The sequence below is a fragment of the Mesorhizobium sp. KR1-2 genome (genome assembly GCF_040045035.1).
Taxonomy (GTDB): Bacteria; Pseudomonadota; Alphaproteobacteria; order Rhizobiales; family Rhizobiaceae; genus Pseudaminobacter.
Genome location: NZ_JBDZDS010000007.1, coordinates 1 through 115,343, shown reverse-complemented (window position 1 = coordinate 115,343; position 115,343 = coordinate 1). Strand labels below are relative to the sequence as shown.

At 62.5% G+C, this 115,343-nt stretch carries 92 protein-coding genes and 10 pseudogenes (1 of these 102 running past the window's edge); 66 read left to right on the top strand and 36 right to left on the bottom strand.

Annotation, left to right across the window (positions count from 1 at the left end; translation table 11 throughout):
* The 3 genes in view from ABLE85_RS15410 to ABLE85_RS15400 are tightly spaced (at most 19 nt apart) and all read left to right on the top strand, a layout consistent with a single transcriptional unit that may run on beyond the window.
* Nucleotides 1-798: the 3' portion of a UxaA family hydrolase gene (locus ABLE85_RS15410; RefSeq protein WP_348793597.1), read on the top strand. Its footprint begins 411 nt before the window's first position; only the last 798 of its 1,209 coding nucleotides appear in the window; the start codon falls outside the window, past its left edge; its stop codon occupies nt 796-798.
* The gene (locus ABLE85_RS15405; protein ID WP_348793596.1) at nt 795-1,607 is read left to right on the top strand and encodes a sugar phosphate isomerase/epimerase family protein; all 813 of its coding nucleotides are present in this window, start codon (nt 795-797) and stop codon (nt 1,605-1,607) included. Before ABLE85_RS15410 ends, ABLE85_RS15405 begins: the two co-directional genes overlap by 4 nt.
* A 19-nt stretch (nt 1,608-1,626) precedes the next feature.
* Complete coding sequence (locus ABLE85_RS15400) at nt 1,627-2,379, top strand: fumarylacetoacetate hydrolase family protein (RefSeq protein ID WP_348793595.1); 753 nt, start codon at nt 1,627-1,629, stop codon at nt 2,377-2,379.
* A 44-nt stretch (nt 2,380-2,423) separates the two neighbouring features.
* On the opposite strand, the gene ABLE85_RS15395 is transcribed toward ABLE85_RS15400, so the two are convergent.
* A complete protein-coding gene (locus tag ABLE85_RS15395; RefSeq protein WP_348793594.1) occupies nt 2,424-4,010 on the bottom strand; it encodes a PucR family transcriptional regulator ligand-binding domain-containing protein in 1,587 nt (528 codons plus the stop codon).
* A 100-nt stretch (nt 4,011-4,110) separates the two neighbouring features.
* Between ABLE85_RS15395 and uxuA the strand changes: the two genes are divergently transcribed.
* Nucleotides 4,111-5,313, top strand: a complete 1,203-nt coding sequence (gene uxuA / locus ABLE85_RS15390; RefSeq protein ID WP_348793593.1) for a mannonate dehydratase — start codon at nt 4,111-4,113, stop codon at nt 5,311-5,313.
* A gap of 129 nt (nt 5,314-5,442) precedes the next feature.
* Here the strand turns inward: uxuA and ABLE85_RS15385 are convergent, their stop codons facing one another.
* Both ABLE85_RS15385 and ABLE85_RS15380 read right to left on the bottom strand, forming a co-directional pair.
* On the bottom strand, nt 5,443-5,592 hold the full coding sequence (locus ABLE85_RS15385) for a hypothetical protein (RefSeq protein WP_348793748.1): 150 nt from the start codon (nt 5,590-5,592) through the stop codon (nt 5,443-5,445).
* A gap of 88 nt (nt 5,593-5,680) precedes the next feature.
* A pseudogene (locus tag ABLE85_RS15380) lies at nt 5,681-5,968 on the bottom strand (thiosulfate oxidation carrier complex protein SoxZ); the annotation flags it as partial.
* 59 nt (nt 5,969-6,027) lie between these two features.
* On the opposite strand from ABLE85_RS15380, the pseudogene ABLE85_RS15375 reads away from it, so the two are divergent.
* From ABLE85_RS15375 to ABLE85_RS15360, 4 genes and pseudogenes are all read left to right on the top strand, one after another.
* A pseudogene (locus tag ABLE85_RS15375) lies at nt 6,028-6,210 on the top strand (IS110 family transposase); the annotation flags it as partial.
* Between the two features lie 999 nt (nt 6,211-7,209).
* Nucleotides 7,210-10,392 (top strand): efflux RND transporter permease subunit, encoded by a 3,183-nt coding sequence (locus ABLE85_RS15370; protein ID WP_348793592.1) that lies wholly within the window; start codon nt 7,210-7,212, stop codon nt 10,390-10,392.
* On the top strand, nt 10,385-11,677 hold the full coding sequence (locus ABLE85_RS15365; protein WP_348793591.1) for an efflux RND transporter periplasmic adaptor subunit: 1,293 nt from the start codon (nt 10,385-10,387) through the stop codon (nt 11,675-11,677). The genes ABLE85_RS15370 and ABLE85_RS15365 overlap by 8 nt, the downstream gene beginning before the upstream one ends.
* 154 nt (nt 11,678-11,831) lie before the next feature.
* A pseudogene (locus ABLE85_RS15360) lies at nt 11,832-11,987 on the top strand (2Fe-2S iron-sulfur cluster-binding protein); the annotation flags it as partial.
* Between the two features lie 279 nt (nt 11,988-12,266).
* On the opposite strand, the pseudogene ABLE85_RS15355 reads toward ABLE85_RS15360, so the two are convergent.
* Together ABLE85_RS15355 and ABLE85_RS15350 are read right to left on the bottom strand one after the other, a co-directional pair.
* Nucleotides 12,267-12,404 (bottom strand): annotated as a pseudogene (locus ABLE85_RS15355) (aldehyde dehydrogenase family protein); the annotation flags it as partial.
* 102 nt (nt 12,405-12,506) lie between these two features.
* Complete coding sequence (locus ABLE85_RS15350) at nt 12,507-14,528, bottom strand: CocE/NonD family hydrolase (protein WP_348793590.1); 2,022 nt, start codon at nt 14,526-14,528, stop codon at nt 12,507-12,509.
* A 260-nt stretch (nt 14,529-14,788) separates the two neighbouring features.
* Here ABLE85_RS15350 and ABLE85_RS15345 point away from each other — a divergent pair, with 260 nt between their 5' ends.
* From ABLE85_RS15345 to ABLE85_RS15325, 5 genes are all read left to right on the top strand, one after another.
* Nucleotides 14,789-16,339, top strand: coding sequence for an ABC transporter substrate-binding protein (locus ABLE85_RS15345; protein WP_348793589.1), 1,551 nt, complete (start codon nt 14,789-14,791; stop codon nt 16,337-16,339).
* 87 nt (nt 16,340-16,426) lie between these two features.
* Nucleotides 16,427-17,425: an ABC transporter permease gene (locus tag ABLE85_RS15340; protein WP_348793588.1), complete on the top strand. Its 999-nt coding sequence runs from the start codon at nt 16,427-16,429 to the stop codon at nt 17,423-17,425.
* A complete protein-coding gene (locus tag ABLE85_RS15335) occupies nt 17,425-18,258 on the top strand; it encodes an ABC transporter permease (protein WP_348793587.1) in 834 nt (277 codons plus the stop codon). The genes ABLE85_RS15340 and ABLE85_RS15335 overlap by 1 nt, the downstream gene beginning before the upstream one ends.
* Nucleotides 18,255-19,223, top strand: coding sequence for an ABC transporter ATP-binding protein (locus ABLE85_RS15330; RefSeq protein ID WP_348793586.1), 969 nt, complete (start codon nt 18,255-18,257; stop codon nt 19,221-19,223). Before ABLE85_RS15335 ends, ABLE85_RS15330 begins: the two co-directional genes overlap by 4 nt.
* 2 nt (nt 19,224-19,225) lie before the next feature.
* Nucleotides 19,226-20,176: an ABC transporter ATP-binding protein gene (locus tag ABLE85_RS15325; RefSeq protein ID WP_348793585.1), complete on the top strand. Its 951-nt coding sequence runs from the start codon at nt 19,226-19,228 to the stop codon at nt 20,174-20,176.
* On the opposite strand, the gene ABLE85_RS15320 is transcribed toward ABLE85_RS15325, so the two are convergent.
* Nucleotides 20,140-20,283, bottom strand: a complete 144-nt coding sequence (locus tag ABLE85_RS15320; protein WP_348793584.1) for a hypothetical protein — start codon at nt 20,281-20,283, stop codon at nt 20,140-20,142. The two genes, ABLE85_RS15325 and ABLE85_RS15320, sit on opposite strands and share 37 nt — an antisense overlap.
* 311 nt (nt 20,284-20,594) lie before the next feature.
* Here ABLE85_RS15320 and ABLE85_RS15315 point away from each other — a divergent pair.
* Nucleotides 20,595-20,821, top strand: a pseudogene (locus ABLE85_RS15315) (integrase core domain-containing protein); the annotation flags it as partial.
* Here the strand turns inward: ABLE85_RS15315 and ABLE85_RS15310 are convergent.
* The 5 genes from ABLE85_RS15310 to hemP are packed head-to-tail and all read right to left on the bottom strand — an operon-like array spanning nt 20,818 to nt 24,922.
* Complete coding sequence (locus tag ABLE85_RS15310) at nt 20,818-21,609, bottom strand: heme ABC transporter ATP-binding protein (RefSeq protein ID WP_348793583.1); 792 nt, start codon at nt 21,607-21,609, stop codon at nt 20,818-20,820. The pseudogene ABLE85_RS15315 and the gene ABLE85_RS15310 overlap by 4 nt on opposite strands.
* 8 nt (nt 21,610-21,617) lie before the next feature.
* Nucleotides 21,618-22,688, bottom strand: a complete 1,071-nt coding sequence (locus ABLE85_RS15305) for an iron ABC transporter permease (protein ID WP_348793738.1) — start codon at nt 22,686-22,688, stop codon at nt 21,618-21,620.
* 40 nt (nt 22,689-22,728) lie between these two features.
* On the bottom strand, nt 22,729-23,622 hold the full coding sequence (locus tag ABLE85_RS15300; RefSeq protein ID WP_348793582.1) for an ABC transporter substrate-binding protein: 894 nt from the start codon (nt 23,620-23,622) through the stop codon (nt 22,729-22,731).
* An 11-nt stretch (nt 23,623-23,633) separates the two neighbouring features.
* Entirely contained in the window at nt 23,634-24,689 is a 1,056-nt protein-coding gene (locus tag ABLE85_RS15295; protein WP_348793581.1) for a ChuX/HutX family heme-like substrate-binding protein, read from the bottom strand.
* A gap of 23 nt (nt 24,690-24,712) precedes the next feature.
* Nucleotides 24,713-24,922 (bottom strand): hemin uptake protein HemP, encoded by a 210-nt coding sequence (gene hemP, locus ABLE85_RS15290; RefSeq protein WP_348793737.1) that lies wholly within the window; start codon nt 24,920-24,922, stop codon nt 24,713-24,715.
* A 220-nt stretch (nt 24,923-25,142) separates the two neighbouring features.
* On the opposite strand from hemP, the gene ABLE85_RS15285 reads away from it, so the two are divergent.
* The 4 genes and pseudogenes from ABLE85_RS15285 to ABLE85_RS15270 all read left to right on the top strand — a co-directional run.
* Nucleotides 25,143-27,392 (top strand): TonB-dependent hemoglobin/transferrin/lactoferrin family receptor, encoded by a 2,250-nt coding sequence (locus tag ABLE85_RS15285; protein WP_348793736.1) that lies wholly within the window; start codon nt 25,143-25,145, stop codon nt 27,390-27,392.
* A gap of 146 nt (nt 27,393-27,538) precedes the next feature.
* The gene (locus ABLE85_RS15280; RefSeq protein ID WP_348793735.1) at nt 27,539-28,849 is read left to right on the top strand and encodes a TonB family protein; all 1,311 of its coding nucleotides are present in this window, start codon (nt 27,539-27,541) and stop codon (nt 28,847-28,849) included.
* Between the two features lie 44 nt (nt 28,850-28,893).
* Nucleotides 28,894-29,130, top strand: a pseudogene (locus tag ABLE85_RS15275) (TetR/AcrR family transcriptional regulator); the annotation flags it as partial.
* Between the two features lie 25 nt (nt 29,131-29,155).
* Nucleotides 29,156-29,377: pseudogene (locus tag ABLE85_RS15270) on the top strand (transposase); the annotation flags it as partial.
* A 74-nt stretch (nt 29,378-29,451) separates the two neighbouring features.
* On the opposite strand, the gene ABLE85_RS15265 reads toward ABLE85_RS15270, so the two are convergent.
* A complete protein-coding gene (locus ABLE85_RS15265; RefSeq protein ID WP_348793580.1) occupies nt 29,452-30,297 on the bottom strand; it encodes an EamA family transporter in 846 nt (281 codons plus the stop codon).
* Between the two features lie 7 nt (nt 30,298-30,304).
* Nucleotides 30,305-31,219 carry an endonuclease/exonuclease/phosphatase family protein gene (locus tag ABLE85_RS15260; protein WP_348793579.1) on the bottom strand — a complete coding sequence of 305 codons (915 nt, stop codon included), beginning with the start codon at nt 31,217-31,219 and terminating at the stop codon, nt 30,305-30,307.
* Between the two features lie 221 nt (nt 31,220-31,440).
* On the opposite strand from ABLE85_RS15260, the gene ABLE85_RS15255 reads away from it, so the two are divergent.
* A complete protein-coding gene (locus ABLE85_RS15255; RefSeq protein WP_348793578.1) occupies nt 31,441-33,030 on the top strand; it encodes an ABC transporter substrate-binding protein in 1,590 nt (529 codons plus the stop codon).
* A gap of 82 nt (nt 33,031-33,112) precedes the next feature.
* The gene (locus ABLE85_RS15250; protein WP_348793577.1) at nt 33,113-33,952 is read left to right on the top strand and encodes an alkaline phosphatase family protein; all 840 of its coding nucleotides are present in this window, start codon (nt 33,113-33,115) and stop codon (nt 33,950-33,952) included.
* Between the two features lie 424 nt (nt 33,953-34,376).
* Here the strand turns inward: ABLE85_RS15250 and ABLE85_RS15245 are convergent, their stop codons facing one another.
* Nucleotides 34,377-35,789, bottom strand: a complete 1,413-nt coding sequence (locus ABLE85_RS15245; RefSeq protein WP_348793576.1) for a short-chain fatty acyl-CoA regulator family protein — start codon at nt 35,787-35,789, stop codon at nt 34,377-34,379.
* A 143-nt stretch (nt 35,790-35,932) separates the two neighbouring features.
* Here ABLE85_RS15245 and ABLE85_RS15240 point away from each other — a divergent pair, with 143 nt between their 5' ends.
* Genes ABLE85_RS15240 through scpA form a run of 3 tightly spaced genes read left to right on the top strand, consistent with a single transcriptional unit; the run spans nt 35,933 to nt 41,647 of the window.
* Nucleotides 35,933-37,465, top strand: a complete 1,533-nt coding sequence (locus ABLE85_RS15240; protein WP_348793575.1) for an acyl-CoA carboxylase subunit beta — start codon at nt 35,933-35,935, stop codon at nt 37,463-37,465.
* A gap of 11 nt (nt 37,466-37,476) precedes the next feature.
* The gene (locus ABLE85_RS15235) at nt 37,477-39,495 is read left to right on the top strand and encodes an acetyl/propionyl/methylcrotonyl-CoA carboxylase subunit alpha (RefSeq protein WP_348793574.1); all 2,019 of its coding nucleotides are present in this window, start codon (nt 37,477-37,479) and stop codon (nt 39,493-39,495) included.
* 10 nt (nt 39,496-39,505) lie between these two features.
* Complete coding sequence (gene scpA, locus ABLE85_RS15230) at nt 39,506-41,647, top strand: methylmalonyl-CoA mutase (RefSeq protein ID WP_348793573.1); 2,142 nt, start codon at nt 39,506-39,508, stop codon at nt 41,645-41,647.
* Between the two features lie 214 nt (nt 41,648-41,861).
* Here the strand turns inward: scpA and ABLE85_RS15225 are convergent.
* The 4 genes and pseudogenes from ABLE85_RS15225 to ABLE85_RS15210 form a co-directional block, all read right to left on the bottom strand.
* Nucleotides 41,862-42,062 (bottom strand): annotated as a pseudogene (locus ABLE85_RS15225) (DDE-type integrase/transposase/recombinase); the annotation flags it as partial.
* 324 nt (nt 42,063-42,386) lie between these two features.
* Nucleotides 42,387-43,433 carry a beta-eliminating lyase-related protein gene (locus ABLE85_RS15220; RefSeq protein WP_348793572.1) on the bottom strand — a complete coding sequence of 349 codons (1,047 nt, stop codon included), beginning with the start codon at nt 43,431-43,433 and terminating at the stop codon, nt 42,387-42,389.
* 212 nt (nt 43,434-43,645) lie between these two features.
* Complete coding sequence (locus ABLE85_RS15215; protein ID WP_348793571.1) at nt 43,646-45,235, bottom strand: ABC transporter substrate-binding protein; 1,590 nt, start codon at nt 45,233-45,235, stop codon at nt 43,646-43,648.
* Nucleotides 45,236-45,303: 68 nt separating this feature from the next.
* Complete coding sequence (locus tag ABLE85_RS15210; protein WP_348793570.1) at nt 45,304-45,969, bottom strand: GntR family transcriptional regulator; 666 nt, start codon at nt 45,967-45,969, stop codon at nt 45,304-45,306.
* Nucleotides 45,970-46,101: 132 nt separating this feature from the next.
* Between ABLE85_RS15210 and ABLE85_RS15205 the strand changes: the two are divergent.
* The 8 genes and pseudogenes from ABLE85_RS15205 to ABLE85_RS15170 all read left to right on the top strand — a co-directional run.
* Nucleotides 46,102-46,425 (top strand): annotated as a pseudogene (locus ABLE85_RS15205) (DDE-type integrase/transposase/recombinase); the annotation flags it as partial.
* Between the two features lie 199 nt (nt 46,426-46,624).
* A complete protein-coding gene (locus ABLE85_RS15200) occupies nt 46,625-47,473 on the top strand; it encodes a transporter substrate-binding domain-containing protein (RefSeq protein ID WP_348793569.1) in 849 nt (282 codons plus the stop codon).
* Between the two features lie 3 nt (nt 47,474-47,476).
* Nucleotides 47,477-48,787, top strand: a complete 1,311-nt coding sequence (locus ABLE85_RS15195; protein WP_348793568.1) for a cation:dicarboxylase symporter family transporter — start codon at nt 47,477-47,479, stop codon at nt 48,785-48,787.
* An 835-nt stretch (nt 48,788-49,622) separates the two neighbouring features.
* A complete protein-coding gene (locus ABLE85_RS15190; RefSeq protein WP_348793567.1) occupies nt 49,623-51,218 on the top strand; it encodes an ABC transporter substrate-binding protein in 1,596 nt (531 codons plus the stop codon).
* A 104-nt stretch (nt 51,219-51,322) separates the two neighbouring features.
* Nucleotides 51,323-52,327 (top strand): ABC transporter permease subunit, encoded by a 1,005-nt coding sequence (locus tag ABLE85_RS15185; protein ID WP_348793566.1) that lies wholly within the window; start codon nt 51,323-51,325, stop codon nt 52,325-52,327.
* Between the two features lie 11 nt (nt 52,328-52,338).
* The gene (locus ABLE85_RS15180; protein ID WP_348793734.1) at nt 52,339-53,247 is read left to right on the top strand and encodes an ABC transporter permease subunit; all 909 of its coding nucleotides are present in this window, start codon (nt 52,339-52,341) and stop codon (nt 53,245-53,247) included.
* Between the two features lie 489 nt (nt 53,248-53,736).
* Nucleotides 53,737-54,441 (top strand): GntR family transcriptional regulator, encoded by a 705-nt coding sequence (locus tag ABLE85_RS15175; RefSeq protein WP_348793565.1) that lies wholly within the window; start codon nt 53,737-53,739, stop codon nt 54,439-54,441.
* A gap of 127 nt (nt 54,442-54,568) precedes the next feature.
* Nucleotides 54,569-55,531, top strand: coding sequence for a dihydrodipicolinate synthase family protein (locus tag ABLE85_RS15170; protein WP_348793564.1), 963 nt, complete (start codon nt 54,569-54,571; stop codon nt 55,529-55,531).
* Nucleotides 55,532-55,705: 174 nt separating this feature from the next.
* Here the strand turns inward: ABLE85_RS15170 and ABLE85_RS15165 are convergent, their stop codons facing one another.
* On the bottom strand, nt 55,706-56,740 hold the full coding sequence (locus ABLE85_RS15165; protein WP_348793563.1) for an Ldh family oxidoreductase: 1,035 nt from the start codon (nt 56,738-56,740) through the stop codon (nt 55,706-55,708).
* Between the two features lie 152 nt (nt 56,741-56,892).
* Here ABLE85_RS15165 and ABLE85_RS15160 point away from each other — a divergent pair, with 152 nt between their 5' ends.
* The 9 genes from ABLE85_RS15160 to ABLE85_RS15120 all read left to right on the top strand — a co-directional run bounded on the left by ABLE85_RS15160 (nt 56,893) and on the right by ABLE85_RS15120 (nt 66,699).
* The gene (locus tag ABLE85_RS15160; RefSeq protein WP_348793562.1) at nt 56,893-58,410 is read left to right on the top strand and encodes an aldehyde dehydrogenase (NADP(+)); all 1,518 of its coding nucleotides are present in this window, start codon (nt 56,893-56,895) and stop codon (nt 58,408-58,410) included.
* A 295-nt stretch (nt 58,411-58,705) separates the two neighbouring features.
* Nucleotides 58,706-59,512, top strand: coding sequence for a transporter substrate-binding domain-containing protein (locus ABLE85_RS15155; RefSeq protein ID WP_348793561.1), 807 nt, complete (start codon nt 58,706-58,708; stop codon nt 59,510-59,512).
* Nucleotides 59,513-59,583: 71 nt separating this feature from the next.
* Entirely contained in the window at nt 59,584-60,249 is a 666-nt protein-coding gene (locus ABLE85_RS15150; RefSeq protein WP_348793560.1) for an amino acid ABC transporter permease, read from the top strand.
* Between the two features lie 14 nt (nt 60,250-60,263).
* Nucleotides 60,264-60,917 (top strand): amino acid ABC transporter permease, encoded by a 654-nt coding sequence (locus ABLE85_RS15145; protein ID WP_348793559.1) that lies wholly within the window; start codon nt 60,264-60,266, stop codon nt 60,915-60,917.
* The gene (locus ABLE85_RS15140; protein WP_348793558.1) at nt 60,910-61,632 is read left to right on the top strand and encodes an amino acid ABC transporter ATP-binding protein; all 723 of its coding nucleotides are present in this window, start codon (nt 60,910-60,912) and stop codon (nt 61,630-61,632) included. The genes ABLE85_RS15145 and ABLE85_RS15140 overlap by 8 nt, the downstream gene beginning before the upstream one ends.
* Before the next feature lie 7 nt (nt 61,633-61,639).
* Nucleotides 61,640-62,890, top strand: coding sequence for an FAD-binding oxidoreductase (locus tag ABLE85_RS15135; RefSeq protein WP_348793557.1), 1,251 nt, complete (start codon nt 61,640-61,642; stop codon nt 62,888-62,890).
* A gap of 14 nt (nt 62,891-62,904) precedes the next feature.
* On the top strand, nt 62,905-63,906 hold the full coding sequence (locus ABLE85_RS15130; RefSeq protein ID WP_348793556.1) for a 4-hydroxyproline epimerase: 1,002 nt from the start codon (nt 62,905-62,907) through the stop codon (nt 63,904-63,906).
* Nucleotides 63,903-65,594 carry an aconitase X gene (locus tag ABLE85_RS15125; RefSeq protein WP_348793555.1) on the top strand — a complete coding sequence of 564 codons (1,692 nt, stop codon included), beginning with the start codon at nt 63,903-63,905 and terminating at the stop codon, nt 65,592-65,594. Before ABLE85_RS15130 ends, ABLE85_RS15125 begins: the two co-directional genes overlap by 4 nt.
* Nucleotides 65,595-65,670: 76 nt before the next feature.
* A complete protein-coding gene (locus ABLE85_RS15120; protein WP_348793554.1) occupies nt 65,671-66,699 on the top strand; it encodes a proline racemase family protein in 1,029 nt (342 codons plus the stop codon).
* Nucleotides 66,700-66,910: 211 nt separating this feature from the next.
* On the opposite strand, the gene ABLE85_RS15115 is transcribed toward ABLE85_RS15120, so the two are convergent.
* Nucleotides 66,911-67,111 carry a DUF2905 domain-containing protein gene (locus tag ABLE85_RS15115; protein WP_348793553.1) on the bottom strand — a complete coding sequence of 67 codons (201 nt, stop codon included), beginning with the start codon at nt 67,109-67,111 and terminating at the stop codon, nt 66,911-66,913.
* A gap of 278 nt (nt 67,112-67,389) precedes the next feature.
* On the opposite strand from ABLE85_RS15115, the gene asnB reads away from it, so the two are divergent.
* Genes asnB through nadE form a run of 4 tightly spaced genes read left to right on the top strand, consistent with a single transcriptional unit; the run spans nt 67,390 to nt 72,190 of the window.
* A complete protein-coding gene (gene asnB / locus ABLE85_RS15110) occupies nt 67,390-69,327 on the top strand; it encodes an asparagine synthase (glutamine-hydrolyzing) (RefSeq protein ID WP_348793552.1) in 1,938 nt (645 codons plus the stop codon).
* 23 nt (nt 69,328-69,350) lie between these two features.
* Nucleotides 69,351-69,617 (top strand): acyl carrier protein, encoded by a 267-nt coding sequence (locus tag ABLE85_RS15105; protein ID WP_348793551.1) that lies wholly within the window; start codon nt 69,351-69,353, stop codon nt 69,615-69,617.
* Between the two features lie 21 nt (nt 69,618-69,638).
* Nucleotides 69,639-71,186: an AMP-binding protein gene (locus tag ABLE85_RS15100; RefSeq protein WP_348793550.1), complete on the top strand. Its 1,548-nt coding sequence runs from the start codon at nt 69,639-69,641 to the stop codon at nt 71,184-71,186.
* Nucleotides 71,183-72,190: an NAD(+) synthase gene (gene nadE / locus ABLE85_RS15095; RefSeq protein WP_348793549.1), complete on the top strand. Its 1,008-nt coding sequence runs from the start codon at nt 71,183-71,185 to the stop codon at nt 72,188-72,190. Before ABLE85_RS15100 ends, nadE begins: the two co-directional genes overlap by 4 nt.
* Nucleotides 72,191-72,227: 37 nt before the next feature.
* On the opposite strand, the gene ABLE85_RS15090 is transcribed toward nadE, so the two are convergent.
* Nucleotides 72,228-73,343 (bottom strand): hypothetical protein, encoded by a 1,116-nt coding sequence (locus tag ABLE85_RS15090; RefSeq protein ID WP_348793548.1) that lies wholly within the window; start codon nt 73,341-73,343, stop codon nt 72,228-72,230.
* On the bottom strand, nt 73,340-74,002 hold the full coding sequence (locus tag ABLE85_RS15085; protein WP_348793733.1) for a HemK/PrmC family methyltransferase: 663 nt from the start codon (nt 74,000-74,002) through the stop codon (nt 73,340-73,342). The genes ABLE85_RS15090 and ABLE85_RS15085 overlap by 4 nt, the downstream gene beginning before the upstream one ends.
* A gap of 296 nt (nt 74,003-74,298) precedes the next feature.
* On the opposite strand from ABLE85_RS15085, the gene ABLE85_RS15080 reads away from it, so the two are divergent.
* The 9 genes from ABLE85_RS15080 (at nt 74,299) to ABLE85_RS15040 (ending at nt 85,923) form a co-directional block, all read left to right on the top strand.
* Complete coding sequence (locus ABLE85_RS15080) at nt 74,299-75,618, top strand: lipopolysaccharide biosynthesis protein (protein WP_348793732.1); 1,320 nt, start codon at nt 74,299-74,301, stop codon at nt 75,616-75,618.
* A 167-nt stretch (nt 75,619-75,785) separates the two neighbouring features.
* Complete coding sequence (locus ABLE85_RS15075) at nt 75,786-77,399, top strand: GumC family protein (protein ID WP_348793547.1); 1,614 nt, start codon at nt 75,786-75,788, stop codon at nt 77,397-77,399.
* A gap of 10 nt (nt 77,400-77,409) precedes the next feature.
* Nucleotides 77,410-78,738 carry an O-antigen ligase gene (locus ABLE85_RS15070; RefSeq protein ID WP_348793546.1) on the top strand — a complete coding sequence of 443 codons (1,329 nt, stop codon included), beginning with the start codon at nt 77,410-77,412 and terminating at the stop codon, nt 78,736-78,738.
* Nucleotides 78,731-79,492, top strand: a complete 762-nt coding sequence (locus ABLE85_RS15065) for a polysaccharide deacetylase family protein (RefSeq protein ID WP_348793545.1) — start codon at nt 78,731-78,733, stop codon at nt 79,490-79,492. Before ABLE85_RS15070 ends, ABLE85_RS15065 begins: the two co-directional genes overlap by 8 nt.
* A gap of 8 nt (nt 79,493-79,500) precedes the next feature.
* Nucleotides 79,501-80,745, top strand: a complete 1,245-nt coding sequence (locus ABLE85_RS15060) for a glycosyltransferase family 4 protein (RefSeq protein ID WP_348793731.1) — start codon at nt 79,501-79,503, stop codon at nt 80,743-80,745.
* Nucleotides 80,746-81,100: 355 nt separating this feature from the next.
* Nucleotides 81,101-82,201 carry a glycosyltransferase family 4 protein gene (locus ABLE85_RS15055; protein WP_348793730.1) on the top strand — a complete coding sequence of 367 codons (1,101 nt, stop codon included), beginning with the start codon at nt 81,101-81,103 and terminating at the stop codon, nt 82,199-82,201.
* Nucleotides 82,202-82,321: 120 nt separating this feature from the next.
* Nucleotides 82,322-82,708, top strand: coding sequence for a VanZ family protein (locus ABLE85_RS15050; protein WP_348793544.1), 387 nt, complete (start codon nt 82,322-82,324; stop codon nt 82,706-82,708).
* 54 nt (nt 82,709-82,762) lie between these two features.
* Nucleotides 82,763-83,761 (top strand): glycosyltransferase family 2 protein, encoded by a 999-nt coding sequence (locus ABLE85_RS15045; protein ID WP_348793543.1) that lies wholly within the window; start codon nt 82,763-82,765, stop codon nt 83,759-83,761.
* Between the two features lie 11 nt (nt 83,762-83,772).
* Nucleotides 83,773-85,923, top strand: a complete 2,151-nt coding sequence (locus ABLE85_RS15040; RefSeq protein ID WP_348793542.1) for a glycoside hydrolase — start codon at nt 83,773-83,775, stop codon at nt 85,921-85,923.
* Between the two features lie 102 nt (nt 85,924-86,025).
* Here ABLE85_RS15040 and ABLE85_RS15035 read toward each other — a convergent pair whose 3' ends face one another.
* The 8 genes from ABLE85_RS15035 to ABLE85_RS15000 all read right to left on the bottom strand — a co-directional run bounded on the left by ABLE85_RS15035 (nt 86,026) and on the right by ABLE85_RS15000 (nt 93,500).
* A complete protein-coding gene (locus ABLE85_RS15035; RefSeq protein ID WP_348793541.1) occupies nt 86,026-87,534 on the bottom strand; it encodes an aldehyde dehydrogenase family protein in 1,509 nt (502 codons plus the stop codon).
* An 18-nt stretch (nt 87,535-87,552) separates the two neighbouring features.
* Complete coding sequence (locus ABLE85_RS15030) at nt 87,553-87,897, bottom strand: cupin domain-containing protein (protein WP_348793540.1); 345 nt, start codon at nt 87,895-87,897, stop codon at nt 87,553-87,555.
* A 112-nt stretch (nt 87,898-88,009) separates the two neighbouring features.
* A complete protein-coding gene (locus ABLE85_RS15025; RefSeq protein ID WP_348793539.1) occupies nt 88,010-88,360 on the bottom strand; it encodes a cupin domain-containing protein in 351 nt (116 codons plus the stop codon).
* A complete protein-coding gene (locus tag ABLE85_RS15020; RefSeq protein WP_348793538.1) occupies nt 88,357-89,631 on the bottom strand; it encodes a glycosyltransferase in 1,275 nt (424 codons plus the stop codon). The genes ABLE85_RS15025 and ABLE85_RS15020 overlap by 4 nt, the downstream gene beginning before the upstream one ends.
* 14 nt (nt 89,632-89,645) lie before the next feature.
* Entirely contained in the window at nt 89,646-90,719 is a 1,074-nt protein-coding gene (locus ABLE85_RS15015; protein WP_348793537.1) for an ABC transporter ATP-binding protein, read from the bottom strand.
* Complete coding sequence (locus tag ABLE85_RS15010; RefSeq protein ID WP_348793536.1) at nt 90,716-91,510, bottom strand: ABC transporter permease; 795 nt, start codon at nt 91,508-91,510, stop codon at nt 90,716-90,718. Before ABLE85_RS15010 ends, ABLE85_RS15015 begins: the two co-directional genes overlap by 4 nt.
* Nucleotides 91,503-92,345: an ABC transporter permease gene (locus ABLE85_RS15005; protein WP_348793729.1), complete on the bottom strand. Its 843-nt coding sequence runs from the start codon at nt 92,343-92,345 to the stop codon at nt 91,503-91,505. The genes ABLE85_RS15010 and ABLE85_RS15005 overlap by 8 nt, the downstream gene beginning before the upstream one ends.
* 90 nt (nt 92,346-92,435) lie before the next feature.
* The gene (locus ABLE85_RS15000; RefSeq protein WP_348793535.1) at nt 92,436-93,500 is read right to left on the bottom strand and encodes a spermidine/putrescine ABC transporter substrate-binding protein; all 1,065 of its coding nucleotides are present in this window, start codon (nt 93,498-93,500) and stop codon (nt 92,436-92,438) included.
* Between the two features lie 234 nt (nt 93,501-93,734).
* On the opposite strand from ABLE85_RS15000, the gene ABLE85_RS14995 reads away from it, so the two are divergent.
* Nucleotides 93,735-94,673 carry a GntR family transcriptional regulator gene (locus ABLE85_RS14995; protein ID WP_348793534.1) on the top strand — a complete coding sequence of 313 codons (939 nt, stop codon included), beginning with the start codon at nt 93,735-93,737 and terminating at the stop codon, nt 94,671-94,673.
* An 8-nt stretch (nt 94,674-94,681) separates the two neighbouring features.
* Nucleotides 94,682-95,962, top strand: a complete 1,281-nt coding sequence (locus tag ABLE85_RS14990) for a glycosyltransferase (protein WP_348793533.1) — start codon at nt 94,682-94,684, stop codon at nt 95,960-95,962.
* A 153-nt stretch (nt 95,963-96,115) separates the two neighbouring features.
* Here the strand turns inward: ABLE85_RS14990 and ABLE85_RS14985 are convergent, their stop codons facing one another.
* Nucleotides 96,116-97,318, bottom strand: a complete 1,203-nt coding sequence (locus ABLE85_RS14985) for a CocE/NonD family hydrolase C-terminal non-catalytic domain-containing protein (protein ID WP_348793532.1) — start codon at nt 97,316-97,318, stop codon at nt 96,116-96,118.
* A gap of 85 nt (nt 97,319-97,403) precedes the next feature.
* On the opposite strand from ABLE85_RS14985, the gene ABLE85_RS14980 reads away from it, so the two are divergent.
* Both ABLE85_RS14980 and ABLE85_RS14975 read left to right on the top strand, forming a co-directional pair.
* Entirely contained in the window at nt 97,404-98,318 is a 915-nt protein-coding gene (locus ABLE85_RS14980; protein WP_348793531.1) for an ROK family protein, read from the top strand.
* Complete coding sequence (locus tag ABLE85_RS14975; RefSeq protein WP_348793530.1) at nt 98,311-99,042, top strand: copper homeostasis protein CutC; 732 nt, start codon at nt 98,311-98,313, stop codon at nt 99,040-99,042. The genes ABLE85_RS14980 and ABLE85_RS14975 overlap by 8 nt, the downstream gene beginning before the upstream one ends.
* Before the next feature lie 429 nt (nt 99,043-99,471).
* On the opposite strand, the gene ABLE85_RS14970 is transcribed toward ABLE85_RS14975, so the two are convergent.
* On the bottom strand, nt 99,472-100,401 hold the full coding sequence (locus ABLE85_RS14970; RefSeq protein WP_348793529.1) for a LysR family transcriptional regulator: 930 nt from the start codon (nt 100,399-100,401) through the stop codon (nt 99,472-99,474).
* A gap of 102 nt (nt 100,402-100,503) precedes the next feature.
* Here ABLE85_RS14970 and ABLE85_RS14965 point away from each other — a divergent pair, with 102 nt between their 5' ends.
* From ABLE85_RS14965 to ABLE85_RS14950, 4 genes are read left to right on the top strand one after another with little or no spacing between them, the layout of a single operon-like run.
* On the top strand, nt 100,504-101,907 hold the full coding sequence (locus ABLE85_RS14965) for a VOC family protein (RefSeq protein ID WP_348793528.1): 1,404 nt from the start codon (nt 100,504-100,506) through the stop codon (nt 101,905-101,907).
* Nucleotides 101,908-101,913: 6 nt separating this feature from the next.
* Entirely contained in the window at nt 101,914-102,156 is a 243-nt protein-coding gene (locus ABLE85_RS14960; protein WP_348793527.1) for an FAD-linked oxidase C-terminal domain-containing protein, read from the top strand.
* 19 nt (nt 102,157-102,175) lie between these two features.
* Nucleotides 102,176-103,711, top strand: coding sequence for an aldehyde dehydrogenase family protein (locus tag ABLE85_RS14955; protein ID WP_348793526.1), 1,536 nt, complete (start codon nt 102,176-102,178; stop codon nt 103,709-103,711).
* Nucleotides 103,712-103,719: 8 nt separating this feature from the next.
* On the top strand, nt 103,720-104,955 hold the full coding sequence (locus tag ABLE85_RS14950) for a pyridoxal phosphate-dependent aminotransferase (protein WP_348793525.1): 1,236 nt from the start codon (nt 103,720-103,722) through the stop codon (nt 104,953-104,955).
* 101 nt (nt 104,956-105,056) lie between these two features.
* Here the strand turns inward: ABLE85_RS14950 and ABLE85_RS14945 are convergent.
* Nucleotides 105,057-105,597 (bottom strand): annotated as a pseudogene (locus ABLE85_RS14945) (DDE-type integrase/transposase/recombinase); the annotation flags it as partial.
* A gap of 170 nt (nt 105,598-105,767) precedes the next feature.
* Here ABLE85_RS14945 and ABLE85_RS14940 point away from each other — a divergent pair.
* The 5 genes from ABLE85_RS14940 to ABLE85_RS14920 all read left to right on the top strand — a co-directional run bounded on the left by ABLE85_RS14940 (nt 105,768) and on the right by ABLE85_RS14920 (nt 109,864).
* The gene (locus ABLE85_RS14940) at nt 105,768-106,244 is read left to right on the top strand and encodes a hypothetical protein (RefSeq protein WP_348793524.1); all 477 of its coding nucleotides are present in this window, start codon (nt 105,768-105,770) and stop codon (nt 106,242-106,244) included.
* Complete coding sequence (locus ABLE85_RS14935; protein ID WP_348793523.1) at nt 106,241-107,581, top strand: GAF domain-containing protein; 1,341 nt, start codon at nt 106,241-106,243, stop codon at nt 107,579-107,581. Before ABLE85_RS14940 ends, ABLE85_RS14935 begins: the two co-directional genes overlap by 4 nt.
* A 236-nt stretch (nt 107,582-107,817) precedes the next feature.
* Nucleotides 107,818-108,771, top strand: coding sequence for a DUF1403 family protein (locus ABLE85_RS14930; RefSeq protein ID WP_348793522.1), 954 nt, complete (start codon nt 107,818-107,820; stop codon nt 108,769-108,771).
* A 2-nt stretch (nt 108,772-108,773) separates the two neighbouring features.
* Nucleotides 108,774-109,484, top strand: a complete 711-nt coding sequence (locus tag ABLE85_RS14925) for an SMC-Scp complex subunit ScpB (protein WP_348793521.1) — start codon at nt 108,774-108,776, stop codon at nt 109,482-109,484.
* 164 nt (nt 109,485-109,648) lie between these two features.
* Complete coding sequence (locus ABLE85_RS14920) at nt 109,649-109,864, top strand: gluconate 2-dehydrogenase subunit 3 family protein (RefSeq protein WP_348793520.1); 216 nt, start codon at nt 109,649-109,651, stop codon at nt 109,862-109,864.
* Between the two features lie 44 nt (nt 109,865-109,908).
* Here the strand turns inward: ABLE85_RS14920 and ABLE85_RS14915 are convergent, their stop codons facing one another.
* The 3 genes from ABLE85_RS14915 to ABLE85_RS14905 are packed head-to-tail and all read right to left on the bottom strand — an operon-like array spanning nt 109,909 to nt 114,729.
* Nucleotides 109,909-111,450 carry a SpoVR family protein gene (locus ABLE85_RS14915; RefSeq protein WP_348793519.1) on the bottom strand — a complete coding sequence of 514 codons (1,542 nt, stop codon included), beginning with the start codon at nt 111,448-111,450 and terminating at the stop codon, nt 109,909-109,911.
* Nucleotides 111,451-111,460: 10 nt separating this feature from the next.
* Nucleotides 111,461-112,771 carry a YeaH/YhbH family protein gene (locus tag ABLE85_RS14910; RefSeq protein ID WP_348793518.1) on the bottom strand — a complete coding sequence of 437 codons (1,311 nt, stop codon included), beginning with the start codon at nt 112,769-112,771 and terminating at the stop codon, nt 111,461-111,463.
* Nucleotides 112,772-112,782: 11 nt separating this feature from the next.
* Nucleotides 112,783-114,729, bottom strand: a complete 1,947-nt coding sequence (locus tag ABLE85_RS14905; RefSeq protein WP_348793728.1) for a PrkA family serine protein kinase — start codon at nt 114,727-114,729, stop codon at nt 112,783-112,785.
* Nucleotides 114,730-115,343 lie beyond the last annotated feature (614 nt).

Below are 115,343 nucleotides of genomic sequence, written 5' to 3'. Positions count from 1 at the left end.
GAAGGCGATCTCTCCGAGCTTATCATCGCCCTCGAATGCGGCTCTTCGGATGCCTTCTCGGGGCTAACCGCCAATCCGGCGGTGGGCGAAGCGGCAGACATCATCGTCGACGCCGGCGGCACCGTCATCCTGTCGGAACTCACCGAAATGGTTGGCGCGGAAAACGTTCTCTATCGCCGCGGCAAGACGCCTGAGGTGCGCGATGAGCTGATGCGCCGCATCAAGGCTTACGAGATCGAACTGTCGATGACCACTGAAGACGACAGCGGCGTGTTCATCTCGCCCGGCAACATCGAGGGAGGGCTGACAACGATCGAGGAGAAATCGCTCGGCTGCATCTACAAGGCCGGTACACGCCCCATAACCGAGGTCGTCGATTATGGTCAGACCCCGCGCGAGAAGGGCGTCATCATCATGGACACGCCCGGCTACGACATATCGTCGGTGACAGGCAAGATCATCGGCGGCGCGCACATGGTGCTGTTCACCACGGGCAAGGGCACGCCGTCGGGCTCCGCAATCGCACCGGTGCTCAAGGTCAGCTCCAACAATCGTGTCTTCCGTGAGATGCCCGACGATATCGACATCAGCGCCGGCGATGTTCTGGAGGGCACGAAGTCGCTCCGCCAGGTCGGCGAGGAGCTTGTCGATCTCGTGATACGGACCGCGCGCGGCGAACAGGTCAAGGCCGAGTACTTCCACATCCAGGAGTTCGCGATCCCCAATGTCAGCGTGCTTCGCAAGGAGGTGATCCACGCGGAGATGATCAAGCGCAACGATCTGGGGTTCATGCAATGAAGCTTGCCTATATGTACGCCACGCCGGAGGTGGCGCCCGCCAGGGTCACCGCGATCCAGGGCGATGCCGCGGCCTGTTTCGCCAGAATCCGGGAACTGGGCTATGACGGCGTGGAACTGCTTGTCCGTGATCCACGCGCCTTCGATCACGCACTGATTGAACGGCAGCTTGCCGATGCTGGCCTTGCCATGCCGGCTGTCTGCACCGGAGAAGTCTACGGCGAAGACAGGCTTTCCCTTGCCGACCCCGATCCGGCGCGCCGCGCCGAGACGCTGGACCGCATGATCGCCGCCATGGATCTCGCTGTTCGGTTCGGTGCGATGGTTAACGTCGGGCGCATGCGTGGACGCTATATGGATGGTGTCGAGCGCGCGCAGACCGAGGCGTGGGTTACCGAAGGAATGCAGGCGGCCGCCGACGCGCGCCCCGAAACACGTATCGTGCTTGAGCCAGTCAATCATCAGTATGCCAATTTCCTAATGGGCACAGCTGAGGCGGCACGCTTCGTGCGCGGGCTCGACCGGCCCAATATCGGGCTGATGCTCGATCTGGCCCATATCACCATAGAGGGGGAGGTCCATCGCGAGAGCCTCGCCGAGGCCGGCGACCTGTTCTGGCATTACCATGTCTGCGACAGCGACCGTCAGGCCGTCGGACACGGCGGCTGGGACATCGCGGCCGCGCTGAACGATCTCGACGCGACCGGCTACGACGGCTGGATCACCGCCGAGCATTTCCAGGTTCCCGATGCCCAAACAGCGATGGAGCAGTCCATCCGCTGGCTGAACAGACATTACGACAAACACTGATCGACACAGGAAATTACTCATGAAAATTGTACGCTTCGCCCACAACGGCGTCGAGCATTGGGGGCTTCTCGATGACAACAGGGTTCGCACGCTTCCCGACGGCCCTTTCGGTGAGATCGTGCCCTCGCAGGATGCTCTGCCGCTCGAAGCTGTGAAGCTTCTTGCTCCGGTAAAGCCGGGAAAACTGGTCTGCGTCGGGCTGAACTACGTCTTGCATGCCCGTGAATCCGGCCTGGCTTTGCCCGATGAGCCGATGCTGTTCATGTGCTCGCCGCAAGCGATCATCGGCCCGGGCGACGCGATCGTGCTGGACAGCCATGACAAGCGCATCGAGTTCGAGGCCGAGCTCGCCATCGTCATCGGCAAGCGTGCGCGCAACGTTTCTGCAGCCGAGGCGGAATCGGTCGTTCTGGGCTATACCTGCGCCAACGATGTTTCCAACCGCGATCTTCAGCTCAAGGACAAGCAGTTTACCCGGGCCAAGTCGTTCGACACTTACAAGCCCGTCGGGCCGTGGATCGAGACGGAACTGAACCCGGATACGCAGAGCATCCGCCTGCTTCAGAACGGGACCGTCCGACAGGACTCGACCACAGCGGACATGATTTTCCCGACGTCCTTCATCATCGAGTTCGTCAGCTCGGTCATGACGCTGGAACCGGGGGATGTCATCATCACCGGCACACCTTCGGGTGTGGGACCCATGAAGTCGGGCGACAGGATCACGGTCGAAATAGCCGGCATCGGCACTTTGGAAAATACCGTCCAGTGAGCATTCCTGAGAGGGCTGACCGGCACATGGATGCGTCAGCCCTCTCAGGGCCTCAGCATAGGAAGCAGTTGCAGCGCGGAGTAAAGACGAAGCCGCGTGTCGGTCTTGAAATCGGTCAGTCCGAGCACCGAACGGCATCGGTCAAGCCTCTGGCGAACCGTGTTGACATGCAGCCCCAGAAGCTCCGCGGTACGGGGCATGCTCTCGTCTTCCCGAAGCCATATCCTCAGCGTCTCGATCAGCGTCGTTCCCTGCTCGCCCATGGCCAGCAACGGTTCGAGGAGACGCAAGAAGCTGAGGCGGCTTTCCTCGATAACGGCAGGGTGCGCCAGAAGCCGCAAGAGCAGCATATCCTCATGCCGGCTCATGCGGTTGAAGCCGTTCAGCTTGACGCCGAAAGTCATCGCCTCTTTCGCCTCGTGCCGCAGAGAAACCGCCTCGGACAAGGCAGCAGGGCCGGACTGGCCAAGTCCGTAGCGGAATCCGGGCGCGCGCCGGGCCTGCCGCTCGAATATCTGGTGCAGTTCCCGAAGCGCGGCTTCTCCCGTACGGGGATCGGAATCTGTCATGGGGATGGCGATAATGCATTCGCTGCCATCGTCTTCAAGGCGCAACAGTGCCGGGTGACGGCGGGAAAACTGGCGCAGGCGCAGGGTGAGCAAGGCGCTGTCGAGCGTACCGGTATCGAACATGCGCGCCACCACCATCTGCCATGTGTTTGCCGGCGGCAGCCCCTTGGCGGCGAGGAGTTCCTTGGCTTCGCGCGAAAGCAGCGGATCGAGCAGATCGCCGAGCAGCCTTGCATTGCCGGCAAGATGCGCCCGCGCGGCGGCGTTGGCCTCGACGAGCGTTTGCAGAAGATGGACGGAGAGGCGGAGGCACTCGAGATCAGGCTCGGAGGCGCGCTGCCCACGCTCGACGACCGCCACCATGCCACCGCCATCCGCGCCCATTCCGGATCGTGCAACTGCTACTGTTTCGCCGCCGACCGTGAGGCGCAACGGCATATCGTCGGGATGAATGCCCGTCGCCGTACCATGGATCAGCGTTTCCGCCAGCGTCTCGGACTCGGCCGTCGTCACGCCCCGGCTCTCGATCTGCAGGCCCGTTTCATCCTCCAGGGCAAGCACCAGCGGCAGGTTGACGAACCCGGCCACCAGTTCGAACAATTCGCGCAGCGAACCAAGTCCCGTGCGGTGTTGCGAGAAGGCGCGATAGATGGCGCTGAGGTAGGCTGCTTCCCTCCCCTGCTGTCCGCCATCGGCAAAGACCCTGCCGATAAGGTCGCTCCACGCCAGCGGCCCCGGCAAGGAGATGATGGGAAAGTCGAGCTCCTCCGCACGGCGGCGGGCATTGTCGGGGAATTCACGCAGGTATCTGGTCAGCTTGACGCCAAGACCCGCGGCACTGCGGGCAGCGAGCTGCTCGATCAGGGCCACCAGTGCGCCCGGGCTTTGCTGCACCGGATAGGTACTGGTCACGACGAATTCGTGCGCCTTCACCCAATTCACCGCATCGGGGGCGTCGATTACGGTGACCGACCGGACGTCGGTGGCCAACGACCTGGCTCCGGCTATGACGGTATGGCCGGACAGGATTTCCCAATCCAGGATTTCGCGCAGGGTTGGCATGGGGGTCTCGAAAGGGGGGACTCAGACGTGCGCTCGATAGTGCAACGAAGTCCGTTCACGCGTCCATAGTATTTGCCCGAGGCAGGGGGGGAACAATCCAATGCGTGCGACATGGCGGTGGTTCGGTCCGCAGGATCCGATGACGATAGACTGGATTCGTCAGTCGGGAGCGACCAGCGTGGAGGCGAGCCTCGCCCATCTGCCGCCGGGGACGGTATGGGAACGACAAGCCATCAACGACATGAAGGATCTCGTCGCGGTGGCTCCTGCCGGCCAGACGCCGCTTGAGTGGGATACGCTGGGCGGCATCGCCATCCATGACGACATCAAGCTCGGCCGTGCAGGCAGCACACGGCTGACGGCGAATTTCCAGGAGACAGTGCGACGGCTGGCGCAAGCGGGTGTGCGCCGCATCAACTTCACTGTGATGCCCCTGCTCGACTGGGTACGCACGGGACTGGGCACGATGCTGGAAAGCGGGGCCGAGGCGCTGAGCTTCGATGCGATCGATTTCGCGGTGTTCGACCTCTTCCTGCTCAAACGACCCGGAGCGGCCGAGGAACTGGATCCGAAACTGGTGGTGTCCGCCGAGCGTCGTTACGCCGATACGCCGATGGAGCGCTGGGACGAGTTGCTGAACATGCTCACTCGTGGCTTGCCTGGCGGTCCCGGCCATTACCGGAGCGGAGAGTTCCACACGCTGCTGGCCGCCTATCAAAGACTTGGCACTGATGTGTACCGGCAAAACTTGATCGACTTCCTGGGCGAGGTGGCTCGCACCTGCGAGGCCGAGGGCGCGGTCTTCGCCATCCACCCGGACGATCCGCCGATCCCGTTATGCGGCCTACCCCGTATCGCCAGTACGCTGGACGACTTCGCAAAGATCTTCAATGGCGTGTCGTCGCCAGTGGCGGGGATGATCTTCTGTTCAGGATCGCTCGGCAGCAGGCGCGACAACATGCTTGCCGATTTCGTCAATATGTTCGGCCCGCGCATCTTCTATGCCCATCCCCGGCGCATCCGCTTTCGCGACGATTTTGGAAGTTTCACCGAGGCCGAGCATCTGGGCGGCGTGGGAGCGTTCGATCTTCGTGATGTGATCGCCCTTTTGATGAATGAAGAGGCTCGCCGGCGCAAGGAAGGGATCTCGGACTGGGAGATTCCTTACCGCGCCGACCACGCATGCCGGATTCTCCACGATCTAGGCAGGGCCGATTTCGTGCCGGGGTATACCCCAGTCGGCCTGGTCAAGGCGACCGCCGAACTGCGCGGGATGGTCCATGCTCTTGGCGTGGCCACCTGATCAGAAGGAATGGTTGGAACATAAACGCCTGTCGTGGCGATCATCAAGGACCCGCAGCGATAGGTGCGGCGCCGTCAGACGACGCCGAAGGGCGGCCATTTCGTGACGCCGCGCCTCCACCGCGCCGCCCTAGAACGGTTCGGTCGGCCGCGCCCGCAAGCCGTCTAGCAGCAGGCTGCGGACCTGAGCCGCCAGGACTTGCCGCTCGGCTAGGTCCTTTCCCGTCAGCATGATGCCGGCAATGGCGTGCTGCAGAATCACGAATGTCTGAACGTTCACGTCGTCGCGCAGGCGACCGGCGCGCACCGCAGGCTGGGCGGCCTTGAAGAGAATCTCGGCGACCTGTCAACCATGCATTCGCGCTGGTCTCTTCGCCATGCTGGTCGCTCCAGACGAACTCGACCAGCCCGCTTTCCTCCGCGCGCAGCTGGAAGGCGAAATAGGGGTTGGCGGAAAGCCCGGGCTCCATGCGCACACGTATGACTTCCTCGCCGAGATAGCGGCACACGAAGTCGGTGACGATGTTCATCGGGATCACCGTCCCATGGGTGGTGTAGGTGTAGCCGTAGCACCTACGGAAGGAATGATGAGAGGCAACCGAGACATCGGTGCGCGCGGCTTTTCGCTGCAGGCGCGCACCGATCGAGGTGGCCATGGCCGGTCGAAGAATCTCTAGAATGTGAATGTTCACAACCCATTCCGGAGAGACCGACCATAACCAGCCTAGATGTTATACCCGACGATGCGGTGTTGGTAGCGATCGATATCGCCAAGGTGCGCAATGAAGTCCTGATCGAAGCCCCCGGCCATAAACGCCGTCGCCGGTTGCCGGTTCTCAATACCCGCGCAGAGCATGACCGGCTGATCGAGATTCTGCAGGCGTACGATCGACCGGTGGAGGCGCAAAGCGCTTGCCGATCAGGGCGAACTGCTGAACGTCGCCGTGCCACCCGATGACGGCAACCCGGACGAACCGGACGACTTTCGCCCGTCATGTCCCTGCTGCGGCGGATGCATAGTCGTCATCGAGGTGTTCGAACGGTGGCGGCAACCACGCGGACCGCCGGACAAGGCGGCGATGAACCGGGAGACCGCCCCATGACCCGGCATGGCATGATCCAGCGTTCAGCCGCAGGCACTCAGCGTCTGGCAACGGCCCCACGCGTGTCCATGGTGGTCATCGATACCGACAGGGCCGCGTCTGACCGCGCGCCGAGCCGGCGATGCCGAGCTGCCGGAACACGAGGCGGTCCGTCGGCATCAATCCCGGCGGGGCCCGATGCCGGTCCCGCCATCTACGTCACCAGCCGAAATCTGAAATTCCCATAGCCATCGCCCGTGGCCCGCGGGTTCCTGCATGAAAAGGCTTTCGTACGCCTCACGGCACCCGAAACCCTTCACCATCTCAGTCGTTGAGGTCGGCTTTGCCACTACCCGAAAGCAGACGTCATCTACGGCAGTCTGTAGGTCGAGGTTGCGCCAAACCCGGTCCATCGGGGGTCCGCTCATGGCCCGAAATGGGAACGCAGAAGACTCGGTCGGGCTGCCAACTTCTATATTGATCAAGGGAACGATCGAAATCGTCGTGACATCTCCCTTCCAATCCGTAGCACCTCCGAGTCGAGCAGGGTAAGTGCAGCCGCACGAAGGAAGGCGCGCCATGCCGCCGCCCATATTGAACTTCGGGCTTTCAGCGTTAAGTCATATCACGTCGTTTCGTGACGCAGAAACGCCCGACCCGGGACGCTGAGACGCAATCGACCAACCGAACTTGCGCCCGCGGCATCTCTGAAACGTCAGGTCTCGCAAAGAGAGCCTTTTGTAGCACGCCCATGCCGGCAACGGGTGGGCTTGCTCCTTAGCTGATCGGTTTCCTCCAGGGAAACGGAGATCAAGATGGGCATCGTCCGGTTTGCACTGCGTTTCCCGTACACGTTCTACGTCCTCGCCCTGCTGATCATCTTCCTCGGCGTTTCGGCCATCATGGTCATGCCGATGGACATCTTTCCCCAGATCAACATTCCGGTGGTGTCGGTGATCTGGCAGTACACCGGCCTGAGTACGCCCGAGATGGAGCAGCGCGTCACGACCTACAGCCAGTACGCGATCAGCTCCAACGTCAACGGCATCAAGAACATGGAGGCGCAGACCCTCAACGGTATCTCGGTCCAGAAGATTTATTTCCAGCCGGATGTGAACCTCGACCTCGCCATCTCCCAGATCGTTGCAGGGACGAACGCCATACGCGCCCTCATGCCGGCCGGCATCCAGCCGCCGATCGTGGTCCAGTACAACGCCTCGAGCGTTCCGGTGCTGCAACTCAGCCTGAGCTCCGACCGCCTCAATGAGCAGCAGCTCTATGACTATGGCATCTACAACCTGCGCCAGCAGCTCGCGCCGGTGCAGGGCGTGACGTTTCCGACGCCCGATGGCGGCAAGTATCGCCAGATCATGGTCGACATCGACCCGATGAAGCTCCAGGCCCGGGGCCTCACCCCGGCGGATGTGGTCAACGCCGTCAACGCGCAGAACCTGACCTTGCCGTCCGGGCTCGCCAAGATCGGCAACACGCAATACACGGTGCGCACAGATGCGATGCCTACGACCATCGCCGATCTCAACACCATCCCGATCAAGTATACGAACGGCCAGACCGTATTCCTCAAGGATGTCGGGCAGGTGCATGACGGCTGGGCGATACAGCAGAACATCGTGCGCGACAACGGCCGGCGCTCGGTCCTGCTGAGTGTCATCAAAAACGGCAACGCCTCGACCGTCGCGGTCGTCAAGGGGGTCCGCAACGCCCTGCAGATCGCGCGCGCCGCTGCACCGCCCGGGCTGAGCATCAACGAGCTGTTCGACCAGTCCAAGCTCGTCACCGCCTCGATCCAGGGGGTGGTCCGCGAGGGCGCAATCGCTGCCGGGCTCACCGGGTTGATGATCCTGCTGTTCCTCGGCTCATTGAGGTCGACGCTGATCGTCCTGATCTCGATTCCGCTTTCGATCCTCACCTCGATCGTCGTGCTGTATTTTCTCGGCCATACGCTGAACACCATGACGCTGGGCGGGATGGCGCTTGCGGTCGGAATACTGGTCGACGATTCCACGGTGACGATAGAGAACACGTTCCGGCTGCGCAGCGAAGGAATGCGTTTGGCTGCCGCCACGCTGAACGGCTCCGCCGGCATTGCGATTCCGACCCTGGTGTCGACGCTCGCGATCAGTTGCGTGTTCACGTCGGTGGTGTTCCTGGAAGGTCCCGCCAAGTTCCTGTTCACGCCGCTCGGGCTCGCGGTCGTGTTCGCCATGCTGGCCTCCTATGTGCTGTCGCGGACCTTGACGCCGATCGCCATTGGCATGCTGCTGAAGGGCGAACACCCCGAAAGGGCAGAAGGCTCGAGCAGTTGGTTCGGGCGGTTCCACGAGGGGTTCGAGCACGGCTTCGACCGGTTTCGTCAGGGCTATGTGCGCGTGCTCACAATGCTGCTGAAGCGGCGGGTGATCGTCCCGGTGGCCGCTGTCCTGATACTCGGGTTGGGCGGCGCGATGCTGACCGTGGTGGGGCGCGATTTCTTCCCCATCATCGACGGTGGACAGATCAAACTTCATATCCGCGCGCCGGCGGGGACCCGCATCGAGGCAACCGAGCGCATCTTCCAGCAGGTCGAGGACAAGATACGCGAGGTTATCCCGGCGCGCGATCTTGACCTTATCGTCGACGATATCGGCGTGCCGCAGAGGGTGTACAATCTTGCATTTACCGACGGCTCGACGATCAATGTCAACGACGGCGTGATCCTGATCTCGCTCAAGGAAGGGCACGCGCCGACCGTCGACTATGTGCGCCGGCTTCGCGCTGCGCTGCAGGCTGCCTTTCCAGCCGACACCTTCTATTTCCAGGCAGCCGACATGACGACCCAGATTCTCAATTTTGGGCTGCCGTCCCAGATCGACGTTCGCGTCGTGGGACGCGACCGTGCCACCAATCTCCCGGTAGCGCAGGAGCTGCGCCGCCGCATGGCGGCCATTCCGGGCGTTGTCGACGTCCATCTTCAGCAGGAGCTGGAGTCACCTGACTTCCTGGCCAAGATCGATCGGTCACGGGCGCTGCAGCTCGGCCTCAACGCGCAGGCTATCGCCAACGACATCAACATCAGCCTCAGCTCGTCGGAACAGGTCTCGCCCAATTTCTGGACCGATCCGGTCACCGGCATTCCCTATTACATCACGGTCCAAACGCCTCAGTATCTGGAGAGCTCGCTCGGCGATCTGGCCAACACCCCGGTGTCAACCGCCGCCACTGCCGCCGGCGCGCCGGTGCCCGGCCTCTTGAGCAATGTGGCCACGCTGCAGCGCGACAGTGTGCCGACGAATTTGAACCAGACCAATATCCAGCCCGTCTACGACATCTACGCCGGCGCACAAGGGCGTGACCTCGGCAGTGTCTCCAATGATATCGGCAAGATCGTCGCGGAGCTGCAGCCGCAGCTCAAGCCAGGCAATACGATCCAGCTCCTCGGGCAGATCCAGAGCATGCATGATTCCTTCCGGAATCTGGGCATCGGGCTGATGTTCGCGGCCGTGTTCGTCTACCTGCTCATGGTCGTCAACTACCAGAATTTCGGCGACCCGTTCGTGGTCATCCTGGCACTGCCGGCGACCTTGTGCGGCATCGTCACGATGCTGTTCATCACAGGCACGACGCTGAGCGTGCCCTCGCTCATGGGGGCGATCATGGCGGTCGGCGTCGCCTCGGCCAATTCAATCCTCTTGGTCACCTTCGCGCGCGAGCAGCAGCTGAAAGGGCGCCCCGCCTTCCGGGCCGCCATCGACGCCGGCTATACCCGTATTCGCCCGGTGCTGATGACCGCTGGCGCGATGATCCTCGGCATGACCCCCATGGCCATCGGCGCGCCCGGCGAGGAACAGAATGCGGCGTTGGCGCGTGCGGTGATCGGGGGCCTTCTGTTCGCCACCCCCACCACGCTGCTGATCGTTCCATATCTGTTTGCCTTGCTGCGCAAGCGCAATGACGGCGTTGCGTCCTACGGCGTCTTTGAGGAGCTCCCCAATGAATGACGCGCGTAATAGTGACCAGGAAGGCGAGCCTCTTCGCGGCCTGCAGGAACCCGTTGATCGCAAGACGGAGAGCCCTCCGACATCCCCCGCGCGAGCGCGCCGTCGCTACGGCGGGCGCCTGTTGGCGCTTGGCGCATTCCTGTTGCTCGCCTGTGCTGTCTCGCTGGGCGTCTGGCGCCTCTATTCGCGGCAACAAGTGGTCGCGGCGACCGCGGAGCAGCGGTTCGATCTGGTGCCCAGCGTGCGTGTCGCCACGGTCGAACCCAATTCAGGCATCGAGTCGGTCAGCTTGCCGGGGACGACGGCCGCTTTCGCGTCAGCGAGCATCTATGCCCGTGCCACCGGCTACATCGCAAAGCGAAACGTGGACATTGGGGATCACGTCAAGGCCGGACATCTGCTGGCGGAGCTCGCAGTCCCCGAACTCGACGATCAGATTTCCCAGAACGAGTCGACGCTCAAGCAGCTCCGGGCAGCGCTCGACCAGGCCAATGCCAACATGAAGCTCGCCCAGGTGACCTGGGATCGGGACAAATCGCTTGTCACCAAGGGCTGGGTGACCAAGCAGCAGGGGACGGTCGACGTTCAAAACCTCCAGGCACAGCAAGCCGCGGTCGGCGTCGCGGAGGCCAATGTCTCGGCCCAGGAGAACCAGCTCAGGGTACTTCGGCAAGACCGCAGCTACGCCTCGGTGGTGGCGCCGTTCAATGGCACCATCACCCAGCGCAATGTCGATGTGGGCAGCCTGGTACAGGGCAACACCAATACGGGCACTTTCCTGTTCGAGATCATGCAGACCGACGTGATCCGTGTCTGGGTATATGTGCCGCAAGACGCCGCATTCGGCGTGGAGCCGGGCGTCAAAGCGGTTGTGCGCGTGCCCGAACTTCCGAACCGCGAGTTTTCGGGCAAAGTGACCAGGGTTGCTGAAGCGCTGCAAAGCGGAACGCGCACGCTCCTCACCGAGATCGATCTTCCCAATCCTGACGGTGCGCTGCCGCCCGGCGCCTACTGCATGGTGGAGCTCAAGGTGCCGCGCAAGTCCCAGTCGGTCATCGTCCCCGCCGACGCCCTCATCTACAACCGTGACGGTCTGCAAGTCGCCGTCGTCAACGACGGCAAGGCCGAGCTCCGCAAGGTCACGGAGACACGCGATCTGGGCACGCGGGTGGAGGTGGACACCGGGGTCAAGGCGGGCGAGCAAGTGATCCTCAATCCGCCGGTCGATCTGGCCAACGGCAGCAAGGTGGACCCCCGGCCGGAAGCTTCTGCATCTGGCAAGTAGCTTTGCGGCCAGATCGGCAGCGACCTTGGCCGCCAGATGCGGCTTCATCTGTTCAGCCACCTGCGGATTCATTGGGGAGGTTTACCGCACCCTCCAGCGCCCTACCTTTGTTCCTCGAACCAACCGAGGGATGACGAACCGAGGGGAGTCGGCCATGGCGACCACGATAAGCATCAACGGGGAAAAACACACCATTGACGCCGACGGCGACACGCCGCTGCTCTGGGTTCTGCGCGATATCCTGGGCATGACGGGCACGAAGTTCGGTTGCGGCATGGCGCTTTGCGGCGCTTGCACCGTGCATATCGACGCTGCGGCTGCGGGGCATTCCGGAGGCGGTCTCGGCCGCCCGATTTAGCTTGCCGAGCCGCTTGCCTACAGTGCCTCACGGAGCAACCACGAAGCCAGTCTGCTCACATTTGAAGTGGCTCTAGGATGGGTGACCGACGCATCCAGCCTGATCGCTGCGATGTCTCTCGACCCCAAATACGTCCTTTGATGGCCCCACCCGAGACAGTCCGCATAATCTGCAAATTATCGAGAGCGGGATGGCAGCTTTCCGCCCTCCTTTACGCGACGTAGAGGCGGTTGCGGAAACGTAGGTCTGGCCGGCATTGCGGAACTTCGCATGGACCTCGCCGCCAATGGCGGCATCGACATCGGCGTCGTCGAAGACGATGAAAGGTGCGTTGCCGCCCAGCTTGAGGCTGATCTTCTTGATCCGGTCGCCCTTCGACAAGCGGAGCGGTAGGAAGAGGAGAACCAAAATGGCACATGCGACTAGCCCCGCCGGGAGCAGGGCCGCGGGCGGTGAAAGGCTCCAACCTGCTCACACCAGAAGCCGGGGGATGCTCCGCTTCCAGTTGCGGCTTGCGATCCGCACGTCGCCCTCGAAGGCGTCCATGGTGGCCGTGATCTCGAAGGTGTCCGGCGTACAACTGACGTAGGTATAGGTTTCGGTGCGCACGTGCCACTCGTCTCGAGAGAGTCGCCAGACCGCCTTCGCATCGGCGCTGGCGGCGGAAGGGTCGCCCTCACGGATACGGTAATGCTCCTCTGCCTGAGCCTCGAAGGCGAGGTCGATCGCCGGCAGGTGGTAAGAACTGCGCTCGCGATGCACGGTGACGACCATCTCGCCGGTCGTTGGGTCCTCGGCGATGGTGCGGTTGCGACCCGCGAGCTTGGTGATGGCATGCGGCTCTACCTCGGCCTGTTCGGGCTCCGCGAAGGGCGCGAGAGCTTCGTCCAGAGGGGAGGGCGCACGTATCGGAAGCGACAATGTGCTTTCGCCGGTCGACACCGTCAGCGTGGCGAGTTCCGGCGACGGCCAGGCAATCGGCCAGTGCGAGGTGGCAAGCGCCAGTCGGATGCGATGGCCGGCCGGGAACGCCTGCGCGATGTCGTTCAGCACGATCTCGACGCGGTAGGTCTTGCCCGGCTCCAGCCGTTCCGGGTGCTCGTGGCCGTTGCGGTGGGTGAGGTTGAGAAGGCCGTAGGAGACATGCGTCGAGGAGCCGTCGGGCGCGACGTCTTCGAGGCGGGCGGCGATCATGGCGACCGGCTTGTCGGAGGAAACGTCGAGCGTCACCACCGGCGCGCCGAATATCTCGATCCGCTCGGGCAGCGGCGCGGTGTCGAAGCAGACCGAGCGCCCGTCGTCCGGCCGCTGGTCCGCCGGCAGCTCGCCCGCTAGCCCGTAGGGGCACCACTCACCGAAGGTGACGCCGGTCGAAAGGCTGGAGGCTACGATCACTTTAGCGTCCGGCTGTCGTTCGCGCGACAGCCCGCTGCCGGAAAAATGCAGGATCGAGGGCTTGCGGTCCCTCGGCGGCCAGGCGCTTTCGGCCACCCAGCGGCCGGGCCGCTCGGGATAGGTGGTTGCAGGCCGCACGCTTTCCTGCATCCAGGCCCGCAGCATGGGCTCGTCCATGATCCCGGTGTCGATGCCCTTCAGCCAATGGTCCCACCAGCGCAAAGCTTCCTGCAGGAAGCCGATGCGCGGCCCCGGATAGGCGGCGTGCGGATAGGCATGCGCCCAGGGGCCGATCAGCCCCTTCTTCGGCCCCGGCAGGCCGGCCAGCATGCGCGGAATGGCGTTGGAATAGCCGTCGGCCCAGCCGCCCACCGCATAGACGGCTGCCGTGATGGACGAATAGTCCTCGCAGACCGAGCCCTGCTTCCAATAGTCGTCGCGGTGCTGGTGCTCGATCCAGGTCGCGGCCATCAGGGGGTTGTTCTCCAGCCGTTCCAGCCACATCTCGCGCCAGCGGTTGCCCACCACTTCCGGGTCCGGCGGCTGCGCGCCGAAGGCGAACATGGTGGACGCCCAGGCGATGGAATTGTTGAGCAGGCAGCCGCCCATGAAATGGCAGTCGTCGGCGTAGCGGTCGTCGGTCGAGCAGGCGGTGATGATGGCTTTCAGCGCCGGCGGGCGATGGCTCGCCACCTGCAGCGAATTGAAGCCGCCCCAGGAGATGCCCATCATGCCGACAGAGCCGCTGCACCAGGGCTGGGCCGCCAGCCAGGCGATGACCTCGACGGCATCGGCCTGCTCCTGCGGCAGATATTCGTCCTCGAGCACCCCGTCCGAATCGCCCGAGCCGCGCATGTCGATGCGCACGCCGGCATAGCCGTGGCCGGCGAAATAGGCGTGCATCTGGCGGTCACGCAAAACGGTTCCGTCGCGCCGGCGGTAGGGCAGAAATTCAAGGATTGCGGGCACCGGATTTTCCGCCACGTCCTCGGGCAGCCAGATCGTGGCGGCAAGGCGCGTGCCGTCGGAGAGCGTTATCCATTCAGTGGGAATGGTCCTCACGCGGCGTGGAAATTTCGTAATCGTCACTGTGTCCATGGCCGTTATCCCCGAATGAAGCGGGGGGAACTTGCCCGATGTGGACGGAAATTCAAGTGTGTCTCTCGCCGGCAAGGCAGTATTGACGCCGTGCGGAAAAGTCCTTTCCCAATGCACGCCACAGCAAGAATTTCATACCCCAACTGGACATGCGGTCCCCTTCGCTGTTTCTTGTTAAGCGATCGTCTCTTTTCTAGCTTGCCTACAACAAAGCAACGACCAGCCCGGTGCGCCGGCAGAGCATTATGGAGAGGTGTCTTATGAGTTACGAATTGACGCGCAGGAGTTTCCTGGCGGGCACCGCCGCGGCAGGTGTCACCATTCTCGGCCAACCCTGGGCCAATGTCGCCCATGCGGCGGACGGCAAGATCGTCGTTCGCACCGATGAGGATCTGCAGAACCTCGATCCCGCCAATCGCGCCGGCGCGATCGACGTCAACGTCATCCTGGCGGTCAACCAGGGCCTGGTGAAATTCAAGCCCGGCACGACGGAATGGGAAAACGACGCCGCCGCCGAAATCAAGCAGGTCAACGACACGCTGATCGAGTTCAAGCTCAAGGAAGGCCTGAAGTTCACCGGCGGCTATGGCGATCTGACCGCCGAGGACGTGAAGTTCTCATTCGAACGCTTCATCAAGCCCGGTCCGGATGGGGCCAAGGTTACCTACGCCGATGACTGGGCGGCCTTGGAATCGGTCGAAGTCACCGGCCCGCTCAGCGGCAAGATCCACCTGAAGGCGCCCTCGCCTGCGGTGTGGCTCATCGCACTCGCCGATGGTTCGGGCGCCATCATTTCCAAGAAGGCTTTCGAGGCGCTGGGCGACAAGTTCAAGACGATGGCGATCGGTTCCGGCCCCTACATCCTCAAGGAATGGGTGCCCCGCGACCACTTCACGCTCGTCGCCAATCCCGACTATATCGGCGAGAAGCCGGCGTTCGACGAAATCGTCGCCAAGCCGATCACCGACGACAAGACCGCGCAGCTTGCGCTGCAGGCCGGCGAGATTGACTTCGCGCGCATCGACCCGGCGGTCGCCAAGGACATCGAGACCGTCAAGGGGCTCAAGGTCGAGAAGCTGTCGGCGATCGACTATGTCTGGATCGGGCCCAACATCGATAAGAAGCCTTTTGACGACGTGCGCGTGCGTCAGGCGATCCGCAAGGCGATCGACGTGCCGGCCATCATCGCCGCCGCCTATAACGGCGCGGTCGAACAGGCCTTCGCGCTTGAGGCTCCGGGCCTGCTGGGCCATTGGGCGGATGCACCGAGATATGAGCGAGATGTCGCCGGCGCCCAGGCGCTGCTTGAAGAGGCAGGTCTCGGCGGCGGCTTCTCCACCAAGCTGACGGTGCTGAACAAGGCAGTGGCACAGGCGACGGCTGCGGTGGTGCAGGCCAATCTCGCCGAGATCGGCATCGACGTGCAGATCGAAGCGCTCGATCCCGGCGCCTACTGGGCCTACGGCGAAAATGACGCCAGCAAGGACCTGGAACTCGTGCTGGTCGAGTATCGCGGCAAGTTCGATCCCGGCTTCCAGACGCAATGGTTCACCGCCGACCAGATCGGCACCTGGAACTGGCAGCGCTGGAACAACAAGGAGTTCGATGCCCTGCACAAGCAGGGTCTCGTCGAACCCGATCCGAAGAAACGCGAGCAGATCTACATCGACGCGCAGAAGCTGATGGACGAGTCTGCCGCCTTCTGGTGGATCACCCACAACGCCTATACCTTTGCCTTCAAGGACTGGCTGGCGCCGGGCATCCTGCCCAATGGCAACCAGTGGCAGTACGCTTCCTTCAGGAAGGCTTGATCGACAAACGATACGGGGCAAAAGTGATGTAGCGCCCGGCGACGAGCCGGGCGCTTGTCATTGGGCGAGTTTCTCGACGGGAATGGCATGAACGGTTTTTGGAGCAAGGGCGGCCTTGCGCGCTATGGTGCGAGCCGGCTGGCAACCGCTGTCCTGGTGCTCGTTGGCAGCATCGCGTTTCTGTGCTCGCTGACGCTGATCGTGCCGGGCGATCCGGCGCGGATCCTGCTGGGGGCGAGGGCGACACCCGAGCTGGTGGAGAGCTTCCGTCAACAGATGGGCCTCGACCTGCCGCTCTATGAGCGGGTCTTCGTCTTCTTCAAGCACGCTTTGCAGGGCGATCTCGGCACCGACGTGATCAGCGGGCGCTCGGTGACGGATATGGTTCTGGCCGCCCTGCCTAACACGATACTTCTTGCCGTCTCGGCGATTGGCCTTGCCGTGCTGATCGGCATTCCCATCGGCTGTTATGCGGCGGTGCGGCCGGGCAGTCTGCTCGACCAGGCGCTGGCGGTGTTGAGTGTCGGGCTGGTGGCGACGCCCAGCTATGTCGTGGCGATCCTGCTCCTTTACTTCTTTTCCGTGTGGCTCGGCTGGTTTCCCGTGCTCGGTGCCGGCGAGCCCGGCAATTTCCTCGACCAGCTTCATCATCTCGTGCTGCCGGCGATTGCGTTGGCGGTTGGCTGGATAGGCTACATCGCGCGGCTGGTTCGCTCCTCGCTGCTCGAGGTGCTGAGCGAGCCCTATATCCGCACCGCGCGCGCCTACGGGCAGCCTGAACGCCGCATCGTCATGAAATATGCGCTGAAGCTCGCCTGCATCCCGACGGTGGCGATCCTCGGCGTCGGCATCGGCGAGCTCATGGGCGGGGCCGTCTTCGTCGAGGTCATTTTCAACCGGCCGGGCCTCGGTTCGTTGGTCATCGACGCGATCCGGGTGCGCAACTATCCCGTGGTGCAGGGCTGTATCCTGATCATTGTCGCGATCTTCGTCCTGACCAATCTTCTGGTCGATTTCGCCTATGCCTGGCTCGATCCGCGCGTGCGCGAAAACCTCGGACGCGCGCGAAACGGAGGCGGTGCCTGATGGACATATTGCGCCGGATCTGGAGAAGCCCGAGTGGACGCATCGGGCTCATCGCAACGCTTCTCGTCGTCATCGGCGGGCTGGCGGCACCGCTTATCGCCACGCATATGCCCAACCAGATCGATGTTGCCGCGCGGCTGAGCCCGCCTTCGGCAACCCACTGGCTGGGGACAGACCATCTCGGCCGCGACCTGTTTTCGCGCGGGCTCTACGGCACGCGGATTGCGGTCGGCGTGGCCCTCGCGGTAACCGCCACCGCATTGTTCATCGGCATCCTGCTCGGCGTTATCGCCGCCTATGCACCCACGCCGGTCGAACGCATCATCCTCGCGGTCTTCGACATTATCAGCTCCTATCCCAGCCTGATCCTCGCGCTGGCGCTGGTCGCGGTGCTGGGGCCGGGATTGCTGAATATCATCATCCTCGTCACCATCGTCTTCGTGCCGCAGTTCGGCCGCATCGCGCGGGCGCAGACGCTGACCATCAAGGAGCGGCCGTTCCTCGAAGCCGAGCGCGCCCTTGGCGCGTCGGGCAGCCGCATCATGTTCCACCACGTTCTGCCCAACATCGTCGGCCCCATCGTGGTTCTGGCCAGCATGAACATTCCCGTCGTCATCACGCTGGAGGCGGGCCTGAGCTTCCTCGGCGTCGGTATCCGCCCGCCTTTGGCGAGTTGGGGTTCGATGCTGTTCGACGGCTTCACCTATCTTGAACAGTCGGTCTGGCCGGTGCTTGTCGCCGGCGGCATGCTGACGCTGGCGACGCTCGGCTTCACCCTGTTCGGCGAGGCCCTGCGCGACGCGATCGACCCGAAACTGAGGCGGGAGCCATGACTGAAGACGCGCTTGTCGAGATCCGCAACCTGTCGATCGATTTCGCGACGGGCAGGGGCGCGGTGCATGCGCTGCGCGAGGTGAACCTTTCGGTCGGGCGCCGGCGCATCGTCGGCCTCGTCGGCGAAAGCGGCAGCGGCAAGTCCACCCTGGCGCTGGCACTTCTCGGCCTGTTGCCCGAGAACACCTCGAAGGTGACCGGCAGCATCGAGCTGGAGGGCAAAAACCTTCTGGCGCTGAAGCCGGAGCAACTGGAGCATCTGCGCGGCCGGCGCATCGCCATGATCTTCCAGGACCCGATGACCGCGCTGAACCCGGTGTTCACCATCGGCACCCAACTGGTCGATGCGCAGCGGAACCGTCATCCTCGTCTTGGCCGGAAGGAACTGCTGAAGCGTGCCGCGGCTATGCTCACCCGCGTCGGCATTTCGGACCCCAAGACGCGGCTTTCCGCCTATCCGCACCAGCTTTCGGGCGGCATGCGCCAGCGCGTGATGATCGCGATGGCGCTGCTGTGCGAGCCCGACGTGCTGATCGCCGACGAGCCGACCACGGCGCTGGACGTGACCATCGAGGCGCAGATCGTCGATCTCATCAAGGATATCCAGGCCGAGTTCAGCGGCTCGATCATCTTCGTTTCGCACAGTCTCGGCCTGATCTCCGAGCTCTGCGACGAGGTGGCGGTGATGTATGCCGGCAAGGTGGTGGAGAGCGGGCCGACACGCAGCCTTTTCGAGCGGCCGAGCCACCCTTACACGCAGGCGCTGTTGGCCTGCGAGATCGACCCCGACACCGAGCCGGGTGAACGGCTGGTGACGATCAAGGGCGGGCTTCCCGATCTGGTTGATGTGCCGTCTGGCTGCATATTCGCCGCCCGCTGCCCGGCGCGCTTCGATAAATGTTCGCAGGAGCCGGCGCTACGCGAAGTCGCGCCGGGCCACAATGCCGCGTGCTGGCTGGTGTGACGATGGCTGAATCCAAGACGATCGAAGTCGAAAATATCAGCGTCACCTTTGCGGGCGGCGTGCAGGCGGTGGCCGGCATCAGCCTGAAACTCTCGGTGGGCGAAACGCTCGGGCTGGTGGGCGAAAGCGGCAGCGGCAAGACCACGCTCGCCAAGGCGCTGGTGGGGCTGAACCGGCCGGAGTCGGGTCGCGTGGTCGTCGAAGGCCGCGACCTGACCGGGCTGACGCGCTCCGACCGGCTGTGGCTCAGGCAGCGCGTGCAGATGATTTTTCAGGATCCGCTGTCGTCGCTGTCGCCGCGCTTCACCATTCGCAAGCTTTTGGCCGAGCCGCTCGCCATCCACGGGCTCAACGCCAAGGAGCGCTGGCCGGCGGTGCTCGACCTCATGTCCCGTCTGGGACTTGCCGAAACGCAGCTCGACAAGTTTCCGCATCAGGTCAGCGGAGGTCAGGCGCGGCGCGTGGCGATTGCGCGCGCGCTGGTGGCCGATCCGTCCTTCCTCATCGCCGACGAACCCACGGCGGGGCTGGACGTCTCCGTCCAGGGCGAACTGCTCAACCTCCTATCCGATCTGCAGCAGCGCTTTTCGCTCGGCATTCTGATCGTCAGCCACAATCTCAACGTCATCGGCCGCGTCACCGACCGCGTCGCAATCATGTATCTGGGCAAAGTGGTGGAGGAGGGGCCGACGCGGGAAGTCTTCCGCGCGCCAAAACACCCCTATACGCGCGCGCTTCTATCGGCCAATCCGGTGATCGATCCGGAGCACAAGCGCAAGAAGATCGTCCTGTCGGGCGAAATTCCGAGCCCGTCGAAGCCGCCTGCGGGCTGCCGCTTCCACACGCGCTGCCCCAATGTGCAGCCGCGCTGCCGGGAAGAGGAGCCGCTGCTGACCGAGGCGGAAAACGGCAGGCGCTATGCCTGCCACTTCCCGCTGGAAAGCGCGGCATAGAGCGCTTCGGCATCGGCCCCCAGCGGCCGGTCCTGCTTTAGCGGCTTGACGAGTGCCATGCCGCTTCGCCCTTCGAGCGTCTGCGGCTGGAAGGTGCCGTCGACCACTACGCATTTTGTCGAGCCGCTCGACCGGCTCGGGCGCGCCCCAGCAGAACCGCCGCAGCACCCAGCGCGATGGCCCTGACCACGTCGCTGCGCCGCCGGAAACCGCTGTCGCACAGGATGGTCAGCTGATCTCCGAGTACTTCGGCAATGTATGGCAGCACTGCCATAGGACTGACGGACACCGTCCAGTTAGCGCCAGCCGTGATTGGATAGGATGACGCCATCGGCGCCATGGTCGGCTGCTACCCATTCAGGACTAGCGGACCCCTCCACATCTTGCGCATCTCGGCAATGTCCTGCCAGCTGATGGCCGAACCAAGCCCTACACGCCCAAGACAAACGACAAGGCGAAGGCTTCATACGGACCGCGCTCAGAGAATGGGCCTACGCAAGAGCCTACACGACGTCAGATCGCCGTGGGCCGAGCTGCCTCTCTGGCTGCACCGAAGCCATTGGCACCGCCCGCATGGCAGCCCAAAACCCAAAACACCCATGCCTCGGATTGTCCAAGGACAACCTGTTGAGCCTCCACATCTAAACCGCCGCCGACTGCGGCAGGACGAACGGCGTATTGCCGGCCGGAAGCCGGCCTACCTTCAGGCCGCACTCGAACACTTCCGAAATCAGATCGTCGCTAAGCACTTCCTGCGGGGTTCCGGCCGCCGCCAGCCGCCCGCGATGCATGACGAAGATGCGGTCGGCATACATCGCCGTCAGGTTCAGGTCGTGCAGGATGGCGACCACGCCGCCGCCGCGCAGGGCAAAGTCGCGCGCGATATCCATAATGATCAGCTGGTGCTTGATGTCGAGGCTGGAGACCGGCTCGTCGAGGAACAGATAGCGCGGGTTACCGTCCAGTACCGGCGCCCAGACCTGGCAAAGCACGCGGGCAAGCTGCACGCGCTGCTGTTCGCCGCCTGACAGTTCCTGATAGAAACGGCCGGCAAATCCGTCGAGGTCCACACGCACCAAGGCACGCTCCGGGAGGTTGCGTTCCTCACCTGCCAGCGCGCCGGAGCGGCCGCTCATCAGGCCGAGTTTCACGATCTCATGTACCGTGAACGGAAAGGACAGTGCCGTCGACTGCGGCAGCACGGCGCGCATCGACGCCGTCTCCCACGGCTTCAGGCCAGCCATGTCGCGGTTGTTGATCACGACCCTGCCCGTATACGGAAGATCGCCGGTCAGCGCCTTCAGGAAGGTCGTCTTGCCGGATCCGTTGGGTCCGACAATGGCCGCGATCTCGCCCGGGCGCACCTCGAAATCGACATCGGAGATGATGCGCCTGGAGCCGATGGATACGGAAATATTTTGGGCTTCGATCATGGCCGTCCTCAGAGATCCAGAAGACCGCGCTTGCGCAGCAGGATCCACAGGAAGAACGGGCCGCCGCCGGCTGCCGTGATGATGCCTAAGGGCAGTTCGGCCGGCGCAACGATGGTGCGGCTTATCGCATCCGCGAGCAGCAGCATGGAGGCGCCGAGCAGCGCCGAAGCCGGCAGCAGATAGCGGTTGTCGGGGCCGATGATCAGGCGCAGCAGATGCGGCACTACGATTCCGACGAAGCCGATGCCGCCGCTGACCGCCACCGAGGCGCCGGTGGCCGCGGCGACCGAGACGATAGCGACATTCTTGAACCATTGCACCGGAATGCCGAGATGGTGCGCCGCCGCCTCCCCCAGCGCCAGTGCATTCAGGCCCCGCGCCAAGAAGGGCGAGGCGATCAGCGCCAGCGCGATGATCGGCCCGGCCGCCGCGATCTTGGTCCAGGTGGCGCCCGCGAGCGAGCCGAGCCCCCAGAACGTCAGGTCACGCAGCTGCCGGTCGTCGGCGAGATAGACCATGATGCCGGAAAAGGCGCCGGCCATGGCGCCGAGCGCAATGCCAGCCAGGAGCATTGTGGCGATGGAGGTCTGGCCGCGCCGGGTGGCGACGCGATAGAGGACCAGGGTCGTGGCAAGAGCGCCGGCGAAAGCGGCGAGTGGCAGTGTGTAGATGCCGAGGATCGCCAGCAGAGGTCCGAGCACGGTACCGCCCAGCACGATGACGACGATGGCGCCGAGACCTGCACCCGCGGACACGCCGACAAGGCCCGGATCGGCCAGCGGATTGCGGAACAGCCCCTGCATCACCGCGCCCGACACGGCGAGCGCCGAGCCGATCAGCACGCCAAGAACGACGCGCGGCAGGCGGATGTCATAGACGATGATACGGTCGCGCTCGGACAAAGCCGAGCCGTCCGACATCGACGGAAACAGCCCGTCGCGCACGACGGCCAGCGCCGAGGCGTCTGACGCCCCCGATGCGAGGCTCAGCAGCACGGTCACGCCGAGCAGTACCGCCAGCAGGACGATTGCAAATTTCGCGCGCGCCGAGCGGTCGCCCGCCGACGCGCGCCTTTCCATGTTGCCGACGCTGCCGGCCACGCTGTCAACCACGGTACGCTCAGCCTTTGATCTGGTCGCCATAGAGAGCGGCCGCGAGATCGCGGACGGCGCTTGCCGTGCGCGGTCCGAAGCCCAAAAGATAGCTGCCATCCATGCGGATCAGCTTCTTCGCCTTGCCCGCCGGCGTAGTGGCAAGAGCCGGGTTGGAGAAGACATCGGCATCCGCCGTTGCGAGCGCGCCTGCGCTGTCCATCATCAGGATCATGTCGGGCTTGGCGGTCAGCGCCGCCTCGTCGGTCAGCTGCTTGTAGCCGTTCACGCCTTCCATGGCGTTCACGCCGCCGGCCAGCTTGATGATGCCGTTGGCGGCCGTGTGGTCGCCGGCAGCAAGGATCTTGCCGCCTTCCATGCTGAGGATGAACAGCACGCGCTTGCGCTCGGCCACATTGGCGGTCAGGTCCTCGGCCGCCTTGAGATCGGCGTCTATGGACTTGGCCAGCGTCGCGGCCTTGTCGTCTGCGCCGAGCGTATGGCCGACGATGCGCACCTTGTCGAGAATGCCCTGGTGATCATAGGTCTCGGGCACCTCGATGTAGGTCACGCTCGCCTTCTTGAGCACGTCGATGGCCTCCTTCGGCCCGCTGCCCGCAAGCGCCAGGATGCCGGACGGATTGACCGACAGCACGCCTTCGGGCGACAGCGCACGCATATAGCCGACATCGGGCAGTTTTAGCGCGCTTTCCGGGTAGGTGCTGGTCGAGTCGCGAGCCACCAGCTTGCCCTCCTCGCCCAGCGCATAGACGATCTCGGTGATCGAGCCGCCAACGGCCGCGATGCGGGAGGCATCCGGAAACACGCTCTTGCCCTCCTCGGACTGCGCCACGGCGAGCGAACCGAACGCCAGCGCAATGCCGATCGCGGTAACCCGCATGGAACGGCTGAATATCGACATGCTCTTCATCCTTATGCGGCAGCCGCCGCCGCGCGCGGCAGGCTCTCGGCGACTTCGCGCCACTCGACGCGCTCGTCATGGCCTTCCTTGCGCTTGCCGAAGAACTGGATGACCAGCTCGCCATTGGCGTCATAGGCCTCCAGCGAGGTGACATGGCCGTCCGTGGTGGGCTTGCGGACCACCCAGAGTTCCTGGACGTGGTCGGTCCGGAAATGCAGGTGGAAGGCCTCGTCGAAAATGTTGATCCACGGCCCCATCGGCTTGACGTTCTGGATTGGTCCCGAATGGATCTGGATGCAGCCGTCATTGCCGACGAAGGACATGATCGGCACCTGAGTCTCGACCGACTTGTGCAGCATGGTCGTCAGCGCATCGTTTTCGACCCGCCAGGCATAGTCCTCGCCGACCATGTGCAGCGCCTGTTGGCGGCCGAGCTTCAGCGTGCGCAGCATGCCGAAGAACTGGTGCGTGTCGGTGAGCTTGCTCCAGCGGTCGCGCAGCTCTTCCACCGTCGTGGTCGTTTCCTCGGCGGGAGCCCCGGCAACGTCGATGTCGTCGATGTCGAGGGCGGCACTCTGGTCCTCCGAACGGAGCTTTTCCGACAGCTGCTCATAGGCCTCGACATTGGAGGACGGCCGCAGATGCACCTTGTGCACGGCAGCCCCCGCCTTGTCGAAGAACTGGAAGCTGCGGCGCACATCGTCGCCATCGCGCTTTTCGACCGCAAAGCCGAAGGCCCAGCGCTTGGGGAAGATGCGCAGGTCGATATTCTCGCCCAGCGCCATCGCCGTCTGGTCGCCGGTGACGACCTTGTCGTAGACGCCGATCTTCTCGTGCACGGCGCTCTCGTTGCGGGTCAGCGCCATCACCTCGCCTACCGCCTCCAGGCCGGTCAGCAGATCGTTGACGCGCGGCTCGAGGCGCACGACGCCCTCGCCGATATACGCCGCCACCAGTTCGGCCTCGGAAACGCCGAGCTGGCTGGCGAGATCGCGCTCGCGCATCTTCGGATTTTCGGCTCTCGCCAAACGGATTTCGTGCGGCGCGGGCTTAACGCGAGCATCCATGATTCAGACCCCTTGATACGGAATTACTTGTTGAGAATGAGCTTGCCCTGGCGGGTAATTTTCAAGCGGTAGAGCGATCCGCGATGATCGATGCCGATCTCGTGCTCGCCGGCAAACAACGCGGCGCTCGACACCGTGCGGATGGACATGAGCGGCGATCCTGCCCGCCGCGCCGTTTCCGCGACGGTCTTTTCAGGACGATGGTGAAAAGCATCCTGGTCGTGGCTGCTCATGGTCGTCGGCCCTCTCGTCTGCCGTCTGTCTGTGCCGATTTCGTTGTCCAACGAACTGTGAGTGGACTGCGAAATCAATCTTGACTCAATCAATCATGTTATCTAGTCAACTGCATTACCGGAGTAAACGAGTCAAGTTTTAAATCACTCCGGCACAAACGAAAAATGCCAGCCAGCCTCCAGGCCAGCCCGCATCAGCAGACACTGGAGAATCGTGGGTATGGGGCTTGTGGCGCGGAATATTTTGGTTCTGTCGGGGCTCGACGGAGAAGTGAGATTGAGGCCGGGCTTCGCCCGCTCGGCGGCCCTGATGGCGGGCGTGGCGGCGATCGCACTGGGCGTGGTTTCGGCATCCGCGCAGGAAGCAGACAGCACGGCGGCGACGCAGGAGACGGCTGAGAAGGTCGAACAGAAAAAGAGCGGCGACGGCGCCACGCTGCTAGACAAGATCACGGTCGTCAGCCGCACCGGCGAAAGCGCGATCGATACCATGGCCTCGGTCAGCCATGTCGGTCAGGAGCAGCTTGAGCGCCGCATGGCGACGTCACAGCAGGGCGTCCTGTTCGGCCTGCCCAACGTGGCAGTGCAGACAGACGCCAGCCGCACGGCTTCCAGCGTCAACATTCGCGGCCTGCAGGATTTCGGCCGCGTTCAGGTGATCATCGACGGCGCGCGCCAGGATTTTCAGCGCTCAGGCCATGGCACGCAGTCGAAGTTCTGGCTCGATCCCGAACTGGTCAAGCAGGTCGACGTCATCCGCGGCCCGGTGGCCAACACCTATGGCTCCGGCGCAATCGGCGGCGTGGTCTTCTATGAGACCAAGGATGCCGAGGATTTCCTCCGTCCGGGCGAAAGCTGGGCTGCTTCGGCCACCGGCATGTACGAGACGAACGGCCATGGCTGGACCACCAGCGCCACCGGCGCTTATCGCTTCAATGACGCTGCCGACGTACTCGGCAACATCGTCTATCGCGACTACGGCGACTACAAGGATGGCGGCGGCGATACCGTTCCCGGCACGGCCTTCGACGTGTTGAGCGGCGTGCTCAAGAGCACCATCCGCCCGACGGAAAACAGCGAGCTCAAGCTTGGCTGGGTCGGCGCCAACGACAGCTGGAACGAGGTCAGCGGTGGTTCCCCGGTCTCCGATCTCGACCTGAAGCAGAACACGTTCACCGGTCGTTACAACATCACGGACGAGGGCCAGAGCTGGCTCGACCTCCACATCAACGCCTCCTACAACAAGGCCAAGCTGGACAGGACCTACATCAAGGCCCTCAGCAGCGACGAGTTCGACCCCGTGACAGGCCTGCCGACCATCATTCCGGCGGGTTCGCAGACGAACTACGATCTCGGCACCTGGAGCTTCGACATCTGGAACACGTCTCGCTTCGAAACGGGCGCGCTTCAGCACGAGATGACCTATGGCGGCGACTGGGTAAGCGACGATGTCGTCACGCGGGACCCCAGCGGCAGCATGGACACCTACACGCCCTCGGGCAAACGGCGTGTCAGCGGCGCCTATGTCCAGGACAAGATAAGCTGGGAATGGCTCGAGGTGCTCGCCGGGCTACGGTATGACAGCTACAAGCTCGACAGCGAGTCAGCGAACAATTCCGGCAACCGGCTGTCGCCACGCATCACCGTGGGCGTTTCGCCATTCCAGACGGCGGCGCTCGAGGGCCTGCAGCTCTACGGCACCTACGCCGAAGGCTACCGCTCGCCATCCATCACGGAAACGCTGATGAACGGCATGCACCCCACCGGAGCGACATTCCCGTTCCTGCCCAATCCCGACCTCAAGCCGGAAACGGGCAAGACCTGGGAACTCGGCGCTAACTATCGAACGGACGGCGTGATCCAGCCCGACGATGCGCTCCGCATCAAGGCGGCCTATTTCAACAACGATGTCGATAACTACATCGGTAGCACCACGATCGTGTCGTTCACGGACACGACCGGCCTTTGCCCGGTTCGGTGGGATCTCCTGATGAACCCGGACGTGGAATACGCGCCGATCTGCTCGCAGTATCAGAACTACGCCAACGCCAAGATCAGGGGCTTCGAGCTGGAGGCAGTCTATGATGCGGCCTGGGGCTTCGTGGGGCTGTCGGCTTCAACCATCAACGGCTACACCGTGTCTTATGCCGGCGTTCGCGAGGACCTGACCACCATCCCCTCCTCGCAGGTGACCGGGCAGCTCGGACTACGCTTCCTGGAAGACAGGCTGATGATCGGCGGCGAGGTGCAGTACAACGGCGCGCCGAAGGGCAACAAGTTTGCCGATGACTACACGCTGGTCAACGCCTTCGCCACCTACAAGGCGACGGACAATCTCAACGTAAACTTCCGCGTGGACAACATTTTCGACGCCAAAAACGTGAACCCGCTCAACGCCAACACGACGACGCCTGTCTACGAGCCCGGCGTGACACTCAAGCTGGCCGCAACCATGCGTTTCGGAGGCTGAGCCATGTTTGGGCGGCAACAATCCTCGGGAGTATGCCTGCTTCGACTTTGCCGCCGTGGCAGGAGCGGATGCGGCATGCCTGCGCGAGCTTAAGACCACTACAAGAACCGGCATTGCTTTTGGCATGTAGGGCCATGAGGTTGGAAATGGCACTGGCTTCTGCTTTCGCGCGAGACACGGCGGCTTGGCCACCGCCCGGTTTTCAGGCGCTGCGTCGCCGTTTGGGTGAGCCCAGCTTGATTCTCCCCTTGGGTCCGCTGTGGCCGTGCAGCTGCGAAAATCCGGAACCGCAATACGAATTGACTGCGGACCCTGCGCTCGATTACCGCCCGGCGGAGCCGCTCGACATTGCCCCCACGATGCCAAAGGCGCAGCGAAGCAGATGGTCGGGCGCAACTATCGTAGCGTCCATCGCCTTTCATGCAGCAGCATCGCTGTGTTTCATGGCCATCAAGGATGACGGCGTACTAATCGCCGGCGCTGACAATGCCGGAATTGCCATGTTCGGCAACGCAGCCGAAAACCTACGGGCAGCCGGCGATAGCGCCGACGATGGCACGCCCGTGACGAATGTCACGTTGGTGACAATGCCCGACCCCACCCAGGTGCAAAACGTGGAAGCGCAGACTGCGGCCGAGGCTCCTTCCATCCGGCCGGTTGACGCGCCGGCAGTGGAGACAGCGGTCAACGAGATGCCGGCGCCAACCGAACAGGCGACCGAGCGGCCGAAACCACCAGCGGCCGAGCCCTATCGCTCCGAAGCCGCAGCAGAAGAAGTCCTGCCGGCCGAGCCTGCGGCGCCGATCCTCGCCGCAGAGGCCGCCGAGCCGGTGGAAGAGGCGGCGGTGAAACAGCCATCGGCCGTCGCCCCGCGGCACGAACCTGCCGAAAAGCCCGAAGAGGTTCCCCCCTTGCAGCAGCCCAGGCCTGAGCCGCTGGCAAGACCATCCCAGGCCGAGAAGACCGAGCCGCGAAAGGTGACCGCGGCTGGTTCCCAAAAGCGCGCCGAGAAGCCCGCCGAAAGACCAGCGCTGGCCAGGTCGGAGCGGAGTTCCGGCTCCCGCGGCAACGCCGCCCTCGATGCGCGACGAGGCAAGGCGGACGGCCAGAAGAACGGCAGCGACGGAATTGCCAGCAATGGCGGCACCACCGGCGTGGGCAACGCTGCCGTCTCGAATTACTCCGGCAAGATCGTTGCCAAGCTGCGTCAAGCGCTTCGCTATCCCGCCCAAGCACGGCGACAGGGCGTCCACGGGGAAACTCTCGTCAGCTTCGTCGTGGCCGCCGACGGCCGTGTCAGTTCGATCCGCATGGTCGGGAGCTCCGGTTCTACCGTGCTCGACAAGGCCGCGCTGGATGCAGTGCGGCGCGCTGCTCCCTTCCCGCCCATTCCTGAGGCGGCCGGGCGATCGAGCTGGAACTTCACCGTACCGCTCGCCTTCAACCGCACCAGGTGAACCAACTTCCATGACCTGAACTCGGGCCCAGTTTGAAAGGATAGATGCATGTACATCGCAATGAACCCCTCCAAGGTGCAGAAGGGCTTGCCTACATGGAGGCAAAGTCGTTCCCATTAGCCGAGCGCCGCATGGCTATCGACAGCGAGGCGGCGACCGAGGAGATCTTTGCCGGCGCCCTGAGACGCGGCGTCGAAAGCGGCGCTTTCGAGGTCGCCGACATCGAACTGGCGGCCTCGCTGATCAAGCCGCTGCTGCAGGACTGGTATGTGAAGCGCGCCAAATACCGCCGCCGCGAGGCCGAGCCTTCGAAAGCTGACAAGACGCGGTCTGCGCGGCGTCAAGCTCGTCGTCTCCGATGCTCACGAAGGCATCAAGGCCGCCATTTCCAAGGCTCTATCGGCCACTTGGCAGAGGTGCCGGGTCCACTTCATGCGCAATGCCCTGGCCCATGCCGGCAAGAGCGGGCGGCGCGTCGTCTCAGCCTTCATCGCAACAGCCGTCGCCCAGGACACGCCGGAGGCCGCCAGCCCCACTTGCCAGGCGGTTGAATTGTTCGAGCAGCGGCGGTGACAAATGCACTGACATCGCCATGGCGAGGATCAGCCGAGCCGCAGCGCAACGACGCCCGCCACGATGAACATAGCCGCGGCCGCCCGCCACAGCGTCGCTGTCTCGCGCAGGGCGAAGACCGAGATCATCATGGCGAACAGGATGGACGTTTCGCGGAGCGCCGCCACCGAGGCGATCGGGGCTCGCGTCATTGCCCACATGGCGATCCAGTAGGATGCGGCGCCGAGCAGTCCGGTGACGATGCCGGTCTTCCACTCCGGCAGCATGGCGGCGAGCACGCGGCTGCCGCGCAGATAAAGGCAGAGCGCCAGCGTCCACAGCGCGTCGGTGGCGAACAGCCAGACGGCGTAGCTCGAGGCGGTCGAAGCCAGCCGCGCCCCACTGCCGTCCGTCAGCGTGTAGCCGGCAACGCATACGGAAGTGATGAGCGCGAATCCTACCGATCGCCGGTCAAATACGCCGACCTTCCTGCCGCCGCGCAGCGACATCAGAAGCGTGCCGGCGCTGAGCAGAACGATACCGGCGATGGCGATCTGCGGCGGGAACTCCTTGATGAGGAGGATACCGCCGATCGTGGTGAGCAGCGGCGCCGCACCGCGGGCGAGCGGATAGGCCTGGGCCAGATCTCCCGTCTCGTAGGCTCGGATCAGGAACAGCCGGTAGAGGGTGTGGATGGCTGTCGACAGCACGATCCAGGTCCACACTTCCCTCTGTGGGAAATCGACCGCCAGCATCGCGGGAGTGGCGGCGACGCCCATGCCGATCGTCATCAGGGAAATCGACAGGAAGCGGTCCAGCCGGACCTTTATCAGCGCGTTCCAGACGGCATGCATGGCGGCGGCGCCTAGGACGGCAAGGAAGACGGAAAGGGTCATGCTTGGTTCACCGCTCCGGAGTCTGGCCGCCGTCAGGCGTCTCGAGGTCGATTTCGATCCACAGCGGATGGTGGTCCGACGCGATCACTGCATTGTCGGCATGCACGGTCCGCACCCGCGATGCCAGCCTGGAGCTGACGAAGCAGTGGTCGAGCTGGCGCTTGCGTGTTGCGCCGTCGATCACTTTGACATGGGTGTGGAGGCCATCGGGCCGGCGACCGGAAGCGGCGGCGGCATCGACGAAGCCGTCGAGATAGGCCGCCCCGCGATGGTAGGGATTGTCGCCGACGATGCGGTGGTATTCGGCGCTGCCCGGCTCCATATTGAAATCGCCCATCCAGATCGCGTCGAGCGGGCTTTCGGGCTCGGCCTCGCCATGCGTCCAGTCGCGCGACGGCTCATCGTCCACGCCGCTCCACGGTCCGCCCTCGAAGGGGACGCGGCGGTGGCGGCCGAGAAGATAGTCGATCTGTTCAAGCCGCTCGTCGGCGCCGATATGGGCGAGGTGCAGCGAGAAGAATCGTATCGGCCCGCACGGCGTGCGGATCAGGCATTCGAGCGCCGGATTCTGCGTGTTGAGCGGGGTGACCGTGCGTCGCATTGGCAAGAGGTGCAGCCGCGACCAGGCGATCGGAAGCCGCGACAGGATCATCGTGCCGAATTGCCGCCGTCGGCTGATGATGCGGCCGTTCTCGCGGAAGCTCGCGTCCATGTCGAAGGCCGGCCCGTAGACGAAATGGTGGTCGGGCAAAAGGCGCGACAGGATTTCCGGCTGGTCGTCGTAGCTGGTTCGGCGCCAGTGGCGCTCGACTTCCTGGAGCGCGATGACATCGGCGTCGGCCACCACGTGCGCGGCGCGCTCAAGGTCGTAACGGCCGTCAACTCCGAAGCCGTACTGGATGTTGTAGCTGACAAGCTTCAAGAAAATGTCCTCCCCCGCTCGCAGTAGACGCGTCAATCCGCCGTTGCAATGAGCGCGGGAGCTAAGTTGATTGGGCCACGTAAGGTACAAAGGTACGGGACAGAGGAACTGAGGTTATTCGAGTATACGTGCCCGCGCCAAGTTCATTTTTGCTTTCCACTTGACCTAAAAACGCCAACCAGAGAAGTATAATGTCATTACTTTCTGCAATGGAGGGACAGATGTCTGACGAACTGAACCACCTCGCCCTGCGGATGGCGAAGGGCGCCTTGTCGCGCCGCGATTTTCTGGGGCGCGCGGCTGCGCTTGGCGTATCGGCGATCGCAGCCAATACAGTGGCCGGAAAGGCGCTGGCACAGACACCTGTGCGGGGCGGCATCCTCAAGGCAGGACTGCAGGGCGGCGAATCCAGCAATAGCCTCGACCCCGCGCTCAATCTCAGCCAGGTCACCTTCTCCTTCTGCAAGCAGTGGGGCGAGTTCATTGCCCGCCTGACACCCGAGGGCAGGCTGGAAAACCTGATCGCCGAGGAGATCGGCGCCTCCAAGGACGTCAAGACCTGGACGATCAAGGTGCGCGACGGCATCGAATTCCACAACGGCAAGACAGTAACCGCCGAAGACGTCGCGGCCACCCTCGAAAGGCACAGCGACGAGAAATCGAAGTCGGGAGCGCTCGGCATCCTCAAAAACATCAAGGGGATCAAGGCCGCCGGCAAGGAGGTAATCGTCACGCTCGCCGACCCCGACGCAGACTTTCCCTACCTGATGGCCGACTATCACCTCGTCATCCAGCCGAACGGCGGCCGGGATGACCCCAATGCCGGCATCAGCGCCGGCCCCTACAAGGTGACCGTCAACCAGCCGGGCGTGCGCCACGGCGGTGAACGCTTCGCCAATTATTGGCGCGGCGACAGGGCCGGTCATGCCGATCAGGTGGAAATCGTCGTTATCAACGACGCTACCGCGCGGCTGGCGGCCCTTCAGGGCGGACAGGTACACTTCATCAACCGCGTCGAGCCGAAGGTGGTGGATCTAGTCAAGCGCGTGCCGGGCGTAACGATCGAGAACGTCTCGGGCAAGGGCTATTACCCGTTCAACATATTCTGCGACACCGCGCCTTTCGACAACAACGACCTTCGCATGGCGCTGAAACTGGCCATGGACCGCGAAGAACTGTTGGCGAAGATCCTGCGCGGCTACGGTTCGGTCGGCAACGACTTCCCGATCAACGAAGCCTATCCGCTGTTCTCCGACGACATTGAGCAGCGCAAGTTCGACCCGGAAAAGGCGGCTGCGCTCTATAAAAAATCGGGCCATTCCGGCTCGATCCTTCTTCGCACCTCTGACGTCGCCTTCCCCGGTGCGGTCGACGCGGCGCAGCTCTATCAGCAGAGCTGCGCCAAGGCCGGCATCAAGATCGAGATCAAGCGCGAACCAGGCGACGGCTACTGGTCGGAAGTTTGGAACAAGAAGCCCTTCTCGCTCTCCTACTGGGGTGGCCGCGCCACGCAGGACCAGATGTACTCCACAGGCTACATCTCGACGGCCGACTGGAACGACACGCGCTACAAGGACCCGAAATTCGATCAGATGCTGTATGCCGCGCGCGGCGAACTGGACCAGGATAAGCGCAAGGCGATCTACCGCGACATGGCGATGCTGATCCGCGACGAGGGCGGGCTGATCGTGCCGTTCTTCAACCAGTTCATCGACGCGGCAGCCACCGACAAGGTCGGCGGCTACATCAAGAGCCCCCAGGGCGAGATGATGGATGGCTACGCGCTGGCCGAATGCTGGCTGAAGGCCTGACCCCGCGACCCATAAGGGCTGCCGGACAATCCGGCAGCCCTTTCATCCCCTATCCAACAACACTAGACAGACGGAGCCGCCGATGGCGCTCAAATCCAAGCTGTTGCTCATCATTCTTGACGGCGTGCCCTATCGCAACTGGCGCCGGTTGATGGGCAATCTCGAGGGCTGGGTCCAGTCGGGCGACGCGCGCGTGTGGAAAATGCGCTCCGTGCTGCCCTCCACTTCGGCCTGCTGCTATGCTTCGATCCATACCGGCACGCCGCCGCAGGTGCACGGCATCCTCTCCAACGAGAACCGCTTTCGGGTCGGTCAGCCCGACCTGTTTTCAGAAATATCCAAGGCCGCCGGCAAGACCGGCGCGGTGACACATTCCTACTGGTCGGAATTCTTCAACCGCTATCCCTTCGACCCCGTTGAGGACATGGAGTATGACGAGCCCGGCGGGCCTATCACCCATGGCCGTATCCACACCATGACTGGCTACAACAACAAGAACCAGATGACGCCGAGCGATGTCGACCTCTTCGCCACGCTGACCATGCTGACCAAGCGCCACGGCATCGACTACGGCATCCTGCACACCTGCACGCTGGATTCCATGGGCCACCGCTATGGCCACGACTGCATGGAGATGGACCATGCCTGCTCCGCCATGGACGCTATGCTGGCGGCGTTCCTGCCGAAATGGCTCGAAGCCGGTTATGAAGTGATGGTCACCGCCGACCATGGTCAGACCGACCGTGGCCACCATGGCGGGCGCGAGGAAGACCAGCAGGATTTCGCGCTCTATTATTTCGGCAAGGGCGAAGGACCGGGAAGCGGGGCCTTGCTCGACCAGTTGCAGCTTGCACCGACGGTGCTTAGCCGGCTCGGCGTGGAGATTCCGGGGTCGATGAAGGCGAAGCCCTTTCTGAGGTAAAACGTGGCCGCAAAAATGAAAGCGCTAGCCCATCCTATGCACGAAGATGCCTCAGGTTCGATGGTGAGCAGTAGCTAGATGGAAATCCATGGGTTGTGCTGCAACGTTTTGAATGCCGGCACTGTGGCAAGGAGAGCTTCTGACATGTTCGGAGGATTGAATGTTCAAGGGCCGCCAGTTCGACGCGTCAGCGATCCTGCTTTGTGCGCGCTGAAAACAGCGCCGTCCCCGATTACGATTTTGCGGCGCCTGCTAGCGTGATCAATGAGATTGAGGTCGGTGGAAAGCCGGTGACCTGAGCTGCAGAGTATAGCCCGCAGATCCTGGCACATGCTGCGGCTGGCGGCCAGACGCAGGCCTTGTCCGGGCTGGGCAAGCTCTACATCGGCTGAGGTCATCTTTTGCCCTGGCAAATTCCAGAGGCTCAGTCGATCCTGTAGGGCACGGCCCCGCGCAGATTGTGGTCGATCACCAGCCGCCGCTTCAGCGGCGGCACGGCGCGTTGCTGGCAGTTGGTGCGTTCGCAGATACGGCAGGAAATGCCTATGGGGTCGAAGGCAGCACGGTTTCCGAGGTCGAGATTGTCAGCATAGACGAAGTCTCCGGCATGGGCGATCTCGCAGCCCAGCGCGATGGCATAGCGCCGCTGCGGCGCGTTGAAGCCGCCGCCGCCCTTGGTAAGCTCGGTTGCCACGCACAGATAACGTACCCCATCCGGCGTCTCGGCAAGCTGCCTTATGGTGCGGCCGGGCGTCTCGAAGGCTTCATGGACGTTCCAGAGCGGGCAGGCCGCCCCGAAACGGGCGAACTGCAGCTTGGCCGCGCTGTGACGCTTGGTGATGTTGCCGGCCCGGTCGATGCGGGCAAAGAAGATCGGCACGCCCTTGGCGCCGGGCCGCTGCAGCGTGCTCAGGCGATGCGCCACTTGCTCGATGCTCGCCCCAAAGCGGGCGGCGAGAAGCTCCAGGTCGTGGCGCAGCTCCTTCGCCGCGGTCATGAAGGGCTGGTAGGGCAGCATCAGCGCCCCGGCGAAATAGTTGCGCAGTCCGATCCTGCAGATTTCCGAGGCTTCCGCCGTGCGGAAGCCGGCACGCCGCACGATCGCGTTCACCTGCGCCTCCATCTCCAGCTCCGCGATCTGGAACGCCATCTGGAACGAGCGCGTGGCGACTGGCGAATAGGGGCTGAGGAACAGCACGCGCGACTGCGGGTCGAAGCGGCGGATGATGTCGTCGTTCGGCGCAGCCCGCACGATCCGTACCCTGTGGCGGGTTTCCATATAGACGGGGAGGGCGACGCTCGCTTCGCGCTCGGGCAGGCCGAGTTCCGCCGCGAGCTTTTCTGCGGCGATGTCCAACTCGTGGATGTAGTTGTCGACGAAGTGGAAGAAGTCGCGAACCTCCTCATAGGGAGTCGGCTCGGCCGATGAGACGGTACGGCCGAAGCGGTCGTCCAGGCTGGCAAGTTGCTCGCTGTTGCGCCGATAGGCCTGATGGCAGGCGAGCAGCGCATGAGCCAGCGCCGGCGCGTTCTGGGTGATCAGCTTCAGGTCCTGAAGGCTCGGCCGATAATTGTCGAAGACCGGATCGGCCAGGGCCTCGGTCACGGCCGAAAGCAGCCTGTCGTCGTCGCCCAGCGAGATCGAGCCGATGTCGATCTGGAAATTTTCCGCCAGCGCCAGAAGCACGGCCGCCGAAACGGGCCGCTGGTTGTTCTCGATCTGGTTGAGATAGCTGGTGGAGATGCCGATGCGCTCGGCGAAGGCCGCCTGCGTGGCTTTTTGGGTTTCGCGGATTTCCCGGATTTTTCGACCGACAAAGAGTTTTCGTGGTGCCATTTTCGCAAATACGCATTTTGCAATTGACGGTTTCATACATTACGCAACCGTACTCTTTCAACCGTTCCCGCAGTTCAGGCCCCGATTTAAACAGCGTCGTTGCGGCCTTGTCGCCGCGATTTGTTTGCGAAGGGGAGAACACCATGCGCGCCGTGCTCGAACAGCTCGAAGCCCGCCGCCAGCAGGCGCGTCTGGGCGGTGGCGAACGGCGCATCGCCGCCCAGCACGCCAAGGGCAAACTGACGGCGCGCGAGCGCCTCGACGTGCTACTCGATGAGGGCTCGTTCGAGGAATACGACATGTATGTCACCCACCGCGCCACCGATTTCGGCATGGCCGAGCAGAAGGTGGCGGGCGACGGCGTCGTCACCGGCTGGGGCACCATCAATGGCCGGCTGGTCTATGTCTTTTCGCAGGATTTCACTGTGCTCGGCGGCTCTCTGTCGGAGACGCACGCGCAGAAGATCTGCAAGATCATGGACATGGCGGTGAAGAACGGCGCGCCGGTGATCGGCCTCAACGACAGCGGCGGCGCGCGCATCCAGGAGGGCGTTGCCTCGCTCGCCGGCTATGCCGATGTCTTCAAGCGCAACGCCGAGGCTTCCGGCGTCATCCCGCAGATCTCGGTCATCATGGGTCCGTGCGCCGGCGGCGCGGTCTATTCGCCGGCGCTCACCGACTTCATCTTCATGGTGCGCGACACCTCCTACATGTTCGTGACCGGCCCCGACGTGGTGAAGACCGTCACCAACGAGATCGTGACCGCCGAAGAGCTGGGCGGCGCCCGCACCCATACCAGCAAATCCTCGGTCGCCGACGGCGCCTATGACAACGACATCGAGACGCTGGAGCAGGTCCGCGCCCTGTTCGACTTCCTGCCGCTCAACAACCGCGACAAGCCGCCGGTCCGGCCCTTCCACGACGACCCGGCGCGGCTGGACATGCGCCTCGACACGCTGGTGCCCGACAGCGCGACAAAGCCTTACGACATGATGGAGCTGATCACGGCAATCGCCGACGAGGGCGACTTCTTCGAGATCCAGGAAGCCTTCGCCAGAAATATCATTACCGGCTTCATGCGCATCGAGGGCCAGAGCGTCGGCGTCGTCGCCAACCAGCCGCTGGTGCTCGCCGGCTGCCTCGACATCGACGCCTCGCGCAAGGCCGCGCGCTTCGTGCGCTTCTGCGATGCCTTCTCGATCCCGATCCTGACGCTGGTCGACGTGCCCGGCTTCCTGCCCGGCACGGCGCAGGAATACGGCGGCGTCATCAAGCACGGCGCCAAGCTCTTGTTCGCCTATAGCCAGGCGACCGTGCCGATGGTGACGCTGATCACCAGAAAAGCCTATGGCGGCGCCTACGACGTCATGGCCTCCAAGCACATCGGCGCCGACGTCAACTATGCGTGGCCGACGGCGGAGATCGCGGTGATGGGCGCCAAGGGCGCCGCCGAGATACTCTACCGTTCCGAACTCGACGATCCGGCCCAGATCGCCGCCCGCACCCGGGCCTATGAAGAGCGCTTCGCCAATCCCTTCGTTGCCGCCGAGCGCGGCTTCATCGACGAGGTGATCATGCCGCACTCCTCGCGCCGGCGCATCGCTCGCGCCTTTGCCGCCCTGCGCGGCAAGAGCGTGGACACGCGCTGGAAGAAGCACGACACGATGCCTTTGTGAGCAGGTCGCCAATGTTCAAGAAAATCCTCATAGCCAATCGCGGCGAGATCGCCTGCCGTGTCATCAAGACCGCGCGCAAGCTCGGCATCACGACGGTTGCCGTCTATTCCGATGCCGACCGCGAGGCGCTGCACGTGAAGATGGCCGACGAGGCCGTGCACATCGGCCCGCCGCCGTCGAACCAGTCCTACATCGTCATCGACAAGATCCTCGCCGCGATCCGCCAGACCGGAGCGGACGCCGTGCATCCTGGCTATGGCTTCCTGTCGGAAAACGCGCATTTCGCCGAGGCGCTGATGGCCGAGGGCGTCGCCTTCATCGGCCCGCCGACGGTGGCGATCGAGGCCATGGGCGACAAGATCACCTCGAAGAAGATCGCTGCTTCGGCCGGCGTCTCCACAGTACCCGGCCATATGGGGCTGATCGAGGATGCTGACGAGGCGGTCAGGATCGCTTCGGAGATCGGCTATCCGGTGATGATCAAGGCCTCCGCCGGTGGCGGCGGCAAGGGCATGCGCATCGCCTGGAACGACGCCGCAGCGCGCGAGGGGTTCCAGTCCTCGCGGAACGAAGCGAAATCGTCCTTCGGCGACGATCGCATCTTCATCGAAAAGTTCGTCATCCAGCCGCGTCACATCGAGATCCAGGTGCTGGGCGACCAGCATGGAAACCTGATCTATCTCGGCGAGCGCGAATGCTCGATCCAGCGCCGCAACCAGAAGGTCATTGAGGAGGCGCCGTCGCCGTTCCTCGATGCAGCCACCCGCAAGGCGATGGGCGAACAGGCGGTGGCACTCGCCCAGGCGGTCGGCTACTTCTCCGCCGGCACGGTGGAGTTCATCGTCGACGGCCAGAAAAACTTCTACTTCCTCGAAATGAACACGCGCCTGCAGGTCGAGCACCCGGTGACGGAGCTGATCACCGGCATCGACCTGGTCGAGGAGATGATCCGCGTCGCGACCGGCGAGAAGCTGCGCATCACGCAGAACGACGTGAAGCTCACCGGCTGGGCGATCGAAAGCCGGCTCTACGCGGAGGACCCGTATCGCAACTTCCTGCCGTCGATCGGCCGGCTGACGCGCTATCGTCCGCCGGTCGAAGGCACGCGCGACGACGGCACCGTGGTGCGCAACGACACCGGCGTCTTCGAGGGCGGCGAGATCTCGATGTATTACGACCCGATGATCGCCAAGCTCTGCACCTGGGCGCCGGGAGAGGGGGCGCCCGCCCGCGCCGCGGCTGTCAAGGCGATGGCGCGCGCGCTGGACGATTTCGAGGTCGAGGGCATCGGTCACAACCTGCCGTTCCTGTCGGCGGTGATGGAGCACCCGCGCTTTCGCGCCGGCGCGCTGACGACTGCTTTCATCGCCGAGGAATATCCCGACGGCTTTGCCGGCGTCGCACCGTCCGAAGACGACGCCAGGAGGCTTGCGGTGGTGGCGGCGCTCATCGATCTTCAGGTGCAGCGTCGCAATGCCCAGATCTCCGGTACGTTGACCAACCACGAGCGCCCGGTAGCCGCCGATCGCGTCGTCACGCTCGCCGGCTTCGCCTTCCCGGTCCACGTCGGGCAGGAGGCCAACGGCATCGTCGCCCAATTCGAGGGCGGCGCATCCCTTGCCGTCGCGAGCGACTGGCTGCCCGGGCAGCAACACGCGCAGTTTGCAGTCGACGGAGCGCCGATGGGCGTGAAGACCTTGCGATCCGGCACGGGCTGGCGGCTGCGCTGGCGCGGCATGGATGTGGTTGCGCATGTGCGTAGCCCGCGCGTGGCCGAACTGGCGCGGTTGATGCCGGCCAAGCTGCCGCCGGACACGTCGAAGCTGCTGCTCTGCCCGATGCCGGGCGTGGTCACATCCATTGCCGTCAGCGAAGGCGAGCAGGTGGAGGCCGGCCAGGCACTCGCCACTGTCGAGGCGATGAAGATGGAGAACGTGCTGCGCGCCGAGCGTCGCGGCACCGTCGCGCGCATCGCAGCGGCGGCAGGCGCGAGCCTGGCCGTGGACGAACTGATCATGGAATTCGAGTGAGGGCAGGGCGATGACTGATCGCGTCAACACCGATGACTGGCGCAAGCTCGCCGAACGCGAAACCAAAGGCACGCCAGACGCGCTTGTCTGGCACACGCCCGAGGGCATCGCCGTCAAGCCGCTCTATACCGCCGGCGATCTGAAGGGGATTTCTCACCTCGACAGCCTGCCGGGCTTCGCGCCCTTCGTGCGCGGGCCCCGGGCCACCATGTATGCCGGCCGGCCCTGGACGATCCGGCAATATGCCGGCTTCTCGACGGCGGAAGAATCCAACGCCTTCTACCGCAAGGCGCTGGCCGCCGGGCAGCAGGGCGTGTCGGTGGCCTTCGACCTTGCCACCCATCGCGGCTACGACAGCGACCATCCGCGTGTGGTGGGCGATGTCGGGAAGGCGGGCGTGGCGATCGATTCCGTCGAGGACATGAAGATCCTGTTCGATGGCATCCCGCTCGACCAGATTTCGGTGTCGATGACCATGAACGGCGCGGTGATCCCGATCCTCGCCAATTTCATCGTGGCCGGCGAAGAGCAGGGCGTTTCGCGCAAAAAACTGTCAGGCACCATCCAGAACGACATTCTCAAGGAGTTCATGGTCCGCAACACCTACATCTATCCGCCCGAACCCTCGATGCGCATCATTGCCGACATCATCGAGTACACGGCGAGCGAGATGCCGAAGTTCAACTCCATCTCTATCTCCGGCTACCACATGCAGGAGGCGGGCGCGACGCTGGTGCAGGAGCTTGCCTTCACCCTGGCCGACGGGCGCGAATATGTGCGGGCGGCGCTGAAGAAGGGGCTCAATGTCGACGACTTCGCCGGGCGGCTGTCCTTCTTCTTCGCCATCGGCATGAACTTCTTCATGGAAGCGGCGAAGCTGCGGGCCGCGCGTCTGCTCTGGTCGCGCATTATGAAGGAATTCGTACCGAAGAAGGCTTCTTCCCTGATGCTGCGCACGCATTGCCAGACCTCGGGCGTGTCGCTGCAGGAGCAGGACCCCTACAACAACATCGTGCGTACGGCTTTCGAAGCCATGTCGGCAGCACTTGGCGGTACGCAGTCGCTGCACACCAACTCCTTCGACGAGGCGATTGCGCTGCCCACGGAGTTCTCGGCCCGCATTGCCCGCAACACCCAACTCATCCTCCAGCACGAGACCGGCGTCACCAAGGTCGTCGATCCGCTCGCCGGTTCCTACTACGTCGAGAGCCTGACCAACGAGCTTGCCGAAAAGGCCTGGGCGCTGATCGAGGAGGTGGAGACGCTGGGCGGCATGACCAGGGCAGTCGATTCCGGCTTGCCGAAGCGGCTGATCGAGGAGGCCGCGACCCGCAGGCAGGCGGCCGTCGACAAGGGCGAGGAGGTCATCGTCGGCGTCAACAAGTACCGGCGCGAGCAGGAAGACGAGATCGACATTCTGGAGATCGACAATTCCGCCGTGCGGGCTGCGCAGATCGCCCGCATCGAACGCACGCGGCGCCAGCGCGATCCGAAGCGCGTGGAAGACGCACTCGCTGCACTCGAGAAGGTCGCGCGCAGCGGCGAGGGCAACCTGCTGGCGGCGGCCGTCGAGGCGGCGCGGGCACGTGCTACGGTTGGCGAAATCTCGGATGCCATGCGCCGCGCCTTCGGCGACCATGCGGCGGTCCCGAAGGTGGTCGGGAACATCTACGGCAAGGCCTATGACGGCGAGCCGGAATACCGGACCTTGGTTGACCGGCTCGACGAATTTGCCGGCTCAATAGGCGAAAAGCCGCGCATCATGGTGGCCAAGCTCGGCCAGGATGGCCACGACCGCGGCGCCAAGGTGATCGCATCGGCCTTTGGCGACATCGGTTTCGAGGTTGTCGCCGGACCGCTGTTTCAGACACCCGAAGAAGCGGCAGACACCGCCATCGCAGCGAAGGTCCACGTCGTCGGCATGTCATCTTTGGCGGCCGGCCACAAGACGCTCGCGCCGCAACTGGTCGAAGCACTGAAGGCGAAGGGTGCCGAAAACGTCGTCGTCGTGGTTGGCGGCGTGATCCCGCGGCAGGACTATCAATACCTGCTCGACCACGGCGTCGCGGCCGTCTTCGGCCCAGGCACCAATGTGCTCGATGCGGCGCGCGCCGTGATCGATCTTCTGGAAGGGCGCCGCCGCAACCAGTAACGGTTCGGCCAGGTCAAGGCGCCTTATGAACTGGAACGCCTCGGCGGCGGCTACCGCCTGATCACGATGCGTATCGGCGGCGGGCAGGGAATTGCGATGGTAGTGAAGGCCGCTTGGCGGCAGATGAGGGGGGTGGCTCCGCTCCCGCGATAGGTCGGCCGGATCCGCCGCAAAATTGGATGCGAGTTGAAGAACGGCGGGTCGCGTCTGTGTTCTATGCCGCGATGATCGTGAACTGCTCGGCGATGGATGGATCAGGATTATAGGCAATCCTCGCCTGTCGCTTTCGCATCATGTTGATCATTTCGATGCCAGACAGGATGACCGCGGCCGTCACCGTTGACTTGAACCCGAGAACGGACCGGATGCGGCGTTTGACGCGTCGGTGGTTCTGCTCGATGCGGTTTGATCACAAGATCGAGTCGGCCATGACGCTTGAGGGCTTTTCGGAGGAAACGCTTTGCTGCGAGGAGGTCGCGCCGCCGTCGCATACGCTCACAATCCGACTTGTTCTGGAGGAGGGGAGAGCAGGCCGTGTCGGGCCTTTCTCAGGCTCTGGTCGCAGGCGCCAGCGTGCAGGCTGTTCGCGCCCCGCTATACCGCTTCGGCTACGTCGTTTTCCTTGGTCGTCAGCCCCGGGTTGGCGATTCGCCGCAGATTGGTCTCGCGAAGTCACCCTAGGCCTTCGGGATCAGGCCATGACTGGAATATCAGTGTACGTTGATCCTCGCCCTGCACCTCAAGCCGCATTATGCACAGCACAACGGATTGCATCCACCAGGCGATCCACATCGTCCGGCTGAGTGGCGTGCGAAGTCACCAGCCTTGCCAAGATACCATCCTTCTCATCCTCGACGGTATAGAAATCAAAACCCTGCTGGCGCAGGTAGTCGCGTGTCGCTTGGTCGATCTTGAGGAAGACCATGTTAGTCTGAACTGGATGGTATGGGACGATCGGATGGCCTGTCTCCAAGGCAGCGCCCAGCCGTGCGGCCATGGCGTTTGCATGGCGGGCCGATTCCAGCCAGAGTCCTCCCTGGAAACAGGCTTGGAGTTGCGCCGCCAGAAACCACATGCGTGATGGCAGGTGGCCCGATCGCTTCATCAGTCGCTTGAAATCCATGGCTTGATGCCGGTCGAAGAATAAGACCACCTCAGCGCCTATCGCGCCGCCCTTCGTGGCTCCGAGGCAGAGTACGTCGACACCGGATTGCCAGGTCAGTTCGGCCGGCGCGGCTTCTGAGGCAGCAACGACATTGGCAAAGCGCGTGCCATCCATATGGACCGCCATGCCGTTCTTCTTGGCCAAGGCAGCCAGCTTCCCTACTTCGCCAGCGGAATAATAGGTGCCCATTTCGGTAGCCTGGCTGATTGACAGCGCAGTGCAGCGCAGTTGGTGCACGTCATCAATGACGCCAAGAGCACGCGCGCAGTGGTCCACGTCCAGCTTACCGCCCTCGCCATTGAGGGGCTTGAGCCTGCCGCCTGGATTGTGAAACTCCACCGCGCCACACTCATCCAGATAGATATGCGAAGATCGATGGCAAAGGATCTGGCCGAAACGGTTCGAAATCTGCGCCAGTGCCAAGGCGTTTGCTGCCGTACCGGTGAGGATCGGAAAAGCCACCACCTCGTGTTCGAAGATGTCGGCGAACATATCTTCTACCCGGGCAGTGATACTATCCTCGCCATAGGCATCCATCCAACCGGCGCAACTGCGGAGCGCGGCATCGAGGAATTCCGCCCTTGGCGGGGCGACATTGTCGGATCTGAAATCGTAAGTCATTTAGCGCCCAGAAATTTATCGCATATTGGACTGGCCGCGAGCGGCCAGACCGGTCATCTTCACGTCACATGATTGGCTGGGTTCCATTGCATTGGCGAATACAATCTCATGCCGCTGTTATTCAGACCGGCACGCCAGGCGGCTGCCGGCCTGAGTTCACGATAAGCCCGAACCGAACGGATGCTCGAGGTGAAACTCCCAAGCGTGTGGAATCAGGCCTTCAGCCAGCATCTGGCCAGTGCATAACCATTGCTCATATCATCGTTGGGGTCCTTGACCCAGCCCCCGACCTTGTCGGTGGCAACGGCGTTGATCCATTGATTAAAGAAGGGAACGATCAGCCCACCGGTGTCATGAAGGACCATTGCGGCGTCATGATACATCTGCTTGCGCTTGGTCTGGTCAAATTCGCCTCGGGCCGCCGTGATCAGCTTGTCGAACTTTTCGTCAGCAAAGCGTGTGTCATTCCACTCGGAACTTGAGAGGTATGCGGTGGAGTACATCTGATCCTGCGTAGCGCGACCGCTCCACTCCGACAGCGAGAAAGGCTGCTTGTTCCAGACCTCGGAAAAATAGCCATCGTTTGGCTCGCGCTTAACGTCGATCGTGATGCCAGCTTGGGTGCAACTCTGCTGGTATAGTTGCGCGGCGTCGATAGCACCTGGAAACGCCACTTCCGACGTTCTGAGTGTGATCGGGCCACTATGCCCGGACTTCTTGTAATAGTGCTTGGCCTGGTCGGGATCGAATTCCCGCTGTGGAATGTCATCGGGGAACAATGGATAGGCCGAATTGATCGGAAAGTCGTTGCCGATCTCACCATAGCCACGCAGAATGCGCTTCACCATCTGCTCGCGATCCATGGCAAGTTTCAGTGCCATACGCATATTGTTGTCGTTGAATGGCGCTGTATCGTAGAACATATTGAAAACATTTAAGCTTTTGCCCGTGGCCGTTTCGACTGTAACGCCGGGCACACGCTTGACCAAATCTACCACCTTCGGCTCGATGCCATCGATCATGTGGACCTGGCCGCTCTGTAGCGCCGCAATACGGGCCGTGGCATCATTGATGACGATGATCTCGATCTGGTCGGCGTGGCCGAGAATGTCGCCTTGCCAGTAGTTCTTGAACTTTTCACCCCCGTGTCGGATGCCCGGTTCATTGACCGTCACCTTGTAGGGGCCGGCGCTGATGCCGGCGGCCGGGTTGTCCATGCCGCCGTTCGGCTGAATGACGAGGTGATAATCCGTCATCAGGTAGGGGAAGTCGACGTCTGGCGTGGCCAAGGTGACGATCACCTCTTTGCCGTCGGCCTTGATACCCGTGATGTTCTTCAGGATGCCGTAAGCGCCCGATTGGGACTTCGCGTCGTTGTGACGCCTCAACGTGGCCGCCACGTCTTCGGCTGTCACCGTCTTGCCGTTGTGAAACTCGATGCCGTCACGAATCTTGATCGTCCAGGTTCTGCCTTTGTCCGACGCGCCGAACTCTTCGGCAATCAGGTTCTCGAGTTCAGCGTTGGGCGTCATACGTGCGAGAAACTCGCCCCACATCTTGCAAAAATTGATCGGAAGTTGGTTGCTGATCAACGCTGGGTCCAGACTATCGCTGGATGCACCGCCGCGCAGGCCCGCCTTCAGGATACCACCCTTTACCGGTGATTGCGCGAAGGCCCGATCGGCGAGCGAACCGGCTATAGCAGCGGATGCACCGACCGCAACGACTCGCCCAAGAAAGGCGCGCCGCGAAAGCATCCCTTGGCTAACCAGTTTCCTCAGGTAATCAAACTCATCGGACATACTATTCCTCCCTCTCGCCACGTCTGACTTGTTTCTCGATCAAATCTTGGAGGCCATGCTGATCAGCATCAGGCCGACTGCCGGCGCAGTTCGGTAAAATCGCGCAGGTCGTCGGCAAGGCTGCTTTCGCCATGCTCTCTGATGGCCCGCTCGGCCGCATTCGGGTCGCCTGAAAGGATCGCGTCGATGATTGGCCGGTGCCAGCTCGTCAGATCGATGCGGCTCGGCCAGTGGTTCTCAGACCAGCGATAGAGCCATTCGAATTTGTTGGAGAGGCCGAAATACTGCCGCGACAGGCTGTCGTGGCCGGCAAGGTTCACCAGTGTGCGGTGAAAACCGAGGTCGGCATCAACGCGCTCGCCACTGTTGCCGCTTTCTTCTGCTTGCTGGAGGCGTTCGAAGGCCACGTTCAATGCGTTCTGTACCTCGGCATTTAGCGCGCCGGCGATCAGCCGCGCGGCAAGCCCCTCAAGTGCACAGCGCAGGGTGTAAGTCTCCCAGAGCTCTTTTTCGGAGATGTCACGCACCGCCCAGCCGGTATAGGGCTGCTTGACAATCAGATCTTCGGCCTCAAGCGCGGACAAGGCCGCGCGGACCGTCCCCCGACTGGTGCCGAGTTGTGTGGCAAGGTCGACCTCGGTGAGCCTGGCACCGGGGATGAGGCGCCCGTGGACGATCTCGCCGCGCAACTGATCGGTCGCGCGGTCCGCAAAGCTAAGTTTGTCGATCTTCATAGCTACTACCTCTTAACCGCGCTTCTAGCATGATTGTTAATTGTTAACAATCGACAATTCTTGTGGGTCCGTCGTCGCTAGGCGTTGGATGTTGGTGTCGATTGCTGACCAACGTTTAATGATGGTGCGCCGGAACGCATCGTCATTGACTGCAGTCAAACGAACCGAGAAGCAATCGTTGCCTGCGATGGGGAGAACCGGTTACAGGATCGATCCCGACGACCGCTGAAGCCGATCCGTATCCGGCAAAGCCAATACTTGAACAACCGCATCGAGCAGGATCATCGGCGCGTCAAACGACGAATCAGATCCATGCTCGGCTTCAAGTCGTTCGCCTGTGCCGCTACCATCCTGTTCGGCATCGAGATGGTACATATGGTGAGGAAGCGGCAGGCAAGATGCGCCTCCAATACAGCACCGTCACTGGCCGAGCAGTTCGAAATTCTCGTTGCTTGAGGGCGCGCCAGCTGATCGTTCGCATTACATCAACCAGTTTGCGACAAAGGCGCATTCGATGCAGACAACATCGGCGATGCCAGCATTTCTTAACCCTCTGCGAATAGTGTCAACATTCGAGAGTCATGTGCCAGACGATGTTCAGCGCATTCTGGAATGTGAATACGGCGTCGCAATAGGCGCGGCCAAGAGGCGTATCATGAGTTCAGGCTGGTCGCAGAGACTGGTTTCCCGCCGGAACCTTCTCGCCGGGGCGGTCTTTGCCGCCGCGGCTCCACGGGCTTTTGCAGCAATCGACAGGGGCGACGACGTCAACGAGATCGTCGCGCGTGGGAATCTCCGCTTCGCCATGCCGAGATTTGCCACACGCCCTTTCTTCACCGACGCAACCGGCGATGAAAGCGGCCTCGACGTCGAGATGGCGCACGGCCTCGCCGCCGCGCTGCAGGTCGCCCCGACTTTCGACCGCTCGGCCACGACATTCGACGACGCCGTCGCCCGCCTCGCCGCCGGAGAAGCCGACATCGCGATCTGCAAGCTGAGCCGCACGCTCAAGCGCGGGCGCACCATTCGCTATTCGCAACCCTATGGCGTCTTGCACCACGGGTTGATCACCAACCGGGTGCGGTTCGCGCACATAGCGGATGGCCGACCAGCTGACGACGTGGTGCGAGACTTCAATGGCGAGATCGGGGTTATCGCCCACTCCGCCTTCGCAGAATTCGCCTCGACCAATTTCCCCAACGCCAGCATCCGCGAGTTCGGCGACTGGTCGTCAATGATCGATGCCGTGCGCGATGAGACGCTCGACATGGCCTACAGGGACGATTTTGAGATCAAGAAACTGCTCGTCGACGACCCGTCCCTGACCGTGGTCGCCCGCTCCATCACGCTGACGGACAAGACTGACACCTTGGCCATCGGCATCCGGCCCGACGCCTCGCATCTGGCGGCGTTCGCCGACCTTTACCTGGATCTGGCGCGCAACGGCGTATCCGTAAAGACGGATGAAATCATCGCGCGCTACCGCGCGGACACGGGCGCCTGATCCATGGCAGCCATCGACTCGAATCCGGCAAGCGAGTTCAGCCTTAGCGGACTGCTCAAGCGTGTTCTTCGTTCGCCACTAACAACCGTTCTGCTCATCGGCCTGGGGATCGCGTGCGGTCTGTATTTTCCCGATACCGCACGGGCGTTGACTCCGCTGGCTCACGCCTATCTCAATCTCCTGAAGATGGTGGTCCTGCCGCTGCTTGTCGCCTCCGTGATCTTCTCGATCACCTCGATGATGCAGGATCCGCAATCGGTGAAGTATCTCGGCCGCGTCGGCATCGCAGTGCTCGTGGTCTCGTTCGTGGCAGTGCTGCTCAGTGGAACGTTGTCGCTGATCCTGCAGCCGGGTGAAATCGGCGATCCGCAGTCACGCATCGAACTTGGAAAGTTCATAAACTCCCAAGGGCACGTGTCGACGGATCTGGAGCTGACCCTGGCCTCTCCAACCGAGGCGGAGCGGCCGAAAGGCTTGCTGTCCATCATCCTCAATCTTGTACCCAGCAATGTGTTTGGTGCGCTGGCCAACGGCGAAACGATCCAGGTGCTGCTTTTCTGCCTTGTGTTTGGTCTTGCCGCGGGCCAGGTACCGAAGCAGTCGTCGTTGAGCCTCGCTCAAGGATTGGACGCGGTCTACAGGGCCTGCATCATCCTAACGAACTGGTTCATCTGGGCGCTGCCGTTCGCAACCTTCATCCTCATCGCTGATCAGACCGCATCGGTGGGTCCCGAGCCAATCAAGCTGATGGCGCGGTTTCTGATGGTCGTCGGGCTTTCGACGGTCTTTTTTGTGGTTGCGTCCAGCATCATCGTCGCCGTCAGGACCGGGACGAGCCTGTGGGCGGCTGTCAAAGCCTATCAACCGCTGATCATGGTCGCGATTACGACGCGTTCGACGGTCGCTTCCATTCCCTGGATGATCGAATTGCTGGTGGAACGCTTGCAGTTCAATCAGGTCGTCGTCGAACTGCTCGCCCCGCTGCAAGCCGCGCTGCTGCGCACCGGGCCGATCCTTCTGTATGTTACAGGCACGATTTTCATCGCCCAGCTCTATGGCCGCCCCCTCTCGGTCGCGGACTTCGCCCTCATCGGCGTATCTTCCGCCCTGCTTGCGCTGACGACGACTGGGATGGCAGGGCTGGTGATCATTTCCCAAATGTCGATACTGTGCGGCTATCTCAAGTTACCTTTCGAGGCGGCCTTCGCTTTGTTTGTAGCGGTAGATACAGTCTCCAATACGTTCATGACCCTTGCCAGCGTATGCACGGTTACGGCCAGCACAGCAGTGATTGCACCGCGGCAAGCGGTTTGAGGCGACGACCGAAATTACAGGCGCCGATGAAGTCCTGGAGATGTCGACGCAACTGGCCGCGGTCAACCAAAGATCTGCAAGCTGCCGTTCACCGCTTCCAGCTTGCCAACTGGTCGGCGACATTTCTCGCGCCAGCATCGTTGCCACGACGCATCTGGCCGGGCAGTGATTCTGTCTAGGCGGCTTGCGCACCGCCCCGAACTTATTGCAGCGTCATGATTTTAGGTCCGATCATAATCTCGGGCGGCGAGAATATTTCGTCCATCGAGGTCGAGGACGCGTTCTACAAGCACCCGGCGGTGGCGGCCTGCGGCGCCTTCATCGCTCTCCGCTCCTCCCCCAACCGGGAAATTACAGCGGAAAACTCCAATTCCGAACGGTCCAGTTTCCGGGAATCAGATCAATGCCAATTCGAGCTCTGGTATCGATCGGAGGACAACCGCGGAGCGCCCGGCTTTGTAGAGCACCGGCTCGGCCGCAAGGTCGCCTGCCACTTTTCAGGCCTGTGAAGCGCTCTCAGGCCCAGTGGCCGCGACGGGCCGAGCGACAAGCTGGATCGCCATCCAGACACGACATCTGTGGTTCATGCTGGCGGCAACGCACGCGAATCGCATCAGGTCAACTCGGCAGAAGGCCGCAAGCTCTGGAGTGAGCCTCGTCCTTCTTATTCTCGTCACGCGGCTTCTGGACTCAATGGGCCTCGGCGCCTTGTTTTGGTCGCTGAAGTGCATCCGTGAACCAGCGTCCGACAGAGGGAGTTCCAAAGCCGGAAAAAGGTGCTTATATGCCAGCGCTCGAGCCTGGAGGGGTCGGCAGAAAACAAGAAGGGGCTTTAATGATACGGAAGTCAATTTTCGCGTCGGCGCTGCTGGCGGCGACTATGATAAGCGGCATCGCCAGCGCCAAGACGCTGGTCTATTGTTCGGAGGGGTCGCCGGAAGGTTTCGATCCGGGCCTGTATACGAGTGGCACCACTTTCGACGCCGTATCGCGTCCGGTGTACAACCGCCTCGTCGAGTTCAAGCCGGGAACCACCGAAATCCAGCCAGGTCTGGCTGAAAGCTGGTCGGTTTCCGATGACGGCCTGCAGTATACGTTCAAGCTTCGGCCGGACGTGAAGTTCCAGACGACTGACTTCTTCGCCCCCACCCGCACGATGAACGCCGATGACGTGATCTTCTCCTTCGAGCGGCAGCTGAAGACCGACGATCCGTGGTACAGCTACGTTGCCGGTGCCTCCTGGGAGTATCTCTCAGGCATGGGCCTGCCCGATCTCATCGCTTCGATCGACAAGGTCGACGACATGACGGTCCGGTTCGTCCTGAAGCGCAAGGAAGCGCCCTTCCTGGCGAATCTGGGCATGGATTTCGCTTCCATCCTGTCGAAGGAATATGCCGACAAGCTGCAGGCCGACGGCAAGATGAACCAGATGAACCTGATGCCGCTCGGCACCGGTCCCTTCTCCTTCGTGAACTACCAGCAGGACGCTGTTATCCGCTACAAGGCCAACCCGGACTACTGGAACGGCAAGCAGAAAATTGACGATCTGGTCTTTGCCATCACCACCGACGCTTCGGTGCGCATGCAGAAGCTGCAGGCAGGCGAGTGCCAGATATACCCCTATCCGAATGCTGCCGACGTGGCGGTGCTGAAGGCGGATACGAACCTGACCGTGATGGAGCAGGAGGGCCTGAACGTCGGCTATCTCGCCTACAACACGACGCAGGCTCCGTTCGACAGGCCCGAGGTTCGGCGCGCCCTGAACATGGCGATCAACAAGCAGGCGATCGTGGACATGGTGTTCCAGGGTGCGGCGACGGTCGCCAAGAACCCCATCCCGCCGACGATGTGGTCTTATGACGAATCGTCGAAGGAAGATGTCTATGATCCGGAAGCGGCCAAGAAGGCGCTCGACGAGGCCGGTATTAAGGACCTGTCGATGAAGATCTGGGCGATGCCTGTCGCGCGCCCCTACATGCTGAATGCCCGCCGCGCCGCCGAGCTTATGCAAGCGGACCTCGATAAGGTTGGGGTGAAGGTCGAAATCGTTTCTTACGAGTGGGCGGAATATCTCAAGCGCGCCCGTGACCCCAATCATGATGGTGCAGTCATGGCCGGCTGGACGGGCGACAATGGCGATCCGGACAACTTCCTCCACACGCTGCTCGGCTGCGATGCGGTTGGCAGCAACAACATCGCCGCCTGGTGCAACAAGGAGTTCAACGATATTGTCGTGAAAGCCAAGGAGGCGGATGGCCAGGAAGAACGCAGCAAGCTCTACCAGGAGGCGCAGGCTGTGTTCAAGAATGAGGCGCCTTGGGTCACCATCGACCATTCCCTCGTGGTCGTACCGATGTCCAACAAGGTCACCGGCTATGTCATGAACCCCCTTGGTACGCATTCGTTCGAAGGCGTCGATCTCGCGGATTGATGCTGAAAATTGAACGGAACAGGGGCGCCCGCCGCGCGGGCGCCCCTGTAGCCGTATGACAGAAATCGGCGGCAAAGCCGATCACCGGGGAACAAGGATTCCGAATGTTTCGCTTTTTTCTAGGGCGGGTGATGGTTCTCATCCCGACCTTCATCGGCGTGTCCATCATTGCCTTCTCGTTCGTTAGGCTGCTGCCGGGGGATCCGGTCATGCTTCTATCGGGCCAGCACGCCATGACGCCCGAGCGGCACGCGGAAATCACGCATGCGCTGGGCATGGACCGGCCAATGGTCATCCAGTACCTCAACTATATATGGGACGTGCTGCATGGAGATTTCGGCACCTCCATCGTGAGCAAGGAGCCGGTCCTTACCCAGTTCCTGCAGCTTTTCCCGGCGACGCTCGAACTCTCCGCCTGTGCCATTCTCCTGGCCGTGATGCTTGGCGTGCCTGCCGGCGTTATTGCCGCTGTCAAGCGTGGTTCCCTGGTCGACCAGGCGATGATGAGCACGGCCCTCGTCGGCTATTCGATGCCGATCTTCTGGTGGGGGCTCTTCCTTATCATCCTGTTCGGCGGCGTCCTCCATTGGACGCCTGTGTCGGGTCGCATCGATCTGGCCTATTATTTCCCCTCGGTCACCGGTTTCATGCTGATCGATTCCTTGCTGTCGGGTCAGTCGGGCGCCTTCAAGTCCGCGGTCAACCACCTCATCTTGCCATCCATCGTTCTCTGTACGGTCCCGCTGGCGGTCATCGCGCGGCAGACGCGCTCGGCCATGCTGGAAGTGCTGGGCGAGGACTATGTGCGCACCGCGCGCGCCAAGGGCCTGTCCGCGTTCCGTGTGGTCGGAATACATGCGCTTCGCAACGCGATGATACCCGTGGTGACCACCATCGGCCTGCAGGTAGGCGTAGCCATGGCGGGCGCGATCCTGACCGAGACCATTTTTTCATGGCCGGGGATCGCCAAATGGCTGGTCGACTCGGTATTCCGCCGAGACTACCCGGTCATCCAGGGAGCGTTGCTGATCATTGCCGGCCTCGTCATCCTGGTGAACCTGATCGTCGACGTGCTTTATGGCTTCATCAACCCCCGTATCAGGCACTGAGGAGGGGCGACATGACAAACGCCGCTGCTTCCGTTCCGGCCTCCATCGACATCTCGCGTCGCGCGCGACTGGCCGAGTTCTGGTTTTATTTCTCCGAGAATCGCGGTGCCGTAGCAGGCCTGGTTATCTTCGTCGGGATCATTTTCATCACACTGCTGGCGCCCCTTATTGCGCCCTACGCGCCGAGTGAGCAATATCGAGAAGCCGCCCTGTTGCCCCCCGCATGGCAGCAGGGCGGCAACGCGAATTTCCTGCTCGGGACGGACGCAGTCGGTCGCGACATGCTATCGCGGCTGATCTTTGGCGCGCGCTATTCGCTGTTCATCGGCGTCATCGTGACCACCGTCGCAGTGTTTTTTGGTGTTCTTTTCGGGATGATCGCCGGCTACTTTCGCGGCTGGGTCGACACCGTGATCATGCGCCTCATGGACATCATCCTGGCATTTCCTTCTCTGCTGCTGGCCTTGGTTCTGGTGGCTGTATTGGGACCCGGCCTGACCAATGCCATGATTGCCATCGCCTTGGTTTATCAGCCGCATTTCGTGCGCCTCACCCGCGCTGCGGTGATGGCTGAAAAATCGCGCGACTATGTGGTGGCGGCCAAGGTCGCGGGCGCCGGCCCGTTTCGCCTGATGTTCAAGACCATCCTACCGAACTGCTTCGCGCCGCTCAACGTCCAGGCGACATTGTCTTTCTCGAGCGCAATCCTCGATGCGGCCGCACTCGGCTTCCTCGGCATGGGCGCACAGCCGCCGACGCCTGAATGGGGAACGATGCTTGCCGAAGCGCGCGAGTTCATCCTGCGGGCCTGGTGGGTGGTGACGCTTCCCGGTCTGGCGATCCTGATCACCGTGCTGGCCATCAACCTGATCGGCGACGGCCTGCGCGATGCGCTCGATCCCAAGATGAGAAGGTCGTAACCGGGGTCGTCAGGGTCGGATTGTTGGTGGGATACGATCGATGCGCCGATGATCCTGCCCGATCCGATTGTGAGATTATGACTCTGGCGGATTCGGCCATCTCCGCGATCGATCCACCAGGACGGTTCTTGGCGTCGCAGGAGATGATCGTCTCCCGGTCGGTCTGTCTCCCGTCGATGACAATACGATCCGAACGATCCGATTGGCCATGAGTACCGAAGCCTTGCGCAGGAACGTTTCGCCGCCGCGAAATTAGACATTCGCTGAACCGGAACTCAACCGGGGCAACCGGGGCGCCTACGCTGTCGACGCCTCGATTGATCCACCGGCCCCGAACTTTGATGCAGGCTTCGTCAATAAGCCACCTGCTGCTGGCTGCTTGCTTGCGCCCATTGAGGCGCCTCATTGCCTCTTGCCAAGATAGCTCCGGAAATTGTTGATCGAATTGGCGTCTGGACGTATTTCTTTTGTCGACAAGAGGGACGCTTGATGACCAACACCGACACCAATTCCATTCCCGGACGCAAGCGAGGCTCGGGCGTGAAGATGGTCTACGACTTACTGCGCGACGAGATCCTTGATCTGGTCCTGCCGCCAGGCAGCCCGATCGATGAGGTGCAACTGGCCGAGCGTTTCAAAATGTCGCGCACGCCTATTCGCGAGGCCCTGGTGCGGCTGGCAGGCGAGGGGCTGATCGACACGCTGCCCAACCGATCGACCATGGTGTCGAACATCGACTTCCTGAACATGCACACCTATTTCGATGCGCTGGTTCTGATGTATCGCGTCACGACGCGACTGGCGGCCGAGCACCATCGCGCCGAGGATCTGAAGGTGATCCACGCCCGCCAGGCCGAATTCGCCGCCGCCGTGCAGGCGCAGGACGCGCTGGCGATGATCGCCACCAATGCAGCTCTCCATTCGGCGATCGCGGAGGCAGGGCGCAATCCGTATTTCACCGGCCTGTTCAACCGGCTCCTGGACGAGGGACGGCGGATCCTGCGGCTCTACTACCAGTCCTATAACGACCGGTTGCCCCAGCGCTTCGTCGATGAGCATGAGGACATGATCGCCGTCATTGCCGCCCGCGATGTCGAGGCCGCCGACCGCCTCGCCAAGGCGCATGCCGAGCAGATCGTTCATCAGATCCAGCAGCTTTTTACCCGTAACGAGCGGCTCGACATGGCGTTGTAAAATACGTTGTCGATTTCTTGTCGACAAATAAAATTCAAAGAGTATAGTCATGACCGAAGGCACGGATTCGGGCGTCAGCTATGGCGTGGCGATCTCTGCCGATGCGACGGGCCAATAGGAGTTTGAGATGAAGGCCAAGATTTTTTCCGGCGTAATTCCCGCATTGATGACCCCCTGCAAGGAAGACCGCACTCCCGACTTCGACGCGCTTGTCCGCAAGGGCAAGGAACTGATCGCGCAGGGCATGTCGGCGGTCGTTTACTGCGGCTCCATGGGTGACTGGCCGCTCCTGACGGACGCGCAGCGCCAGGAAGGCGTGGAGCGCCTGGTGAAGGCCGGTGTGCCGGTTGTCGTCGGCACGGGTGCCGTCAACACCGCCACGGCCGTGGCGCATGCCGCGCACGCCCAGAAGGTTGGCGCGCATGGCCTCATGGTCATTCCGCGCATCCTGTCGCGCGCTTCGATCGTCTCTGCCCAGAAAGCCCATTTCAAGGCGATCCTGGCGGCCGCCCCGGACCTTCCGGCGGTCATCTACAACAGCCCCTATTACGGCTACGCCACCCGCGCCGACCTATTCTTCGCGCTGCGCGACGAGCACCCGAACCTCATCGGCTTCAAGGAGTTCGGCGGTGCGGCCGACATGCGCTATGCGGCCGAGCACATCACCAGCCGCGATGACAACGTCATCCTGATGGTCGGCGTCGACACCTGCGTGTTCCAGGGCTTCGCCAACTGCGGTGCGAGCGGTGCCATTACCGGCATCGGTGTCGTGCTGCCGAAGGAAGTCCTGCACATGTGCAACCTGGCGCGCGCCGCCGCCGCCGGCGACGTGGAAGCCCGCCAGCGCGCGCTGGAGCTGGAATCGGCGCTTGCCGTCCTCTCCTCCTTCGACGAAGGCCCGGACCTTGTCCTCTACTTCAAGCACATGATGGTGCTGAAGGGCGACAAGGAATACACGCTGCACTTCAACGAGACCGACGCCCTGTCCGAGAGCCAGCGCGGCTATGTCGAATCCCAGCTGAAGCTGTTCGACACCTGGTATGCCGAGTGGAGCAAGCTCCCTGGCGCGGTGCAGAAGTACAAGGGCTGATCCGAAGCGATCTCCGAATATGGCAAGGCCCTCCCAGTGGGAGGGCCTTTTCTTTTTGTCCGAGTGGCGTTTCGACCCCCACTACGGTTTGCTACGCAAACCACTTCTCCCCCGTCGATCGGGGGAGAGGTGCCGAGCAAAGCGAGGCGGAGTGGGGGTCGATGTGCCGTGCTATCAGACGGCGTCGAGCCCGAGTGCGAGCAGGCGGTCGAGCTGTTCCATCTCGGCGGCGGTCAGAACGATGCCTTCAGCCTCGGATTTGGCGCGCGCGGCGTAGCGGCGCTGCGACGGCAGGCGGGCACCCTGGCCGGCGATTGCCTCGAACAGCGTCTCTGCGCGGGCGAATGGATTGCCGGGCCGGCCGGCAGAGAAGGCCTGAGGCGAAAAGGCGAGGATGAGCTCGCCGTGGGGCGGGGCCAGCGTCGTGGTGCCGAGATATTCGAGCACTTCCGGGCTGGTCAGGTCGCCGATCATGATGCCAGCCAAAAGCTCGACCATCGTGCCGATGGCCGAGCCCTTGTGCCCGCCGAACGGCAGCATGGCTCCGGCAAGCGCGGCTTCCGGATCGGTCGTCGGAAGGCCTTCCGCGTCGATCGCCCAGCCTTCGGGCAACTGCTTGCCCGCACGGCGATGCAGCTCGATCTCGCCGCGCGCGGCGACGGAGGTGGCAAAGTCGAAGACATAGGGCGACTTGCCCGGGCGCGGCCAGCCGAAGGCGATGGGGTTGGTGCCAAGCAGCGGCTTGTTGCCGCCGGTGGGCGCGACGGTCGAATAGCTGGGGCACATGACCAGCCCGGCCAGGCCCTGTTCGGTCAGTGCTTCCACCTCCGGCCAGAGGGCAGAGAAATGGGTGCAGTCGTTGATGACGAGCGCGGCGAGGCCGCAAGCGCGGGCGCGCTCGGCGAGCGCCGGCACGCCGAGTTCGAAGGCCGGATTGGCGAAACCGCCCTTGGCGTTGACCCTCACGATCGCGGAACCTTCCTGAAGCACGAGTTCCGGCACCGCATCCGGCTTCACCTTGCCGGCCTTGACCGTGCGCAGCGTGCCTTCGATGCGGTAGATGCCATGCGATTTGCAGGCGTCTCGTTCTCCGGCCGTGATCACCCGGGCGACGGCGCCCGATTGAATGGCGTTAAGCCCTGCCTTGCGGAAGATCGCCTCGATGCGCTCGTGAAGCGCGCTGATGGGCAGGGCGGTGGTATTGCTCATTTCGTCTCTCTCGTGGCTGGGCGCCGGCCGGCGCAGGTAGTGCGGTTGATGTTTTGCATACATAGAGTATACAAATACTCGACAAGTGCAAATTCGACGGCAGCTCGGGTTCGTCACCGAACGCGCCCCGGGTCATCGAGAAAGGAACCCATATGGTCTTCACCCCAAAAGGAAAACACCTCGTCGCCGGCGAATGGCTCGATGGCGCAGGTACCTTCGCGAGCGCTCCAGCGCATGGCCCCGTGCATCACTTTGCCGCCGGCACCGTGGAACTGGTGAACCGCGCCTGCGAGGCTGCGGAGGAAGCCTTTTGGAGTTACGGCTATTCCTCGCGCCAGGAGCGCGCGGCCTTCCTGCGCGCCATCGCCGACGAGATCGAAGCCCGTGCCGAGGCGATCACCGAGATCGGCAGCCAGGAGACCGGTCTGCCCGAAGCACGTTTGCAGGGTGAACGGGGTCGCACGACCGGCCAGCTCAGGCTGTTCGCCGACCACATCGAGAAAGGCGACTATCTGGATCGCCGCCTCGATGCGGCATTGCCCGAGCGCCAGCCGGCGCCGCGCCCGGAAATCAGGCTGATCCAGCGGCCGGTCGGGCCGGTGGCGGTGTTCGGTGCCTCGAACTTCCCGCTCGCCTTCTCGACCGCAGGCGGCGACACGGCCGCTGCGCTTGCCGCTGGCTGCCCGGTGGTGGTAAAGGGCCATTCTGCCCATCCCGGCACCGGCGAGATCGTGGCCCAGGCCATCGAAGCGGCAATTGCCAAGACCGGCGTGCATCCCGGCGTGTTTTCGCTGATCCAGGGCGGCAGCCGCCAGGTGGGCCATGCACTGGTGCAGCATCCGCTCATCAAGGCCGTGGGCTTCACCGGCTCGCTGGCTGGAGGCCGCGCGCTGTTCGATCTCTGCGCGGCACGGCCGGAGCCTATTCCGTTCTTCGGCGAGCTCGGCTCGGTCAATCCCATGCTGATGCTGCCTGAGGCGCTGAAGGCGCGGGCCGAGGCTCTGGGGCAGGGCTGGGCGGGTTCGCTCACCATGGGCGCCGGCCAGTTCTGCACCAATCCCGGCATCGCGGTGGTGATCGACGGCGCCGACGCAGACCGCTTCATCGGCTCTGCGGTCGACGCGCTGGGCAAGGTTGGTCCGCAGACCATGCTGACCGACGGCATTGCCAAGGCCTATCACGACGGCCAGGAACGCTTCGCGACGCGAAACACCATCAAGCCGCTGCTCGTGACCGAGTCGGCAGGCCGGGCCGTCACCCCCAATCTCTTCGAGACGACGGGCGCGCAGTTCCTGTCCGATCATGCGCTGGGCGAGGAGGTTTTCGGGCCGCTCGGACTGGTGGTTCGGGTTAGCTCGCTCGACGAGATGGAGCAGATCACGCGCGGGTTCGAGGGCCAGCTGACCGCGACCCTCCATATGGATGCGGGCGATCTGGAAGCTGCTCGTCGCCTGCGTCCGGTGCTGGAACGGAAGGCGGGCCGTGTTCTGGTCAATGGCTTCCCGACCGGAGTCGAGGTGGTCGATTCCATGGTGCATGGTGGGCCCTATCCGGCCTCGACCAATTTCGGCGCGACCAGCGTCGGCACCATGTCCATCCGCCGTTTCCTGCGGCCGGTCTCCTACCAGAACATGCCTGAAGGCTTGCTGCCCGAAGACTTTTTCGCCTGATCCCGGCGTCGGCCGGTAGGGGCGCCTTCGATAGACCATGATGCCCGAAAGTGGGAACCGTTTTTCGGACGACATCATGGTCTATCAGCTTGATTGTGCCGCATTTGTGCGACACCAAGCGAGCCCTTCCGGCTGCAAAATGCACAAAGGGAAGGGCCGCCCCTTTGGGTTCGAAAGGCGCGCCCTCCATATACTTTTTGTATACGCCTTGTATTTTTGAATTGATTTACGCTCTCCGACGCGAAATAGTGCGCCGTCGTCAACCGACAGACCTACTCAGGGAGAGAGTTTAAGAATGAGAATTTCGGTCCTCGCCTTCGGCCTCATGGCCGCTACAGCACTGGCTGGCCAGGCTCACGCCGACAAGCTGGACGATATCATCGCTTCGGGCACGCTGCGCTGCGCTGTCGTGCTCGACTTCCCGCCGATGGGCTCGCGCGATGAGAACAACAACCCGATCGGCTTCGACGTCGACTACTGCAACGATCTGGCGAAGGCGCTCGGCGTCACCGCCGAGATCGTCGAGACACCGTTTCCCGAGCGCATCCCGGCGCTGATGTCGGGCCGCGTCGATGTGGGCGTTGCCTCGACCTCCGACACGCTGGAGCGCGCCAAGACCGTCGGCATGACGGTTCCCTACTTCGCCTTCGAAATGGCGGTCACCGCCAACGACAAGTCGGGCATCAAGTCCTTTGAGGACATGAAGGGCAAGACGGTCGGCGCCACCGCCGGCACGTTCGAAGCCATCGCGCTCGAAAAGTCCGTCAAGGAATGGGGCGTCGGCGAATTCCGCCCCTACCAGACCCAGGCCGACGTCTTCCTCGCGCTGAGCCAGGGCCAGATCGACGCCACGGTCTCCACCTCGACGGTCGCGCAGGCCAATGTGAAGAGCGGCAAGTTCGCTGGCATTTCGGTTGTCGGCAAGGCGCCGTATGACATCGACTATGTCGCGCTTTTCACCAACCGTGAGGAATACGGCCTCATCAACTACCTCAACCTGTTCATCAACCAGCAGGTTCGCACCGGCCGCTACGCCGAGCTCTACGAGAAGTGGGTTGGCGGCGAGGTGCCGTCCCTGTCGGTCAACGGCGTCTACCGTTAATCTGACCGTTTCTCTGGCGGCGCGAGGCAAACACACCTCGCGCCGTTTATCCTTCCCAATGTGAGACGGTAATGTTCCACTACACCTTCCATTGGAACCAGGCGTTCAAGGCATTGCCTCAGATGCTCGATGGCGCGTTGGTCACGCTGCAGATCGCGCTTCTGTCCATGGCAATCGGGCTGGCTGTGGCCATTGCCCTGACCCTGTTCCGGCTGTCCGGCAGCCGCATCCTCGGCGGCTTCGCCACCGCCTGGATCGAAGTGGCGCGCAACACACCCGCGCTGTTCCAGATCTACATGGCCCATTTCGGGCTCGGCAATTTCGGCATCCACCTGAGCCCCTTTACCTCGCTTCTGGTGGGTATCGCATTCAACAATGCAGGCTATCTGGCCGAGAACTTCCGTGGCGCGCTCAAGGCAATTCCAGATACGCAGGCGCGGGCGGGCCGGTCGCTTGGCATGACTTCGCTGCAGGCTTTCCGGCTGATCGTCATGCCGCAGATGCTGCGCGTTGCCTTCCTTCCGGTCACCAACCAGATGGTTTGGGCAATCCTGATGACCTCGCTTGGCGTCACCGTCGGCATGAACACCGACCTCGCCGGCATCACGCAGGAGCTGAATGCCCGCTCCTTCCGCACCTTCGAGTTCTTCGCGATCGCCGCAGTGATCTACTACGTCATCGCCAAGGCCGTCACGCTGGCCGCCCGGGCCTTCGCCTCGCGCATGTTCCGCTACTGAGAGAGGTGAGAGAGATGTTCAACACTGCCCTCTCCTGGAGCGATCTCGTCTTCCTTGCGCATGGCGCGGGGATGACGCTTGCCGTCACCGCCGTGTCTGTCGCCGCCGGCACAGTGCTCGGCATTCTGTTCGGCGTGATCCGCTCCCAACTCGGCCCCTATTGGGCCGCGCCGCTGACCTTCGTGCTCGACGTATTCCGCTCGGTGCCGCTTCTGATCCAGCTCGTGCTGGGCAACGCTCTGCAGTCGATCATGAAGCTGGGCTGGCCTCCGTTCACGACCTCCTGCGTGGTGCTGTCGCTCTATACCGCGGCCTATTGCACCGAGATCGTGCGCGGCGGCATCGACTCCGTGCCGACGACCACCCGCCGCGCCGCCCGCTCGCTCGGCATGAGCTGGTTCCAGGACATGCGCTACATCGTGGCGCCGCTCGCCATCCGCGTTTCGCTGCCTACCTGGATTGGCCTGACGCTCGGCGTCATGAAGGACTCCGCGCTGGTGCTCTGGCTCGGACTGATCGAGCTCCTGCGCGCCTCGCAGATCCTCGTCACCCGCCTGCAGGAGCCGCTGTTCATCCTGCTGATCTGCGGCGCCATCTACTTCATCATCAGCCTTCCCATCGCCCGACTTGGCGGGTATCTCGAAAAACGGTGGTCCCCCAATGATTGAGATTGAAAACGTCCGCAAATCCTTCGGCTCGCTTGAGGTCCTGAAGGGCATCAATCTCACCGTCAAGAAGGGCGAGGTCGTCACCGTCATCGGCGGTTCCGGCTCGGGCAAGTCGACGCTGCTCACCTGCATCAACGGCCTGGAGCCTATCGCTTCGGGCAAGGTCGTGATCGACGGCACCGATGTGCACGCCAAGAGCACCGACCTCAACAAGCTGCGCCAGAAGGTGGGCATCGTTTTCCAGCAGTGGAATGCCTTCCCGCATCTGACCGTGCTGGAGAACGTCATGCTCGCGCCTCGCAAGGTGCTCGGCATGTCGAAGCAGAAGGCCGAGGAGATCGCGGTGAAGCAGCTGACCCATGTCGGGCTGGGCGAGAAGCTGTCGGTCTATCCCAACCGCATGTCGGGCGGCCAGCAGCAGCGCATGGCCATTGCGCGTGCGCTCGCCATGTCGCCAGAATACATGCTGTTCGACGAGGTGACCTCGGCACTCGACCCCATGCTGGTGGGTGAGGTATTGGATACCCTTCGTATGCTCGCTTCCGAGGGCATGACCATGATCTGCGTGACCCACGAAATGAAGTTCGCCCGCGAGGTCTCCGACCGCGTGGCCTTCTTCCATCAGGGTGTCATGGCCGAAATCGCGGCGCCGGAACAGCTGTTCGACGCGCCGGAGCACGCCGAGACCAAGAAGTTTCTGGCCGCAACGCATTGAGGGCATGATGAAAGAGCAGGCGCAGGCCGACGTCATCGTTGTCGGGGCAGGGGTCGTCGGGCTCTCGGCGGCGATTGCCGCACAGGCGCGGGGGCTTTCGGTCACCGTTCTGGATCGCGAGGGACCTGCCGCCGGCGCGTCGGCCGGTAATGCCGGAGCCTTTGCCTTCACCGATATCCTGCCGCTGGCCTCGCCGGGCATCCTGAAGAAGGCGCCCAAATGGCTGCTCGATCCGCTCGGCCCGCTGGCCGTGCCGCCGGCCTATGCCGTGCAGATCGCACCCTGGATGTTCCGCTTCTGGCGCGCCTGCTCGCCGAAGCGCGTGGCGCATTCCACGACAGCGCAGACTGCGCTGATGGATTTGTCGAAGGCGGAGCTCGAGCCATTCCTGCAGCAGAGCGGCACGCTGTCGATGCTGCGCAAGGAAGGCAATCTTCAGGTCTATGAGGGCGAAGCGGAGCTCAAGGCTTCGCTTCCCGGCTGGAAGGCGCGGGAGGAGCACGGGATCGAGTTTCGTCACCTCAACGCAACCGAGATGGCCGAGATCCAGCCTGGTCTTGCGCCGCGCTTCACCCATGGCACGTTCACGCCCGGCTGGTACTCCATCGCCGACCCCAAGCTCTATACGATCGCCTTGGCCGACCACTTCCGTTCAAAACAAGGGCCGATCGAGCGCGCCGAGGTGACCGCGCTGCGTCCGGTAGACGGCGGGGTGGAAGTGCTGACCGCCGATGGCGGCGTGCGGCGCGCTGCGAAGGTGGTGCTCTCGGCAGGTGCCTTCTCGCACCGGATTGCCCGGACCATCGGCGAGAGTATCCCGCTGGAAACCGAGCGCGGCTACAATACCACGCTTCCCTCCGACGCATTCGATCTGCGCACCCAGGTCACCTTCGGCGGTCATGGCTTTGTCATCTCACGCCTGTCGACCGGCATTCGCGTCGGCGGCGCGGTGGAACTCGGAGGGCTCAAGCTGCCGCCGAATTTCCGGCGTTCCGAGGCGATGCTGAAGAAGGCGCAGGCCTTCCTGCCAGGGCTCAAGCCGGGCGGCGGGGTGCAGTGGATGGGCTTCCGTCCGTCGCTGCCCGACAGCCTGCCTGCCATCGGCGCGGCCCGCGCTACCCAGCGCGTCATCTACGCATTCGGCCATGGCCATCTTGGCCTGACCCAATCGGCGGGCACCGCCCGGATCGTCGCCGATCTCTTGACCGGCAAGGCGTCCGCCATCGACATTACTTCTTTCTCGCCTCAAAGATTCTGACAGGGGTCTCGGCCATGGCCAACCATACTTTCTCTTGCATTGACGGGCATACTTGCGGAAATCCCGTCCGCCTCGTTTCGGGCGGCGGCCCGCGCCTCGAAGGCGCGAACATGCTGGAAAAGCGCGCACATTTCCTGCGCGAGTTCGACTGGATCCGCACCGGCCTGATGTTCGAGCCGCGCGGCCACGACATGATGTCGGGCTCGATCCTCTATCCGCCGACGCGGCCTGATTGCGACGTGGCGGTGCTGTTCATCGAGACCTCGGGCTGCCTGCCGATGTGCGGCCACGGTACCATCGGCACGATCACGATGGCCATCGAGAACGGCCTGATCACGCCGCGCGAGCCCGGCAAGCTGTCGATCGACACGCCCGCCGGCAAGGTCGACATCACCTACCGCCAGGAAGGCCGTTACGTCGACGAAGTGCGCCTCACCAACGTGCCCGGCTTCCTCTATGCCGAGGGACTGACGGCCGAGGTCGAGGGCCTGGGCGAGATCGTCGTTGACGTCGCCTATGGCGGCAACTTCTACGCCATCGTCGAGCCGCAGAAGAATTTCCGCGATATGGCCGACCACACCGCCGGCGAACTGGTGGGCTGGAGCCCGAAGCTGCGCGCCGCGCTCAACGCCAAATACGAATTCGTCCACCCCGAGCATCCGCAGATTCAGGGCCTCAGCCACATCGAGTGGACCGGCAAGCCCACCCAGCCCGGCGCGCATGCCCGCAACGCGGTGTTCTATGGCGAGAAGGCCATCGACCGCTCGCCCTGCGGCACCGGCACTTCGGCCCGCATGGCCCAGCTTGCCGCCAAGGGCAAGCTGAAGGTCGGCGACGAATTCGTCCATGAATCGATCATCGGCTCGCTGTTCAAGGGCCGGGTCGAGGCGGCAACGAAGGTCGCCGATCGCGATGCGATCATTCCCTCCATCGCTGGCTGGGCGCAGCAGACCGGCATCAACACGATCTTCATCGACGACCGCGATCCCTTCGCGCACGGCTTCGTGGTGAAATGAGCCACGCAGTGCCTGCGCGCAGTATCCTTGGGAGCACCGCCAACGGTCCCATCATCGTCGCCGAGGAAGCGCTGAGCTTCTGGGGCGGGGTCAACCCCGCCACCGGGTGCGTAATCGACGTGCACCACCCGCTGCACGGGACCTGCCTCACCGGCAGCATCCTGATGATGCCGTCGAGCCGTGGCTCCTGCACCGGATCAGGCGTGCTTCTGGACCTCGTGCTGACCGGGCGCGCGCCCGCGGCGCTGGTGTTTTCCGAAGCCGAGGATGTGCTGACGCTCGGCGCGCTGATTGCATCCGAGCTGTTCGGCAAGCCGCTGCCGGTTCTGCGCCTCGCCCCCGGAGCTTTTGCGGCGCTCTCGCGTGCGAAGTCGGCGCGGATCACCGATACGGCGATCGAGGCCGATGGCCTGACGCTGGCCGTCAGCCCGCCGGCGACGTCGGCGCTTGAGCTGACCGAGGCCGACCATGCCATGCTCGAAGGTCGCGATGGCGTGGCCGTGCAGCAGGCCATGCGCATCATCTGCGCCATGGCCGCGCAGCAGGGCGCGCGGGGTCTCGTGGACGTGACGCAGGCTCATATCGACGGCTGCATCTATGCCAGTCCCGCAAACCTGACCTTTGCCGAAAAGATGGCCGAGATGGGCGCACGCGTCCGCGTGCCGACGACGATGAATGCTATTTCCGTCGATCGCGCCAACTGGCAGGCGCAGGGCGTGCCGGACTCGTTCGGCGACCCGGCGGCGCGCCTTGCCGATGCCTATGTCCGCATGGGCTGCCGGCCGACATTCACCTGTTCGCCCTATCTGCTCGACAGCGCGCCGCGTGCCGGCGAGCAGATCGCCTGGGCGGAATCCAACGCCGTGATCTTTGCCAACACCGTGCTCGGGGCGCGGACGGCAAAGCATCCGGATTTCCTTGATCTCTGCATCGCGCTGACGGGGCGCGCGCCCCTGTCCGGTGTTTATCTCGACATCCATCGTAAAGCCCGGCGCGTCATCGACGTGGAATTGCCCGCCAACGTGGACGATGCCTTCTGGCCGCTGATCGGCTATCTCGCTGGCCGTGCTGCGCCCGACCGCATTCCGCTCCTGCGCGGTCTTGGCGATACTCAGCCCTCGCGTGATGATCTCAAGGCGCTCTGCGCGGCATTCGGCACCACTTCCGCAGCGCCGATGCTGCATGTGGAAGGCGTGACGCCAGAGGCCGACGGCGCGGCGGCGGAGAACGCCGACACCGTCGTCATCACCCGGGCCGATATGGCTGCGGCGTGGAAGGTCCTGAATGCAGGACCGGAGCAGGTGGAACTCGTCGCCATCGGCAGCCCGCACGCGTCGCTCGACGAATGCCGGATGCTTGCCGAGGCGCTTGGCGGCCGCAAGCGCAATCCCGGCGTGTCGGTTATCGTCACTGCCGGCAATCAGGTCATCGCCGACGCGCGGTCCGACGGCACGCTTGCGCGGCTGGAAGAGAGCGGCGTGCAGGTGCTGCCAGACCTGTGCTGGTGCTCGATCTCCGAGCCGGTGTTCCCGACCCGGACCCGCGCGCTGATGACGAATTCCGGCAAATACGCCCATTACGGTCCCGGTCTCTCGGGCCGTGCGGTGCGCTTCGGCAACCTGGCCGATTGCGTGACCGCCGCGCTCACCGGGCATGTTCCCGAGCGCCTGCCGGACTGGCTTTCCTAAATCGAGATGACGTCTCTCCGAGTCGCCATCTCCATCCAAGTTATTGTTTTGCAAAATGCTCTGAGGAGGAGCAACCATGCGCAGCACGAAAACCATTCACGTGATCTCCGCCCACGCCGAAGGCGAGGTGGGCGATGTGATCGTTGGCGGCGTCACGCCCCCGCCGGGCGATACGATCTGGGAGCAAAGCCGCTGGATCGCCCGTGACAACACCTTGCGCAACTTCGTGCTGAACGAGCCGCGCGGCGGCGTGTTCCGCCATGTCAATCTGCTGGTGCCGCCAAAACACCCGGAGGCGGATGCGGCCTTCATCATCATGGAGCCGGAAGACACCCCGCCCATGTCGGGCTCCAACTCGATCTGCGTGTCCACGGTTCTGCTCGACAGCGGCATTCTGCCGATGCAGGAGCCGGTGACCGAAATCACCCTCGAAGCCCCGGGCGGTCTCGTCCGCGTGCGGGCAGAGTGCCGGAACGGCAAGGCAGAACGCATCTACGTGCGCAACCTGCCGAGCTTCGCGGACCGGCTGGATGCAAAGCTGGAAGTCGAGGGGCTGGGCACGCTGACGGTCGACACGGCCTATGGCGGCGACAGCTTCGTCATCGTCGATGCGACTGCGATGGGCTTCAGCCTTAAGTCCGACGAGGCGCATGACATTGCGCGCCTGGGCGTGAAGATCACCAATGCGGCCAACGCCGCGCTCGGCTTCCACCACCCGGAAAACCCGGACTGGAAGCATTTCTCCTTCTGCCTCTTCGCTGGCCCCGTCGACCGCACGGCCGAAGGCCTGCGTGCTGGTGCTGCCGTGGCAATCCAGCCCGGCAAGGTCGACCGCTCGCCCACCGGCACGGCGCTGTCGGCGCGGATGGCCGTGCTGCACGCCCGTGGCCAGATGGGCCTGGAGGATAATTTGACGGCCGTTTCGGTGATCGGTTCGACCTTCACGGGCCGCATCACCGGCACGACCGAGGTCGGTGGCCGCCCCGCGATCCTACCGGAAATTTCGGGCCGTGCCTGGATCACCGGCACGCATCAGCACATGCTCGACCCGTCGGATCCGTGGCCCGAGGGCTATCGTCTGACGGATACCTGGGGCGCGCGCTGATCCGATCGGACTGGACGGAACGGAGCGGCGCTGATCGCGCGCCGCTCTGGTTTTCGGGCAGGATCCGGGGGGACAGGGCTCTCCCGTTTATTTGCATGGGGCGATTGCCGATTGGCAGGCCTTTACCGGCGCAGCGGCCTGATTCCGGCCTCCCGCCGAGGAATTCAAGCTGGCGTGATTTCAGGGACAGATCACGCCCTTGTCAAAGCTCCTACCGATTGATGAGCCACAGGATAAGCGACAGCGCCATGCTGATCAGCAGCCCTGTAGCGATTGGAGCGTAGAAGGTGATGTTTTCGCGCCGGATGACAATGTCGCCCGGCAATCGCCCCAGACCAAGAAGCGACAGCCAGGGCCACAGAATGCCGACCGCGACGATGACAAGGCCGATGATGATCAGCGTTCGCGACATGAAAAGCTACTCTTCAACACTCGTCGTGCAGCCAGCGTCGACGATGATGCAAATCGTGGCAACGGCGCGCTTCGTGATACGTTGATCCGCACGTCAGCCTCCTTCAAATGAATGGCGGGAGCGACCGCCTCGCCCCATACCGCCAGTCTCTTCGCCGGCCCCGTGACGGTCCAACCTTGGCATTTACCATACAGCCAGAAAAGTTCGACGATTAACCAATGATTCCGTCATGCCATCTATGCTCCGGAAATGATCGTTCGGTGTGAAAGTATCTGAGTATGTGCGGTTTCGGCGGCTATTTCGGGTCAGTCCCCAACGCGGAGCCCCTTCTTGAAAGGATGATCGCCGCAATCGCTCATCGCGGGCCGGACGAGAACGGCACTTTCGTCGCCCCAGAAGCGGGTCTTGGCCATGCGCGCCTGTCGATCGTCGGGCTCGGGGACGGCCAGCAGCCGATGTCGGATGAGACGGGCGACCTGACGATTGCCTTCAACGGTGAGATCTTCAACTATGTCGAACTGCGCGAGGGACTGCGTGACAAGGGACGGCGGTTGCGCACCTCCAGCGACACCGAGGTCATTCTGCACCTTTACGACGTGATGGGCGAGGATTGCCTGTCGGTTCTCAACGGCGACTTCTCCTTCGCCATCTGGGATCGGCGCCGCCAGCGGATGATGTTGGCGCGTGACCGCATGGGCGTGCGCCCGCTGTTCTATACGACACATGGCGGAACGCTCTATTTCGCTTCCGAAATCAAGGCGTTGCTTCAAGTGCCCGGCGTTTGCGCGGAGCTCGATCCGGTCGCGCTCGACCAGATCTTCACGCTCTGGGCTCCGATAGCACCGCGGACGGGCTTCCGAGATATTCACGAGCTCGAGCCGGCCCATTTTATGATCGCCGAAAAGGGGAAGGTCTCGATCCGCTCCTATTGGCAGCTCGACTATCCGGAACGGGACGCGCCATCCCAGTTCACGGACGAGAGCAGCGCTGCCGAGGCGTTGCACGCCCTTCTTACGGACGCCACCCGCATCCGCATGCGTGCCGACGTGCCTGTCGGTTCCTATCTTTCCGGGGGGCTCGACTCCTCTATCATCTCGGCACTAGCCGCCGGCATGGCGCCACAGGGCCTGCGGACTTTTTCCGTCACCTTCGACAGTGCGGAGCATGACGAGAGCGCCTTCCAGCTGGAAATGGCCAGCGCGCTCGGAACGCATCATAGTGCAGTCGCCTGTCATGCGGGGGACATTGCCAGGACCTTTCCGGAGGTTATCCGCTTCACGGAGCGGCCGATCATCCGGACGGCCCCGGCGCCGTTGTATCAGCTTTCTGGCCTCGTCCGGGAAAAGGGTCTGAAGGTCGTCCTGACGGGCGAGGGCGCCGACGAAGTCTTCGCCGGCTATGATATCTTCAAGGAGGCGCGAGTGCGCCGCTTCTGCGGCAGACAGCCCGGATCTCGCCTGCGTCCGCACCTGTTTCGCAAGCTTTATCCCTACCTGCCGGGGCTGCAGCAACAGTCGGCGGAATATCTCGCTGCGTTTTTCGGTGCAGGCGACATGCCGCTCGACGATCCGCTGTTCTCGCATCGCCCGCGGTTCAAGAGCACGGCGGCAACGAAGATCTTCTTCTCCGCCGACCTGCGCGCCGCCGTGAAGGACTACGATGCGGCGGAGGATCTGGCCAGCCGGCTTCCCGAAGCCTTCGGTCGCTGGCATCCGCTGCACCAGGCCCAGTATCTTGAAAGCCGCTTTCTGCTGCCCGGCTACATCCTCTCCAGCCAGGGCGATCGCATGGCCATGGCACACGGTATCGAGGGGCGCTTCCCGTTCCTCGACCATCGTCTCGTCGAGTTCGCTACCCGCCTGCCGCCGGAAATGAAGCTCAAGGGCCTGGTGGAAAAACACATTCTGCGCGAAGCGACGAAAGACCTGCTCCCGCCGACGATCGGCCGGCGCACCAAGCAGCCCTACCGCGCGCCCGACAGTCGCTCCTTCACGGGCGTCGGCGAACTCGATTACGTCCGCGACGCCATGAGCGAGACGAGCATCGGCAACAGAGGCCTGTTCAATGCCAAGGCCGTGACGAAACTCTACGACAAGTGCCAGGCGCAGTCGGTCACCGGGTTCCGCGACAACGCCGCCTTTGTCGGCATCCTCTCGACGCAGCTTTGGCTGCAGACCTTCACCGGCACCAGCACTCGAGCCGCACAGGCGGCCTGAAGCCAACTAGGAAAGGAAATGACATGACGCAAACGATCAAGGACAAGGTCAGGGCCTTTGTCGTCGAGAACTTCCTGTTCGGCGACACGTCCTACGACCTCGCCGACACGGCGTCACTGATCGAGAACGACATCATCGACTCCACCGGCGTTCTCGAACTCGTGGCCTTCATCGAGGACCAGTTCGGCATCACCATGGCCGACTCCGACATCGTCCCTGCGAACCTGGATTCGCTCGCGCGAATTTCGACTTTCATCGAGGCAAGAGTCGGAGCGTCGGTCGCGGCCTAACAAGACGCGAGGCAGCATTTCATGCGGTTTGAGCAATTCCTTATCGACAAAGCCGCAGGGCATGCGGCCAAAACGGCGCTGATCACCAATCGCAGGCGCCTGTGCTATGACGAGCTCGATGATCTGTCGAGCCGCCTGGCTGTTGCTCTCGCCCAGGCGGGCGTCAAGCGCAATGATCGCGTCCTGGTCTTCATGGACAATTGCTGGGAGGCGGCGGTCTCGATCTTCGCCATCCTGAAGGCGGGCGCGACTTTCAGCCCGATCAACGCCTCGACGAAGGCGGATAAGCTCGCCTACATCATTGCCGACTGCGAGGCGGCCGCGATCCTTACCCAGGCGAAGCTGTTGCCGATCGTGACGGAAGCGCAGACGCAGTGCGGCAAGGCGGATCTTTTCGTCGCATGCACGGCTGCGCCCGACGGCCACACGCCGGACGGCGCGACGTCTTTCGACGACTGCCTGTCGGCGGAGCGCACGCGGGTGCCGCATGGCGGCATCGATATCGATCTGGCGATGCTTATCTATACCTCGGGTTCGACGGGACGGCCGAAAGGCGTGATGATGACCCACCGCAATATCGATGCGGCATCGGAGTCGATCACCACCTATCTGCGCAACGAGCCGGACGATATCATTCTCAATGTATTGCCGCTCGCCTTTGACTACGGTCTTTATCAACTGCTGATGACGATCCGGCTTGGCGCGACGCTGGTGCTTGAGAGGTCCTTCGCATTCCCGCAAGCGGTCTTCGACCGTATCCGCGAGGAGGGCGTTACCGGCTTTCCGCTCGTGCCGACGATGGCGGCGATGATCCTGCAGATGCGCACCCTGGAACCGGGTTTCCTGCCGAGCCTACGCTACATCTCCAATACCGCCGCCGCTCTGCCTCCGCCCCATATCGCACGCCTGCGAGAGCTTTTCCCGAGCGCCCGGCTCTATTCGATGTACGGCCTGACGGAGTGCAAGCGTTGCACCTATCTGCCGCCGGAGGAACTCGACCGCCGGCCGGGCTCCGTCGGCATCGCCATCCCGAACACCGAAGCTTTTGTCGTCGACGATGAGGGCAACCGTGTGCCGCCAGGTGTTGCCGGCGAACTCGTCATTCGCGGCCCGCACGTCATGCAAGGCTATTGGCGCAATGATGCTGCGACCGAGCGCATGCTCAGGCCGGGGCCGAACCCATGGGAGAAGGTGCTCCATACCGGCGACCTGTTCCAGACGGACGAGGACGGCTTCCTCTATTTTGTCGGCCGCAAGGACGATATCATCAAGACGCGTGGCGAGAAGGTCGCGCCGAAAGAGGTCGAGACCGTTCTGCATGGACATCCCGGCATCGCCGAAGCCGTGGTCATCGGCATGCCGGATCCTGTGCTTGGCCATGCGATTGCAGCGCTGATCGTGCGTTCTGATCCGTCCTTGAGCGACAAGGATATCATTCGCCACTGCACCCGCCATCTCGAAGATTTCATGGTGCCGAAGATCGTCGAATTCCGCACAGAACTTCCGAAGACGGACACAGGTAAGGTCAGCAGACGGCTGGCAGCCGAGACGATGGAGCCCGCACAATGAACGCCCGACTGATGCAGAGCGAAAACCCGTTTTCGGCTGAGACGTTGACTATCGACCATGCGGCGGAGACCGATCGCATAGTCGCCGGCCTGCGCGAGCAGTTGCGCGCGATGAAGAAGCGCGGCCTGGTGCTTGGCCTTTCCGGCGGCATCGATTCCAGCGTCTGCGTTGCGCTTGCGGTGCGGGCGGTAGGCGCCAAGAACGTCTTCTGCCTGTTCATGCCGGAAAACGATTCCGATCCGGATAGCCTCCGCTTCGGCCGGCTGGTTGCCGAAACCTTTGGCGTGGAAGCGATCGTCGAGGATATCGGACCGACTTTGCAGGCGATGGGCTGCTATGAGCGTCGCGACACGTTCATTCGCGAGCTTGTTCCCGAATATGGCGAAGGATGGGCCTCCAAGATCGTCATCTCCAACGCGCTCGAAAGTGGGGGCTACAATATCTCGTCGCTCGTGGTGCAGAGCCCGGACGGCGAGCAGACGAAACATCGCATGCCGCCCTCGGTCTATCTTGGTGTCGTCGCAGCCACGAACATGAAGCAACGCACGCGCAAGCAGGTCGAATATTATCACGCCGACCGGTTGAATTTTGCCGTGCTCGGCACGCCGAACCGGCTGGAATACGACCAGGGTTTCTTCGTCAAGAATGGCGACGGAGCTGCCGACGTCAAACCGATCGCACATCTCTACAAGTCACAGGTATATGCGCTTGCCGCCTATCTCGGCATCCCCGAGGAAATCCGTCGCCGGCCGCCGACGACCGACACCTATTCGCTGGAGCAGACGCAGGAAGAATTCTATTTCTCGCTGCCCTATGACCGTATGGACCTCTGCCTCTACGGGCTCAACAACGGCATCGCGATCGATGCCGTCGCCAAGGCGGCGGGCCTGACGATCGTACAGGTCGAACGGGTGTGGGCGGATATCGCCGCAAAACGCAAGGCGACGCGCTATCTGCATCTTGGCCCTCAGGTCGTGCGGCCGGTGCAGGAAATCGGAGATTGACGCTAAGCGCGGCCGTAGCCGGTGGTGTGGCGGCGCTTCACTTGAAGCGCCCCCCGATCAGCCGGCTCCAGTGCTCTCCGGCGATGCCGTTGAAGAAGCCCTGGCCATCACGACAGGCCTGGACGATCGTTTGATCGCGGGAATGGATTACAGTCGAGGCTACGTGGACGAAGGCGATGCGGCGCCCGAGCATGGCCTCTAGAAGCGCCGGCTGCGTGCGCCCGCGCAGGCCTGAAAGTCCGCGCTTGCAGGCGTGATCGATCAGGCAGTCGATGACCGGGCCGGCCTGGCCCGGGAGCGGCAAGATTTGTAGCACCCGCCCGATCTCGCCAGCCTTGGCATAGTATGCGAATGCACCGACAAGGGTGCCCGTGCGCGCCGAAACGGACGCGTAGACAAGTTCACCCTCATCAGGCTTTTGCTCAGCGTCGGTCAGGATGTGATCGAGCTGCCCTTCGGCCCACTCAGGGCGGAGCGGAAACTGCATCATGAGGCGGTCCACCACGGCCGCGAATCCACTGCGATCGGTTTCAGCCACCTGGAAGCCAGATTGGCCGGCACCGGCCTCAGGTACCGCAGACCAGCGCTGCTCGCCGCGACTCATCCGCTTGCGGTAGAAGGTGTCCAGCGCGCGTGCGAAGGGAGCCGCAAGCCGCGCTGACCTGATTCGGTTCGAGGCGACGCTCAGGCTGAATGCCGCAGGACGGATGACGCGCACCCAATCGAGACTGTATTGCGGCAAGACGACGCCGCGAAGCCGCGTCCACATCTGCATCGAGACTTCGCTTGCGGTCTCGCTGAAGGAGAGATCCTGCGGCCCGGCGAGAAAGGCCTTCAGGATACGCGCGCCGGCCAAAGGATCGCTTTCGCGTTCTTCCACCATGAATGAGCCGCAGATCGCAGCTCGCAGCCGTCGGCCATTGTGGACCATCGGCAGCGCATTGACGCCAACAAAGCCGGAAATGCGGCCTTCGCCGTTCACATGCACGAGAGGGCGGATCTCAGGATCGCAACCCGGCGCCTCAAGGTAGTGCTGCCGCATATAGTCGACGAGGGCCGTCGGTGGCGCGGCGCGATCGTTGCGAAACACACGCTGGAACATTCCGGCGATGGCTGGAATGTCGGCGCTTTCTAGCAAACGGACCTGGCTCATCTGGGCCGGTCTCGGACCTCGGTTGGCACCGAGTTGTGTGTCTTGACGATGGCGACCCGTGGCTTGCCGTCGCGATCTGTCGCGAAAGTCACCGGCTCATAGGCTTTCGCACGAGAAAGAAGTGCTGCCGCCTGCCGATCCTGGCCCTCACCGAATTCGAAGAGCAACCAGCCACCGGGTTTCAGGAATGGGAGCGCATCCCGGATCAGCCGTTGATGGATAGAAATGCCGTACGGACCGCCGTCGAAGGCTTCCCGCGGCTCGTTCTCGAGGAGGTGGGCGCTGTCGCCCTCGAGCCGGGATGTCGAAATATAGGGGGGATTGCAGACGATCATGTCGACCGCGCCCTCAAGATTGTCGCCTTCGAACGCGGCAAACAAGTCGCCTTGCCGGATGGACACGCGGGCGCCGACACCAAGCCGGGCAACGTTGCGGCTGGCGAGCGCGACGGTGCTGTCCGTCAGGTCCGCACCCCACACTCGGGCAGACGGGATCGCGTTTGCGATACCGAGGGCGAGATTGCCTGAGCCGCAGCACATGTCGATGACCGTCGCCGCGGCTGCGCTTTGCTCAAGGATTGCGACTGCCTTTCTTCCGAGGAGCTCGGTCTCTTCTCGTGGAACCAGGACATCGGCCGTCAGTTCGAGCTCAACGCCCATGAAACGATGCAGACGAAGAGGCTGGCCGTCGGCGGGTATGCCGTCGAGATAACTGTTTTGCGGCACAACCGCTCCTTCATTTCCTGCGCTCAATGTTCCTGCACAATCCTGCAGGTGCACAGTATTGGACACTACTGCAATCCGGTAAACGGAAGCTGAAATACGGTTCTGGCGCCTCATTAACCCCCCAATCATTTCTGCATGCTACCTAACGCGACGATCAGAGGCGGTTGCTCAATTCTGTTGAGTGCGCTCGTGCGCAACAAACCGCGGGTTGGTGTCAAAGGCAGATCGCAATGACTGGGGAAGGTGTAAAGGAACGCGCGCACAGACCGTTCCTGTCGATGATCATGTCCTATGCCGCATCTGGCGGCAGCTTGGTCATCGCATCGGCCGCCCAGCTTCTGACCTTTGCGATCCTCGCGCGCTGGCTCGGCGTCCATGAATTCAGCGCGTTCATCGCGATCACCGCCGTCGCCAATATTGCCGTTCACCTTTGCGGTCTTGGCGCGATGGAATGCCTGGTACGGCGCGTCGCGCGTGATCGCACCATGTATCCGCGCATGCTCGGGCACAATATCCTTCTAACCGCCGCAAGCGGGGTGGTCCTGCTTCTGCTCGGGGCTGCGGTACTGCCATTCTTCTTCACGCTGTCATCCGATCCGGCGACCAATGTCGCGGTGATCACGCTGATGCTCGCCACCAACATCATCTTCGTCAGGATCATCGTGCTGACGGAGCAGATATTCCTCGCTCATTCCAATTTTGCCTCCGCAAACAAGGTTGTCGTCGGCTTTGCCGTGGCCCGAACAATCGCTGCGGCGCTTGCCTGTATCGCCTTCGGGGTGGCGACGGTGGCGTCCTGGGCGGTGTGGCAGTTCGTGTGCCACGTGCTCGTCGCAATCGGCTGTTGGCGGACGCTCAAGGGGCTGGGCCGTCCAAGTTACGGCATCGTTCGAGAGGAGTTGCCTCTGGGGCTCTATTTCAGCGTGCCGTTCATCCTGGGCGCCGCCCGGCAGAATGCCGACCTGCTGGTGTTGAATCTGGTGGCGAGCGCTGAGGTGATGTCGAGCTACAGTGTTGCCCGAAGGATGCTGGAGAGCAGCTATCTGTCGGTCGAGGCGCTCAACCGGTTGATTTATCCTGGCTCGGCCAAGGCGACCGTCGCCGGTCTGCATCATGCGTTCGAACGGGTCTGCAAGGTGCTCTTTGCCGCCACATCAATCAGCATCGCCGCGGCCGTCGCCGTCTTCGTGCTGGCACCAGTCCTGCCCTATCTCTTCGGCAAAGATTACGTTTCGCTGGTTTCGTTCGCCCGCATTCTGTGCTGGGTGGTGGTGCCGATCGCCATCTGGTCCGTGGCGATGGAAGCTCTCGGTGCGTCCGGCCATCATCCGGTCCGTGCCTCGGTGATGGGGCTTGGCAGCGTGTTCGGCGCTGCGCTGACGGCCTGGGCCACTTGGTATGCACCACCGAACGGGACATTCATCTCCTTCTATGTCATCGAAATTGCGATGGTGATCGTTTCCTGGAGCGTTTTCCTGCGTTTCGTGAAACGCGATAGGGAACGGGCAGGCAACGTGCCGTTTCCGACGCGGATGGCACATGAAAGTTGAGGTCGAGAACATCCAGACCGCTAGACCGGCCGGGATTTCCGATGCCCGGTGTTAAGCAGCCAACCTGCCGTTTAACGGAATGTTCACCGTACAATACTAATTCTTCGACGGAAGCGGTTGGGAGGTCTCAACCTTCGCGCTTTGACGGGCGTGCGTGAGGGGCGGTTATGTATAGACGGGACGAGGCCGGAGAACAGTGGCCCGGCCAGCCGGTGCACTATCGGCATACGCCAGCGGGCAAAGGCTCCCTACTCGATTTGCTGCCGCCTGATGAGGGGCAAGCCGTTCATACCTCGGAGATAGCACCGCCCGGCCGAAGATCGAACGAACTTCCGAAAGCACCTACACCTCAGACGGACGACACCGTTCGCTCCCGGCCACAGCCGCTTCGACCCAACTATTTTCCTCGACTGAGCGACCTCAGCAAGATTGACATCAACGATATCATCGGCTGGCTGCGCGACGGCCTTGTCTGGATCGTCGTGGCCGTGATCCTGTGCGTAGTCGCCGCGCTCGCTTACAAGGTGACGGCTACGCCACGATATGCCGTCTATACCGACATAGTCGTCGATCCCTCCAATCTCAACGTTGTCAGCGATGACGTCTTTACGACCAATCCCCAACGCGACGCGCAATTGCTGGAGGTTGAAAGCAAGCTTCGGATCCTGACGTCGCGCAACGTGCTGTCGCGCGTGATCAACCAACTGCACCTCACCGAGGATCCGGAATTCGTCAAGCCGTCCGCCTTCGATGCGCTGAAGAGCCTCTTCTCGACGAAAACGGAGCAGAAGGCAGACAATGAGCTTGCCGCCATGCGGGCGCTTTCGCAGCGCGTCGAAGCGCGGCGCGAAGAGCGGTCATTTGTCGTGGTGATGCAGGTCTGGAGCGAGGACGCGGCAAAGGCCGTGACGCTGTCCGACGCGATCGTCGACGCCTTCGAACAGGAACTCTTTCAGTCCGCAGCCGAGAGTGCCGGGCGCGTTGCCCAGAACCTGAACGCCCGCCTCGACGAGTTGCGCCAGAACGTTGCCCGCGCTGAACGGGCCGTCGAGGATTTCCGCCGCTCGAACGGCCTCCAATCAGCCAATGGCCAGCTCGTCAGCAATCAGCTCTCGAGCGAGTTGAACACCCAGGTCCTGGATGCCCAGCAACGCTTCATCCAGGCGCGGACGCGCTACACGCAGATGGATGAGGCGATCCTGCAAGGTCGAACCGCGAACACCACGGTGTTCGAGTCCCTCAACATGACGAACCTGCGCGAGCAGTACAATGTGCTGCAACAGGAGATCGCCTCGATGCAGCGCACCTATGGCGAACGCCATCCGCGCCTCGTCAACGCCCGCTCCGCGAGAACAGCGCTGGAAGCAGCCATGGCCGACGAAGCACGCCGTATCCTCGAGCGGGCCAAGCAAGACATGGACCGCGAGCAGCAGGCGCTCGCCACCTTGCGTACCAAGGCGAGCGAGGAGAAGTCGAATGTCTTCGCGGACAATGAAGCTCAGGTACAGCTTCGCGCCCTCGAGAGGGATGCCAGAACGAAGGCCGCCCTTTACGAGACGTACCTGGCGCGCGCCCAGCAGATCACCGAGCGCCAGCAGATCGACACGACCAATGTCCGCGTCATCTCGCGCGCTCTGCCGCCGAATTCGCGAAATTGGCCACCAAATACGATGGTCCTGCTGGCGGGCGGCGCGATGTTCGGCCTGGTGCTTGGCGTCGGTTTGGCCCTGACGCTTGGCCTGTGGCGCTTAGTACGCGGCGGCCGTCGCGCATCGGTCTGAGAGGGACCGCATGAGCAGCGCCGTCTATATCGAGCAGAGCCCGGCAGACTTGCTTCGCGCCCGCGTCGGCACTGTGCTCTTCATGGCGATGTTCCTGTTTTTCTGGATAACGACGACACCCTTTGTCGACCTGACCGGGGAGGCCGCGCTCGACCCATCGGCTGGCAATTTCAACCGTCTGAACCAAATCGTGGCCGTGCTCCTTTTCGCGGGGACGTTCGCCTATGGCCTTGCGCATCCGATGCGCAGCGTCATCCTCCACCCACGGCCGCTGCTTATCATACTGTTCACCTGGTTCCTCTTCGTTTCGGCGATCTCAGCCTATCCGATGCTCGGCATCAAAGTCACTGTGCTGGCGCTAATGGTTACGATCAATGCCAGCGTCTATTTGTTGCTGCCAGCGTCGGAACGACATTTCGCGAAGATGCTGGGCATAGGCCTCCTGTTCATGTTGGCGGTCGCCTACTATGGCATTGTCTTCAAGCCGAACCTGGCGATCCATCAGGCCTCGGAACTGCGTGAACCGATGAATGCCGGCTTTTGGCGCGGCCATTTCCCCCATAAAAACAGCGCCGCCGCGGCCATGGTGGTCGCGGCCTTCCTCGGTTTTTTCGTGATGAACACCTGGTCGCGGCTGGTGGGCATCGTTATCGTGCTTCTATCTTTCAACTTTTTGCTTCATACGGGCGGCAAGACTTCAACGGCCATGTTGCCGGCGATCGTTCTGCTCGCCTGGATCTTCGAGTGGCTCCGTTTCCTGCGCATCCCGATCGTCATCTGCGGCGTCGGGCTTTTCAATCTTTTTGCCGTCGGTTCCGCCGTCTTCAGGCCACTCAGCGACTTCATCACCGAACTCGGGATCGATGCGACTTTTACCAACCGGGCCGATATTTGGCGTTTCGCTTTCTCGGCGCTCGCCGAACGACCGATCACCGGCTACGGCTTCAAGGCTTTCTGGCAGACGGACGAACTCGTTCACAGCGGCGGTTCGATCGAGACCTGGGCCGTTGCGGCCGCAAACGGCCATAATGCCTATCTCGACATCGCACTGTTGACCGGCTTTCCTGGATTGTTCCTGACAGTGATCTGGTTGCTGATCTTGCCTTTGCGCAACATCGCACGTCTCGCACCCGCCGAAGAGCATTCACATCTTACCCGGCTTTTCATCCGGGTCTGGCTCTACACGATCTTCAGTGCGGGTCTAGAAAGTCTGTTCTTCGACAGCGGCAACCTGCTGTGGTTCACTTTCCTCTTTTCGATTTACGGCCTGCACCTTCAGTCGCGCGCGGTTCTTTTGGTAGCGCCGCCGCAAACAAAATCGGAAGCCGCGTATGCCTGATCTCATGCAAACCATCGACGCTCTGCTGGATCGCGTCGCCAATCGGCTTATCTGGCGGTTCGCCTCAAAGCCGCGCAATGTGACGACCGACGTGCCGCTCGTCTCCTTCACCTTCGACGACGTGCCTGATAGCGCGCTTCACAACGGTGCCGCGATCCTCGAGCACCACGGCCTGCGGGGTACGTTCTACATCGCCGGCGGTCTGGCAGGGCGCGTCGAGACCGACCGTACGCTGATCTCGCCCGAGGGCTGTGCCGATCTTGCCAGCCGGGGTCACGAAATCGGTTGCCATACCTATTCTCACAACAAGATTCGGCTTCTGGGTGGCGCCCGACTTGCGCAGGACCTCGACCGCAACGCTGACTACCTGACACGCAGCGGCGTCGGCGCGGCGGCGACGAACTTTGCGTTTCCTTACAATGCCGCTTGGCCTCTGGCGCGACGGAAACTGCGCCAACGCTATCGTACCTGTCGCGCCGCTGGGGAGTGCATCAATCGCCTCGCGGTCGATCCGCTGTTGCTCAAGGCCGTGGAAATTCGGCAGCCAGAGGCGCACGCGCGGGCGCTGACCGGGTGGATCGACGATGTGGTCGACCGGCCTGGCTGGCTCGTGTTCTTCACCCACGATATCGCCGCTCGGCCGACGCCATACGGTTGCACGCCAGAGACATTCGAACACCTTGTTCAATACGCGCTCGCCAAGGGGTGCACGATCCTGCCGGTCGAGCGGATCCTCGACAGGCTTGGCTGGTAGGAGGCGGCGTGTCCGAACGGAAGAACGACAACAACAGGCTCCTGGCGATCAACAACTACTTCTATCGGCGCGGCGGTGCCGAGGCGGTGTTCTTCGATCACATGAAGATGTTCGCCGATATCGGCTGGGACGTCGTGCCGTTCGCGATGCAGCACGAGAGCAATGAGCCTTCGCCCTGGTCGGATTATTTCGTATCCGAGATCGAATACGGCCGCCGCACGGGCGCGCTGCGCAAGGTGGTGCAGGCTGCGAGCGTCATCTATTCACACGAGGCACAGCGTAACATTGGCCGGTTGATCGAACAGGTTCGTCCCTCGATCGCCCATGCACACAACGTCTACCATCATCTGTCGCCAGCGATTTTCTCGACCCTGAAGGCGGCCGGGATACCGGTGGTCATGACGGCGCACGACCTGAAACTTGCCTGTCCTTCCTACAAGATGTTGCGCGACGGTGCCGTCTGCGAGGATTGTCGCGGCGGGCGCATCTACAACGTGTTGCGTCACCGCTGCATCAAGGGGTCCGTGCCCTTGAGCAGTCTTGTCCTTGCCGAAACCCTGCTGCATCGCACGCTCGGTCTCTACCGGGACATGGTGGACCGCATAGTCGTGCCGAGTAAATTCTACGTGGAGAAGCTGGCCGAATGGGGCTGGCCCCGAGCGAAGATGGTCCATATTCCGAACTTCGTCGATGTTGATGACTATCGCGATCGATGGACAGAGGGCGATTACTTCGTCTTCGCGGGGCGGCTTGCACCGGAGAAGGGACTGGCGACGCTGATACGGGCCGTCGCATCGTCGCGCCAGCGACTGGTTATCGCAGGAACCGGTCCCGAGGAGGCGGCCTTGCGCCAGCTTGCCCAGGAGACCGGTGCCGATGTCAGCTTTGCCGGATATCTGTCGGGCCACGATCTGCACCGCTTGATCGGGGAGTCGCGTGCGTTGGTCCTGCCGTCCGAATGGTACGAGAACGCGCCGATCAGCGTGCTCGAAGCCTATGCCCTGGGGCGGCCGATCATTGGAGCCTCGATTGGCGGCATTCCCGAGATGATCCGGGAAGGCGAGACCGGATTAACGGCCGTATCCGGCGACGCTGACGATTTGGCGCGCACGCTGGGGCGGATGGCAGCGCTCCCGGCCTCGGGGCGTGCGGTGATGGGAGCTTCGGGCCGGCGCTGGGTTGCCAGCGAATTCTCAGCTGCCGCGTATCGCAGCAGAACGCTTGATCTCTACGCTGCGCTCGGAGCCGGTTGACGGCCAATCGCCGTTAACCGCAAAGCCACAATGTCCGTATTCTCATGCTGGTCCGTATGACTTTTGGGCTATTTGTTTAAGAAATGAATTTATTGCGTAGTTGCCAAATGTTTTTGCGTAGATGGGGCTGGAACGGGCAATCCTCGGGGGGCGCATGAGTACGAAGTCTGAGATCCCGCGAAATTGTCACCTGCAACAATCGCCGATTTCACAGGAGGCAGAGCAATCAAGCCTGTCTGAAGGAAGTGATGGCGCGGGGCGGGGAACCCAGCGCAGTATTGTTCTGACGCAAAATCAGCGCGGATTATCGGGGCACGATGGAGCGGTTACCGTAGCTGGCGAGCGCAAGCGTGTCATGATGCTGGGATTGCGCGGCATCCCGAATGTGCAGGGTGGCGTGGAAAAACACGTCGAAATGCTCGCCAGCAAGCTGGTTGGCCATGGCTGGGACGTCGAGGTCCTGGGGCGCCGCCGTTATCTCGCGGGCGGTGCCGCATACGTGTGGAACGGGGTTCAGGTCATTCCTCTTTGGGCGCCGCGCCGCATGGCGCTGGAAGCCATCGTACATACGTTCCTTGGCGTCTGTGTTGCCGCGTGGCGGCGCCCCGATGTGTTGCACATACACGCCATCGGCCCGGCGCTTCTGACGCCGCTTGCGAGAATCTTCGGATTAAGGGTGCTCGTTACCCATCACGGCTATGACTACGACAGGCAAAAATGGGGCCCTTTTGCCAGGCGGACTCTGAAGCTTGGCGAATTCCTCGGCATGCGGTTTTCCAGTGGGCGAGTGGCCATCTCAAAAGACATCGCTCAAACAATGAGTGCCCGACACCACGTGTCGATGTCGCTGGTGCCCAATGGCGTTACGGTCACGCCCCCAACTGGCAGCGCCGGAATCCTTCAGGAGTTTGGCCTGGCGCGACGGCGCTACATTCTGCTCGCTGCGAGAATAGTTCCTGAGAAGCGGCAGCTTGACCTGATCCAGGCCTTCGCGAAGTGCGGTTTCACCGATACCCGGCTCGTCCTCGCCGGCGGTGCAGAGTTCGAAACGCCTTATGTCGAGAAGGTGAGGGCACTCGCCCGCGAGGTGCCTGGGGTCGTTCTCACCGGCTTCCAATCGGGTGACAGGCTGGCGGAACTTTTCGCCAATGCCGCGCTCTTCGTGCTCCCTTCGAGCCATGAGGGCATGCCGATCGCACTGCTCGAGGCGATGGCCTACGGTCTGCCGGTACTGGCGAGTGACATCGTCGCCAACCGGGAGCTGGACCTGGATTGCAACGACTATTTTCCGCTGGGCGATATCGATGCGCTCGCAGCGGCCGTCGTCACGAAGCTTACCGCTCCTCTGAACGATGAAGAAGTGCGCGAGCGCGCGACTCACGCAGAAGCTAAATACAGTTGGACAAACGTGGCCCAAAAAACCGCGGCAGTGTATGACACATTGCTGCGGAAATAAGCGGAGGCTCGTGTCGGCCGCGTTGCCGCCGAAATCAAAGTGCGACAGTGATCTTGCAGCTTAAGTAAACTCCGCCGACATGGCCGTGCTTTGCACACTTCCCTGAAAGACGAGCAGATAATGAACCTGAAACGCGTCGGCTGCCTTCTCGCATGGCTTGTATTTGCCGTAATCGCCTATTCAACGATGTCGCCGCTCGATTTGCGCCCGAGGATAGGGTTTGTTCATATCGAGCGGTTCGGCGCCTTCGGCCTGCTTGGGCTGCTGTTTGCCATCGCCTATCCGAGACGGCTCGGCCGCGTCCTGGTCCTCGTGCTCGCAACGGCGGTGGGGTTCGAACTGTTGCAGTTGATCTCGCCAGACCGCCACGCAAGGCTGGTGGACCTTGCGGTCAAACTTCTCGGCGGAGCCCTCGGCGTCCTCGGCGGCTGGCTCCTCATCCGCTATCGGCCGCTGCTGTTGAATTTGCTGGGGCGGATAAACCAAAACGCAAAATATGGCAGCTAAGACTGACGGCGACCCGAAAGCGTTGCCGACGCGCCGCCGATATTGGAGGCTCACTTGCCAGTATCCGTCATCATCAAGACGCTGAACGAAGAAAAACGCATCGCCGCCGCGATAGAGCACGCGCTGGCAGCGCTCGAGACCGTCGGCGGTGAGGTCATCGTCGCCGACAGCGGTTCCCGCGACCAGACCATCGAGATCGCCTCTCGATATCCCGTCGTCATCGCCCAGATCAGCCCGCCGGCGCTTCCCAGTTGCGGGATCGGTCCCCAGCTCGGCTTCCAGTATTCCCGCTACGAGCAGATCTGCCTGCTTGACGGCGACATGTTGCTGGATCGTGATTTCCTGGAGTTCGCGGTCCAGTTCCTGGCAGACAATCCGCGGGTTGCCGGTGTGACAGGCCACGTTCAGGAAATGCTGACCTCCAACCTCGAATATACTCGGCGCGTCACGCGCGACGCGCCGGAGAACCGTATCGGCACGATCGACCGCATGAATGGCGGCGGTCTCTATCGGCGCTCGGCGATCGAGACGGTAGGCTATCTCTCCGACCGCAATCTCCACGGCTATGAAGAATTCGACCTTGGCATTCGGTTGCGCAGCGCCGGCTGGAAGCTGCATCGCCTCGACCGGCGCTTCGTTCAGCATTTCGGTCACGCGCTCAATTCCTACCGGTTGCTCGTCCGGCGCTGGAAGAGCAAATATCTCCAAGGCATCGGTGAATTGCTGCGCGCATCGGTCGGGCGCCCTTATTTCTTCCAGCTCTTCAAGGAATTGCCAGAACTGAAGCTCTGGGCTCTTGTCTATTTGTGGTGGGCGATTTCGCTCGGCTCGCTGCTAATCCTGCCCAACGTAGCCCTCGCAGCCGGTTTCGTTACGGCAGTATTTGCCGGGGTGGTCGGTCTGATGAGCCTGCGCAAGGGCGGCTTCAACATGGGCCTCTACACCGTCGTCGCCTGGTTTTTCCATGCGGCTGCCTTGCTGGTGGGCATCTTCAGGGCGCGACAAAGGCCCGACGCACCGATCGAGAGCAAGCTGTTAGGCGCCCCGGCGTGACGCGAGGGACCTTGCTCGCAGCGGCGGCGCTTTTTGCATTCTGCTCCTTCGCGCGCGCTTCCGGCGAGTGGCTGCCCGTGCGCGAAACCTCCCTCGAGCTTCAGGCCGGCAGTCCCCTCGATTTTTCATCCCTGTTGCCGAACACGATGATCGACGACGATCATCGCCTGGTTCCCGGCCGTGATGGGCGGCTGGGTTTCGCTATTTCGCCGGAAAAGCCCGTCAGGATGCTCTGCGCCTCACTTGCCTGGAGCCCGGCTTCTGGGGGCTTCCCCGATCACAGCACTGCCGACCGCTACGCCCGGCAACTGGCGATGCATGGCTACAACATCGCGCGCCTGCATTTTGTCGATGCCAGCCTGATGTTCGGCCGCGACAAGGATTTCGACTACGACCCCGAGACGCTCGACCGTCTCCACTATCTGCTCGCGGCCCTGAAGCGCAACGGCATCTATTGGATCGTTGACGGCCTTACATCGTCGCGCGGCGCCTATGGTGGCTTCGACGATCGTTGGGACGTCGGCGGCAACCTGAAGCTCGCGCTCCACCTGGACGACGAAGCTTTCGGCCATTGGAAACGAATGCAGGAGACGATTCTCGGGCGGGTGAACCCTTATACGGGTGTCGCGCCGACCCGGGATGATGCCTTGGCGCTTGTCATCCTTGCCAATGAGAACGGGCTCGAGTTCGACAGTGTCGTTCATGATCGGCCGGGAAAGCCGCCTTACGACCCGTTGCTCGCCAAACCGTTCAACGACTGGCTGGCTAAACGCTACGGATCGACAGAGGCGCTAGCAAAAGTCTGGCCCGATCTTCGAGGCGGCGAGAACTTCGAGACCGGGACGATCGAGCTTCCGTCCGACCGGTACGCCGACAGTCCGCGGCTGCGCGACCTCCAGGCCTTTTTTGTCGAGACCGAACGCGCTACGGCCGCGCGGATGAGCGAAGTGCTGCGCGGGCTCGGCTATCGCGGGCTGATCAGCACCTACAACAACTGGCCGACGATCCAGACGGCATTGAGCCGGCGTGACCTAGAAGCCGTCACGATGAACACGTATCACGACTGGGTCAGCGGTTATGCGCCGGGAAGCACGACCGTCCAGACGAGTTCGATCGCCGATGGCGTCAACTACATCAGGATGATCGCAGCGGCGCGCTGGCTCGGAAGGCCGTTCGTGGTCAGCGAATACGACCACCTCTTCTGGAATCGCTACCGCTACGAGGCCGGCCTGGCGATGCCTGCTTATGCCGCCTTGCAAGGTTGGGACGTGCTTTGCCGCCATGCTCATGGTCCGATCGTGCTGTCCTATGGCGAGCCGTTTCTCCACAAAAGAGCGATGCTGCCCTATGCCATCGCGCTCGATCCGATCGCTCGCGCCGGAGAGACCCTGGCGGCACTCGTCTTCCGGCGTGGGGATGTCGCGACCTCGGACGTGACGATCCCGTTTTCCATGCGCGGAGAATTGGATCTCTCCGACGACATGCAGGCCCGCGAGCAAAATAATCTGACGGACCTCGCACTGATCGGTCGGATCGGTCTGCGCGATGCGAATCGGCTGGGGCAAACGCTTGCCGTGACGCAACCGCGACACCAGAGCAGCCAGGAAATCCTCGGCCGGTTGCGCGAAGATGGCGAGCTTTCGGCCACCAATCGCACCAGTATCGATGCCGGCATCTATCACAGCAGTACGCGTGAGATCCTGTTGAACCGTTTTGCGGGGCAATTGCGCGTCTCGACAACGGCGACCGAGGCGGCGGCTTTCTCGTCGTTGCGCGAGCCGATCGAACTCGGCGTGCTGCGCGTCGAACAGGCCGATGGCAACGGGCTTGTCGTGCTCTCGGCGCTCGATGCGGAAGCATCCTTGGCAAGGAGCCGTCGTCTCCTGCTGATCTTTGCGACCGACGCGCAGAATACCGACATGACGTTTCGCGACAGAGAAGAGAAGGTAATCGAGGATTTCGGCCGGCTGCCGGTGCGCATTCGCGAAGGCTATGTCGACCTTTCGCTTGCGCGAAGAGCGGCGGCGTGGAGCGTTTCGCCAGTCGGCCTTGACGGCAGCGTACATTCGCCGATCGCAACGGGGACGGGCGCGGTTTCCTTCCGCCTCTCCAACGCTGCCCCCTCCGGTCCGACGACCTATTTCCTGCTCGAACTGCGATGAGGAAAGTTTTGCATCAGGAACCGGCAAAAGGAGATAGTTGCGGCCGCGGGCGAAGCCGCGGAGCGCGCTCCATATCGGAATCGGTCAGGTTTTCCGGCGGCCTCAGACGTGCTTGCGGCCGCCGCTGTCGCGAAACCAGCTATCGGGATAAGGATACCACCAACCCTGGATCTCGGGCCTATGGTCGATAATCACCATCTTCGAACGCCGGAAGGCATCGAGCCCCTGACGGCCGAGCTCACGGCCGAGTCCAGAGGCCTTCCAGCCGCCGAAGGGCAAGGCGTCATTGTCGATCAGCGGGTTGTTGACCCAGACCATGCCGGCTTCCAGCCGTTCGGCAGCCTCATGCGCCTCGGCGAGATCGGTGGTGAAGACGGAAGCGCCTAGGCCGAAGGGGCTGTCATTGGCGAGCCTGATCGCCTCGTCGAAGTCCCTGACGCGGCAGATCGCGGCGACAGGCCCGAAGCATTCCTCACACATGATCGCCATGTCGGGCGTGACGCCGGTCAGGATCGTCGGCTCGTAGAACCAGCCGGTGGTGTGTTCCGGTGGAATGCGCCCGCCGGTAACCGCTCTGGCGCCACGTGCAATTGCATTGTCGACCAGCCGCATGACTTTCGCCCGCGCCGTCTCGCTGACCAGCGGGCCGATCTCGCTCCGGTCCAACCCGTTGCCGATGCGCAGCGCGCGTGTCTTCTCGACGAACAGGTGGACAAACTGGTCGTGTACGGCGTCGACGACGAAGAAGCGCTCGGCCGAGGTACAGACCTGGCCGCTGAGATGAAAGGCGGCGGTGACCGAACCGGCCGCCGCCACCTCCAGCGGCGCGTGCTGGCTGATGATCAGAGGGTCGCTGCCGCCGGCCTCGATCACGCAGGGCTTCATACGCTCGGCGCAGGCAACCGCGACGGCCTTGCCGGCGGCGGCGGAGCCGGTGAAAGCAACCGCGTGGGTGCGCTCCGAGACGATCAACGCCTGTGCGGTTCCGGCGCCTCCGGGTAGACAGGAGACAAGACCTTCGGGCAGCGAGCGGAAGACCGTCATGTAGTCGAGCGTCGATAGCGTCGTTGCCTCGGCCGGCTTGATCACACAGGCATTTCCGGCGGCAAGCGAGGCCGCCACCGTCCAGCACATCAACAGGATCGGAAAGTTGAAAGGCATGATGTGGACGGAGACGCCATAGGGCTCGTAGCGGGCGTATTGGAATGAGCCTGCCTGCGTCGTGCCCGCCACCTTGCCGACATCGTCCCGTGCCATCTCGGCATAATAGCGGAAGATCGGCGCGCAATTGGCGATCTCGCCGATCGCTTCCGGATAGGGCTTGCCCATCTCGCGCACCATCAGCTCGGCGCAGCCGGTGAAGTCAGCCGCCTCGATCGCGTTGGCAACGGCATGCAGATGTCTGGCGCGGCTCTTGGCGTCGAGCTTTTTCCATGTCGCTTGCGCCTTGACGGCGGCGGTAAGCACGGCATCGATCTCGTGATCGGTTGCGGAAGCGATGGCGCCGACGGTCTCCAGCGTCGCCGGATCGATTACCGGCCTCCCTCCACCGGCCATCGGCCGATATTCCGGATTGACGAAGAAAGCCGGCTGGTCTGGTGAAAACTGCATTGGATACCTCCGACCGGCTCAGCGGATCATATAGACCTTCTTGATCGTCTCGTGGACGGTGCACACGCCCTTCCAGTCCTGCGGAAAGAACGCGGCCGTGTCGGGCTCGATTTCGATCACCTCGCCGGATTCATGCACATAGGTGCAGCGTCCTTCGAGGAAGTGGCAGAACTCGTCGCGGGTGACATGGCAGTGCCATTTGCCGGGCGTGCAGACCCACAGTCCGCATTCGGAGCGGCCTTCCGGCCCCTTGTGCAGCAGCTTGCCGGATGTGCGGGATTCGCCCTCGATCATGGTGGGAATGACGCCCCAGTCGACAAGGTCGGTGATGGCGAGTGGAGATTGCATGACGGGTGTGATCATTGGTCTGTTCCTTGGAAATGTCTTATGCAACTCACCGACACATGAGGACCTTGGTCAGCCGGTGATTTCGGAGATGCCGGTCCAGCCGGCGGCATGTTGTGGAGCCCCTCGGTCAGGCCAGCATGTAGACGTTGCGCATGGTCTCGTGCACGGTGCATTCGCCCGTCCAGCCGGCAGGGAACATGACCACGCTTCCTGCCGTCACCTCTATCACTTCGCCAGTGTCCGACTTGTAAGTGGCGCGACCCGCAACGAAGTGGCACAGTTCGTCTCGCGGGATCGCCAGCCGCCAGCGGCCGGGCGTGCAGACCCAAATGCCGGATTCCGGTTGGTTGTTCGGCCCTTTGTGCACCAGCCTGCCGGTTGAGTGCGACGCCCCCTCCAGCGCGTCGGGCTGGGCGCCCCAGTCGACGAGGTCGGTGCGGGTGGAGGCCTGGTGAAGATGCGGCGCGGAAGAAGTCACAGCAGCTTCTCCAACAGGTCGGCAGCCTTTTCCGGGCCATTCTGCGAGCGCATCCGCGTCGACGTTTGCGCGAGCTTCGACGTGATGGCCGGAGAGGTCAGGCAGGTCTCGATTTTCTCGATCAGTTCGGCATCGCTCCAGTCATAGCGCGGCATTCCGAAGCCGTGGCCGGTCTCCTGGACTCGACTGGCGTTGTCGTGGCCGTCCCAGACGTAGGGCATGATGATCGCCGGCTTGCCGAAATAGAGGCACTCGGTGAAGGAGTTGTTGCCGCCGTGGTGGATCACCGCGTCGACCTGCGGGATGACCGACGGCTGCGGAAACCAGCTCTCGATGATGACGTTGCCCGGCACATCCGTGTACTGGTCCTTGTAGTCTCCGACGTTGACCAATGCGCGGTAGCGCGTTTGACCAATCGTCGCGATGATGCGTTTCAGAAGATCGACGTCACCGGCGCCCAGGCTGCCGAATGAAACGTAGAGCAGCGGCCCGTCATTGTTCTTCGTGAAGACAGGAACGGCATAGGGCTTCTCTTGCCGGACGCAGCCCTCGAGATATTGGAACCTGCCCGGGTCGAGCGGATGGCGACGCTTGAACTTCGCCGCCTCGGGATAGAGCAGCAGATTGAGATGTGGCGAGGCCTCGAAGAACTGACCGATAGGGTAGGGCGCTTCGTTGTTGGCGGCGAGGAAGGCGTTGAAGTCATCGTGGATCGGCTTGATCACCGCGTTGAAATGATCGCGGTAGCGCTTGTGCCCGGCATGGTCATTCTCGGCGCAGCCGGAGAGGTGGGGCGGGATGTCCTCATCCTCGATTTCGTTCTCTGAGCAGGAGATGATGCGCACCCATGGCTTGCCATACTGCTTGATAGCCGGAAACAGGATGACGTTGTCGACGCAGAGCACATCGGGCTTGATGCTGGCGAGAACGCGGGGCAGATCGTTCTGCGCCCATTTGGCGCTGTCGACGATCGCTGTCCAGCAATCCTTCACATAGTTGTCGACCTGGTCGTAGGGCGACTTGCGGAAGTTCGGGATGTGACCATTGATGAAATCTTCCCAGAACTTGGCCATTTGTTCGGGCGGCATCGGTTCGGAGAGGTTCACCGGATGCGCCTCGAAGCCGTAGCCCTTGTAGACGTCAACGAAGCCGGGATCGGACAGGAATACCGCCTTGTGCCCGCGCGCCTCGACCGCTTGGGCGATGCCGACCGAATTGAGCGCCGGACCAAAAGCCGCTTCGGGAAAGAACGCGATCGTCTTTCTCGCCATGGGTGTCTCCTCCATCAATCTGCGTAAATTCTGACGTCGGCCGCATCCCAGCCAAGCTCAACCTGGTCACCGGCCGAGACCGGCTGGCGGTCAACGGCATCTGCCGTCACGCGCACCAGGAAGGGCTTGTCGGACAGCGATGTGCGGACGTGGAGCTGTAGGTCCAGCCCCTGATAGGCCAACGCCTCGACAGTGCCAGCGACGCGGTTGGCGGTCTCGGGCGAGGGAAAGAGCCGGATACGTTCAGGCCGTATAGCGGCCACGGTGGCGGCTCCGGGCGAAAGCATGGTCGGAACCTTGCCGGCAATCTTCACGCCGTTGGCGGCCAGCACGCCATCGGCGGTGGCCTTTCCCTGCAGAAAATTCGTCACGCCGATGAAGTCGGCAACGAAGCGGTCGCAAGGATGCTCGTAGACCGCTCGCGGCGTGTCGCACTGAAGCAGGCGACCATCCCTCAACACCGCAATGCGGTCGGCCATGACCAGCGATTCCTCCTGGTCGTGGGTGACGATGACGAAGGTGATGCCGACCTCGTTCTGCAGGCGCTTCAGCTCGAGCTGCATGGAGCCGCGCAGTTTCTTGTCCAGCGCGCCGAGCGGCTCGTCAAGCAGCAGCAGGCGAGGCCGCTTCACCAGCGCGCGGGCCAGCGCCACGCGCTGCCTCTGACCGCCGGACAGCTGTTCCGGCTTGCGGTCGGCGAAGGGCACGAGCTCGGTCGTCGCCAGGATCGCGTCGACACGGGACCGGATTTCCTGTGCCGGTAAACGCTCCATCTCGAGGCCGTAGGACACATTGGCCCTAACGCTCATATGTGGAAACAGCGCGTAGGACTGGAACATCAAATTGACTGGCCGCTTGTTGGGCGGTGTCCTGGTGATGTCCTGTCCGTCGAGCAGGATGCGGCCATCGTTCGGGGCCTCGAAACCGGCGAGCATGCGCAGCAGCGTGGTCTTGCCGCAGCCGGAGGGGCCCAGCAGCGCGAAGAACTCGTTCTCACGAATGTCGAGCGAGATGTCCTCGACTGCCTTCACGCGGCCGAAGCTCTTGGAGACGTGATCGATCGACAGCAAGGTGCGCGGTTCGTTCATTGGCCGATGACTTCGCGATTGAGCCGCTGCGACAGGGTCAGCGCCACGATGCTGACCGCCATGACGATGGTCGCCAGCGCGTTGATCTCGGGTGTGATGCCGAAACGGATCATGGAGTAGATCTGGATCGGCAGCGTGGTCGATGCACTCCCAGCGCCTGCGGTGAAGAAGGCGATGATGAACTCGTCGACCGAAAGCGTGAAGGCAAGCAGCGCGCCGGCTACCACGGCGGGGAGAATGACAGGCAGCGTCACCCGCCGGAACGTGGTGATCGCGGACGCGCCGAGATCAGCGGAGGCCTCGACGATCGACCAGTCGAAATTCTTCAGCCTTGCGCGCACAACCGAGCATACGAAGGCCAGATTGAAAACGACATGGGCGACGATGATGGTCTGCAGGCCCATGGTAACGTTGAGCATCGAGAAGAAGCTCAGCAGCGCGATGGCCAGAACGATGTCGGGAATGATCATCGGTGCGAAGATCAGCGCCTCCAGCCCCTTGCCGAAATGCCGCCGCATCTCGACGCCGATCGCGAGCAGCGTGCCGAGCAACGTTGCGATAGCGGTGGAGACCACCGCCACGATCAGCGTGTTGAGACCCGCCGACAGGATCGCGGAATTGCCTGCGAGTGAGGCGTACCATTTCAGCGAAAAGCCGGACCAAGCCGTCGGCAGCCCACCTTTGTTGAAGGACAGCGCCACGAGCACTGCGATCGGGATGTAGAGGAAAGCGAAGACGAGGGTGAGCACGAGCCAGAGCCCGCGCCGCGTGCCGGGGGAGCGTTCAGCCATCGCCACCTCCACGCGCCTCGATGGTGCGGCCGGCAGCGCGGCCGGCGAGTTGCGACTGCGCCATCAGAACCAGCAGCATGACAGCGATCAGCGCGATCGCCAGCGCGGCACCGAAGGGCCAGTCGTTGACGGTCAGGAACTGGTCATAGACAAGGTTACCGATCATCTGGAAACGGCCGCCACCGAGCAAAGCGGGCGTTACGAAATTTCCGATCGACAGCACGAAGACAAAGACCGCGCCGGCAGCGATGCCCGGCACGGTCAACGGCAGGATGACGCGCCGGAAGGTGGTGACCGCGGAAGCGCCGAGATCGCGCGAGGCCTCGCCCAGTTCGGGGTTGAGCCGAGACAACGGCGCGTAACAGGCGAGGATGACAAAGGGCAGGTAGTTGTAGACGAGGCCGGCGATGACGGCACCCTCGGTATAGAGCATCGAAGGCGGCTCGCCGGTGTAGCCCGCCCAGCGCAGGAGTTGCGTAATTAGGCCCTCACGGTTGAGCAGCACAATCCACGCATAGGTGCGGATCAGGTAGTTCGACCAGAACGGCAGCACGGCGAAGAACAGGAAGACCGGCTGCAGCCGACGGGGCGCGGCAGCAATGGCATAGGCGGCGGCATAGCCGATGACAACGGCGATGGCCGTTGCTGTACCGGCGATGCTCGCGGATTTTAGGAAGATGCGAGCATAGAGCGGGTCGAACACCAGCCCGAAATTCTCCAGCGTGAAGGTGTACTCGACGCCGCCATAGATGCCGCGCCGGAAGAAGGCGAGTGCCAGCACCAGCGCGCAAGGCACCACCATAAGGGCGGTGAGCCAGGTCAGCGCTGGCGCCATCAGCAATGAGGAGCGGAATCTTGTCTGGGGCACGTCGCAGTACCGTTCAGTGGCTGGCGGATGAACGCCGATCTCTTGCCGTGATTGCGCCTACTGCGCGGCTTTGATCTCGCTGACGATTTTCGCGTAGTCTCGCTGAGCGTCACCGACGTCGCGCAGCTGCTCGAATTTGACGAGATCGGCGACCGGCATGGCCATGTTGGGGAACTGGACGAGGAAATCGGCCGGCAGGCTTTCCATCGCCGGCTTGTTCGGCACCTTGTAGTCGATGTTCTGTGCCGCCCAGGCGTGGTTCTTGGCATCGAGCATGAAGTTGATGAACTCGAAGGCTGCGTCCTTGTTCTGCGAAGCCTTCATCACCACCATCGTGTCAACCCAGAGATCCGAACCTTCCTTCGGGATGACGTATGTTATCTCGGGCTTCTCGGCGATGCCGTAGTTGCACCAGCCGTCCCAGGCCTGCACCATCAGCGCTTCGCCGGAAACCAGCTTGGAGTAGAAGGTGGTGTCGTCGTAGGCGAGCAGGGTCTTCTTGGCCGAAATCAGCAGATCCTTCACCTCGGCGAGCTTGGCGGGATCGGTTTCGTTGACCGAAAACCCCTTGTCGAGCTGGCCGGCGGCAAGCAGCCAGCGGTCGGTCGCCAGCATCGTCGTTTTGCCCTTGAGGTCGTCGGACGGTGCGAGCAAATCGTTCCAGCTGGTCGGTGCCGTCTTAACCAGATCCGAACGGTAGCACAGGCCGGTGGTGCCCCAAGTGTAGGGGACGGAGAAGTTGTTCCCTACATCGTGGGGAAGCTTCGTCGCCTCGGGATAGAGGTTCGTGAGATTGGGGATTTTTGCATGGTCCATCGGCTCAGTCAGGCCGAGCTTGTTCAGCACCTCGGCGAACGGCGACGAGACGAAGACCACGTCGTAGCCCTTGCCGCCGGAGGCGACCAGCTTGCCCATGATCTCCTCATTGGTAGCATGCACCACAACTTCACCGGAAACGCCGGTTGCTGCCTTGAATGCTTCCATGGCGTCGGGCGCCATGTAGCCGTCCCAGTTGGAGACGACGAGGTCGGCGGCAGCGGCCGGCGCCGAAAGCGCCAGCGCCAGGCCAAGCGCAATTGATGACGTTTTGGACAAACGGTACCGCGGAGCGGTGGCGGTCATGATGGACTCCCATTCCGATTGATCGTCGAAATCATTGTTGGACCGGCGCTGCTCTAGGCTGCGGTCGCGATCCTGTTCCCTTCCGGTCTCTTTTTTGCCGGTTGCCAAGACTGTACTATTGTAGAAAAAAGAACGTCAATCCATTATTTGACAGGTGACCGTGGAATCTGTCCTGTTGCGCCCGTGGGGGCGATCGGTCAAAGCATCACGGTCATGTCCGTCACGAGAAGTTTCATGCAAGCGGCAGCCCGGCGACCTCGTACCAACCATCTCGATCTCGCCCAGCGTATCCTGGACGTGGCGCGGCAGTGCGGCTTCGAGCGCGGTGCCCACCTGCCGGAGCAACAGATCGCTTCGCTTTGCAACGTCTCGCGCACGCCGGTGCGTGCGGCGCTGCGTCTGCTTGTCGAGCAGGGTGTCGTGCACTGGGAAGCCGCCGCCGGATATCGCCTGGCCATCGACGCCACCGCACCGGCGGCCATTGCCGCCGAGCTCCCTGTCAGCGAGGAAGATGAGTTGGTCGAAGCGATCCTGCGCGACCGGTCAGCGCGGCGGCTGGATCAGACGGTCACCGTCAGCGGGCTGATGCGGCGCTATGACGTCGAGCGTAAGACGGTACTAAAAGCGCTTAAAAGACTAACGGAAGAGAATCTTCTCGATCGCGCGCCAGGGCAATCCTGGCTGTTTCGCCGCGCACCAGACGATCCTGAAGCGCAAGGTGAGAGCTGCGAGTTTCGCCTGCTACTGGAGCCCGCGGCCATCCTGACACCCGGCTTCCGGCTCGACGGCGCGCGCGCGACGGCGCTGCGGCAAGGCATGGAGGTGTTGGCGGCGCTGCCGGACGCGGCATTCGACATCAAAGAGTTCCAGCGGCTCGACATAGACTTTCACGACATGATCGCCGACGGCTCGGCCAACCGCTTCATCGCCGACGCGCTCTCGGATCACCTGCGACTGCGGCGGTTGCCCGGCATCTACGTGGGCATCAACGTGTACAAGCTGAAGCAGTCGCTGCGCGAGCACCTCGCCATACTCGACCATCTGGAAAGCCGGCAGTACGAAGTGGCGGCCGACCTGCTTCGCGTCCACCTGCGGCTATCCCGCAGCCAGCGGCCGCAAGCGGCCAGCCGCGGGGCGCCGGCGTTGTTCGGCATGATCACTCGACCGGATTGACGAGGGCCATGCGTAAGGCGAACCCGACCATCGTGCTGTTTCCCGAAGCGAGCTTTGGCGCGGCGTTGAATTGCGTCGGCATCGCACAGGCGTTGCGTGCCCGTGGCGCGCGGCCGGTGTTCATCTGCCACGCCGGCTTCTCCGGGGTGTTTGCCGACTACGGATTCCAGGAATACCAGCTGCCGACCAAAGACCCTCTGAGCGTCAGCGAACGCCAAAGCTACTGGCAAGCCTTTGTGCGCCGCCATCTGCCGCATTTCCGGCTGAGTCCAGCCGACCAGCTCGAAACCTATGTCGCGCCGACATGGCAGGCGATCGTCGACACTGCGGCCAGTGCCGAGGAGCCGCTCAGGCAATTGCTGGCGCAGCTGAAGCCGGATGCCGTAGTGCTCGATAACGTCGTCATGTTTCCAGCGATCGCCGCCTCGGGGTGTCCCTGGGTGCGTGTCGTCTCCTGTGCCGAGACCGAGCTCCCCGATGCTCGCGTGCCGCCCTATCTCTCAGGGCTTGCCGCCGACGACGCCGGCCGCGCCGCCTTCGAGGCGCGCTATCTAGCGGCCGTTGCTCCCGCGCATGAACGATTCAATCGGCTGCGCGCCGATGCCGGGCTGCCTCCCTTGCATAAGGGATCGTTCCTCGAGGTCTCGCCCGATCTCAACCTGCTGCTGACGCCGTCGATCGTGCGCCGCGAACGCGCCGCGCCGCTTGACCCGGCGCGTTTCATCTATCTCGAGGGATGCGTCCGTTCCGAAGGGCCGTTCGAGGCGCCAGTCTTTCCGCGTAATGGCGGGCCGCTAGTCTATCTCAGCTTCGGTAGCCTCGGCGCCATGGATGTCGGCCTGATCGAGCGCATGCTGAGCGTCTTCGATCGGCTGCCGGCACGGTTCCTCGTCAATGTGGGCGGTCTGCGCGATGCCTACCGCGCGGTCCCCGACAACGTCCATCTCGACGCCTGGTTTCCGCAGCCTTCGGTCGTGGCGAAGTCCGATTTGTTCATTCACCACGGCGGAAACAACAGTTTCTGCGAGGCGCTGCGTTTCGGCGTGCCCTCGCTCATCATGCCATATTGCTGGGACGGGCATGACAACGCGCAACGTGCCGAGGAGACCGGCGTCGGCAAGCACCTAAACCGCGATGGCTGGACCGAGGAGGTGCTGGAGCGGACCATTCTCGGCCTGTTGACCGACGATGCGATGCGCACGCGCCTGAGGAAAAATGCAGCTGATATGGCGCTGAAACCCGGAACGGACATGGCCGCTGAAGCGATCCTCTCCCTGTTGCGAACATGACCGAATGACTGAAGACCATACCGCCCACGTTCGATGTGGGATGTCGAGTATCGATCGCACAAGGGCCTGAACAACTGAGGAGAACTCTCATCGCCTCGGCGAAACCGGGAGTGGGGGGTAGCGCATTGGAAGGCCATGGCCGGTCTGGCCAGCTTATCCAGACCAACCGTCCAAAGGTACAGGTGGCGGACGTAACCTGACATCACCGAAGCCGGAGGATGCTCCGCTTCCAGTTGCGGCTTGCGATCCGCACGTCGCTCTCGAAGGCGTCCATGGTGGCCGTGATCTCAAAGGTGTCCGGCGTACAACTGACGCAGGGATATGTCTCGGTGCGCACCTGCCATTCGCCTCTGCTGAGACGCCAAACGGCCTTGGCGTCCGCGCTGGCGTCCACGGGTCGCCCTCACGGACGCGGTAGTGCTCCTCGGCCTGAGCCTCGAAGGCGAGGTCGATCGCCGGCAAGTGGTAGGAGCTGCGTTCGCGATGCACGGTCACAACCATCTCGCCGGTGGTTGGATCTTCGGCGATGGTGCCGTTGCGACCGGCGAGCTTGGTGATGGCATGCGGCTCCACCTCGGGTTGCTCTGGCGCCGCAAAGGGCGCGAGAGCTTCGTCCAAGGGGGAGGGCTCGCGGACCGGAAGCGATAACGCGCTCTCGCTGGTGGAAACCGTCAGCGTGGCGAGTTCCGGCGACGGCCAGGCAATCGGCCAGTGCGAGGTGGCAAGCGCCAGCCGAATGCGATGGCCGGCCGGGAACGTCTGGGCTACGTCGTTCAGCACGATCTTGATACGGTAGGTCTTGCCCGGCTCCAGCCGTTCCGGGTGCTCGTGGCCGTTGCGGTGGGTGAGGTTGAGAAGGCCGTAGAAGACATGCGTCGAGGAGCCGTCGGGCATGCCGTTCAGCGTCAGCACGTCGTCGTTGCGGAACATCTTGCGCACGCTCGCGGCATCGGCGAAGTCGGAGAAGACAAGCGCGGCATCGACATGGTAGGCGGCGCCGTTTCGCAGGAACTCCTCGACGCGTTCGACAGAGCCTACGCGCAGGAAGATGACCTGCTTGCCGATCGACTGGATCTCGCCGATCAGCAGGTCGAACAGGTCGAGGTCGGAGAAGTCGTGGATGTGATTGACGATGACCGCGATGAGGTTGACCGTGTTGGTGGTCAGGCTGCGTGCCAGGAGATTGGGCTTGAAGCCGAGCTTGTCGGCTGCTTCAAGCACGCGAGCCCGGTTGTCGCCCGAAACCGGACGATTTTCGCTCGACAGCGCGCGCGAGGCAATGGCGCGCGACACGCCGGCAAGCTCGGCGACATCGGTGATGGTCGGCGCAGTGCGTCGTTTGCGCGAGCTGTCCATTGCTTACTTTGCGAAGTATCGGTCTTGAAGTTCGGCGCTTCGGGCCGAATGCCCCGCCGCAGAATTTCTTTCGGGAACTGAATTGATGATTACCTGCTTCGACATTGGCGGTTCAACGATAAAAAGCGCCCGCGCCCGCTCGGCCGGTGAAATCGAGATCATCGACCGCGCGGCGACCCCGCTCGACGACTTTTCCGCCTTTGCGTCGGTGATCGCCGAGCGTGTGGCAAGTGGCGAGGGGCGCTCGAAAGGCGTCTCCATTTCGATCGCCGGCGTCGTCGATCCCGCTTCCGGCAGCCTGAAATGCGCCAACATCCCTTGCGTCGACGGCCGCCTCATCGCCGCCGATCTCGCGCGCGTCATCGGCCTGCCGGTGTGGATCGCCAACGATGCCGACTGCTTCGCGCTGGCCGAGGCGACTAGCGGTGCCGGCAAGGGCCACCGCAACGTCTTCGGCGTCATCCTCGGCACCGGCGTCGGCGGCGGGCTGGTCATCGACGGGCGCATCGTCACTGGTGCCGGCGGCTATGCCGGCGAATGGGGCCACGGCAAGGCGCTGCAGACGACGGTCGGCCAGCCACCGGTCGAGGTGCCGCACTTCGCCTGCGGCTGCGGTCAGTCCGGCTGCGTCGACACCATCGGCGGCGCGCGCGGCATGGAGAAGCTGCACAATTTTCTCTGCGGCGAGGTGTTGTCGAGCACCGAAGTCATCGACCGCTGGCGTTCAGGCGAGGCGACGGCGAGCCGTACCATCGACATCTACCTCGAACTGGTCAGCGTGCCGCTGGCGCTGACGCTCAACATCATCGGCTCGTCCATCGTGCCGGTCGGCGGCGGCCTGTCCAACGTTCCCGAGCTCATCGAGGCACTCGACCGTGAGGTGCGCGGCCGCACGCTGCGCCGTGCTGCCAACCCGTTGGTGGTCAAGGCAGCGCTGACTACCGAACCCGGACTGATCGGCGCCGCCGCCCTCGGCCTCCAGGAGATCGCCAATGTCTGAGAAGATCCTGCTCGAAGTCTGCGTTGACAGCCCGGAGGGCCTTGCCGCGGCGATCTCAGGCGGCGCTGACCGCATCGAACTCTGCGCGGCGCTGGAGACCGGCGGACTGACTCCGTCGCCTGGGCTGATGACGTTGGCAGCCAGGGCGCCGATCCCGGTCTATGCGATGATCCGTTCGCGGCCCGGCGACTTCGTCTATGGCGAGGGGGATATCGCCGCACTTCTTGCCGACATTGACGCGGTGCGCGCAACTGGCCTGGAAGGCGTCGTGCTTGGCGCCAACCACGCCGATGGCAGCCTCGACCGCAATGTGCTTGCGCGTCTGATTGACCGTGCAAAGGGGCTGGGCAAGACGCTGCACCGTGCCTTCGACCTTGCCGGTCCCGATTTTGCAGCTGCAATCGACCTTGCGGTCGAGCTTGGTTTCGAGCGCATCCTGACCTCGGGCGGCGAGACGACGGCATTGAAGGGTTTGGAGGCACTTGCGCCCTGTTTCGCCCAGGCCGGTGACCGCATTGCCATCATGCCGGGCTCGGGGGTCAGCCTCGAAACGCTGGACGCCATCAGGGCGCGGCTGCCCTTCCGCGAAATCCACTCGTCCTGCTCGGTCGCCGCTGATGCGACTGCTGGAAAAGCGTTGGAGCTGGGGTTCGTCTCGCGGCGTCCGAAGCGGACCGACGAAGGGATCGTCCAGGCGATTAAGGCGCGACTCGCTGCCCTATAGCGAATGTGGCGACGACGCAGTCCGGACAAAATTTTGAAAAAGTCGCTTGGGGTTGACAGTGCAATGAAGCTTGACGGGGCAAGCATTGCATGCTGCCCGGTGGCACGTCGGAACTGACGGTGCAAGAGTATTTCGCCGCCAACAACATGAATACACTCCAGTGGCTGTCCGATCTATCCGGTATCCGAGCTTCCTCGACCCGGTCGAATTCGACCCGCCCCAGCTGCATGGCTTTAATTTCACAGGCGGGACCTCTCTCGCGTCGGAGCTTCGGTCATCGGACCGTCAATCTACACCTCGGCATTCGTCGCCGAGATTGCGCGTGCGCGGGCATACTCGGTTTGCCGAGCGGAGGGATTTGCACGACGAAATTCACGCCGCACCGTACCTGAATTTTGAAGGAGATAGCTTATGTCGTGGGGCCCGTGTTCAATGTTGCGTTTGCGGATCGGTCCGGAACGTGTTCGGATCAACCTTCGTGAGAAGCCAGGACTGAAATGCGAGCCCCAGCGCACTGTCCTGCTTTCCCTCGGGCAGGACGACGTAGTAGCGGTTGTCGGTGGTCATCGGTCGGTCGAAGACGATCCGCAGCCGGTCGGAGGCGATCTCGTCCTCAATCAGGTAGAGCGGAAGTAGCGCGAAGCCGAGGCCGCGCGCCGCAGCTTCGATAATCATCGCGAACTGATCGAAGCGATTGCCCTTATAGGCGGCTTCCCAGGCAACGCCGTTGCGTTCGAACCACTCGACCCAAAGTTTTGGTCTTGTCGCCAGATGCAGGAGGGGTTTGCCTTCCAGGTCACCCGGATGATTAATGGAATGAGCTTCCATCAGTGATGGGCTGGCGACCGGCAGGATGGTCTCGCTGCAAAGATAGGTGCATGTAGCCCGTGGCCAGGTCGGCTGCCCGTAGTGAATGGCGAGATCGAAGTCCTCGACCGAGAAGTCGAAAGGCTCGGCGCGGGAGGCCACATTGACGGCGATTCCGGGATGACGAGCCAGGAAGTCCGGCAGGCGAGGCAGCATCCAGCGGCTGCCGAAGGTGGGAAGGGTGGCGATCGACAGCACACTCTTTCCATCCGCAGACGCCCTGGCGCGCAGAACCAGTTCTTCCAATTGCAGCAGAAGCCGTGACACCTCCGGCAGAAGCTGGCGGCCCGCAGCCGAAAGAATGACGCGCTTGCGCACCCTTTCGAACAGGAGCACCCCCAAAAGGGACTCCAGCGTCTTGATTTGGCGGCTGATCGCGCTTTGCGTCAGGTTCAGTTCCATTGCCGCCTTGGTGAAGTTCCCATGTCGAGCGGCGCATTCGAATGCCTGGAGCACCGCCAAATCAGGGATCAGTGTTCTGCTCAGGTTCATGCGCGCCTCGCATCAAATTAGTCGAAACCATCACAACAGACGGCTCGCCGATTGCGGTATTATCAAAATTTAGAATGAGTACTACACGGTGAGGTGGGCGTCATGCCCGAAGAGCGCTTCAGTCCGGCCGACGATATTCGTAGCGCCTTTTCGGCGGCGATGTCCGCTATGTACCGCAATGAGGTACCGGCCTACGGCACGCTGATGGCGCTGGTCGCCGAGGTCAATCTGGAAACTCTCTCGACCGATCCGGACCTGCGGGCAAGGCTGAAGGCGACCGATACCCTCGACCGCATCTCCGAGGAACGGCACGGCGCGATCCGCCTCGGCACGCCCGCGGAGCTTTCCATGATGCGCCGCGTCTTCGCAGTCATGGGCATGTACCCGGTCGGCTATTACGACCTGTCGACGGCCGGCGTTCCAGTCCATTCGACTGCCTTCCGTCCGGTGGGTGAGAAGGCGCTGAGCCGAAATCCGTTCCGCGTTTTCACCTCGCTTCTTAGGCTTGATCTGATCGCCGACGAGACCCTGCGCCGCGAGGCCGAGGAGCTTTTGGGCAGGCGTCGCATTTTCACGGACATAGCGGTCGCGCTGACGCAAAAGGCGGAGCGCGAGGGCGGGCTAGACAAGGCGGATGCAGAGCGTTTCGTCGCCGAGGTGCTGGAGACTTTCCGCTGGCATGACAAGGCCAATGTCAGCCTCGATATGTATCGCCGGCTTCACGATGCCCACCGGCTGATCGCCGATGTCGTGTCCTTCAAGGGGCCGCACATCAACCATCTGACGCCTCGCACGCTCGATATCGACGCCGTCCAGGCACGCATGCCCGAGCATGGCATCGCGCCTAAGGCTGTCGTCGAAGGCCCGCCGAGCCGCAAGTGCCCCATCCTGCTGCGCCAGACCTCGTTCAAGGCCTTGCAGGAAACGGTGTCCTTCGCCGATGAGGACGGCAGCTGGAACAGCGGCTCGCACACGGCGCGCTTCGGCGAGATCGAGCAGCGCGGCATCGCGCTGACGCCGAAGGGTCGCGCCCTTTACGACGAATTGTTGAACCGCTCGCGCGCGGTCGTCCGGCCGGCGGCCGACGGCTCCAATGCCCGCGAATACGAAGCCGCGCTGGCCGAAGCCTTCCAGGCCTTCCCCGACAGTTGGGCCGAGATCCGCGCCAACGGCCTGGGCTATTTTGTCTACTCGCTGACCGAGAAAGGCCTGGCCAGCCGGCTTTCTGATGCGGCGGTCTCGCTCGATACCCTGTTCGCGGAAGGTTTTATCCGCTTCGATCCAATCGTCTACGAGGACTTTTTGCCCGTCAGCGCGGCTGGCATTTTTCAGTCCAACCTTGGCGATGACGCGCAGCAGGAGTTCAAGGCAAGCCCCAACCAGCTTCGCTTCGAAGCCGATCTTGGCGCGGCGGTGCTCAACGAGTTCGAGCACTACGCAGCCATCGAGCAGGACTCGATCGAGGTCTGCCTGCGCACGCTCATCGTTCAGGAAGCCGCGGAATAGGTTTTGATGATCGACCGGGCGTACAGCGAAGCGTTTCTGCGAATCCTCGGCTTCGAACGCCGGTTGCGCGATCGGATCTTCGGCATTACCGTCGAGGGATTCGGCGGTAGTTTCAGCGCCGAGCACGCCATCGGCCGCAAGAAACAAGCCCATTACGAAATCTACACCAACCCCGAGATCAAGCGTCTTGCCCAAGGCCTGAAGGCGATAACCTCGCCCGGCCAGCTCGGCAACGTGCGCTTTGGATGAAAAAAGGAAGGAGCCCGTCATGAACATTGCAGCGAAAGCGGTCAACGTCGTCGAGGAAACCGCGTCGATCCTCAGCAAGCTCGGCGTTGCCGAGCAACTCTACAAGGGTGGAGACATGCCCTCCTATTCGCCGGTCACCGGCGAGGAGATCGCAAGGCTGAAGACCGATTCCGCCGCTGAAGCCGCCGCCAAGATCGAAGTCGCGGACAAGGCCTTCCGCGCCTGGCGCAACGTACCCGCTCCCAAGCGCGGCGAACTGATCCGCCTGCTGGGCGAGGAACTGCGCGCCGCCAAGGCCGACCTTGGCCGCCTCGTCTCCATCGAGGCCGGAAAGATCACCTCCGAGGGTCTCGGCGAGGTGCAGGAAATGATCGATATCTGCGACTTCGCCGTCGGTCTTTCGCGCCAGCTCTACGGTCTCACCATCGCCACCGAGCGCCCCGGCCACCGCATGATGGAAACCTGGCACCCGCTGGGCGTCGTCGGCATCATCACCGCCTTCAACTTCCCGGTCGCCGTCTGGTCATGGAATGCTGCGCTCGCGCTCGTCTGCGGCAACGCCGTCATCTGGAAGCCATCGGAAAAGACGCCGCTCACCGCCCTTGCCAGCCAGGCCATCCTCGAGCGCGCCATCGCCCGCTTCGGCGAGGTGCCGGAAGGCCTCAGCCAGGTCCTGATCGGCGACCGAGCCATCGGCGAGGTCATGGTCGACAACCCGAAGGTGCCGCTGGTTTCCGCCACCGGCTCGACCCGCATGGGTCGCGAGGTCGGCCCGCGCCTTGCCAAGCGCTTCGCCCGCTCGATCCTGGAACTCGGCGGCAACAACGCCGGCATCGTCTGCCCGTCTGCCGATCTCGACATGGCGCTGCGCGCCGTGGCCTTCGGCGCCATGGGCACGGCCGGCCAGCGCTGCACCACGCTGCGCCGCCTCTTCGTCCATGAAAGCGTCTACAACACGCTCGTCCCGCGCCTGAAGAAGGCCTATGCCAGCGTGTCGGTAGGCAATCCGCTCGAGACCTCGGCGCTTGTCGGCCCCCTGATCGACAAGCCCGCTTTCGACAATATGCAGAAGGCACTGACCGAGGCGAAGGCGCAGGGCGGCACCGTCACCGGCGGCGACCGCGTGGAGGCCGCAGGCCAGGCGACCGCTTATTACGTTAAGCCGGCGCTCGTCGAAATGCCGAAGCAGCAGGGGCCAGTGCTCGAAGAAACCTTCGCGCCGATCCTCTACGTGATGAAGTACACGGATTTCGACGCCGTGCTTGCCGAGCACAATGCCGTCGGCGCGGGCCTCTCCTCCTCGATCTTCACGCTCGACATGCGTGAGGCCGAAACCTTTCTCTCCAGCGAAGGCTCGGATTGCGGCATCGCCAACGTCAATATCGGCACTTCGGGCGCCGAGATCGGCGGTGCATTCGGCGGCGAGAAGGAAACCGGCGGCGGCCGTGAATCCGGCTCGGATGCGTGGAAGGCCTATATGCGCCGCGCCACCAACACCATCAACTACTCGAAGGCCCTGCCACTGGCACAGGGCGTTTCCTTCGACATCGAATAGGCGCTGCGATGACCGTGATGAACAAGATCGAAGGGGCCGGCTTCGCGCCGGCCTCGCGGATTTCCGCAATCGGCGTTTCCGAGATCCTGGCCATCGGTGCCCGGGCGCAGGCCATGAAGCGCGAGGGCAAGCCGGTCATCATCCTGGGCGCCGGCGAGCCGGATTTCGACACGCCCGACCATGTGAAGCAGGCGGCCTCGGACGCCATGCAGCGCGGCGAGACGAAATATACCGCACTCGATGGCACGCCGGCGCTCAAGGCCGCCATCCGCGACAAGTTCCTGCGCGAGAACGACCTTTCCTATGAGCTGGACGAGATCACCGTTGCGACGGGCGCCAAGCAGGTGCTGTTCAACGCGATGATGGCGACGCTCAATCCGGGCGACGAGGTCATCATTCCGACCCCGTACTGGACATCCTATTCCGACATCGTTGAGATCGCCGAGGGCCGTCCCGTCCTCATTGCCTGCGACGCGGAGGCCGGCTTCCGCCTGACCGCCGAACAGCTTGAGCAGGCGATCACGCCCAGGACGCGTTGGGTGATGCTGAACTCGCCGTCCAATCCCTCTGGCGCGGCCTACGGGGCCGAGCATTATCGCCCACTGCTCGATGTGCTGCTCCGGCACCCGCATGTCTGGCTGCTGGTCGACGACATGTATGAGCACATCGTCTATGACGGCTTCGACTTCGTCACGCCGGCCGCGCTAGAGCCCCGGCTGAAGGACCGCACGCTTACGGTGAACGGCGTGTCGAAGGCCTATGCCATGACCGGCTGGCGCATCGGCTATGCCGGCGGGCCAAAGGCGCTGATCAAGGCAATGGCCGTTGTGCAGAGCCAGTCCACCTCGTGCCCTTCCTCGGTCAGCCAGGCGGCGGCGGTGGCTGCCCTGAGCGGCCCGCAAGGCTTCATCGCGGAGCGGCGCGACAGCTTCAAGGCGCGGCGCGATCTGGTGGTGGCGGCACTGAACGGGATCGACGGCATCGACTGCCGCGTTCCGGAAGGCGCCTTCTACACTTTCGCGAGTTGCGCTGGCATGATCGGGCGGACCACGCCGTCGGGCGCGCGGATCGCAAGCGATCGTGACTTCACGAACTATCTCCTGAACGAGGCGCTTGTCGCCGTCGTTCCGGGAAGCGCTTTCGGCCTCTCGCCTTACTTCCGCATCTCCTACGCGACATCCCAGGCTGAGCTGCAGGAAGCGCTTTCGCGCATCACCGACGCCTGCGCCCGGCTTACAGCCTGAAATTTTCCGCTTCCGACATGAAGCGATGTCGACGGGGCTGTTGCAACGACTGGACGAGAGCGCAAAGAGCACCTGATGCGAGGTCGATCACGTGACGAGGGTTCAAACTGCTCGGCCAGAGGTGGATTCGGATTGAGGGCGTATCTCGCCTGTCGATTGCGCATCATGTAGACCATTTCGATGCCGTCCAAGATGATCGCGGCGATGATGGTGATTTGAAGCCGAGCATGGGCCGGATACGGCGCTTGATGCGCCGATGATCCTGTTCGATCCGGTCATTTCAGAGGTCTACTCTTGTGGATCTGGATCGGTTTCAGTCGGCGCCGGGAGCGATCCTGCAAGCGATTTGTGGTGTCTTCGGAAACGGATAGCCTCCTGGTTGGTCTGGCTACCGTCGATGACGGGTCGACCTCCACGCGCCAGCGCCTTTTTTAAAGAACCGCTTGGCCGAAGGCAGGTCACGCTGCTCGCTGAACCAAAACTCGACCGTGTTCCAGACGACGTCGATGGCGCGGAAAAGATACATCCACCGGCCGCGGACCTTGATGCAGGTCTCGTCGACATGCCCAGTCACGCTACGTTTGCGTCGGTTGAATGCGCCGGCAACAGCGGTGCGAAACGAACGGTCCAGCGAATGAGGCTGCAAAGATCATACGCCGGCGAGATGAGTGCGTAGGTCGTGAAACGCTTCATGAATTGCCATCTATGCGCGGTTTCAATGGGTGTAGTAATCTCGTCCTGAAAGCTTACCAAGAGAGCTCTTCCCTTTCCTAGAAAATTGCTATTCTTGGTCGGATGCTCTGGAGACTGTGATGATAGGCGCGGATGTCGCTGCGTTTCTTGAAAGCCCGGTCATGATATTGGTGTCGACGCGCAACAGCGGGCATCGAGCTTTCATCGCGCGCGGCTCAGGTGCCCGTTTCGACCGGCGACACGGACACATCGATGTGCTTCTGTGCCGGGGCCAGTGGCCCGATGTAGCGGGTAACGCGGCAAAGGGCGCTCCCATAGCAGTCACCGTTGTGCGGCCAAGCGACTATCGCGCCTTCCAGGTGAAAGGGGTGATCGAGGAGGTCGCTTCGATCTCCCAGGAGGAGCAGCAGCGCGCGACTGCCTATGTGACGCGCATGTTGGAGATCATGGCGGAGCTGGGTGTCACGAAGGTCCAGCTTTCGCACACGCTGACCGACAAGGACCTCGTCCGGATCAGCTTCCTGCCCACCGATCTGTTCGCGCAAACGCCAGGCCCGGATGCGGGCCAGCGCCTGGAGCAGGCGGCCCAACGATGATCCGGCTGAGCGACATTCGGGACAGTTTCGAGGGGGTCATTCCGTCGGTGATCGCGACCACCAGCGCGGATGGCGTGCCCAACATCTCCTATCTCTCCCACGTCCACTATATCGACGAGCGGCATGTCGCACTGTCCAACCAATTTTTCTCGAAAACTGCAGCCAATGTGCGCCATCGTGGTGTGGCGACAGTGATGGTGGTCGACGGGCGGACCGGGCAGCAGCATATTCTTGACCTGCATTTCCTGAGGTCGGTCGGCGAGGGGGAACTGTTCGAGCGCGTGGCGTCGCATCTTGCCGTGATGAGCGTCTCTCAGGGGATGGGCGACGTTATGAAGCTGCGCAGCCTCGACATCTACGAAGTGGAGGATTGTCGGCCGGTTGTACCGGTCGCGTCGCTCGCCGAGCCGGAAGAGACGGAGCCACCGCGCGACCGCCTCTACGCGGCGGGGCAGCTTTGTGCGGCCATCGCCCAACAGGGTGATGCCGAAGCAATGTTCGATTGCGCGCTAGAGGGGCTGCAAACTCGATTCGGTTTCGCCAATGCGGTCGTGCTCGTGCCGGATGAGGAAGGTAAGAAGCTGAGCACCATCGCAAGCCGCGGCTATCCGGCCTTCGGGTTCGGCTCTGAGGCAACGGTGGGGGTGGGCACGATCGGCACGGCCGCAGCGATGCGTCGCCCGTTGCGTATCAGCGACATGCGGCGTGGTCAGCGATACGCTTCGGCGGTGCGCGCGGAGGTTATGCGTCACGGACCGGACCACATTCCGCTTCCGTCCCTTGCACAGCCGCGCAGCCAATTGGCGGTACCGATGTTGAGCCGGGGAAGGCTGCTTGGCGTACTGTTCGTCGAATCGGAAAAGAGCTTTGCGTTCAGCCATCGCGACGAAGAGGCGCTGTCGCTTGTCGCCAGCCAGCTTGCGACAAGCCTGCTGCTGGCAGAACGGGACAGGTCGGAAGCCGGGACGCCGCCGCCCGCAACTCACCAGCCATCACCGGCTCAGGCGGCGCCACGCATTCGCGTGCGCTACTTTCCGCTCGACGGCAGCGTCTTCGTGGACGACGAATATATTATCCGAGGCCTGCCGGGGCAGCTGCTCCATCATTTCCTCTCTGTCTTTTCTAAAACCGGACGCACTGATTTTTCCAACCGTGAGATTCGCCGCGAACGTTCGCTCCGGTTACCCGACTTCAAGGACAATCTCGAAACCCGCCTCATTCTCCTGCGTCGGCGTCTGGAAGAGCGGGGCGGGCCGCTTCTCCTGTCAAAGCCGGAGCGGGGACAGATCCGCTTGGAGTGCGACGGTCTTCCGGAGATCGAGATTGCGACAGGCTGAGACTCTGGAAGTGAGTGGTGTTGCAGCTTCTCTCGAGCTGGACCGGAAACGGGTTATGATTCTGCCCGCATGGCAGCGCGGTGGCGCTAACTGGCCCGGTCCAGCGTCTTCAGTGTTGCGATCAGATTTTCGGGTCCTGACAGATGTGAAGGAGCACTTAGACGAGTCGAATGAGTGGTGCGTTTTGATGGCGGGATGCTGGCAAAAACCGCACGCCGTATTTACGATCCTTACGCATGAGTCGACTCGCTTCATCTCCCACCATCGCGTCTGTTCCGGCCGCTGTACCCGGCTGGGCCATCCCGCGCACGCCGGGCGTGGACACAGCTGAAGCTGCGTTCCTCGCTGGAGCGGCTCTGAATTCGCTGGATCATCTGGTGCGCGCCGAACACCCCTGGGCCGGCGCGTGGCGCCAGCGGCTCGCACTGACCTGCGCGGCGGCCGCCTGTCGTCTCGCTGGCCGCAGTGAGGACGAGGCCGCGTTGCGCGATGCTTGGCACTTGCGCAAGCCGGACGACGATCCGGGCCCCGCCGGCAACACGTTGGGGGCGTGGCGACAGCTGGCAGCACGGGCGCCGACGCTCGACGTCGATCGTCTGGCCAAAGTGGTGGAGTGGCTCGGCCTACGTTGGGACGAGGAATTTGCCGAGATTCCGAAGGCGCTGGATGCTCTCCCCCACGCTGGGCCGGCGGCGCCCTTTGAGGTGGTGGCGATGATGCGGATGCTGGCTGAGACAGCGCCCGCCGCAGAGCTGCTGGCCTGGTGGCTCGGCGATCTGGTGCTGGCGCGGAAGCTGCAATGGCCTCGGCCGGTGCCGCTGTTGATGGCGCAGGTGTTTGGCCCGGCGTTTCGCGCCGGTGGCGGGCGCGCCAAAAGGATACGGCCCGGCGATGATGCCTTCGCGCAGGCGCTGTGCCTGGCATTGGCCCAGGGCGCGTCCGATGCCTGCCGACTGGCCAGCGAGATCTCCCGGCAGGCCGAGCGGCTTCAGGCCGTGATACCGAAACTGCGCGCCAAGGGGGCGGGCGATGCGATTTCAAGGCTGCTAGATGACGATGCCGTGCCGGGCACGCTTGTCACCAAGAACCTCTCGCGTTTCGCTACCCGGCGGCTGTTCGAACGGCTGGAGGCCTTCGAGGCGGTGCGGGAGCTTTCCGGCCGGCCGACTTTCCGGCTCTACGGGCTCTGACCATGTCCGAAACCACTCAGCCGAAAATGAGGAAAGAGCAGGGCACGCTGCTGGACGCCGAGCTCGAGCACCTCCCGCCAGAACTCAGGTGGCGCGAATGGATGGGCCGCGTCGAGGCGGTGATCTTTGCCGCAAGCGAACCCGTGACACGCCAGACCTTGGCACGGGTTGTCGGCAAAGACTGCAACCTCGACCTCATCATCGACGACATCCGCGCCGAACTTGCCGGCCGCCCCTATGAGCTGGTGTCGGTCGCCGGCGGCTGGCAGCATCGGACCAGAAAGGGCTTTGCCGATGTCATCCGCGCCGCTACGGGGCAGATGGGCACCGTGCAGCCGCTGTCGTCTTCGGAGACGCTGGTGCTGACGGCGATTTCGTATTTCCAACCGATTACCCGCGCCGAGCTTTCTAGCTTCTTCGGCAAGGAGATCAGCCGCGACGTGATCGCCGCCTTGCGCGCGCAACACTTCATCGTCTCGGGCCCACGAGCGCCCCAGCCCGGCGCGCCCTATACCTATGTGACGACGAAGACCTTTCTGTCGGCGTTCGGGCTCGAGACGTTGCGTGATCTCCCCGACTTCGAGGCCCTCGAAGACGCGGGCCTCCTCTCAAAGGAGAAGCTGCTCAAAGGTGAAATTCCGATTGGATTGATGGGGCAAGAGGATGGTGGTTCTGCCCTTGACGTCGACGAGGGGATGAGCGCGCAGCCATAGCCTCTTCAGAGTTGCCGTCGCGGCGCCATTCTAGCGCTGACCGGTGGCCTGTGGTCTCGACATATCATGTTCGGGGTGCTCAACGGTCTGGCACGCATCTGTTCGATGCTCACGAGCAGCCTTCATGGACACCTTGTTTACGATCGTTTCCAAGAGGCTTGAATTTGATCCTGCAACCACAGCCGGTCCAGTCGCGGTTCACTCCGTCCGCGCTTTATCGCGCGGCCATCAAGGCGATCGACGCGCATGTCGGTGGTTCGTCGGGCAAGCGCTTTGCCGAACTGGGCGCCGAAGAACAGGACGCGCTCCTCAAGAATCTGGGAAGCGGCAGCTCCAGCTCGATGGGGGCGACGCCAAGACCTTCTTCAAAATCCTGCTGATGATGATACGTCGCTACGCGGGCGCGAGTTTCGCTTAGCTGAGCCTAGCTGACCTTCTCGGGCGTAGCCCTCATTGACTGCTGGTATACGGTCTGGCCGCTCTGCTCGTCTATCCCGGTGAGACGGACCTCGTAGCCCCACAGGGTGGCGAGATGGCGCAGCGTCGCATCCCGACTCTCCTCCTGCAGCCCCACACCATCGCGGATGTTGTGCTGCAGCCGCAAGCAGCGGTCACCCGCCAGGTCGGCACCAATCACTTGGATATCGGGCTGGCGGGACGAAACATCATAGCTGTCGGCCAGGGTAGACCGGACACTTTCATATCCCCGCTCATCGTGGATGGCCGTCACCTCCACATAGCTTTTGCTCGCGTAGTCCGTCACGGCAAACAATCGCATTTTTCGGATCAGGCTCGGACTGAGATATTGCCGAATGAAGGACTCGTCCCGATGACTCACCCATGCGTCAAGCAGGACATCCAGCCACGCCCCCTTTCCGGCGATGTCCGGAAACCAGTCGCGATCTTCCGGCGTCGGTTTGGTGCACACTCTTTGTATGTCCCGCATCATTTCGAAGCCGAGCGTATAAGGGTTGAGCCCACCGTATCGGAGATCGTTGAAGCCCGGCTGGAAGACAACGTCAGTATGGTTATGCATGATCTCCAGCATATGCCCGTCTTCTATCAGGCCTCTCTCGAAAAGAAGATTCACAATGGTATAGTGAACGAAGGTCGCGCAGCCTTCGTTCATCATCTTTGTCTGTCGCTGCGGATAAAAGTACTGCGCAATGAATCGAACGATTCTTACAATTTCCCTCTGCCATGGCTTCAAGATGGGACTGTTCTTTTCGATAAAGTATAGGATGTTCTCTTCTTGGGAGGACTGGCTGGCAGCGCCCGCCTCACCGGCGTAACTCTTGAAAGAAGAGGACGGCAATGTGCGCCAGAGGTCACTGAACGTGCGTTCCGCATGCGCGATTCTCTCGCGCTCGCGGGCCTTTCCCTGCTCGGCAGAGAGCCGTCCCGGTCTTCGATAGCGAAATACTCCTTGCTCCATCAACGCGTGAGCGGCATCAAGTATGCTCTCGACGGCGGCGATGCCATGCAACTCCTCGCATTGCCTTACGAAGTTTTTGGCAAAGTCCAGATAAGTCAGGATGGCGCCGGCATCGGTCCACTGCCGGAACAGCTGGTTATTCTTGAAGAAGTGGTTATGTCCAAACGCGGCGTGCGCGATAACCAACGTCTGGAGCGCCGCCGTGTTACCCTCCATCAGATAGCAGATGCATGGATCGGAATTGATCACCATTTCGTAGGCCAGACCCATATGGCCCTTACGATAAAGCTGCTCGTCCCGCAGGTATCGCTTGCCGAAAGACCAGTGCCGGTACATCAGCGGCATGCCGATCGATGAATATGCATCCATCATCTGCTCAGCCGAGATTATCTCCAGCTGGTTGGTATAGGTATCAAGGTGCAAGTCCTTATATGCGACCTCCTCGACCGCGTCGTAAATTCTGCGGAGAATGTCGAAGTTCCAATCCGAGCCGTGGAACAGGGGCTCCTGCAATCCCTTGCTAGCGCACATGGCGCCCTCCTCAGTCCGACCCAGCGTAGCCGTGCTTAGCGAAAAGATGGCGGAACACCGGATAGATGTCTTCCGGAACGGCCATGCGCGCCATCTGCAGGCGCGAGTCTTTCTCGCTTACCGCCCGATAGGCTTTCCAGAGCGGCGTGCCATTCGTTGCCGAATGGAAGATATCGCGCTCGCGTGCATCGATGATCTCGACATAGGCGAAATACTGGCATTTTGCGAGCAATCCGCCTTCCAGGACTTCTTGGCAGCGATTCGAATCGTAAGGCGAATTGTCTCCGTCGGACGCTTGCGCCGCATAGATGTTCCACTCGGTGACCGGATATTTCTCTGCGATCACACGCTGCATTTCGTCGAGAGCCGACGAGACGATCGTCCCGCCGCTTTGGGTGCTGTAGAAGAACGTCTCTTCGTCGACGACTTTTGCTTCGTGGGTGTGCCGGATGAAGACGATGTCGGTGCGCTCATATCTACGCTTCAAGAACAAGTGCAGGAGTACGAAGAAGCGTTTGGCAAGGTCCTTCTCGCGCTCGCCCATGGAGCCTGACACGTCCATCAGGCAGAACATGACCGCAGCCGTATTGGGGACCGGCCGGGCCTCGAAGCGATTGTATCTGATGTCGAGTGGATCAACGTAAGCGACGAGCTTTCGCCTTTGTGTCAGCCGTCGCAGTGTTTCCTGAAGTTTCAGAAGCCGGATCCGGATTACCGGTGTCTGCTCGTAGTTTTCCAGCTCCGATATCTGTTGCGCGACTTCTTCCATCGCGCCCTTCGGCGGCCGCTTCAGCGCTATTCGCCGGCCAAGGCTGTTGTGCATGGTGCGCGCGACATTGATGTTTGCCGGTGGGCCGGTGGCGGTGTAGCCGGATCGACGAAACTTGAACGCTGGCACCTCGTTCAAGTGCAGCTTGACCATGTCCGGCAATTCCAGGTCTTCGAAGAAGAGGTCGAGAACCTCCTCGCGGTTCAATATGAAGTGGAAGTTGTCGTCTGGAGCACTCCCGCCGGCTTGGCGGCCCAACTGACCACCGGCCTGCCCGTGTTTAGGAATGCGATCGCCTGCCGAGTACGCGGTGTTTCCGGGCAACACGACAGTTCTGCGGCCGGTAGCGGTTGCCTGGCGGAAACTTGGCTCGCCGGTGGTGCTGCTGGATACGGTCACGGCGTGATCGGCATCCACATCCGCTATCGGCGTCGACTTCAATTTTTTGTTGAAGACGTGTCGTAGTTCGTCTCTTGCCCGGCGCAGGAATCGTTGCCGATTGCTCAGGCTTTTGTCTTTGGGATTTAGGCGGCGGTCAATAAAATGGGACATCTGTCGCGCCGCTAACCTGCTTTATTTACACGCATGTACCAGTCAACCAGTCGCCGCACTTGGCGTTCCGTATAGCCGCGCTCCTTCATGCGCTCGACGAATTCCATATGCTGCTTTTGCGTGGCGCTGTCTTGTTTGGAACCGAAGCTGATGACCGGAAGAAGGTCTTCTACCTGGCCGAACATCTTTTTCTCGATGACTTCCCGCAGCTTTTCATAACTTGTCCAGGTCGGATTCTTGCCGGCGTTCTTAGCGCGTGCCCGGAGCGCAAACTTGACCACTTCGTTGCGAAAATCCCTGGGGTTCGAGATCCCCGCCGGCTTCTCGATCTGGGAGAGCTCGCTGTCGAGGATTTCCCGGTTCAGCATCTGGCCCGTGTCCGGATCCTTGTAATCCTGATCCTCGATCCAGGCGTCGGCATACGCGATGTAGCGGTCGAAAAGGTTCTGGCCGTACTCGCTGTAGGACTCGAGATAGGCCTTCTGAATCTCATGGCCGATGAAGTCGGCATAACGTGCTGCCAGCTCGGATTTGATGAAATCCAGGTATGCGCTTTCGAGCTCCAGTGAAAACTGCTCGCGACGGATGGCCTGCTCCAGGACATACATGAGATGCACCGGGTCCGCCGCGATCTCCTTCGTGTCGAAGTTGAAGGTTTCAGACAGCACCTTGAACGCAAAGCGGGTGCTGAGGCCGGTCATGCCCTCGTCCACGCCTGCCAAGTCGCGGTATTCCTGGATCGACTTGGCCTTGGGATCCACATCCTTCAGGTTTTCGCCATTGTAGACGCGCATCTTCGTATAACGAGGAGAGTTCTCGTGTTCGCGAAGCCGGGTTGAAACCGTGAACTTGCTCAACAGATCCAGCACCTCGGGTGCACATGGGTTGCTGGTCAGTTCGCTTTCGCGCAGAAGCTTCTCGTAGATCATCTTCTCTTCCGAGAAGCGCAGGCAATAGGGCACCTTGATCACAAGGATCCGGTCGAGAAAGGCTTCGTTGTTCCGGTTGTGCTTGAACTGGAGCCACTCGGACTCGTTCGAATGCGCAAGAATGATGCCCTGGTACGGGAAAGCCCCGAAATTCTCGGTGCCGTTGTAGCTGCCTTCCTGGGTAGCGGTCAGGAGAGGATGCAGCACCTTGATAGGCGCCTTGAACATCTCGACGAATTCAAGCAGCCCCTGCGTGGTCCGGTTCAAACCGCCGCTGTATGAATAGGCATCCGGATCCGACTGGCTGTAATTCTCCAGTTGCCGGATATCCACTTTGCCAACCAGCGATGATACATCCTGGTTGTTCTCGTCGCCCGGCTCGGTCTTTGCGATTGCGATTTGCCTAAGCCGGGAAGGCATGAGCTCGACCACGCTGAAAGCGGAGATATCGCCATTGGCTTCGGCCAGCCGCTTGACGGCCCAAGGAGAAATCAGGCCGGCAAGCCGCCTCCGCGCTATGCCGTATTTGTCCTCGAGCAGATCGCTCATCGTGTCCGGATCGAAGAGCCCCAAAGGAGACTCGAAAATGGGGCTGAGCTGGCCTTTGACCTTGAGCGTGTAGATCGGCTCCTTCTCCATCAGCTTCTTGAGTTGTTCGGCGAGGGACGATTTGCCCCCGCCAACCGGGCCGAGCAGATAAAGGATCTGCTTTCTCTCCTCCAAGCCCTGGGCGGCATACTGGAAGTAGCTGACGATCCGCTCGATTGTGCTCTCCATTCCGTAGAAATCAGAGAAACTAGGATAGCGGCGTATCGTCCTGTTCATGAAGATGCGGCCGAGCCGCTCGTCCTTGCTGGTGTCGATGAGTTCGGGCTTGCCGATAGCCTGCATCATCCGCTCCGGCGCAGTGGCGTACATGCCGCAATTGTCCCGACAAGCCAGCAGGTATTGCTGCAAGCTCATCTCCTGTTGCACTTCCCGCGCGTAGCGTTCCGAGAACAGCCGGAAAATATCTTGCTCTACCGGCATTTCGCACCCGACCGACGTTTCGCCCAATGAGCTCTCGGTCAGAAACTGACATTGGGCATGAAATGTTCCAACGTGCTTGCGAACGGCTGCATTCCGTCCGTGAGACCGGAACTTTGGTAATGTCTTTCCATTGCCTTCTGCGGATGAGTGATGCGTAGCGGCAATCCGAACCTCAAGGTGCAGGTATACGACGACGGCCACATAAGCGTGAACATTCAGGGCGACTGATCCAGCCATCTATTCGACCCCGGTGCCTTCAGTGGCGTGCCTCAAAGCCGGGAGGGGCTGACGCCAATCCGTGCCGCCTGGCGTCGGCTTACGATTGCCCAACTGCTGCATGTCGATGGGCAGACGGCCGCGAGCAGATCATCGGCATGACCAGCCCGGCTGCATGCAGTCCCCTTCATGATTTCCGCCGAGTCGCCTCCCCATCATGCCTCAAGGGTCGTGAACAAGGGGGCGGGCGGGGTGTTGGGTGAGGGCGCTGTGTTGCTTACGCAGGGTCTGCAAGGGTTGGTTTGTTTTTGTCGCAAAAAATTCAAAAAGGGCGAAAATGGTCGTTGACAGTTTTGGGGGGCGGGGCCTATATACGCCTCAACAACGAGGGCGGCGCG

What these genes read in the sequence shown, in the direction of transcription:
- ABLE85_RS15405 (WP_348793596.1), top strand. Translation starts at nt 795, where the DNA reads ATGAAGCTTGCCTATATGTACGCCACGCCGGAGGTGGCGCCCGCCAGG.
- ABLE85_RS15400 (WP_348793595.1), top strand. Translation starts at nt 1,627, where the DNA reads ATGAAAATTGTACGCTTCGCCCACAACGGCGTCGAGCATTGGGGGCTT.
- ABLE85_RS15395 (WP_348793594.1), bottom strand. Translation starts at nt 4,010, where the DNA reads ATGCCAACCCTGCGCGAAATCCTGGATTGGGAAATCCTGTCCGGCCAT.
- uxuA (WP_348793593.1), top strand. Translation starts at nt 4,111, where the DNA reads ATGCGTGCGACATGGCGGTGGTTCGGTCCGCAGGATCCGATGACGATA.
- ABLE85_RS15370 (WP_348793592.1), top strand. Translation starts at nt 7,210, where the DNA reads ATGGGCATCGTCCGGTTTGCACTGCGTTTCCCGTACACGTTCTACGTC.
- ABLE85_RS15365 (WP_348793591.1), top strand. Translation starts at nt 10,385, where the DNA reads ATGAATGACGCGCGTAATAGTGACCAGGAAGGCGAGCCTCTTCGCGGC.
- ABLE85_RS15350 (WP_348793590.1), bottom strand. Translation starts at nt 14,528, where the DNA reads ATGGACACAGTGACGATTACGAAATTTCCACGCCGCGTGAGGACCATT.
- ABLE85_RS15345 (WP_348793589.1), top strand. Translation starts at nt 14,789, where the DNA reads ATGAGTTACGAATTGACGCGCAGGAGTTTCCTGGCGGGCACCGCCGCG.
- ABLE85_RS15340 (WP_348793588.1), top strand. Translation starts at nt 16,427, where the DNA reads ATGAACGGTTTTTGGAGCAAGGGCGGCCTTGCGCGCTATGGTGCGAGC.
- ABLE85_RS15335 (WP_348793587.1), top strand. Translation starts at nt 17,425, where the DNA reads ATGGACATATTGCGCCGGATCTGGAGAAGCCCGAGTGGACGCATCGGG.
- ABLE85_RS15330 (WP_348793586.1), top strand. Translation starts at nt 18,255, where the DNA reads ATGACTGAAGACGCGCTTGTCGAGATCCGCAACCTGTCGATCGATTTC.
- ABLE85_RS15325 (WP_348793585.1), top strand. Translation starts at nt 19,226, where the DNA reads ATGGCTGAATCCAAGACGATCGAAGTCGAAAATATCAGCGTCACCTTT.
- ABLE85_RS15310 (WP_348793583.1), bottom strand. Translation starts at nt 21,609, where the DNA reads ATGATCGAAGCCCAAAATATTTCCGTATCCATCGGCTCCAGGCGCATC.
- ABLE85_RS15305 (WP_348793738.1), bottom strand. Translation starts at nt 22,688, where the DNA reads ATGGAAAGGCGCGCGTCGGCGGGCGACCGCTCGGCGCGCGCGAAATTT.
- ABLE85_RS15300 (WP_348793582.1), bottom strand. Translation starts at nt 23,622, where the DNA reads ATGTCGATATTCAGCCGTTCCATGCGGGTTACCGCGATCGGCATTGCG.
- ABLE85_RS15295 (WP_348793581.1), bottom strand. Translation starts at nt 24,689, where the DNA reads ATGGATGCTCGCGTTAAGCCCGCGCCGCACGAAATCCGTTTGGCGAGA.
- hemP (WP_348793737.1), bottom strand. Translation starts at nt 24,922, where the DNA reads ATGAGCAGCCACGACCAGGATGCTTTTCACCATCGTCCTGAAAAGACC.
- ABLE85_RS15285 (WP_348793736.1), top strand. Translation starts at nt 25,143, where the DNA reads ATGGGGCTTGTGGCGCGGAATATTTTGGTTCTGTCGGGGCTCGACGGA.
- ABLE85_RS15280 (WP_348793735.1), top strand. Translation starts at nt 27,539, where the DNA reads ATGGCACTGGCTTCTGCTTTCGCGCGAGACACGGCGGCTTGGCCACCG.
- ABLE85_RS15265 (WP_348793580.1), bottom strand. Translation starts at nt 30,297, where the DNA reads ATGACCCTTTCCGTCTTCCTTGCCGTCCTAGGCGCCGCCGCCATGCAT.
- ABLE85_RS15255 (WP_348793578.1), top strand. Translation starts at nt 31,441, where the DNA reads ATGTCTGACGAACTGAACCACCTCGCCCTGCGGATGGCGAAGGGCGCC.
- ABLE85_RS15250 (WP_348793577.1), top strand. Translation starts at nt 33,113, where the DNA reads ATGGCGCTCAAATCCAAGCTGTTGCTCATCATTCTTGACGGCGTGCCC.
- ABLE85_RS15245 (WP_348793576.1), bottom strand. Translation starts at nt 35,789, where the DNA reads ATGGCACCACGAAAACTCTTTGTCGGTCGAAAAATCCGGGAAATCCGC.
- ABLE85_RS15240 (WP_348793575.1), top strand. Translation starts at nt 35,933, where the DNA reads ATGCGCGCCGTGCTCGAACAGCTCGAAGCCCGCCGCCAGCAGGCGCGT.
- ABLE85_RS15235 (WP_348793574.1), top strand. Translation starts at nt 37,477, where the DNA reads ATGTTCAAGAAAATCCTCATAGCCAATCGCGGCGAGATCGCCTGCCGT.
- scpA (WP_348793573.1), top strand. Translation starts at nt 39,506, where the DNA reads ATGACTGATCGCGTCAACACCGATGACTGGCGCAAGCTCGCCGAACGC.
- ABLE85_RS15220 (WP_348793572.1), bottom strand. Translation starts at nt 43,433, where the DNA reads ATGACTTACGATTTCAGATCCGACAATGTCGCCCCGCCAAGGGCGGAA.
- ABLE85_RS15215 (WP_348793571.1), bottom strand. Translation starts at nt 45,235, where the DNA reads ATGTCCGATGAGTTTGATTACCTGAGGAAACTGGTTAGCCAAGGGATG.
- ABLE85_RS15210 (WP_348793570.1), bottom strand. Translation starts at nt 45,969, where the DNA reads ATGAAGATCGACAAACTTAGCTTTGCGGACCGCGCGACCGATCAGTTG.
- ABLE85_RS15200 (WP_348793569.1), top strand. Translation starts at nt 46,625, where the DNA reads ATGAGTTCAGGCTGGTCGCAGAGACTGGTTTCCCGCCGGAACCTTCTC.
- ABLE85_RS15195 (WP_348793568.1), top strand. Translation starts at nt 47,477, where the DNA reads ATGGCAGCCATCGACTCGAATCCGGCAAGCGAGTTCAGCCTTAGCGGA.
- ABLE85_RS15190 (WP_348793567.1), top strand. Translation starts at nt 49,623, where the DNA reads ATGATACGGAAGTCAATTTTCGCGTCGGCGCTGCTGGCGGCGACTATG.
- ABLE85_RS15185 (WP_348793566.1), top strand. Translation starts at nt 51,323, where the DNA reads ATGTTTCGCTTTTTTCTAGGGCGGGTGATGGTTCTCATCCCGACCTTC.
- ABLE85_RS15180 (WP_348793734.1), top strand. Translation starts at nt 52,339, where the DNA reads ATGACAAACGCCGCTGCTTCCGTTCCGGCCTCCATCGACATCTCGCGT.
- ABLE85_RS15175 (WP_348793565.1), top strand. Translation starts at nt 53,737, where the DNA reads ATGACCAACACCGACACCAATTCCATTCCCGGACGCAAGCGAGGCTCG.
- ABLE85_RS15170 (WP_348793564.1), top strand. Translation starts at nt 54,569, where the DNA reads ATGAAGGCCAAGATTTTTTCCGGCGTAATTCCCGCATTGATGACCCCC.
- ABLE85_RS15165 (WP_348793563.1), bottom strand. Translation starts at nt 56,740, where the DNA reads ATGAGCAATACCACCGCCCTGCCCATCAGCGCGCTTCACGAGCGCATC.
- ABLE85_RS15160 (WP_348793562.1), top strand. Translation starts at nt 56,893, where the DNA reads ATGGTCTTCACCCCAAAAGGAAAACACCTCGTCGCCGGCGAATGGCTC.
- ABLE85_RS15155 (WP_348793561.1), top strand. Translation starts at nt 58,706, where the DNA reads ATGAGAATTTCGGTCCTCGCCTTCGGCCTCATGGCCGCTACAGCACTG.
- ABLE85_RS15150 (WP_348793560.1), top strand. Translation starts at nt 59,584, where the DNA reads ATGTTCCACTACACCTTCCATTGGAACCAGGCGTTCAAGGCATTGCCT.
- ABLE85_RS15145 (WP_348793559.1), top strand. Translation starts at nt 60,264, where the DNA reads ATGTTCAACACTGCCCTCTCCTGGAGCGATCTCGTCTTCCTTGCGCAT.
- ABLE85_RS15140 (WP_348793558.1), top strand. Translation starts at nt 60,910, where the DNA reads ATGATTGAGATTGAAAACGTCCGCAAATCCTTCGGCTCGCTTGAGGTC.
- ABLE85_RS15135 (WP_348793557.1), top strand. Translation starts at nt 61,640, where the DNA reads ATGAAAGAGCAGGCGCAGGCCGACGTCATCGTTGTCGGGGCAGGGGTC.
- ABLE85_RS15130 (WP_348793556.1), top strand. Translation starts at nt 62,905, where the DNA reads ATGGCCAACCATACTTTCTCTTGCATTGACGGGCATACTTGCGGAAAT.
- ABLE85_RS15125 (WP_348793555.1), top strand. Translation starts at nt 63,903, where the DNA reads ATGAGCCACGCAGTGCCTGCGCGCAGTATCCTTGGGAGCACCGCCAAC.
- ABLE85_RS15120 (WP_348793554.1), top strand. Translation starts at nt 65,671, where the DNA reads ATGCGCAGCACGAAAACCATTCACGTGATCTCCGCCCACGCCGAAGGC.
- ABLE85_RS15115 (WP_348793553.1), bottom strand. Translation starts at nt 67,111, where the DNA reads ATGTCGCGAACGCTGATCATCATCGGCCTTGTCATCGTCGCGGTCGGC.
- asnB (WP_348793552.1), top strand. Translation starts at nt 67,390, where the DNA reads ATGTGCGGTTTCGGCGGCTATTTCGGGTCAGTCCCCAACGCGGAGCCC.
- ABLE85_RS15105 (WP_348793551.1), top strand. Translation starts at nt 69,351, where the DNA reads ATGACGCAAACGATCAAGGACAAGGTCAGGGCCTTTGTCGTCGAGAAC.
- ABLE85_RS15100 (WP_348793550.1), top strand. Translation starts at nt 69,639, where the DNA reads ATGCGGTTTGAGCAATTCCTTATCGACAAAGCCGCAGGGCATGCGGCC.
- nadE (WP_348793549.1), top strand. Translation starts at nt 71,183, where the DNA reads ATGAACGCCCGACTGATGCAGAGCGAAAACCCGTTTTCGGCTGAGACG.
- ABLE85_RS15090 (WP_348793548.1), bottom strand. Translation starts at nt 73,343, where the DNA reads ATGAGCCAGGTCCGTTTGCTAGAAAGCGCCGACATTCCAGCCATCGCC.
- ABLE85_RS15085 (WP_348793733.1), bottom strand. Translation starts at nt 74,002, where the DNA reads ATGGGCGTTGAGCTCGAACTGACGGCCGATGTCCTGGTTCCACGAGAA.
- ABLE85_RS15080 (WP_348793732.1), top strand. Translation starts at nt 74,299, where the DNA reads ATGACTGGGGAAGGTGTAAAGGAACGCGCGCACAGACCGTTCCTGTCG.
- ABLE85_RS15075 (WP_348793547.1), top strand. Translation starts at nt 75,786, where the DNA reads ATGTATAGACGGGACGAGGCCGGAGAACAGTGGCCCGGCCAGCCGGTG.
- ABLE85_RS15070 (WP_348793546.1), top strand. Translation starts at nt 77,410, where the DNA reads ATGAGCAGCGCCGTCTATATCGAGCAGAGCCCGGCAGACTTGCTTCGC.
- ABLE85_RS15065 (WP_348793545.1), top strand. Translation starts at nt 78,731, where the DNA reads ATGCCTGATCTCATGCAAACCATCGACGCTCTGCTGGATCGCGTCGCC.
- ABLE85_RS15055 (WP_348793730.1), top strand. Translation starts at nt 81,101, where the DNA reads ATGATGCTGGGATTGCGCGGCATCCCGAATGTGCAGGGTGGCGTGGAA.
- ABLE85_RS15050 (WP_348793544.1), top strand. Translation starts at nt 82,322, where the DNA reads ATGAACCTGAAACGCGTCGGCTGCCTTCTCGCATGGCTTGTATTTGCC.
- ABLE85_RS15035 (WP_348793541.1), bottom strand. Translation starts at nt 87,534, where the DNA reads ATGCAGTTTTCACCAGACCAGCCGGCTTTCTTCGTCAATCCGGAATAT.
- ABLE85_RS15030 (WP_348793540.1), bottom strand. Translation starts at nt 87,897, where the DNA reads ATGATCACACCCGTCATGCAATCTCCACTCGCCATCACCGACCTTGTC.
- ABLE85_RS15020 (WP_348793538.1), bottom strand. Translation starts at nt 89,631, where the DNA reads ATGGCGAGAAAGACGATCGCGTTCTTTCCCGAAGCGGCTTTTGGTCCG.
- ABLE85_RS15015 (WP_348793537.1), bottom strand. Translation starts at nt 90,719, where the DNA reads ATGAACGAACCGCGCACCTTGCTGTCGATCGATCACGTCTCCAAGAGC.
- ABLE85_RS15010 (WP_348793536.1), bottom strand. Translation starts at nt 91,510, where the DNA reads ATGGCTGAACGCTCCCCCGGCACGCGGCGCGGGCTCTGGCTCGTGCTC.
- ABLE85_RS15005 (WP_348793729.1), bottom strand. Translation starts at nt 92,345, where the DNA reads ATGGCGCCAGCGCTGACCTGGCTCACCGCCCTTATGGTGGTGCCTTGC.
- ABLE85_RS15000 (WP_348793535.1), bottom strand. Translation starts at nt 93,500, where the DNA reads ATGACCGCCACCGCTCCGCGGTACCGTTTGTCCAAAACGTCATCAATT.
- ABLE85_RS14995 (WP_348793534.1), top strand. Translation starts at nt 93,735, where the DNA reads ATGCAAGCGGCAGCCCGGCGACCTCGTACCAACCATCTCGATCTCGCC.
- ABLE85_RS14990 (WP_348793533.1), top strand. Translation starts at nt 94,682, where the DNA reads ATGCGTAAGGCGAACCCGACCATCGTGCTGTTTCCCGAAGCGAGCTTT.
- ABLE85_RS14985 (WP_348793532.1), bottom strand. Translation starts at nt 97,318, where the DNA reads ATGGACAGCTCGCGCAAACGACGCACTGCGCCGACCATCACCGATGTC.
- ABLE85_RS14980 (WP_348793531.1), top strand. Translation starts at nt 97,404, where the DNA reads ATGATTACCTGCTTCGACATTGGCGGTTCAACGATAAAAAGCGCCCGC.
- ABLE85_RS14975 (WP_348793530.1), top strand. Translation starts at nt 98,311, where the DNA reads ATGTCTGAGAAGATCCTGCTCGAAGTCTGCGTTGACAGCCCGGAGGGC.
- ABLE85_RS14970 (WP_348793529.1), bottom strand. Translation starts at nt 100,401, where the DNA reads ATGAACCTGAGCAGAACACTGATCCCTGATTTGGCGGTGCTCCAGGCA.
- ABLE85_RS14965 (WP_348793528.1), top strand. Translation starts at nt 100,504, where the DNA reads ATGCCCGAAGAGCGCTTCAGTCCGGCCGACGATATTCGTAGCGCCTTT.
- ABLE85_RS14960 (WP_348793527.1), top strand. Translation starts at nt 101,914, where the DNA reads ATGATCGACCGGGCGTACAGCGAAGCGTTTCTGCGAATCCTCGGCTTC.
- ABLE85_RS14955 (WP_348793526.1), top strand. Translation starts at nt 102,176, where the DNA reads ATGAACATTGCAGCGAAAGCGGTCAACGTCGTCGAGGAAACCGCGTCG.
- ABLE85_RS14950 (WP_348793525.1), top strand. Translation starts at nt 103,720, where the DNA reads ATGACCGTGATGAACAAGATCGAAGGGGCCGGCTTCGCGCCGGCCTCG.
- ABLE85_RS14940 (WP_348793524.1), top strand. Translation starts at nt 105,768, where the DNA reads ATGATAGGCGCGGATGTCGCTGCGTTTCTTGAAAGCCCGGTCATGATA.
- ABLE85_RS14935 (WP_348793523.1), top strand. Translation starts at nt 106,241, where the DNA reads ATGATCCGGCTGAGCGACATTCGGGACAGTTTCGAGGGGGTCATTCCG.
- ABLE85_RS14930 (WP_348793522.1), top strand. Translation starts at nt 107,818, where the DNA reads ATGAGTCGACTCGCTTCATCTCCCACCATCGCGTCTGTTCCGGCCGCT.
- ABLE85_RS14925 (WP_348793521.1), top strand. Translation starts at nt 108,774, where the DNA reads ATGTCCGAAACCACTCAGCCGAAAATGAGGAAAGAGCAGGGCACGCTG.
- ABLE85_RS14915 (WP_348793519.1), bottom strand. Translation starts at nt 111,450, where the DNA reads ATGTGCGCTAGCAAGGGATTGCAGGAGCCCCTGTTCCACGGCTCGGAT.
- ABLE85_RS14910 (WP_348793518.1), bottom strand. Translation starts at nt 112,771, where the DNA reads ATGTCCCATTTTATTGACCGCCGCCTAAATCCCAAAGACAAAAGCCTG.
- ABLE85_RS14905 (WP_348793728.1), bottom strand. Translation starts at nt 114,729, where the DNA reads ATGCCGGTAGAGCAAGATATTTTCCGGCTGTTCTCGGAACGCTACGCG.